Source organism: Azospirillum oryzae (genome assembly GCF_008364795.1).
GTDB classification, from domain to species: Bacteria; Pseudomonadota; Alphaproteobacteria; order Azospirillales; family Azospirillaceae; genus Azospirillum; species Azospirillum oryzae.
Window position 1 is genome coordinate 1 of record NZ_VTTM01000010.1, and the last position, 112748, is coordinate 112748.

General features: G+C 68.2%; 105 protein-coding genes and 2 tRNA genes (1 of these 107 running past the window's edge). 46 read left to right on the top strand and 61 right to left on the bottom strand.

Going from position 1 to position 112748, the window contains the following annotated elements:
• Both FZ938_RS22645 and FZ938_RS22650 read right to left on the bottom strand, forming a co-directional pair.
• Positions 1–6725 (bottom strand): calcium-binding protein (locus tag FZ938_RS22645; protein WP_149200711.1); only part of this gene is annotated, 6725 nt, incomplete at its 3' end.
• Positions 6726–6793: 68 nt separating this feature from the next.
• The gene (locus tag FZ938_RS22650) at positions 6794–7858 is read right to left on the bottom strand and encodes a TIGR03032 family protein (RefSeq protein ID WP_174757183.1); all 1065 of its coding nucleotides are present in this window, start codon (positions 7856–7858) and stop codon (positions 6794–6796) included.
• 297 nt (positions 7859–8155) lie between these two features.
• On the opposite strand from FZ938_RS22650, the gene FZ938_RS22655 reads away from it, so the two are divergent.
• Positions 8156–9964, top strand: a complete 1809-nt coding sequence (locus FZ938_RS22655) for a tetratricopeptide repeat protein (protein WP_174757185.1) — start codon at positions 8156–8158, stop codon at positions 9962–9964.
• 56 nt (positions 9965–10020) lie between these two features.
• Here FZ938_RS22655 and FZ938_RS22660 read toward each other — a convergent pair whose 3' ends face one another.
• From FZ938_RS22660 to FZ938_RS22685, 6 genes are all read right to left on the bottom strand, one after another.
• On the bottom strand, positions 10021–10482 hold the full coding sequence (locus FZ938_RS22660) for a c-type cytochrome (RefSeq protein WP_246457592.1): 462 nt from the start codon (positions 10480–10482) through the stop codon (positions 10021–10023).
• Positions 10483–10642: 160 nt separating this feature from the next.
• The gene (locus tag FZ938_RS22665; RefSeq protein WP_149200715.1) at positions 10643–11035 is read right to left on the bottom strand and encodes a hypothetical protein; all 393 of its coding nucleotides are present in this window, start codon (positions 11033–11035) and stop codon (positions 10643–10645) included.
• Between the two features lie 41 nt (positions 11036–11076).
• Positions 11077–14202: an efflux RND transporter permease subunit gene (locus FZ938_RS22670; protein ID WP_149200716.1), complete on the bottom strand. Its 3126-nt coding sequence runs from the start codon at positions 14200–14202 to the stop codon at positions 11077–11079.
• Positions 14203–14209: 7 nt separating this feature from the next.
• Positions 14210–15946: an HlyD family efflux transporter periplasmic adaptor subunit gene (locus FZ938_RS22675; protein WP_149200717.1), complete on the bottom strand. Its 1737-nt coding sequence runs from the start codon at positions 15944–15946 to the stop codon at positions 14210–14212.
• Positions 15943–16665 (bottom strand): Spy/CpxP family protein refolding chaperone, encoded by a 723-nt coding sequence (locus FZ938_RS22680; RefSeq protein ID WP_211101145.1) that lies wholly within the window; start codon positions 16663–16665, stop codon positions 15943–15945. The genes FZ938_RS22675 and FZ938_RS22680 overlap by 4 nt, the downstream gene beginning before the upstream one ends.
• A 157-nt stretch (positions 16666–16822) precedes the next feature.
• Positions 16823–17212: a hypothetical protein gene (locus tag FZ938_RS22685; RefSeq protein ID WP_149200718.1), complete on the bottom strand. Its 390-nt coding sequence runs from the start codon at positions 17210–17212 to the stop codon at positions 16823–16825.
• 286 nt (positions 17213–17498) lie between these two features.
• On the opposite strand from FZ938_RS22685, the gene FZ938_RS22690 reads away from it, so the two are divergent.
• The 4 genes from FZ938_RS22690 to FZ938_RS22705 all read left to right on the top strand — a co-directional run bounded on the left by FZ938_RS22690 (position 17499) and on the right by FZ938_RS22705 (position 20530).
• On the top strand, positions 17499–17846 hold the full coding sequence (locus FZ938_RS22690; protein WP_174757187.1) for a hypothetical protein: 348 nt from the start codon (positions 17499–17501) through the stop codon (positions 17844–17846).
• A 103-nt stretch (positions 17847–17949) separates the two neighbouring features.
• Positions 17950–18597 carry a cupredoxin domain-containing protein gene (locus FZ938_RS22695; RefSeq protein ID WP_149200720.1) on the top strand — a complete coding sequence of 216 codons (648 nt, stop codon included), beginning with the start codon at positions 17950–17952 and terminating at the stop codon, positions 18595–18597.
• A 19-nt stretch (positions 18598–18616) separates the two neighbouring features.
• Positions 18617–20308: a cbb3-type cytochrome c oxidase subunit I gene (locus tag FZ938_RS22700; RefSeq protein WP_174757188.1), complete on the top strand. Its 1692-nt coding sequence runs from the start codon at positions 18617–18619 to the stop codon at positions 20306–20308.
• Positions 20309–20338: 30 nt separating this feature from the next.
• Positions 20339–20530, top strand: coding sequence for a hypothetical protein (locus tag FZ938_RS22705; RefSeq protein ID WP_149200722.1), 192 nt, complete (start codon positions 20339–20341; stop codon positions 20528–20530).
• A gap of 74 nt (positions 20531–20604) precedes the next feature.
• On the opposite strand, the gene FZ938_RS22710 is transcribed toward FZ938_RS22705, so the two are convergent.
• Both FZ938_RS22710 and FZ938_RS22715 read right to left on the bottom strand, forming a co-directional pair.
• Complete coding sequence (locus FZ938_RS22710) at positions 20605–20856, bottom strand: hypothetical protein (protein WP_149200723.1); 252 nt, start codon at positions 20854–20856, stop codon at positions 20605–20607.
• Between the two features lie 189 nt (positions 20857–21045).
• Positions 21046–21687 carry a Crp/Fnr family transcriptional regulator gene (locus FZ938_RS22715; RefSeq protein ID WP_246457594.1) on the bottom strand — a complete coding sequence of 214 codons (642 nt, stop codon included), beginning with the start codon at positions 21685–21687 and terminating at the stop codon, positions 21046–21048.
• Positions 21688–21785: 98 nt separating this feature from the next.
• Here FZ938_RS22715 and FZ938_RS22720 point away from each other — a divergent pair, with 98 nt between their 5' ends.
• The 3 genes from FZ938_RS22720 to FZ938_RS22730 all read left to right on the top strand — a co-directional run bounded on the left by FZ938_RS22720 (position 21786) and on the right by FZ938_RS22730 (position 23414).
• On the top strand, positions 21786–22400 hold the full coding sequence (locus FZ938_RS22720; protein WP_149200725.1) for a hypothetical protein: 615 nt from the start codon (positions 21786–21788) through the stop codon (positions 22398–22400).
• Positions 22401–22810: 410 nt separating this feature from the next.
• A complete protein-coding gene (locus FZ938_RS22725; protein ID WP_149200726.1) occupies positions 22811–23053 on the top strand; it encodes a hypothetical protein in 243 nt (80 codons plus the stop codon).
• Between the two features lie 4 nt (positions 23054–23057).
• Positions 23058–23414, top strand: a complete 357-nt coding sequence (locus FZ938_RS22730) for a hypothetical protein (RefSeq protein WP_149200727.1) — start codon at positions 23058–23060, stop codon at positions 23412–23414.
• Positions 23415–23450: 36 nt separating this feature from the next.
• On the opposite strand, the gene FZ938_RS22735 is transcribed toward FZ938_RS22730, so the two are convergent.
• The 4 genes from FZ938_RS22735 to FZ938_RS22750 all read right to left on the bottom strand — a co-directional run bounded on the left by FZ938_RS22735 (position 23451) and on the right by FZ938_RS22750 (position 29305).
• Positions 23451–24260: a transglutaminase-like domain-containing protein gene (locus FZ938_RS22735; protein WP_149200728.1), complete on the bottom strand. Its 810-nt coding sequence runs from the start codon at positions 24258–24260 to the stop codon at positions 23451–23453.
• A 337-nt stretch (positions 24261–24597) separates the two neighbouring features.
• The gene (ptsP, locus tag FZ938_RS22740) at positions 24598–26877 is read right to left on the bottom strand and encodes a phosphoenolpyruvate--protein phosphotransferase (protein WP_425492022.1); all 2280 of its coding nucleotides are present in this window, start codon (positions 26875–26877) and stop codon (positions 24598–24600) included.
• A 41-nt stretch (positions 26878–26918) separates the two neighbouring features.
• Positions 26919–28016: an NAD(P)H-dependent flavin oxidoreductase gene (locus FZ938_RS22745; protein ID WP_109152702.1), complete on the bottom strand. Its 1098-nt coding sequence runs from the start codon at positions 28014–28016 to the stop codon at positions 26919–26921.
• A 53-nt stretch (positions 28017–28069) separates the two neighbouring features.
• Positions 28070–29305, bottom strand: coding sequence for an aspartate kinase (locus FZ938_RS22750; protein WP_085087122.1), 1236 nt, complete (start codon positions 29303–29305; stop codon positions 28070–28072).
• A gap of 183 nt (positions 29306–29488) precedes the next feature.
• Here FZ938_RS22750 and ubiG point away from each other — a divergent pair, with 183 nt between their 5' ends.
• Positions 29489–30283: a bifunctional 2-polyprenyl-6-hydroxyphenol methylase/3-demethylubiquinol 3-O-methyltransferase UbiG gene (ubiG, locus tag FZ938_RS22755; RefSeq protein WP_246457596.1), complete on the top strand. Its 795-nt coding sequence runs from the start codon at positions 29489–29491 to the stop codon at positions 30281–30283.
• A gap of 153 nt (positions 30284–30436) precedes the next feature.
• On the opposite strand, the gene FZ938_RS22765 is transcribed toward ubiG, so the two are convergent.
• From FZ938_RS22765 to FZ938_RS22810, 10 genes are all read right to left on the bottom strand, one after another.
• A complete protein-coding gene (locus FZ938_RS22765) occupies positions 30437–30982 on the bottom strand; it encodes a Uma2 family endonuclease (protein ID WP_149200730.1) in 546 nt (181 codons plus the stop codon).
• Positions 30983–31136: 154 nt separating this feature from the next.
• Positions 31137–31595 (bottom strand): PTS IIA-like nitrogen regulatory protein PtsN, encoded by a 459-nt coding sequence (gene ptsN / locus FZ938_RS22770; protein ID WP_109074398.1) that lies wholly within the window; start codon positions 31593–31595, stop codon positions 31137–31139.
• 35 nt (positions 31596–31630) lie between these two features.
• Positions 31631–32221 carry a ribosome hibernation-promoting factor, HPF/YfiA family gene (hpf, locus tag FZ938_RS22775; protein WP_149200731.1) on the bottom strand — a complete coding sequence of 197 codons (591 nt, stop codon included), beginning with the start codon at positions 32219–32221 and terminating at the stop codon, positions 31631–31633.
• A 155-nt stretch (positions 32222–32376) separates the two neighbouring features.
• On the bottom strand, positions 32377–33996 hold the full coding sequence (gene rpoN / locus FZ938_RS22780) for an RNA polymerase factor sigma-54 (protein ID WP_149200732.1): 1620 nt from the start codon (positions 33994–33996) through the stop codon (positions 32377–32379).
• Positions 33997–34029: 33 nt separating this feature from the next.
• Positions 34030–34821, bottom strand: a complete 792-nt coding sequence (gene lptB / locus FZ938_RS22785) for an LPS export ABC transporter ATP-binding protein (RefSeq protein WP_149200733.1) — start codon at positions 34819–34821, stop codon at positions 34030–34032.
• A complete protein-coding gene (locus tag FZ938_RS22790) occupies positions 34818–35693 on the bottom strand; it encodes an LptA/OstA family protein (protein ID WP_149200734.1) in 876 nt (291 codons plus the stop codon). Before FZ938_RS22790 ends, lptB begins: the two co-directional genes overlap by 4 nt.
• Positions 35690–36427 (bottom strand): LPS export ABC transporter periplasmic protein LptC, encoded by a 738-nt coding sequence (gene lptC, locus FZ938_RS22795; RefSeq protein WP_246457598.1) that lies wholly within the window; start codon positions 36425–36427, stop codon positions 35690–35692. The genes FZ938_RS22790 and lptC overlap by 4 nt, the downstream gene beginning before the upstream one ends.
• A 52-nt stretch (positions 36428–36479) precedes the next feature.
• Entirely contained in the window at positions 36480–37520 is a 1041-nt protein-coding gene (locus tag FZ938_RS22800; RefSeq protein ID WP_149200735.1) for a KpsF/GutQ family sugar-phosphate isomerase, read from the bottom strand.
• Positions 37521–37811: 291 nt separating this feature from the next.
• Entirely contained in the window at positions 37812–38438 is a 627-nt protein-coding gene (locus tag FZ938_RS22805; protein ID WP_149200736.1) for a ribonuclease D, read from the bottom strand.
• A gap of 121 nt (positions 38439–38559) precedes the next feature.
• Positions 38560–38646 (bottom strand) — tRNA-Leu (locus FZ938_RS22810).
• Between the two features lie 272 nt (positions 38647–38918).
• Here FZ938_RS22810 and FZ938_RS22815 point away from each other — a divergent pair.
• From FZ938_RS22815 to FZ938_RS22825, 3 genes are all read left to right on the top strand, one after another.
• Positions 38919–39890 carry a complex I NDUFA9 subunit family protein gene (locus tag FZ938_RS22815; RefSeq protein ID WP_149200737.1) on the top strand — a complete coding sequence of 324 codons (972 nt, stop codon included), beginning with the start codon at positions 38919–38921 and terminating at the stop codon, positions 39888–39890.
• Positions 39891–39906: 16 nt separating this feature from the next.
• The gene (locus FZ938_RS22820) at positions 39907–40734 is read left to right on the top strand and encodes a sulfite exporter TauE/SafE family protein (RefSeq protein WP_149200738.1); all 828 of its coding nucleotides are present in this window, start codon (positions 39907–39909) and stop codon (positions 40732–40734) included.
• Between the two features lie 102 nt (positions 40735–40836).
• The gene (locus FZ938_RS22825; protein ID WP_149200739.1) at positions 40837–42024 is read left to right on the top strand and encodes an MFS transporter; all 1188 of its coding nucleotides are present in this window, start codon (positions 40837–40839) and stop codon (positions 42022–42024) included.
• Between the two features lie 3 nt (positions 42025–42027).
• Here the strand turns inward: FZ938_RS22825 and FZ938_RS22830 are convergent, their stop codons facing one another.
• The gene (locus FZ938_RS22830) at positions 42028–42828 is read right to left on the bottom strand and encodes an undecaprenyl-diphosphate phosphatase (RefSeq protein ID WP_149200740.1); all 801 of its coding nucleotides are present in this window, start codon (positions 42826–42828) and stop codon (positions 42028–42030) included.
• 386 nt (positions 42829–43214) lie between these two features.
• Here FZ938_RS22830 and FZ938_RS22835 point away from each other — a divergent pair, with 386 nt between their 5' ends.
• Together FZ938_RS22835 and gltB are read left to right on the top strand one after the other, a co-directional pair.
• Positions 43215–44663, top strand: a complete 1449-nt coding sequence (locus FZ938_RS22835; RefSeq protein WP_149200741.1) for an NAD(P)-dependent oxidoreductase — start codon at positions 43215–43217, stop codon at positions 44661–44663.
• A 96-nt stretch (positions 44664–44759) separates the two neighbouring features.
• Positions 44760–49307 (top strand): glutamate synthase large subunit, encoded by a 4548-nt coding sequence (gene gltB, locus FZ938_RS22840; RefSeq protein ID WP_149200742.1) that lies wholly within the window; start codon positions 44760–44762, stop codon positions 49305–49307.
• A 103-nt stretch (positions 49308–49410) separates the two neighbouring features.
• On the opposite strand, the gene FZ938_RS22845 is transcribed toward gltB, so the two are convergent.
• Together FZ938_RS22845 and FZ938_RS22850 are read right to left on the bottom strand one after the other, a co-directional pair.
• Positions 49411–49953, bottom strand: coding sequence for a GNAT family N-acetyltransferase (locus tag FZ938_RS22845; RefSeq protein ID WP_246457600.1), 543 nt, complete (start codon positions 49951–49953; stop codon positions 49411–49413).
• Entirely contained in the window at positions 49950–50600 is a 651-nt protein-coding gene (locus FZ938_RS22850; RefSeq protein WP_149200743.1) for a glutathione S-transferase family protein, read from the bottom strand. The genes FZ938_RS22845 and FZ938_RS22850 overlap by 4 nt, the downstream gene beginning before the upstream one ends.
• 223 nt (positions 50601–50823) lie before the next feature.
• On the opposite strand from FZ938_RS22850, the gene FZ938_RS22855 reads away from it, so the two are divergent.
• The 5 genes from FZ938_RS22855 (at position 50824) to FZ938_RS22875 (ending at position 55929) form a co-directional block, all read left to right on the top strand.
• Positions 50824–51501, top strand: coding sequence for an alanyl-tRNA editing protein (locus tag FZ938_RS22855; protein ID WP_149200744.1), 678 nt, complete (start codon positions 50824–50826; stop codon positions 51499–51501).
• 477 nt (positions 51502–51978) lie between these two features.
• Positions 51979–53358, top strand: coding sequence for a leucyl aminopeptidase family protein (locus tag FZ938_RS22860; RefSeq protein ID WP_149200745.1), 1380 nt, complete (start codon positions 51979–51981; stop codon positions 53356–53358).
• A 192-nt stretch (positions 53359–53550) separates the two neighbouring features.
• Positions 53551–54573, top strand: a complete 1023-nt coding sequence (gene fliG, locus FZ938_RS22865) for a flagellar motor switch protein FliG (protein WP_149200746.1) — start codon at positions 53551–53553, stop codon at positions 54571–54573.
• A 13-nt stretch (positions 54574–54586) separates the two neighbouring features.
• The gene (locus FZ938_RS22870) at positions 54587–55429 is read left to right on the top strand and encodes an AraC family transcriptional regulator (RefSeq protein ID WP_149200747.1); all 843 of its coding nucleotides are present in this window, start codon (positions 54587–54589) and stop codon (positions 55427–55429) included.
• A 44-nt stretch (positions 55430–55473) separates the two neighbouring features.
• On the top strand, positions 55474–55929 hold the full coding sequence (locus FZ938_RS22875; protein WP_246457601.1) for a DUF2000 domain-containing protein: 456 nt from the start codon (positions 55474–55476) through the stop codon (positions 55927–55929).
• A gap of 20 nt (positions 55930–55949) precedes the next feature.
• Here FZ938_RS22875 and FZ938_RS22880 read toward each other — a convergent pair whose 3' ends face one another.
• On the bottom strand, positions 55950–57146 hold the full coding sequence (locus FZ938_RS22880; protein WP_149200748.1) for a sensor histidine kinase: 1197 nt from the start codon (positions 57144–57146) through the stop codon (positions 55950–55952).
• 69 nt (positions 57147–57215) lie between these two features.
• Positions 57216–57713, bottom strand: a complete 498-nt coding sequence (locus FZ938_RS22885; protein ID WP_149200749.1) for a low molecular weight protein-tyrosine-phosphatase — start codon at positions 57711–57713, stop codon at positions 57216–57218.
• A 166-nt stretch (positions 57714–57879) separates the two neighbouring features.
• Between FZ938_RS22885 and FZ938_RS22890 the strand changes: the two genes are divergently transcribed.
• Both FZ938_RS22890 and FZ938_RS22895 read left to right on the top strand, forming a co-directional pair.
• Complete coding sequence (locus FZ938_RS22890) at positions 57880–58620, top strand: NAD-dependent deacylase (protein WP_149200750.1); 741 nt, start codon at positions 57880–57882, stop codon at positions 58618–58620.
• Between the two features lie 7 nt (positions 58621–58627).
• The gene (locus tag FZ938_RS22895; protein ID WP_149200751.1) at positions 58628–59239 is read left to right on the top strand and encodes a uracil-DNA glycosylase family protein; all 612 of its coding nucleotides are present in this window, start codon (positions 58628–58630) and stop codon (positions 59237–59239) included.
• Between the two features lie 41 nt (positions 59240–59280).
• On the opposite strand, the gene FZ938_RS22900 is transcribed toward FZ938_RS22895, so the two are convergent.
• Complete coding sequence (locus tag FZ938_RS22900) at positions 59281–59631, bottom strand: metallopeptidase family protein (protein ID WP_083896940.1); 351 nt, start codon at positions 59629–59631, stop codon at positions 59281–59283.
• Between the two features lie 141 nt (positions 59632–59772).
• Between FZ938_RS22900 and FZ938_RS22905 the strand changes: the two genes are divergently transcribed.
• Together FZ938_RS22905 and FZ938_RS22910 are read left to right on the top strand one after the other, a co-directional pair.
• Positions 59773–60075 carry a 4a-hydroxytetrahydrobiopterin dehydratase gene (locus FZ938_RS22905; protein ID WP_149200752.1) on the top strand — a complete coding sequence of 101 codons (303 nt, stop codon included), beginning with the start codon at positions 59773–59775 and terminating at the stop codon, positions 60073–60075.
• Between the two features lie 60 nt (positions 60076–60135).
• Entirely contained in the window at positions 60136–60447 is a 312-nt protein-coding gene (locus FZ938_RS22910; protein ID WP_085087065.1) for a polyhydroxyalkanoic acid system family protein, read from the top strand.
• A gap of 172 nt (positions 60448–60619) precedes the next feature.
• On the opposite strand, the gene FZ938_RS22920 is transcribed toward FZ938_RS22910, so the two are convergent.
• The 3 genes from FZ938_RS22920 to FZ938_RS30700 are packed head-to-tail and all read right to left on the bottom strand — an operon-like array spanning position 60620 to position 63749.
• Positions 60620–61675, bottom strand: a complete 1056-nt coding sequence (locus tag FZ938_RS22920) for a site-specific tyrosine recombinase XerD (RefSeq protein ID WP_149200753.1) — start codon at positions 61673–61675, stop codon at positions 60620–60622.
• 42 nt (positions 61676–61717) lie between these two features.
• Positions 61718–63628, bottom strand: a complete 1911-nt coding sequence (locus FZ938_RS22925; protein WP_149200754.1) for a hypothetical protein — start codon at positions 63626–63628, stop codon at positions 61718–61720.
• Positions 63609–63749 (bottom strand): hypothetical protein, encoded by a 141-nt coding sequence (locus FZ938_RS30700; protein WP_174757190.1) that lies wholly within the window; start codon positions 63747–63749, stop codon positions 63609–63611. The genes FZ938_RS22925 and FZ938_RS30700 overlap by 20 nt, the downstream gene beginning before the upstream one ends.
• Before the next feature lie 321 nt (positions 63750–64070).
• Here FZ938_RS30700 and FZ938_RS22930 point away from each other — a divergent pair, with 321 nt between their 5' ends.
• The 5 genes from FZ938_RS22930 (at position 64071) to FZ938_RS22950 (ending at position 67916) form a co-directional block, all read left to right on the top strand.
• A complete protein-coding gene (locus FZ938_RS22930; protein ID WP_246457602.1) occupies positions 64071–64754 on the top strand; it encodes a shikimate kinase in 684 nt (227 codons plus the stop codon).
• A gap of 49 nt (positions 64755–64803) precedes the next feature.
• Entirely contained in the window at positions 64804–65949 is a 1146-nt protein-coding gene (gene aroB, locus FZ938_RS22935; RefSeq protein ID WP_149200755.1) for a 3-dehydroquinate synthase, read from the top strand.
• A 118-nt stretch (positions 65950–66067) separates the two neighbouring features.
• A complete protein-coding gene (locus FZ938_RS22940; RefSeq protein WP_149200756.1) occupies positions 66068–66556 on the top strand; it encodes an SRPBCC family protein in 489 nt (162 codons plus the stop codon).
• Positions 66557–66722: 166 nt separating this feature from the next.
• Positions 66723–67184 carry a CBS domain-containing protein gene (locus tag FZ938_RS22945; protein ID WP_149200757.1) on the top strand — a complete coding sequence of 154 codons (462 nt, stop codon included), beginning with the start codon at positions 66723–66725 and terminating at the stop codon, positions 67182–67184.
• Positions 67185–67298: 114 nt separating this feature from the next.
• Complete coding sequence (locus FZ938_RS22950; protein ID WP_149200758.1) at positions 67299–67916, top strand: DUF2889 domain-containing protein; 618 nt, start codon at positions 67299–67301, stop codon at positions 67914–67916.
• Between the two features lie 13 nt (positions 67917–67929).
• Here the strand turns inward: FZ938_RS22950 and FZ938_RS22955 are convergent, their stop codons facing one another.
• Positions 67930–68412, bottom strand: a complete 483-nt coding sequence (locus tag FZ938_RS22955; RefSeq protein WP_149200759.1) for a ribbon-helix-helix domain-containing protein — start codon at positions 68410–68412, stop codon at positions 67930–67932.
• A 256-nt stretch (positions 68413–68668) separates the two neighbouring features.
• The gene (locus FZ938_RS22960) at positions 68669–68944 is read right to left on the bottom strand and encodes a BolA family protein (RefSeq protein ID WP_149200760.1); all 276 of its coding nucleotides are present in this window, start codon (positions 68942–68944) and stop codon (positions 68669–68671) included.
• A 211-nt stretch (positions 68945–69155) separates the two neighbouring features.
• Here FZ938_RS22960 and FZ938_RS22965 point away from each other — a divergent pair, with 211 nt between their 5' ends.
• The 3 genes from FZ938_RS22965 (at position 69156) to cobT (ending at position 72889) form a co-directional block, all read left to right on the top strand.
• Positions 69156–69740, top strand: coding sequence for a DnaJ domain-containing protein (locus tag FZ938_RS22965; protein ID WP_149200761.1), 585 nt, complete (start codon positions 69156–69158; stop codon positions 69738–69740).
• A 74-nt stretch (positions 69741–69814) separates the two neighbouring features.
• A complete protein-coding gene (gene cobS, locus FZ938_RS22970) occupies positions 69815–70819 on the top strand; it encodes a cobaltochelatase subunit CobS (RefSeq protein ID WP_149200762.1) in 1005 nt (334 codons plus the stop codon).
• 198 nt (positions 70820–71017) lie between these two features.
• Positions 71018–72889 (top strand): cobaltochelatase subunit CobT, encoded by a 1872-nt coding sequence (gene cobT, locus FZ938_RS22975; RefSeq protein WP_149200763.1) that lies wholly within the window; start codon positions 71018–71020, stop codon positions 72887–72889.
• 65 nt (positions 72890–72954) lie between these two features.
• Here the strand turns inward: cobT and FZ938_RS22980 are convergent, their stop codons facing one another.
• Positions 72955–74958: an adenylate/guanylate cyclase domain-containing protein gene (locus tag FZ938_RS22980; RefSeq protein ID WP_149200764.1), complete on the bottom strand. Its 2004-nt coding sequence runs from the start codon at positions 74956–74958 to the stop codon at positions 72955–72957.
• Positions 74959–75053: 95 nt separating this feature from the next.
• A complete protein-coding gene (locus tag FZ938_RS22985) occupies positions 75054–76586 on the bottom strand; it encodes a M48 family metalloprotease (protein WP_246457603.1) in 1533 nt (510 codons plus the stop codon).
• Here FZ938_RS22985 and FZ938_RS22990 point away from each other — a divergent pair.
• Positions 76573–77469: a thermonuclease family protein gene (locus FZ938_RS22990; RefSeq protein WP_246457604.1), complete on the top strand. Its 897-nt coding sequence runs from the start codon at positions 76573–76575 to the stop codon at positions 77467–77469. The genes FZ938_RS22985 and FZ938_RS22990 overlap by 14 nt on opposite strands.
• Positions 77466–78326, top strand: coding sequence for a cytochrome c (locus FZ938_RS22995; protein WP_211101146.1), 861 nt, complete (start codon positions 77466–77468; stop codon positions 78324–78326). Before FZ938_RS22990 ends, FZ938_RS22995 begins: the two co-directional genes overlap by 4 nt.
• Positions 78327–78366: 40 nt before the next feature.
• Here the strand turns inward: FZ938_RS22995 and ptsP (FZ938_RS23000) are convergent, their stop codons facing one another.
• From ptsP (FZ938_RS23000) to FZ938_RS23035, 8 genes are all read right to left on the bottom strand, one after another.
• Positions 78367–80238, bottom strand: coding sequence for a phosphoenolpyruvate--protein phosphotransferase (gene ptsP / locus FZ938_RS23000; RefSeq protein ID WP_149200765.1), 1872 nt, complete (start codon positions 80236–80238; stop codon positions 78367–78369).
• Positions 80228–80530, bottom strand: a complete 303-nt coding sequence (locus tag FZ938_RS23005) for an HPr family phosphocarrier protein (RefSeq protein ID WP_149200766.1) — start codon at positions 80528–80530, stop codon at positions 80228–80230. The genes ptsP (FZ938_RS23000) and FZ938_RS23005 overlap by 11 nt, the downstream gene beginning before the upstream one ends.
• Positions 80531–80540: 10 nt before the next feature.
• A complete protein-coding gene (locus FZ938_RS23010; RefSeq protein ID WP_042690507.1) occupies positions 80541–80939 on the bottom strand; it encodes a PTS sugar transporter subunit IIA in 399 nt (132 codons plus the stop codon).
• A gap of 122 nt (positions 80940–81061) precedes the next feature.
• Complete coding sequence (rapZ, locus tag FZ938_RS23015; protein ID WP_246457605.1) at positions 81062–82057, bottom strand: RNase adapter RapZ; 996 nt, start codon at positions 82055–82057, stop codon at positions 81062–81064.
• On the bottom strand, positions 82054–82587 hold the full coding sequence (locus tag FZ938_RS23020) for an HPr kinase/phosphorylase (protein ID WP_343075090.1): 534 nt from the start codon (positions 82585–82587) through the stop codon (positions 82054–82056). Before FZ938_RS23020 ends, rapZ begins: the two co-directional genes overlap by 4 nt.
• Before the next feature lie 101 nt (positions 82588–82688).
• On the bottom strand, positions 82689–83105 hold the full coding sequence (locus FZ938_RS23025) for a hypothetical protein (RefSeq protein ID WP_149200768.1): 417 nt from the start codon (positions 83103–83105) through the stop codon (positions 82689–82691).
• A gap of 193 nt (positions 83106–83298) precedes the next feature.
• The gene (locus tag FZ938_RS23030; protein WP_246457607.1) at positions 83299–84999 is read right to left on the bottom strand and encodes a stimulus-sensing domain-containing protein; all 1701 of its coding nucleotides are present in this window, start codon (positions 84997–84999) and stop codon (positions 83299–83301) included.
• Between the two features lie 4 nt (positions 85000–85003).
• The gene (locus FZ938_RS23035; RefSeq protein ID WP_149200770.1) at positions 85004–85699 is read right to left on the bottom strand and encodes a response regulator transcription factor; all 696 of its coding nucleotides are present in this window, start codon (positions 85697–85699) and stop codon (positions 85004–85006) included.
• A 236-nt stretch (positions 85700–85935) separates the two neighbouring features.
• Between FZ938_RS23035 and FZ938_RS23040 the strand changes: the two genes are divergently transcribed.
• From FZ938_RS23040 to FZ938_RS23055, 4 genes are all read left to right on the top strand, one after another.
• A complete protein-coding gene (locus FZ938_RS23040; RefSeq protein ID WP_149200771.1) occupies positions 85936–86874 on the top strand; it encodes a HugZ family pyridoxamine 5'-phosphate oxidase in 939 nt (312 codons plus the stop codon).
• Positions 86867–87085 (top strand): hypothetical protein, encoded by a 219-nt coding sequence (locus FZ938_RS23045; RefSeq protein ID WP_149200772.1) that lies wholly within the window; start codon positions 86867–86869, stop codon positions 87083–87085. Before FZ938_RS23040 ends, FZ938_RS23045 begins: the two co-directional genes overlap by 8 nt.
• A gap of 277 nt (positions 87086–87362) precedes the next feature.
• On the top strand, positions 87363–89186 hold the full coding sequence (locus FZ938_RS23050) for a phosphoenolpyruvate carboxykinase (GTP) (protein ID WP_149200773.1): 1824 nt from the start codon (positions 87363–87365) through the stop codon (positions 89184–89186).
• A gap of 281 nt (positions 89187–89467) precedes the next feature.
• Complete coding sequence (locus tag FZ938_RS23055) at positions 89468–90268, top strand: DUF1003 domain-containing protein (protein ID WP_149200774.1); 801 nt, start codon at positions 89468–89470, stop codon at positions 90266–90268.
• Between the two features lie 39 nt (positions 90269–90307).
• On the opposite strand, the gene FZ938_RS23060 is transcribed toward FZ938_RS23055, so the two are convergent.
• The 9 genes from FZ938_RS23060 to FZ938_RS23105 form a co-directional block, all read right to left on the bottom strand.
• Complete coding sequence (locus FZ938_RS23060; RefSeq protein WP_149200775.1) at positions 90308–92038, bottom strand: hypothetical protein; 1731 nt, start codon at positions 92036–92038, stop codon at positions 90308–90310.
• A 96-nt stretch (positions 92039–92134) separates the two neighbouring features.
• Positions 92135–92374, bottom strand: coding sequence for a hypothetical protein (locus FZ938_RS23065; RefSeq protein ID WP_149200776.1), 240 nt, complete (start codon positions 92372–92374; stop codon positions 92135–92137).
• Between the two features lie 178 nt (positions 92375–92552).
• On the bottom strand, positions 92553–92996 hold the full coding sequence (locus FZ938_RS23070; RefSeq protein WP_149200777.1) for a ferritin-like domain-containing protein: 444 nt from the start codon (positions 92994–92996) through the stop codon (positions 92553–92555).
• 119 nt (positions 92997–93115) lie between these two features.
• On the bottom strand, positions 93116–93718 hold the full coding sequence (locus tag FZ938_RS23075; RefSeq protein WP_174757192.1) for a YgjV family protein: 603 nt from the start codon (positions 93716–93718) through the stop codon (positions 93116–93118).
• 637 nt (positions 93719–94355) lie between these two features.
• Positions 94356–94604 carry a hypothetical protein gene (locus FZ938_RS23080; protein WP_149200779.1) on the bottom strand — a complete coding sequence of 83 codons (249 nt, stop codon included), beginning with the start codon at positions 94602–94604 and terminating at the stop codon, positions 94356–94358.
• Between the two features lie 200 nt (positions 94605–94804).
• Positions 94805–94878 (bottom strand) — tRNA-Gly (locus FZ938_RS23085).
• 47 nt (positions 94879–94925) lie between these two features.
• On the bottom strand, positions 94926–95849 hold the full coding sequence (locus FZ938_RS23095; RefSeq protein ID WP_246457610.1) for a lysophospholipid acyltransferase family protein: 924 nt from the start codon (positions 95847–95849) through the stop codon (positions 94926–94928).
• A 7-nt stretch (positions 95850–95856) separates the two neighbouring features.
• On the bottom strand, positions 95857–96774 hold the full coding sequence (locus FZ938_RS23100) for a GNAT family N-acetyltransferase (RefSeq protein ID WP_149200780.1): 918 nt from the start codon (positions 96772–96774) through the stop codon (positions 95857–95859).
• Between the two features lie 341 nt (positions 96775–97115).
• Positions 97116–97529 (bottom strand): Ros/MucR family transcriptional regulator, encoded by a 414-nt coding sequence (locus FZ938_RS23105; protein ID WP_149200781.1) that lies wholly within the window; start codon positions 97527–97529, stop codon positions 97116–97118.
• Between the two features lie 89 nt (positions 97530–97618).
• On the opposite strand from FZ938_RS23105, the gene FZ938_RS23110 reads away from it, so the two are divergent.
• Positions 97619–97873, top strand: coding sequence for a sulfurtransferase TusA family protein (locus FZ938_RS23110; protein WP_149200782.1), 255 nt, complete (start codon positions 97619–97621; stop codon positions 97871–97873).
• 3 nt (positions 97874–97876) lie between these two features.
• On the opposite strand, the gene FZ938_RS23115 is transcribed toward FZ938_RS23110, so the two are convergent.
• Both FZ938_RS23115 and tsaB read right to left on the bottom strand, forming a co-directional pair.
• Entirely contained in the window at positions 97877–98347 is a 471-nt protein-coding gene (locus tag FZ938_RS23115; protein ID WP_149200783.1) for a GNAT family N-acetyltransferase, read from the bottom strand.
• Positions 98344–99078: a tRNA (adenosine(37)-N6)-threonylcarbamoyltransferase complex dimerization subunit type 1 TsaB gene (tsaB, locus tag FZ938_RS23120; protein WP_149200784.1), complete on the bottom strand. Its 735-nt coding sequence runs from the start codon at positions 99076–99078 to the stop codon at positions 98344–98346. Before tsaB ends, FZ938_RS23115 begins: the two co-directional genes overlap by 4 nt.
• Before the next feature lie 199 nt (positions 99079–99277).
• Here tsaB and ddpX point away from each other — a divergent pair, with 199 nt between their 5' ends.
• The 3 genes from ddpX to FZ938_RS23135 all read left to right on the top strand — a co-directional run bounded on the left by ddpX (position 99278) and on the right by FZ938_RS23135 (position 101792).
• Positions 99278–99826, top strand: a complete 549-nt coding sequence (ddpX, locus tag FZ938_RS23125; protein WP_149200785.1) for a D-alanyl-D-alanine dipeptidase — start codon at positions 99278–99280, stop codon at positions 99824–99826.
• 249 nt (positions 99827–100075) lie between these two features.
• Positions 100076–101128, top strand: a complete 1053-nt coding sequence (locus FZ938_RS23130; protein WP_149200786.1) for a polysaccharide deacetylase family protein — start codon at positions 100076–100078, stop codon at positions 101126–101128.
• 145 nt (positions 101129–101273) lie between these two features.
• Positions 101274–101792: a hypothetical protein gene (locus FZ938_RS23135; RefSeq protein WP_149200787.1), complete on the top strand. Its 519-nt coding sequence runs from the start codon at positions 101274–101276 to the stop codon at positions 101790–101792.
• A gap of 49 nt (positions 101793–101841) precedes the next feature.
• Here FZ938_RS23135 and FZ938_RS23140 read toward each other — a convergent pair whose 3' ends face one another.
• Positions 101842–102045, bottom strand: a complete 204-nt coding sequence (locus tag FZ938_RS23140; RefSeq protein ID WP_085086992.1) for a hypothetical protein — start codon at positions 102043–102045, stop codon at positions 101842–101844.
• Between the two features lie 634 nt (positions 102046–102679).
• Between FZ938_RS23140 and dnaK the strand changes: the two genes are divergently transcribed.
• The 3 genes from dnaK to FZ938_RS23155 all read left to right on the top strand — a co-directional run bounded on the left by dnaK (position 102680) and on the right by FZ938_RS23155 (position 107300).
• Positions 102680–104596, top strand: a complete 1917-nt coding sequence (dnaK, locus tag FZ938_RS23145; protein WP_149200788.1) for a molecular chaperone DnaK — start codon at positions 102680–102682, stop codon at positions 104594–104596.
• 150 nt (positions 104597–104746) lie between these two features.
• Positions 104747–105898, top strand: a complete 1152-nt coding sequence (dnaJ, locus tag FZ938_RS23150) for a molecular chaperone DnaJ (protein ID WP_109074961.1) — start codon at positions 104747–104749, stop codon at positions 105896–105898.
• A gap of 214 nt (positions 105899–106112) precedes the next feature.
• Positions 106113–107300 (top strand): GGDEF domain-containing protein, encoded by a 1188-nt coding sequence (locus FZ938_RS23155; RefSeq protein ID WP_149200789.1) that lies wholly within the window; start codon positions 106113–106115, stop codon positions 107298–107300.
• Here the strand turns inward: FZ938_RS23155 and thpR are convergent.
• From thpR to FZ938_RS23175, 4 genes are all read right to left on the bottom strand, one after another.
• Positions 107297–107842 (bottom strand): RNA 2',3'-cyclic phosphodiesterase, encoded by a 546-nt coding sequence (gene thpR, locus FZ938_RS23160; protein WP_149200790.1) that lies wholly within the window; start codon positions 107840–107842, stop codon positions 107297–107299. The two genes, FZ938_RS23155 and thpR, sit on opposite strands and share 4 nt — an antisense overlap.
• A 210-nt stretch (positions 107843–108052) precedes the next feature.
• Positions 108053–109108 carry an NADP(H)-dependent aldo-keto reductase gene (locus FZ938_RS23165; RefSeq protein ID WP_149200791.1) on the bottom strand — a complete coding sequence of 352 codons (1056 nt, stop codon included), beginning with the start codon at positions 109106–109108 and terminating at the stop codon, positions 108053–108055.
• A gap of 29 nt (positions 109109–109137) precedes the next feature.
• Positions 109138–110289, bottom strand: coding sequence for an FIST signal transduction protein (locus FZ938_RS23170; RefSeq protein WP_149200792.1), 1152 nt, complete (start codon positions 110287–110289; stop codon positions 109138–109140).
• Between the two features lie 3 nt (positions 110290–110292).
• Positions 110293–111027, bottom strand: a complete 735-nt coding sequence (locus tag FZ938_RS23175; RefSeq protein ID WP_149200793.1) for an arylesterase — start codon at positions 111025–111027, stop codon at positions 110293–110295.
• Between FZ938_RS23175 and FZ938_RS23180 the strand changes: the two genes are divergently transcribed.
• On the top strand, positions 111026–111793 hold the full coding sequence (locus FZ938_RS23180; RefSeq protein WP_149200794.1) for an ABC transporter ATP-binding protein: 768 nt from the start codon (positions 111026–111028) through the stop codon (positions 111791–111793). The genes FZ938_RS23175 and FZ938_RS23180 overlap by 2 nt on opposite strands.
• Before the next feature lie 5 nt (positions 111794–111798).
• Positions 111799–112748: the beginning of an ABC transporter permease gene (locus FZ938_RS23185; RefSeq protein ID WP_149200795.1), read on the top strand. 1576 nt of this gene lie beyond the right edge of the window; the window shows 950 of its 2526 coding nt (coding positions 1–950); the start codon lies at positions 111799–111801; the stop codon falls past the right edge of the window.

Genomic DNA, 112748 nt, shown 5'->3' on the forward strand with positions numbered 1-112748 from the left:
GTCAGCGTCTCCAGACCCGAAACCAGCAGCGTGCCGCCGGCCGAACCGATGGTGACGACGTCGGTGCCGCCCTGGCCCGTGAGGGTCTCCAGAGCCGAGACCAGCAGCGTGTTGCCGGCGGTGCCCAGCGAGATCACGTCGGTGCCCGCACCGCCCGTCAGTGTCTCCAGGGCCGAAGTCAGCATGGTGGTGCCGGTATCGCCGATGGTGACGACGTCGGTGCCGCCCTGGCCGGTCAGGGTTTCCAACCCACGCAGCAGGATGGTGTTGCCGGCGGTGGACAGGGTGACGATGTCGATGGCGCTGTTCGCTGTGGCGATGTTCAGCCCGCCGATCAGGGTTTCGATGCCCGACACCAGCAGCGTGCTGCCGCCAAGCCCGAGGAAGATGCTGTCGCTGCCGGCACCGCCGGTCAGCGTTTCCAGCCCCGACGCCAGCAACGTGCCGCCGACCGAGCCCAGGGTGACGACGTCGGTGCCGGCATCGCCGGTGATCGTCTCGAGCAGCGACAGCAGCAGCGTGTTGCCGGCCGTGCCCAGGGTGACGACATCGGTGCCGGCCTGACCGCTCAGCGTCTCGACCGCCGACACCAGCAGGGTATTGCCGAGCGCCGAATCCAGCATGACGACGTCGGTACCGGCCGCGCCCGTCAGGATCTCGACCGCCGATACGAGCAGCGTGTTGCCGGCAGTCCCCAGCGTGACGGCATCGGTGCCTATGCCGCCGATAAGGGTTTCCAACGAGGAAACAAGCATGGTGGCGCCGGTGTCGCCGACGGTGACGACGTCAGTACCACTCTGGCCCATCAGGGTTTCCAGGCCGCGCAGAAGGATGGTGCCGCCGCCGCTGCCCAGCGTGACGACATCGGTGCCGGTGCCGCTGACCAGTGTTTCCACCGCGGACACCAGCAGCGTGCTGCCCGACGACCCCAGAAGGACCAGATCCGATCCGGCGGCGCCGGTGATGGTTTCAAGGGACTCGGCAAGAATCGTGGCGCCGCCGCCCCCCAGGGTGACGACATCGGTGCCGGCCGCCCCCGCCAGCGATTCGATGCCGCTGAGCAGCAGGGTGGCGCCCGTGGTGCCCAGCGTCACCCGGTCGGTGCCGGTGCTCCCGCTCAGCGATTCCAGCCGGTCGACCAGGACGGTATTGCCGGCGCCGCCCAGCAGGATCACGTCGGTGCCGGCATCGCCGGTCACCGTCTCGAACAGCGACAGCGTCATGGTGCTGCCGAAGGTGCCGAGTGCCACGACATCGCTGGCCGTCGATCCGATCAGCGTTTCCAGCCCCTGGACCAGGAGGGTGCCGCCTGTGGTTCCCAGTGTGATGACGTCGGAGGAGGAAGAGCCGATGATGGTCCTGTACTGCTCCGCGAGGGTCAGGGTTTCGCCCCCGCTGCCCACGAAGAGAATGTCGGACTTCACGATGCTGACCAGCGTCTCCAACCCGGTGAGTTGAAGGGTCTGGTTGGCCGAAATGATGGTTTCGATGCCGGAAACGGTCAGCGTGGCCCCAGCCGATCCGATGGTGACGACATCGGTGCCCGAGCCGCCGACCAGCGTCTCGATCGAGCTGACCTGCAGCGTATTGCCGGCGGACGCCAGCGTCACGACGTCGGTGCCGGAGCCGCCGGTCAGCGTTTCGATACTGCCGACCTGCAGCGTATTGCCGGCGGTGCCAAGGGTGACGACATCGGTGCCGAGGCCGCCGGTCAGCGTTTCGATACTGCCGACCTGCAGCGTGTTGCCGGCGGTGCCAAGGGTGATGACATCGGTGCCGGCGCCGCCCGTCAGCGTCTCGATGGCACCAACTTCCAAAGTGCTACCGAGGGTCCCCAACGTCACGGCATCGCTGCCGGCGCCGCCCATCAGCGTCTCGACACCGCTGACCAGAAGCGTGACCCCGCTCGAATCCAGTGCGACGACGTCGGTGCCCGAGCCGCCGATCAGGGTCTCGATTGCCGCGGCCGTAAGGGTGTTGCCGTCGGTGCCAAGGGTGACGACATCGGTGCCGGTGCCGCCCGTCAGCGTTTCGATACTGCTGACCTGCAGCGTATTGCCGGCGGTGCCAAGGGTGACGACATCGGTGCCGAGGCCGCCGGTCAGCGTCTCTATGCTGACGGCCAGCAGCGTGTTGCCGGCGGTGCCAAGGGTGATGACATCGGTGCCGGTGCCGCCCGTCAGCGTCTCGATGGCACCAACTTCCAAAGTGCTACCGAGGGTCCCCAACGTCACGGCATCGCTGCCGGCGCCGCCCGTCAGCGTCTCGACACCGCTGACCAGAAGCGTGGCCCCAGCCGATCCGATGGTGACGACATCGGTGCCCGAGCCGCCGATCAGCGTCTCGATCGAGCTGACCTGCAGCGTATTGCCGGCGGACGCCAGCGTCACGACGTCGGTGCCGGTGCCACCCGTCAGCGTCTCGATTGCCGCGACCGTAAGGGTGTTGCCCGCGGTGCCGAGCATGATGACGTCGGTACCGACCCCACCCGTCAGCGTTTCGACAGCCGAAATCAGCATCGTGTTGCCGGCGGTGCTCAGCATCACGATGTCGGTGCCGGTACCGCCCGCCAAGGTCTCGATGCCTTGCACCTTCACCGATACGCCGGTGTTGCCCACCGTTACAACGTCGGTGCCGCTGTCTCCCGTCACCGTTTCGATGAGGGAAATCTGAAGCGTGCTGCCGTTGGTGCCGAGAAGGACGACATCGACGCTGATCCCGCCGGTCAACGTCTCGATGTCGGAAACGAGTGTCGTGTTGCCACCGGAGGCGAACGTCACGAGGTCGGTGCCGGCACCGCCGACCAGGGTCTCCAGCAGCTTCACCGTCATGGTGCTGCCGATGGTGCCGATGGTGATGACATCGGTGCCGGTGCCGCCGGTCAGGGTTTCCAGCCCGGCGACCAGTGTCGTGTTGCCGGCCGAACCCAACGTCACCATGTCGGTGCCGGCGCCGCCGGTCAGCGTCTCCAGCAACCGCACCAGCAATGTCGAGCCGGCGCTGCCGGTCGTCAGCACATCCGTACCGATGCCGCCGATCAGGGACTCCATCGCGGCGACCAGCATCGTGTTGCCGCCGGTGCCAAGAGTTACCGCATGATCTACAGAATTCGTACCGATAAGGGTTTCGACATTGGAGACGCCGAGGATATAAGTTCCTGAAAGAGTAACGACGTCGGTGGCGGACGATCCGACAACATAATCAAGGTTACTGACCGAAAGCGTTCCGCCATCCGTTCCGACCTGAACGGTAAGCGTTCCGCTCCCCGACGCGGTGATCGCCTCAATATTGCTTAACGTTATGGTTTCCGTGGCGCTCAGCACGTAATTGACAATGTCTGAGCCTGAGCCGCCGAACAGCGTGTCAATCGCCTTTACGGCTAGCGTGTTGCCGGCGTTGTTCAGTGCGATGACATCGAGGCCGACCCCGCCGATCAGCGTGTCCACCAGCGACACCAGCATTGTTGTGCCGGTCGTGGCGATCGTCACGACATCGGTGCCGGCGCCGCCCGTCAGGGTTTCGAGCAGCGACACCGTCGTGGTGGTGCCGGTGCTGCCGATGGTGACGAGGTCGGTGCCGACGTTGCCGGTCAAGGTCTCGATGCTGACGGCCAGCAACGTGTTGCCGGCGGTGCCAAGGGTGATGACATCGGTACCGGCACCGCCCGTCAGCGTCTCGATGGCACCAACTTCCAAAGTGCTACCGAGGGTCCCCAACGTCACGGCATCGCTGCCGGCGCCGCCCGTCAGCGTCTCGACACCGCTGACCAGAAGCGTGACCCCGCTCGAATCCAGTGCGACGACGTCGGTGCCCGAGCCGCCGATCAGGGTCTCGATTGCCGCGGCCGTAAGGGTGTTGCCGTCGGTGCCAAGGGTGACGACATCGGTGCCGGCGCCACCCGTCAGCGTCTCGATTGCCGCGACCGTAAGGGTGTTGCCCGCGGTGCCGAGCATGATGACGTCGGTACCGACCCCACCCGTCAGCGTTTCGACAGCCGAAATCAGCATCGTGTTGCCGGCGGTGCTCAGCATCACGATGTCGGTGCCGGTGCCGCCCGCCAAGGTTTCGATGTCGGATACCAACACCGTGCTTCCGCTGGAACCGATCGTCACGACATCGGTGCCGGCCCCACCGGTCAGCGTCTCTATTCTCCACAGCTGGATCGTGTTGCCCGAATCCATCAGCGAGATGGCATCACGGCCCGAGCCACCGTTCAACGTTTCGATCTGGGAAAGAAAAAGGGTTATGCCACTGGCGCTGACTGTGACGACATCGACGCCCACACCACCAACCAGCGTTTCAAGCGCCGAGATCAATACCGTGCTGCCGGCCGACCCTAAGGTCACGATGTCCGTGCCGGCGGCACCGATGACGCTTTCCACGGCGGAAAGCAGCACCGTGTTGCCGGCGGTACCGAACGTCACGACGTCGGTGCCGGCCCCACCGATCAAGGTCTCCAGACCTTGCACCTTCACAGATGCGCCGGTGGTGCCCACCATTACGACGTCGGTGCCGCTGTCTCCCGTCACCGTTTCAATGCGGGTGATTTGAATCGTGTTGCCGCCGGTACCGAGGATGACAAAATCCGTATTGTTCCCGCCGGTCAACGTCTCGATGTCGGACACCAGCGTCGTGTTGCCACCGGAGGCGAAGGTCACGAGGTCGGTGCCGGCACCGCCGACCAGGGTCTCCAGCAGCTTCACCGTCATGGTGCTGCCGATGGTGCCGATGGTGATGACGTCGGTGCCGGTGCCGCCGGTCAGGGTTTCCAGCCGGGAGACCAGCATGGTCGTGCCGGCGGTTCCGATGGTCACGGCGTCGGTGCCGACGCCGCCGGTCAGCGTCTCCAGATCCGACACCTTCGTGGTGACGCCGGCCGATCCCAGGGTGATCAGGTCGGTGCCGGTACCGCCGACGATGGTCGTTATCAGCGACACCGTGGTGGTGTTGCCCTGCGCCCCCAAGTTCAAAGACGTCGTGCCGCCCGCACCACCCGCAGTGACGAATTCCAGGCCCCACGCTGCGACCTGCACGCCATTGGAGCCAAGCGTGACGGTGTCCGTTCCGGCACCGCCGATGACGGTTTCAGTGCTATAGACCGCTATCGTGTTGCCGACATCGCCCAGGGTGACGATGTCGACACCGACGCCACCCAACAGGGATTCCAGCCCGGACACCAGCACGGTGTTGCCCGCCGAACCCAGCGTGACGATGTCGGTTCCACCCCCGCCGGTCAGGGTTTCCAACTTTACCATCGTCGTGGTATTGCCCGCCGAACCCAGCGTGACGACGTCGGTTCCAGCCCCGCCGGTCAGGGTTCTCAGCCACGACACCATCATGGTGGTGCCGGCCGTGTCACCCAGCGTGATCACATTGGTGCCGCCGGTGCCGGTCAGCGTTTCGATTGCCGCGACCGTCAGAGTGTTGCCCGTGGTGCCGAGCGTGATGAGGTCGGTGCCGGCGCCACCTGTCAGCGTTTCGATGCGCGAGGCCAGCATCGTGTTGCCCGCGATGCCGAGTATCACGACATCAGTGCCGGTACCGCCGGTCAATGTCTCGATGCCGGTGACGCTCAGCGTATTGCCGCTGGTGCCGAGTGTCACGACATCGGTGCCGGCCCCGCCCGTCAGCGTCTCTATTGTCGAAAGCAGCAGGGTGTTGCCCGTTGTGTCGAGCGTGATGACGTCGATGCCGCTGCTGCCGATCAGCGTCTCCAGCCCTGAAACCAGCATCGTGTTGCCGGAGGTGCCCAGTGTAGCGGCGTCGGTGCCGGTGCCGCCCGTCAGTGTTTCGACGCCGGTGACGCCGAAGGTCGCGCCGATGTCGCCCAGCGTGATGACGTCGGTGCCGGTGCCACCCGTCAGCGTGTTGATCTGCGACAGTGTCAGCGTGTTGCCGGAATCAGCCAAGGTCCTGACGACCGGCGCGATATTCCTGAGATATTTCAGGGAACCGTTGGAGATGCCATAGAGCGCGTCGATGTCGCCGTCGCCATCGAGGTCGGCCAGCGCCGGCATCGGATAGCTTCCGGTTGCAAGACCGTAAACAGCCGTCCCGGCAAGCGAGAATGTGGGAGACGATGCCGTCCCGATGTTGATGGAAACGACATCCTTGCTCACCAGGTCGAGATCGCCGTCACCGTCGAGGTCGACGAGGGCCGGCGCGCTGTGGCTGACGCCAGCCGCCATGCCGAAAAGGTTCGTTCCCTCCAGCGAAAAGGTGGGCGCCGACGAGGTTCCGGTGTTGCGGTAGAAAAGGAGGCCGTTGCTGGTGGTCCCCATCAGCAGATCGGAATCGCCGTCGCCGTCCAGGTCGGCGAAGCTCGGAACCATGTAGCTGTCGGTGACGATGCCGAAGAGGTTGGTCCCCTCCAGGGAGAAGGATGGAGAGGCCGACGTTCCGGTGTTGCGAAAGAACCGCGTACCGCCGTCCTTGCTGCCGATGAACAGATCGAGGTCACCGTCTCCGTCGATATCGACGAAGCTTGGTGTCGCATAGGTGTTGTAGCTGGAAAGACCAAGAAGATTGGTGCCTTGAAGCGAATATGTCGGTGCCAGAGTCGTTCCGACATTGGCGAAATATACCGTCTCGCCCGCCTTGTTTCCGACCAGGAGATCCAGGTCGCCGTCACCGTCGAGATCCGCGAATGTGGGGGCGGCGTATTGCCCGACGCCGCTGAGACCGAAAGAGTTGGTACCGACCAGAGCAAAGGTTGGAGTAGCCACGATCTGTCAGCCCCTCGGATATATCTGTCGACGCCGCACCCGTTCACCGTCCGCCATGTGGCGTCCGGTCAATTCGGAACGTCTGTTGGAGTGGTCACCGCTTCGGCCAGCGCCCGCGCGTCGAGCAGCCCCACCGCCTCCGCACGGCGCACACCGGGAAGGATGGCGACGTCGTACAACTCGTTGACGGTGTGATGGAGCCACAGCATGTGCGCCACGGTTCCGCTGTCGGTGTCCACCACGGCCAAGCCGCATTGAGCGGAGACTCCGGCCCGTTTCAGGGCCGCCTCAAGCGGCAACGCGCTCAGCGTTCCGTGATCGCCGCGTGGACGCGACAGCCCGACAACCGCCCATTTCCCATGAAAGGCCAACCCGCGCGCAAAGCCGGGGCAGAAGCAGGCCGGCTCGAAGCGGCCGCTCCGGTCCACCGTTCCAAGCTCGCCGGTGCCGGAATTGAGCAGCCAAAGCCGGCCGCGGTGCCAGCGGGGGGAATGGGGCATCGACAGTCCGGCGCAGGCGACCTCACCCGACGGGACGTCGATCAGTACGCCGCCGTCGGTCCGGCGCTCGCGCCAGCCTTCGATGACATCGCAGCGGCCCAATGCGGTCGTGAACATCGGTCGGCCGTCCTCACCGAGCGCCAATCCGTTCAGATGGCAGCGATCCTCGTTGCGCAGGGCGGAAATGAAGGCGGGCTTCCAAACGGGACGGAAGCCCTGGTCGGCGTCAGGGACGGAAAGACAACTGAAGCGCGTATTGACAAAGATCGGGACACCGTCATGTCCGACGGCGATGTCATGGATATCCACATCGCCGATCATATAACCGAGTCGCGGCACATAAAGACGGTCTGCGCCCGACGGCGTGCGGTCGGACGGTTGCAGTGTGTTGGCGAAACGCCAGAGGTGCGATTGTCCGCCGACCCATAGCGCGGCTCGGTCGACACACAACCCCTGACAACGCTGCACGATCCGTTCATGGGCCTTCAAACGCACATCTTCCCCCAACCCCAGGAAAAAAAGCCGGTGCGCCTCATAGGTCGAAAAAGCGATTGCGCAGCCGGCGGTCTCCAGCCAATCAGCCAACTGCGGCGTGCCTTCCAGCATGGGACGGGATCGTTCTTCGGCTGCCATCCGACCGCTCTCCATCGCGCTTTTTGACCATCTTCCCGGATGCTTGGTTAACATTAGCTGCTAAATAATTTGAAATCACCGCAAAGAATGGAAAAATTCTCGAAATGTGCGCGCATTGCATCTAAAAATAGAAAACACGCAAAGGAGGAAGCGCAGAAAAAAGGTCTAATATTACAGTTCTCAGGACGTGACGCGGACCTCGGTTGGTCCAATCGAATGGAAGCCCGGCGGGACGCACCAGAATCCACTCCACAGCCACATCGCGCGGGTCCGCTGCCACCCGGAGAAAGCTTTTTCATGTGCGCACTGACCTCTGGTTTCTCCGATCAAGCCGTCGCGCTTACCCATCGAGGCGCAGCGGCCCTGGCTGACGGGCAGGAAGCGCTTGCTGACTGCTGTTTCACGGCGGCAGCCATACTTGCGCCGCATCGGGCCAGCATCTGGCACAATCTTGGTGAGGCGCGACGCATCCAGGGCCGGGTGGAGGATGCGGAACAGGCTTACAAACACGCCTTGCGACTGCGTCCGGCCTATCCGAAGGCCTGGGCCGGATTGGCCTCGCTCCTGCATAAAACCCGGCGCATCAAGGCTGCGGCACGGGCGACGATGCGGGCATTGGCTCTCGATCCGGGCTTTGCCGAAGGCTGGTCGATTGCCGGTTCGATCCTGCATGAGCGACGGGCGATGGAACGCCTGCCGATGATCTTCCATCGGGCGGTCCGGCTGGCCCCGACCAGCCCGTCTGCGTGGCTCGCACTGGCCGGTGGCCTCGGTGAAGCGGTGGAATTGGCGCTTGCCTGCACACAGCGTTCGATTGTGTTGTCGCCCGACCGACCAGGCGGCTATGTGAATCATGCGGGACTCCTGATCCGGCATGGCAAGCTCGACGCAGCCCAGGCAATGCATGATCGGCTGCGTCAGCTGGCTCCGCTGGAGGGCCATGCGGAAGCCGGCGACAGTCTGGTGGCGAGCTTGCGCGGCGACTTTGCGACGGCGGTATCGCTGGGCCGCCGATCTCTCGCTCTGCAACCGGCATCCCTTTCGGCCCTCATCAACCTGTCCCTGGCCGAACACGATAGCGGGCAGATGGAGCGGGCGCGCCGCGGCAACGAGCGCGCCCTTGTGCTCCATCCCGAAAGCGATGTCGCACGCTTCAACCTGTCCATGGTGCTTCTGGCACAGGGTGACTTCGCCAACGGATGGCGTCTCTACGAATCGCGCTGGCGGATGGAAAATAGGGCCTATCCGGCCCATGCCCCGCGTTGGCGTGGCGGCGACCCGGCGGGACGCTCGTTCCTTCTGGTGGCAGAGCAGGGACAGGGCGATACGCTGCACTTCGTCCGCTATGCTCCGATGCTGGCCGCGCTCGGCGCTCACGTTCATCTGATGGTTCAGCCGTCACTGGTCCGGCTGCTGTCGACGCTCCCGGGCATCGCCTCCGTCCGGTCGCTCGCGGACCCGCCGCCGGCATGCGACGCCTGCATTCCGCTGCTCAGCCTGCCGCTGGCGTTCGGCACCACGCTGGCAACCATCCCGGCAGCGGTCCCCTATCTGCACACGTCCGAACAGGATCGCGCCACCTGGAAACGGAGGCTTGGCGGTGAGCGCCGCCGAAGGGTCGGCCTGGTCTGGGCTGGTTCGGCGCATGACGAGCAGTTCATTGCGCATATGGTCGACCGGCGGCGGAGCTTCCCGCTGGCCGCACTGGCTCCGCTGGCCGATGTTCCGGGCGTGACCTTCTACAGTCTGCAGAAAGGGCCACCGGCGAATGAGGTGCGGCCGCCCGGTCTGGATCTTGTCGACTGGATGGAGATGGTTGGCGATTTCGCCGACACCGCGGCATTCGTCGCGGAACTTGACCTCGTCATCAGCGTCGACACCTCGGTGTGCCATCTGGTCGGAGCACTGGGCCGGCCGATCTGGATGCTGTCGCGTTACGACTCCTGCTGGCGTTGGCTGTGCAACCGATCGGACAGCCCCTGGTATCCGACCATGCGCCTGTTCCGCCAGGACCGGCCGGGCGACTGGACACCCGTCATCGATCGCGTCCGTATCGCCCTGGGACGTTGGGCGATGCGGGGGCCATACGCGACATATGAGGCGTAACGGCGCCAAGAATGATCTTGCCCCACCGAACCGGGGCAAGATCACTATTCGTCTCCTCACTTCTTCGACTGCTCGCTCATGGCGGCGTGGCGGCGGCGGATGTCTTCCGGCCAGGAGCTTTTGATGAAGGCGAGAACCGCCCAGATGTCGGCGTCGCTCAACTTGCCGCCGAACGCAGGCATGTCGCTGCTGTAGCCGGGCGGTGCGAACGCCGCGATGCCCTGCTTGGTGATCCTGAAGAGATCCTCGTCCGGATGGTGCCACGTATGGCCGGTGGCATCGTGAGGCGGCGCGGGCAGACGGCCGTCGGCCTTGCGGCTCTGCCAGTTCGTCTGGCCCTCGAGCCGGGTCCCGTGGCACGACGCGCACTGCTCGGCGTACACCATTTTCCCTCGGGCGACCTGTGCGGCATCGGTCGGGTCGGCACTCACCTTCGGACCGGCGAACATGACCGCGCCGGCCAGCGCGACCACGGCGGCCAAGGCCAAGCCGATGCCGACCTTCAACGCCTTTTTCACGACCATTTTCCCCGGCGCGTCATGACTGGCACGACTTCCAGGCGTCGAGCCGGGAGCAGCCAAGCCGCCGCCGGCGTTGCGGGTTTCTTCCTGGCGCTCATCGCGCGTCTCCTTGTTCGGGACGGCATGAGGATCACCGCCTCATGCCGCCCATACGGGTTCAGTGGCCGGCGTGGCCCAGTTCGAAACGGGCCTGGACCGGTTTCTGGCCGGGCATGGTCAGTGCGGTGACGACCTTCACGCTGTCGTGGATCTCGCCCAGGCTGGCCTTTCCCTTGAGCGCATTGGCGCCCGCAGGTTCCAGCGCGACCTTCTGGGTCTGCCTGTTGGCCAGGATGGTGGCCTCGGCCTTGGCGCCGGTCACGTCGACCGGCTTGTCCGCGCCGTCGGTCACGTAGAGGACGACGTCGTTGCCCTGCAGCACGAGTTCGGCGTGATACGGGCCGGCGTCGGTGCGGGGACCGCCATGGGTGCCGGTCTTGGCACCGTCGGCGAAGGCCGTCGCCGGGGCGGCGAACAGGGTGGCGGCAACGAGGAGGGTCGAGACCTTCACGATAGGCTTTCCTTCTGAATTGGACAGGGTGAACGGTTGGATCAGTAGGCTTCGGCCGGACGCAGCGAACCGGCTTGGGCGTCGACCAGATGCCTGAGCGGCTTCCCGCCGAGCCTGAGGAAGAGGACGGGGGTCAGGAGCGTGTCGAGCAGGGTGGCGCTGACCAGACCGCCGAAGATGGTGACGGCGACCGGGTGCAGGATCTCCTTGCCCGGCGCGTCGGCGCCGATCATCAGCGGCACCAGGGCGACGCCGGCCGACAAGGCGGTCATCAGCACCGGGGTCAGCCGCTCCTGGCTGCCGCGGATCACCATGGCCCGGCCGAAGCTCTCGCCCTCATGCAGGACGAGGTTGATGTAATGGCTGACCTTCAGGATGCCGTTGCGCGCGCTGATGCCGGTCAGGGTGATGAAGCCGATCATCGAGGCGACCGACAGCGGCTGTCCGGCGATCCATAGGGCGGCCACGCTGCCGATCAGGGCCAGCGGCACGTTGCCCATGATGATCAGCGTCAGCACCGCCGAGCGGTAGCGGCTGTAGAGCACCAGGAAGATCATCGCCAGCGACACCATCGACAGCGCCGCGATGGTCTTGGACGCCTCCTCCTGCGCCTGGAAGGTGCCCTCCAGGCTGGTGAAGTAGCCGGGCGGCAACGACGAGCGGCCGACCACGTCGCGGATGCCCGCCACGATCCGCGCCATGTCCGTCTTGCCGTCGCTGTTGCCGAGGATGACGATGCGGCGCTTGCCGTTCTCCCGCAGGATCTGGTTCGGCCCGTCGGTCTCCTCGACACTGGCGAACAGGCTGAGCGGCACCCGCCCCGCCGGGGTCTCGACCAGCAGGTTGGCCAGGCCGCTGGTGGTGCGATCCTCGTCGGACAGGCGCAGCACGACGTCGAAGCGCCGGGTGCCGTCGACGATCTCCGACACCACCCGCCCGTTGGACAGGCTCTCCAGCGCGTCCGTCGCCATCGCCGGGGTGACGCCGTAGAGCGAAGCCCGCTCGTAGTCGATCACGACCTGCACCTGCGGGATGCGGACCTGCTTCTCGATCTGCAGGTCGACCAGCCCGGGGATCGCCGTCAGCATCTGCTGCAACTGTCCGGCAAGGCTGCGCAGGGTGTCCAGATCCTCGCCATAGATCTTCAGGGCGATCTGGGCGCGGACGCCCGACAGCATGTGATCGAGCCGGTGCGAGATCGGCTGGCCGATGTTCACCGACACCGGCAGGGCAGCCAGCCGCGCCCGCACGTCGGCCAGAACCTCGGCGCGGCTGCGGGCGGAGGGCTTCAGGTCGACGTCGATCTCGCTGGAATGCACGCCTTCCGCGTGTTCGTCCAGTTCGGCACGGCCGGTGCGGCGGCCGACCGACGTCACCTCCGGCACCTGCATGATGAGCCTCTCGGCGACGAGACCGACGCGGTTGGACAGGGCCAGGGAGATGCCGGGGTTGAGGGCCATGGAGATCGTCAGCGTGCCCTCGTTGAAGGGCGGCAGGAAGGCGCGCGGCAGGCTCGGCACCGTGGCCGCGGCGATCACCACGGCGGAGCCTACGACGGCGAAGAGGGTGCCGGGGTTGGCGAAGGCCCAACCGAGCAGCCGTGCATTTCCGGCCTTCAACCGCCGCACCAGCCAGCTGTCATGCTCGTCGAGCCGCTTCAGCTTGGGCAGCAGGTAGTAGGACAGCACCGGCGTGACGGTGATGGCGGTGAGCAGGCTGGCAAGGATGGAGACGATGTAGGCCACGCCCAGCGGCGCGAACAGCCGCCCCTCGATGCCGGACAGGGCGAACAGCGGCACGAACACCAGGATGATGATGATCGTGGCGTAGACGATGCCGGACCGCACCTCCTGCGAGGCCGCCGCCACCACCTCCAGAACCGGACGGGGGTTTTCCGCCCGGCGGTTCTCGCCGAGGCGGCGGTAGATGTTCTCCACGTCCACCACGGCGTCGTCGACCAGTTCGCCGATGGCGATGGCGAGGCCGCCCAGCGTCATGGTGTTGATCGACATGCCGAACGCCTTGAACACCAGAACGGTGATCAGGACCGAGATCGGAATGGCGGTCAGCGAGATCAGCGTCGTGCGGACGTTGAGCAGGAACAGGAACAGGATGACGGCGACGACCACCACCGCCTCCTGCAGCACCGTCATGACGTTGTGGATCGAGGTGTCGATGAAGTTGGCCTGCTTGAACAGGATCTCGTTCGCCTTCACCCCCTTCGGCAGAAACTGCGCCAGATCGGCCAGGGCCTTCTCGACCTCGGCCGTCAGCCTCGTCGTATCGCTGCCCGGCTGTTTCTGCACGGACAGGATGACGGCGGGTCTCCCGTCGACGCCGGCGTCACCGCGCTTCACGCGGGCGGCGAAATCCACATCGGCGACCTGGCGCAGATGGATGGGCTGTCCGGCCTTGTAGGCGACCACCAGGGTGCGCAGATCCTCCAGCCGGGTCGTCCGGCCGATGTTGCGGATCAGGTACTCCTCGCTGTGCTGGTCGATGAACCCGCCGCCGGTGTTCGCCGAGAACTGCCGGAGCGCGTTCACAAGCTGGTCGGTGGTGATCTCCAGGTCGTGCAGGCGCGCCGGATCGGGGGCGACGCGGTACTGGCGGATCTCCCCGCCGATGGGAATGACCTGGCTGACGCCGGGGATGGCGAGCAGGCGGGGACGGACCACCCAGTCCGCGAGTTCGCGGACATCCATCGGCCCGACGCCGCTTCCCGGCTCGGCGGACATGGCGATCAGCATGATCTCGCCCATGATGGAGGAGATCGGCCCCATCTGCGGCCGGACATTCGGCGGCAGCTGACCCTGGACGATGGCAAGACGCTCGGCGACCTGCTGGCGGTTGCGGTAGATGTCGGTGCCCCAGTCGAACTCGACGAAGACGATGGACAGGCCGACACCGGAGACCGATCGCACGCGGGTGATGCCCGGCATGCCGTTCATCGACGTCTCCAGCGGGAAGGTGACCAGCTGCTCGACCTCCTCGGGTGCCAAGCCCTCGGCCTCGGTCATCAGCGTGACGGTGGGCTTGTTCAGATCGGGGAAGACGTCGACCGGCAGTCCCTTGAGGACGAAGGAGCCGTAGACGACCAGCAGCACGGCGGCGGCCAGCACGAAGAGGCGGTTGCGCAGGCTGGTGTTGACGAGGACGTTGAACATGGACGCCTCACCGGACCTGGTTCAGCAGGCCGGCGCCGTCGGTGACGATGCGCGCCTCCGGCTCGATGCCCGCCAGGACCAACACCGTGCCGCCATCAACCGGCTGCGTGCGCACGGGCCGGGCGACGAAGCGTTGAGGCGACTCGTGCTGCCAGACGATCGGCTGACCGCCGGCGCTGCGCACCACGCTGTGGCGCGGCAGGACGATGCCCGACGCGGTGCCCTGCACCTGGGCGACGAGCCGGACCGGCTGGCCGACACCGAGTCCCGACGGCGGATTGCCGATGCGGAAGAGCAGCGGGATCGCCTGCTGGCGCAGCGCCAGGCTGGAGCCGAGCAGTTCCAGGGACAGGCTGGTGCCGTCGGCGGTCGTCGCCGTGGCCGCCTTGATGGCGTTCGCCACCCGGGGATCGAAGGCCACCGCTTCGACCATCAGCCGCGAGGGGTCGACGATCTCGAACAGGACCTGATCGCGGGCTTCGATGACCTGACCGGCCTTGACGTTGTTGGCGGTGACGACCCCGGCGATGGGCGCGCGCAGTGCCTCCCTGGTGGTCAGGGTCGGCGACAGGGCGGCGCGGCGCTTGCGCAGGCCGTTGAGGTTGGCCTCCGCCTCCTCGATGTCGCGCTGCGGCACGCTGCCTTCCAGCTTGCGGAGACGCTGGACGCGGGACTCGGCGATGACGAGTTCCTGCTCGACCATGGCGATCTGCTGCTGGATGCCGCTGCGGTCCACGACGTTCACGGCGGGCGTGATGGTGGCCAGGATTTGCCCTGCCTCGACCCGCTGGCCGACATAGGGCAGCCCCTGCTCGCCCGGCTCGATGCGGCCGCTCTGGGTCGCCTGGACATGGCCGCCGCCGTTCGGATCGGCCACGACCTGACCGATCAGCTGAACCGTCTGCGCCGCCTGCTGCGTCTTCGCGACCATGGTGCGGACCGACAACAGGCGCTGCGACGTCTTGGGCACATACAGGCTGCCGTCCGGCAACCTGCGCGGGCTCTCCGCCGCGCCGGTCACCGCCATCGGCATGGCCGCCGCTCCCGGAGTCCGGTCCTTCGCCTCGTCGCCGTGACTGTGGTCCTCGCCGCCATGGGCGAAGGCGGCGCCGCCGGCCAGCAATAGGCCGAGGCCGATCAGAGCCGCCCCGGCAACCGTGCGCGCCCGGCCCCGCCGGGTCAGCGCCACAGTGGTCAGCACGCCGAGCAGGAAGACCATGACGGCCCCCAGCATCAGGCCGGGGTCATGCCGCACCTGACCGAGGATGGCGGACACGCCGCTCCCATCCTCCGGCTCGGCGGGCTGGGCGGTCGCCGGGATCTCCAGCGTGCCGATGAGCAGGTCGGCGGCATCGGCCGCCGTCACCGATACGGTCAGCTCGTGCGGCCCCGGCTTCGACACCCACGCGGCGTCGAGGCGATAGACGCCCTCCTCCCCGGAAACGGGGGAGGCGGTCACGGCTTCCCCGCCGGCGCTGACCTCGACGGTCGCGCCGGTCACCGGTTCGTTGGTGGCGAAACGGTCCAGGTAGACGACCAGGCTTTTCCCCTGGACGACCGCCACCAGTTCGAAGTCCGGCGAGGCCGTCTCCATGGTCGGCATCGCGGTGGCGACCACCGGCTTGGGAGCGTCGCCGTGCCCGTGCCCTTCATGGGCCAGCGCCGGAAGGGCGACCGGCGCGGCAAGGCTCGCGGCGATCGCGGCCGCGGCGAGAAGGCGTCGGTGGATTGGTCCTCTCCTCACATCATCCCCATCGGGCTGGCGAACAGCAGGTCGGCGGTCTTCTTCTGTTCGTCGGTCAACACGGCGTAGAGCGGCTTGGCGGCAGCCTCCAGGGCCTTCATGGCGTCGAGCCGGGTGGACAGGACCTTCTGCTGGGCGGCCAGCCGGTCCGGCCATGCGGACGGCATTCCCCCCTTGGTCATCTGCTCGTGCATGGCCTGATGGGCCTTGGCGTTCGACCGCAGGGTGTCGGCAAAGGCGTTCCACTGCGGCGCCTGGGCATCGGTGATCTTCAGCTCCGCCTTCAGGAAGGCGATGCGGCCCTCGACGTGCTCGAACGGCAGGCCCATGGCGCCCATAGCGCCCATGCCGCCCTGCTGGCCCATCATCATCTGGCGCATCATGGGCATCATCTGGCCCATCATGCCGGATTGGCCGCTCTGCTGGCCCATCATGCCGCCCATCATCGGGCGCATCTGGTCCATGTTCATCATCATGCCGCCGCCCATGCCTTGCCCCATCATGGGCGCAGTGCCGGGCATCACGGGCTGGACGCCCTGGGACGGCTGGGCGGGCGTCGGGGCCGGAGCGGGCTGGACCTGGGTGGTCGTGGCGCCGCCGGGGTGGTGGGCTTGGTGATCCTGGGCTTGGTCCGGAGTAGCGGCGGTCTGGGCCTGGGCAGCCGACATCATGGTGAAGAGCGCGAAGACCGGGAGAATTCTGCGGGTGAGAGACGACATGGCGTCCTCCATCTGATCATCTGGTTCGAGCCATCCCGGACGGACTCCACGCGGGAGCGCCGGGAACAGAAAGGCCGAGCGCACGAGGACTGGAACCGGCAGCCGTTGCCGAGCCGAAGCTCAAGCCGGATGCGGACAGACTCGTGGCGTCAGAGGATCAGAGAGGGGGACGCAGTGCGGGGTCGCTGTCGATGCCTTCGGGCGTCGCCAGGGCAGGCAGGTAGGCCGCCCGGTCGAGGGGCGGAACGAAGGCCGCGACGGCATCGGTGGGAAGGCCGCCATGCATGGTCGCGCACTGGGCGACGCTGCAGCAGGCATCGTCGCCGAGCACACCAAGATCCCCGCAGGAATCCTGCCTGTGCTCATGGTCCGCCACGGCAGCGACGGCACCGTCCTGCGTGGCGGCCAGGGCATGCTCATGAGGCGCCGGGGAATGCCGATGAGGCAGCAGACTGGCGTGGCTCGGCACGGCATAGACGAGCAGCGTGGCCAGCATCAGCAGGCTCACCACCACCCTCCTCACCGTCGACCAAACCCCACGCCACATGGCGATTGCCTTCCTTGTCCGAGACCGGGCGGCACCTGCGTGCCCACCGGCCCCTCCCGCAACCGTAAGACCATTCCCCGGTCCCTGCAACTGCACGATCATCTCGACATGGGCGTCTCGACAGCCGGCAGCATCAGGCGAGCATCGACCCTCCAGCGGTGGGAAGGTCAATACGGAAAATGTCCGACGGCGATTCCGGTTGACGGACATCAATGGCCGCGCCCATCGGGGGGACTATGGTTGTGCCGGCCCGGACAGACCCGGGTCGTTCAAAGCAATGGCTGGCATGAAGCGGTTGGGCCACATCTTCGCCATTCTGGCGTTCGCCTTCGCGCTCCTGATGGGCGCGGCGGGCGGAGCCATGGCGAATGTGGGGGCCCATGTGGACATGCCGGCCGGCTCGATGGGTCATCACGGCTCACATCACGCCCCGTCGCCTCCATCCCAGACCGACCACCACAAGGCCGCCCTCGCCGTCGCGGCGACCTGCTGTCCGGCGGCCGAGGCCCCGGCCCGGCACGGCGTCGCCATCCCGGTGACCATGGTCGAAACGTCCTGGCACCCGCGGGCCGGTTTCGTCCCGAACGCGCGGGACATCACACCGGACACGCCCCCTCCGAAGACCAGCCTCTGATCGGCCGAGTGCTCTGACGCCTGCGTCGGACGCCCGGCCACGCGCCGCCTGACCGGCGGCGTGCGCGAGCGATTCCGACCACGCGATCAGAGGACTTTCAAAAATGTCCGAGAGGCATTTCACGACCCGCCGCGGCTTCATCGCCGCGCTGGGCTTCGGCGCCGTCTCCCTGTACGGCGCCTGGGCAGCCTATGGCGCCGCCCCGCTTCCCTTCGGTGGACATTCCGGACACAAGGACGCCGCCCGGGAAACCGACGCAGACGGTCATGGCGGCCATGGCGCGGCCGAGGGCATGGCGCCCGAGGAGTTCCGCTTCGAGCATGACTTCTTCGTCCGGAAATACGCGCAGAAGGACGGCAGCGTGAATCCACACGCCGACGCGGACGCCCACGGCCATGAGGGCGATGCGCATGGCGGGCATGGGCACGCCGACGCCGGTCACGGCCCCGGTGCGGCGACGGCGTCCGGTGAGCCGGCGGATCTCTACCTGATGGCGCAGAAGTTCGCCTACAGCCCGGATGTCCTCCGGCTCAAGGCCGGCCAAGCCTACCGGTTCCGCATGATGGCGGACGACATCACGCATGGCGCGTCGATTCAGCTGGGATCCGCCAGCCGCATCATCCGCCTGCGGCCGAACGTCGTGACCGAGCAGACGATCACCTTCACCAAGCCGGGCGAGTACCTCGTGTACTGCACCGTCTACTGCGGTCAGGCGCATGACGCCATGCACGGCCGCATCGTCGTCGGCTGAGCCGGGGAGAACTCAACGCATGGATACCCTCTCGACCTCCTTCGCCCCGGCCGGGGCGACCTCGCGCCTGACCGCGCGCGTCGCCTCCCTGCCGTCGGCCGACAAGGCCCTCCTCGCGCTGCTGTTCGGCGCCGCCCTGCTGGCGCTCGTGCTGGGGCTGGTTGGCGGCGCCGTGACCGCGCTCGCCCGAGCCGGGGCGCTCACCTTCCTTCCGGATGACGCCTACCGCATCCTGACCCTGCACGGCGTGTCCGTGTTCTTCTACTGGCTCTACCTGATCCAGGCGGCCCTGCTGCTGGTGCTGGCGGCGGCCGAGAACGGCCGGGGCCTCGCCCTGCGCCCCCTCGCCTGGACCGGTGCCGCCCTGATGCTGGCGGGCTTCGGCGTCAGCGAGTGGATCTCCGCCACCGGCACGCCGCTGCTCTATGACGGCAGCCCCGAACTGGCCGCGGACGACCCGCGCTCCGTCGGGGTCTTCGCGCTCGGCTACCTACTGCTCTCGGCAGGTCTGGTGGCGTCCGCCGTCTGCGGCATCGCCACCGTGCTCCAGCCCCGGCTGCGCGGCGAGGCCGGCGAGTTCACCTCCATCGGCTTCGCCCTGTTCGCCTGGGCTGGCTTCCTGGTGGTCAGCGCGATCGCCGCGACGAACGCATTCCTGCCCGGCCTGCTGTGGGCGCTCGGCGCCGGTCCATTCCCGGCCGACCACGGCACCGAATGGCACATCCTGTTCCACAACCTGCATTACCTGCCGCTGATGGCGGCCGTGCTGGTGTGGTACGTGCTGAGCGAGCACCTGACCGGGGTGACGTCGATCCATGGCCCGCGCCTGTCGAAGATCGTCTTCGCCGCCTATCTGGTCTTCGTTCCGCCGACCAGCCTCTACCACATGTTCCTTGAGCCGAACCTGTCGGAGAGCGTCCGGGTCGTCGGCTCGCTGCTGTCGCTGTTCGTCTCGGTGCCGACCCTGGCGGCCTTCGCGATCATCGTCTCCTCGCTGGAAGCCAGCGCCCGGGCGCGCGGCGCCACCGGCTTCTTCGGCTGGATGCAGGGGCTGCCCTGGCGGAACCCGGCGATGGCGAACATGGGTTGGGCGGCGGTGAACATGATGATCGGCATCACCTTCGCCTTCGTCCTGATCCAGGAGAAGCTGGCGCCGATGTTGTCGGACACCTTCTTCGTGCCCGGCTATTTCCACTTCTTCGCGGTCGGCGTGCTGACCCAGACCTTTCTGGCGGCACTGATGGTGATCCTGCCGGCACTCGGCGGAGGCAGCCTGTGGCGCCCGGACCTGCTGCGGCGCATGCCGGCCGTCGTCACCATCGGCCTGCTGATCTTCGGCGCGGCCGGCATCACCGCCGGCTTTATGGGCGTGCCGCGGCGCGTCTTCGACGTCGGCTACGGCGGCATGGCCCCGGCGGCATGGCCGCTGCTGATGGCCCTGGTCGGCGTCGGCGCCACGATCTTCGCCATCGCCATCTCGGTCACCGTCTACGGCGTCGTCCGCACGCTGCTGTCGCTGCGCCCGTCAGGCGGGCAGGCGCCGGTGGTCGATTGGCGGACCGGGTCGCGCGGCGTCTGCGCGGTTCCGGCCTGGACCGGGCCGCTGTCGGTCGCGGCGCTGATCGCCGCCATGTACGTCTTCACCATCGTCGCGTTCCAGCTGATCCAGTCGCTGCCGATCATCGCCATCGGCGGCGGGCACGGCCACTGAGCGACGGCCACTGAGCGCAGGAGTACCGTCATGAGAATGAACGAAGAGCTTTGGCTCGTTGTCGCCATCGCCGCCGTGTGGGCGGCGCTCGCCGCCGTCTACGCGCTGGTCCCCGGTCTTGGCATGCCCGGTTACGTCCGGGTCTGGGGCGGCGGCGCGGTGCTGTTCCTGGGGCTCGCCGGAGTGCTGGTCGCCGTCAGCCGGAAGGCGCCCAGGGGCTGAACCGCTGCACAACAGTGCGACAAGGCGGCGCCATGGGGGCATGAGCATCGCTCCGCCCCCATGACACCCCTATGTCACTTCTTGATGCCGAGGATGGTTTCGGCCTGGGCGAGCGTCGCCTCCGACTCGGCATGCTTGCCCTGCTTATGGAACGCCTCGCCATCGGCGCGGAGCTTCTTCACCTGCGTCATCTGGTCGGCGCTCAGCTTCGGATTGGCCGCCAGGGCCTGGTCGATGGCGGCCATGTGTTTGGGACAGCTGTTGGCGAGTGCCGGACCGGTCAGAGCGACGGCGAAGACGGCTGCCAAAGCGACGTTCCTGAGCATGGTGTTCCTCCCGTTTTGCAGCCCGCGAGAGCGTGGGCTGCTCGATGGACGCCGGGACGGCGCCCAGTATTCCAACAAGTATTCCAACACGGGCGGTCCCGGCTGGCGACTGGGCAAACGGCGACGGCGGTATCCGTGCCGCCAGTGCGAACGAAGCAGGGCGATGAGGTCATCGCGGCGCTCGGTTCGTCATCGATCCTTTCGGGCGGCGTCCTCGATTGCTTCCGAACCGGCGGAGAGCGTCACCACCCCGTTCTCCCGGACAAGCCGCCCCGTGCGCTCCAAAACGGCCAAGGCCCGGTAGATCGCCTCGTGCGTCAGCCCGATCTCGGCGGCGATCTCTGTCCAGGGCCGGTCCAGCCGCAGCATCGGCGGATCGCCCGACACCTGGAGCCGGAGCCACGCCACGACCCGTTCCGACGCGGACCGGATGTTCCGCAGCTCCAGACGGCTGCGCAGGTCGCGGACATGAGCGGCAAGCCCACGGGCCAGGGCAAGCGCGGCCTGGGGGTTGTCCTCCAGGGCGGCGAGCAGGTCCGGCTTGGGGATCACCATGACCTGCGACGGCATTTCGGCGACGCCATCGCAGTGGTAGGCCTCCGCCCACAGAGCGGCCTCGGCAAAACTCTCACCGGCGCGGGCAACGTGCAGCGTCACCGACGAACCGTCCTCGAGGTGCCGCAAGAGGCGCACCCGGCCCCGGTCGACAAGAAAGACCGCCACGGTCGCATCGCCCTGCCGGAACAACGCCTCGCCAGGCTTCAGGCACCGACGATGGAGCCGCTGCGGTTCGACGAGCCCGATCCATGCGCTTGCCCCCAGCTTTCCCAAAACCGCCTCACCCGGAATTCTCGGCCATATGATTGCAATCATATGGCGTTGCAGGGAACCCGGCTACCGTCCGGGGGGTCACCCACCAGGAGGATCCCATGCCGATCCGCACCGCCGTCACCCTTGCCCTCGTCGCCGCTGTTGGACTTGGCATCGGATTTCTTGGCATCGGATTTGGGAGCGCAGCCGCTCAGACCGCGATGCCGATGGACCACGCCGCCCATCATGCCGCCCACCATACCGACGCACCCGCATCGCCATCCGGCGTGGTCCCGACCATGCCCGGTCAGGATGCCTTCGGCACCATTCAGGAGATTGTCCGCATCCTGGAGACCGATCCGGGCACCGACTGGTCCCGGGTGGACATCGAGGCGCTGCGCCGGCACCTCGTCGACATGAACGAAGTCACGCTCAACGCGACGGCTGTCGCGACGCCGGTGGACGGCGGAGCCAGCTATACCGTCACCGGTGACGGGCGGACCCTGGAGGCGATCCGCCGGATGGTGCCGGCGCATGCTCACGAGATCGACGGTGTGAACGGCTGGACAGTCAAGGCCGAGCCCGTGGCGACCGGGGTCGTGCTGACCGTCACCGCCACCGACCCGAAGCAGACGGCCCATATCAGGGGACTTGGGTTCATCGGCATCATGGCCCAGGGAGGTCACCACCAGATGCACCATCTCGCCATGGCGAGAGGCGAGTTCAGTCACTGACGGGCGAAGGCGCGCTGGTTGTCCGGACTCTCGCAGATGTCTGGATGCGCGGCTTGGGCTTTCACAGGAAATTATAATGAAACCGGAGAATGATCCTATAAAATCCCCGGCAAAAATACCTTTGTTTCCGATTGGGCAGGCCGGAAAACTCACGATCTATTTAAAACATTCATTGCAAATTTCCCAGCGGATCACCATTTGAAATTCAGTGAAGCCGCTCCAGCCTTGCTTCCTCTTTGCCGATGATCGTGCATCCGAAGCGTTTTCCTGGCGTGACTCCATCCGGACGGCATGACCACCGATCCTGCCGATCATCCGGCCATCGTCGGAAAATACCGTCGGAGAGCCCCCATGGACGCCGGGACACGCCTTGCATTCATCCTTCTGACATCCCGGCCGGGGTAACGGCCATGACATCCCCGCTCCACTCCATCGAGGGGCAATGCCCCCATGGCGCCGATCTGCTGCGCGAGCAGCTGCGCTGGACCAATGCCGAGCGCCGCTGGCATCCGCTGCATCAGGGCGCGGCGGACGGACGGCTTCTTCCCCCCGCTTTTCCGCCGCCGGGCCACGCCAGCCTGCTGCGGGGCGCCGTGCTGACCCGTCTCACCATGGCCCGTGCCGCCGGCGCGACCGCCTTCAAGGAGCAATGACCTCATGAGCCTTTCAGCCCATTACATCGTGTCGTGCCGAACGGACGGCTGGTTCATCCGGTTTGAGGGGGAGCGCTATGGCCCCTTCGTCAACGGACAGGCCGGCGCGCTGATCGCCGCGGTTCAGGCCGCCAACCAGGCCGGAAAGGACGGGCATGACGCCCGCGTGCTGCTGCGCAAGCCGGATGGCGCCGTCGATGCCGTCTGGGTCTTCGGCACCGACAGCTACCCGTCGCCCTGGGTGGAGGATCTGCATCGGATCGCACAGCTGCCGCGCCGTGAACGGGTCCGTACGCCCGTCCCGCCGTCCTCCCCGGCACTGGACGCCACGGCGGGCCAAGCGGTGACGGGCCGGGCATAAACCGGAAGGCGGAAGGCCGGAAAGGCCGGACGCGGATCAGGCGGTCACCTCGTCGGTCCAGACCTGGAATTCCGTCAGGGTGTTGGGGCCGAAGGTGTGGGTGAGCGGCACGTCGGCGGCGTCGCGCCCCTGCGCGATCAGAATGCGCCCGATCCGCGGAGCATTGTTCCGCGGATCGAAGACATGCCAGCGACCGCCCAGATACACCTCCATCCAGGCGGCGAAATCCATCGGCGCATAGGGCGGCGGCTGGCCGATGTCGCTGATGTAGCCGGTGCAGTAGCGCGCGGGGATGTTCATGGCGCGGCAGAAGGCGATGGCGAGATGAGCATAGTCGCGGCAGACCCCGCACTTCTCGGCATAGGTCTGGGCCGCGGTCCGCGTCGGGCGCGAATGCTCGTAGCCGAACGTCACATGGCCGTGGACGAAGTCGCAGATCGCCTGCACCCGCGCCCAGCCCGGCGGGGTGCCCGCGAACAGCCGCCACGCCTCGTCCGACAGGACGTCGGTCTCGCAATAGCGGCTTCCCAAAAGGAACAACAGGGTGTCGGCCGGCAACTCGTCCACGCGGTGCTGTACGGCGCCGTGGTCCGCCGGATCATGCGCGCCGCTGTCGCGGATGATGCTGTCGGCGCTGATGGTGACGGGGCCGGCGGGCGCGACCAGCCGGCTGCACCAGTTGCCGAAGCTGTCGCGATAGCCCTGGATCGGCGCCGGCACGCTGGTGACGATGTGGTCGGGCCGCTCCAGGTCGCCGACGCGCGTGTAATGCACGTTCAGCATCACGATCATCGGTGTCGGGGCGGGAAAGCTGAAATTCAGCCGGTAACCCAGGTGAATGCGCATGAGGGCCCTCCGATGAAAAAGCATGCCGGTGACGGCGCGTGCCGATGTCGATCCGCGGCAGCAAGGGATCGGGGGAAAGATGGATGTATGGCGCATGGACCGCGCTGTAAATCCTCTGAAAAAGCCTAACAGACTTTGCGCGGACTCATACAGCTTTTCGCGATTTCGCTTCACATCGGATCGCGGCGCGAATGGATTACGCCGGCAACCTTCTGACCGCTCCTTCTATTTCTCTGCCTGCTTTTTCAGCAGCAGCGGCCCATGAAAAAGGCGGCGCCATACCGGCGCCGCCTTTTCTACTTTGCGACAGGCTCGCGTGGCCCGGGCGACAGTCCCGTCAGATGATCACGCCATGGTCCTTGGCGAAGGTCTTCAGCTTGTCGCGCAGGCTGTGGTCGGCCCCGGTGTAGAGGCCGCTCATGTAATCCCGCAGCGCCGCGACCTCGAGCGAGCGCAGCATCGTCTTCACCGGGCCGACCGACGGCGGCGACATCGACAGGGTGCGGAAGCCGACGCCGATCAGCGCCATAGCGTCGAGCGGCCGGCCGGCCATCTCGCCGCAGATGCTGAGCGACACCTTGTGCCGGGTGCATTCGTCGACCAGCCGGCGCAGCACGCACAGCATCGACGGCGACAGCGGGTCGTAGCGGGTCGAGGTGCGCGGGTTGCCGCGGTCGGCGGCGAACAGATACTGGGTCAGGTCGTTGGAGCCGACCGACAGGAAATCCAGCTTGGGCAGCAGAGCCGGGAGTTGCCACAACAGAGACGGCACCTCCAGCATCGTGCCGACACGCAGGGTGCTGGGCGGCTCGATGCCCTGGGCGGCCAGCCGCTTCAGCTCCAGCTCCAGCAGGCGGCGGGCGCCGTCGAACTCCGCCACCTCGGCGATCATCGGGAACATCACCGACAGCGGCCGGCCGCCGGCCGCCTGCAACAGGGCGCGCAACTGCTGGCGCAGCAGCGACGGGTGGTCGAGCCCGATGCGCACGGCACGCCAGCCCAGCGCCGGGTTCTCCTCCTCGCCGCCGGTCATGTAGGGCAGCATCTTGTCGCCGCCGACATCCAGCGTGCGGAAGACGATCGGCTTCTCGCCGACCTCGTCCATGATGCGGGAATAGAGGTCGGTCTGCGCCTTCACGTCGGGGTAGGAGGCGCGGACCATGAACGGGATTTCGGTGCGGTAGAGACCGACGCCCTCCGCCCCGCTGGCGGTCAGGTGCGGCAGGTCGATCAGCAGGCCGCAGTTCAGCTGGATGGAGATCGGCACCCCGTCGCGCGTCACCGACGGGAATTTGCGGATCTCCGCATACATCTGTTCCTTGCGGTGCTGCAGCGCCACCGCCTCGCCGAAGGCCATCTGGATGTCTTCGGCCGGGCGGATGAAGACCTGCCCATGGTCGCCGTCGACGATCAGCTGGTCCAGCGGCTCGATCCGGTTCAGGGCGTCGGCCGCCTGCACCACCGGGATGTTCAGCGCGCGGGCGACGATGCAGACATGGCTGGCCGGCGAACCTTCCTCCAGCAGCAGGCCGCGCAGGCGCGAGCGGTCGTAATCCAGCAGTTCCGCCGGCCCCATGGAGCGGGCGACCAGGATCATGTCGTCCGGCAGGGTCGCGCTGTCGGTGCCGGTGGTCTTGCCGGCCAGATGTTGCAGCAACCGGTTGGTCAGATCCTCGAAATCCATCAGCCGTTCCCGGATGTAGGGATCGGTCAGATGGCTCATGCGGGCGCGGGTGTCGTTCTGCACCTGCTGCACCGCCGCCTCGGCGGTCAGGCCGACGCGGATCGCCTCGCGGATGCGCGACAGCCAGCCGCGGTCCTCGGCGAACATCCGGTAGGTCTCCAGGATGTCGCGCGGTTCGCTGAGCCCCGCCAGCGACGCCGCCTCCAGCAAATCGTCGATGGCGCTGTGCATGGTCTGCAGCGCGGTGTTGAAGCGTTCCAGCTCGGCGTCGGCATCCTCCGCCACCATCTGGCGGACGGTCAGCTGCGGCCGGTGGATGACGGCGAGGCCCATGGCCAGCCCGGCGCTCATCGCCGTGCCCGACAGGCGGGCCGGCAGCAGCACGGGGTCGCCGGTGGTGGTGACCTCCACCGGGTTGACCAGCTCGCTCTGCGCCACCAGTTCGGCGACGACCATGGCGATGGTCTGGAGGGTTTCCACCTCCTCCTCGACATAGCGGCGGCGGTCCTTGTGCTGGATCACCAGCACGCCGCGCACCTTGCTGCCGCGCAGGATCGGCACGCCGGCCAGCGACTGGAACGGGTCCTCCCCCGTTTCCGGGCGGTAGGCGAAGCTGGGGTGGGAGGGCGCGTTGTCCAGGGCCACCGGGCGGGCATGGCCGGCGATGTAGCCGACGATGCCCTCACCCACGCGCAGGCGGGTGTTGTGGACGGCGGTCTTGTTCAGGCCCTCGGTGGAGAACAGCTCCAGCACCTCGCCGGCGCGCATGACGTAGCAGGAGCAGACGTCGGCCTTCATCTCCGCCGCGATCAGCGTGACGATCTTGTCCAGCCGGTCCTGCCCCGACCCCGACCCGGCCATGATGTCGCGCAGCCGGGCGAGCAGCCGGCGCGACGAGGTGCCATCGAAACGGACGTCCATTCCCCCCTCCATACCGCCGCCACCGGTTGCCGTGTCGAGGGTGTCGGTCATCGCTACAGCGCTCCCACGGGCGGTTCCGCCATCAGGCTCCCCACTCCTGTCAACGATGCCTCATCCATCGCCCGGCGGGCCAGAGCCGATTCGGCCTGGGCGATCAATTCGGCCAGGATGTCGGCCACCGGCTGTTCGCGGGTGACCAGCCCGACGCTCTGCCCGGCCATCAGGGAGCCGTTCTCCACGTCGCCCTCGATCACCGCGCGGCGGAGCGCCCCGGCCCAGAAATGCTCGATCTCCAGCATGCCCTCGTCGCGGCTCATGACGCCGGAATCGACCCTGGCGATGACGTCGCGCTGGAACTCCATGAAGCGCTTGGACGCCTCGTTCGCCAGCGCGCGCACCGGGATGACGGGAAAGCGCGGGTCGATCTGCACCGACGGCTGGGCGTCGCGGGCCGACGCCCGGATGAAGGCCTGCTTGAAGTTGGGATGGGCCACGCATTCGGTGGCGCAGACGAAGCGCGTGCCGACCTGCACGCCGGCCGCCCCCAGTTCCAGATAGGAAAGGATCGTCTCGCCCCGGCCGACGCCGCCGGCGACGAACACCGGCACCTCGCGCAGCTCGGGCAGGATTTCCTGGGCCAGAACGGTTGTGGAGACAGGGCCGATATGGCCGCCCGCCTCCGTTCCCTCGATCACCAGCGCGTCGGCACCGTGCTTCGCCAGCCGCCGGCCGGCGGTCAGCGTCGGTGCGAAGGCCATCGCCTTGGCCCCGCCGTCCTTGATGCGGCGCAGGGTGGCGCTGGACGGCAGGCCGCCGGCGACGACCACATGGCCGACGCGCTGCTCGCGGCAAACGTCGATCAGCTGGTCCAGCGCCGGGTGCATGTTGATGAGGTTGACGCCGAACGGCTTGTCGGTCAGCGCCCGGGTGCCGGCGATCTCCACCGCCAGCTGGTCCGGGGCCATGGAGCCGCAGGCCAGCACGCCGAAACCGCCGGCGTTGGAGATGGCGGAGACCAGATGCCGTTCGGACACCCAGCTCATGGCTCCGCCCATCACGGCGGTGCGGGTGCCGAGGAACTCCCGGCCCCGTTTCCAGAGCCGGTCGAGCCGGGCCGATGCTGCCGCCGCGTATGATGTGGCGTCGGTCATGGCCGGCCCTCCCCTGCTGTTGCGGTCCCCGGCACCCGGGTCGCCACCTGCGCTCAGGCGGCGTCCAGGCCGTAGGCGGTGTGCAGGGCGCGCAGCGCCAGCTCCGCATACTCCTCGGCGATCAGGACCGAGATCTTGATCTCCGAGGTCGAGATGACCTGGATGTTGATGCCCTTGTCGGCCAGCGCCTTGAACATGCGCTGGGCGACGCCGGCATGGCTGCGCATGCCGACGCCGATGACCGACACCTTGACCACGTTGGCATCGGAAATGATGCGCTTGTAGTTCAGGGTGGACTGCGCGTCCTCCAGCACCTTCACGGCGCGGGCGATGTCCGCCTTGCCGACGGTGAAGGTCATGTCGGTGGACTTGCCGTCTTCCGACACGTTCTGGACGATCATGTCAACGTTGACGGCGTTGTCGGTCAGCGGACCGAAGATGGCGGCGGCGACGCCCGGCTGGTCGGCGACGCCCACCAGGGTGATCTTCGCCTCGTCGCGGCTGTAGGCGATGCCGCTAACAACTTCCTTTTCCACGATCTCGTCCTCGTCAACAACCAGGGTTCCGGGAAGCGAACTGCCCGCAGCGGCTTCGAAGCTCGACAGCACCTGCACGCGCACGCGGTGGTTCATCGCCATCTCAACCGAGCGGGTCTGAAGCACCTTGGCCCCCTGCGAGGCCATCTCCAGCATTTCCTCGTAGGTGATCTTGTCGAGCTTGCGCGCCTTGGCGACGATGCGCGGGTCGGTGGTGTAGACGCCGTCGACGTCGGTGTAGATGTCGCAGCGGTCGGCCTTCACCGCCGCCGCCAGCGCCACCGCCGAGGTGTCCGAGCCGCCGCGGCCCAGCGTGGCGATGCGGCCCTGTTCCGACACGCCCTGGAAGCCCGCGACCACGGCGACTTCGCCGGTCTGCAGGGACTTTTCCATCTCGGTGGTGTCGATGGAGACGATGCGCGCCTTGCCGTGCGTGTCGTCGGTGCGGATCGGCACCTGCCAGCCGGCCCAGGAGCGGGCGGGAATGCCGAGCGACTGCAGGGCGATGGCGAGGAGACCGGAGGTCACCTGCTCGCCCGATGCGACGACCGCGTCATATTCGCGCGCGTCGTGCAGCTTGTCGATGTCGTTGCAGTATTTGACGAGCTGGTTGGTCACGCCGGACATCGCCGACACGACGACGGCGACCTGATGCCCCGCCTTCACCTCTTGCTCGACCTTCCGGGCCACGTTCTTGATGCGGTCGATGTCGCCGACCGACGTGCCTCCGAACTTCAGGACGATCCGCGCCATACCTCACACCATGTCTGGCCGCCCGGTCATGCCATCTGGATCATGCCATCAGGATCATACGGGTCGGCTGAGCGCACCCCCGCTCCACCGTTGCCGGCGCGGGGCGGCGTATCCATACTCCGTCGGTGGAAGCGAGGCAAGTTGCCCGCACCCGTCCCGCCTCACAGTTTACGGATTTTCACCATGACCGCCTCATCCTCCGCCTTCCCGCACGCGTCCGCAACCGCTTCGGCCGATGGACCCAGTGGCGGAACCGTGGATCCGGAGGATGTCGCCCGCTTCTCCGCCATTGCCGCCGAATGGTGGGATCCGACCGGCAAGTTCAAGCCGCTGCACCGGCTGAATCCGTTGCGCCTGACCTACATCCGCGACAGCGTCTGCAAGCGGTTGGGCCGCGACCCGCTGGCGCCCAACGCGCTGGCGGGCCTGCGCGTGGTCGACATCGGCTGCGGCGGCGGCCTGCTGGCCGAACCGATGGCGCGGATGGGCGCCAGTGTGGTCGGCGTCGACGCGTCGGAAAAGAACATCAAGACCGCCGCCACCCACGCCGCCGAGACCGGCACGACCGTCGATTACCGCGCCACCACCGCCGAGGCTCTCGCCGCCAGCAGTGAAAAGTTCGACGTGGTGCTGGCGATGGAGGTGATCGAGCATGTCGCCGACGTGAACCTGTTCGTGAAGTCGCTGTCCGACCTGCTGGCGCCGGGCGGCGTGCTGTTCCTGGCGACGCTGAACCGCACGCCGAAGTCCTTCGCTCTCGCCATCGTCGGGGCGGAGTACATCCTGCGCTGGCTGCCGCGCGGCACCCACAACTGGCGCCAGTTCCTGCGCCCGTCCGAACTGAACGCCGCCGTACGCACGTACGGCCTGAGCGTACGCGACCTGACCGGCATCACGTACAACCCGCTGAGCGACGAGTTCCGGCTGAACGCGCGGGATCTGGACGTGAACTACATGGGCTGGGCGGAGCGGGGGTGAGGTTCGACCGAAGCCGACGCCGCTTCATTTCGACCGTCATTCCCGCGCATGCGGGAATCCAGCCGTTTCAAGCGCTTGAGCCGGATACCTGGATCCCCGCCTTCGCGGGGATGATGGCCGAGAGAGATGCGGTTTTAAAGGCGCCGATTGTCCTCAATCCTCGTACACAGCGTCCAGCGGCAGAGAGAGGTCCAGCGCCGCCAGCATGACCGGACCATCGCACACGACATCGACGGTCCAGCCGCTGCCCTCGCGGCGGTAGACCTCGACCAGACGCTCGCTCTGGGAGACCAGAACGATTTCGCGCAGGGACGGAATTTTCTGGTAGTTGGTCCGCTTCTCGCGGCGGTCGATGGCCTCGGTGCTGTCGGACAGAACCTCCACCACCAGCACCGGATCCTTGACGACATAGGGGTCGTCATCGCCGCCGGCACAAGTCGCGACGAGGTCGGGATAGTAGAAGGCGTTCGCCGCCTCGACCCGAACCTTCACGTCATTCGCATAGGCTTGGCATCCACGGGCGCGGGCGGCCTGCCGCAGGGCGACGAACAAATTGCCGACAATGGTCGCATGACGGCGGCTCGCCCCGACCATGGCGAAGATCTCGCCGTCGACATATTCGTGCCGCACCTCGGCGCTCCGTTCGGCAGCGAGATAGTCCTGCGGCGAAATCCAAGGCTTGCGCGATACGCCTGCCATGGCCTTGGCCCCTGTCAAAAAAACCGGCTCGGCACAAGTGTACCAGCCCACCCGGCCCCACTCCAATTGGTGCATCCGCCGCCAAAGAAAAAGGGCCGCGCACGATCCCGTGCGGCGGCCCCTTAAACATGCCGTGCCCCTCACCGGCGGCCCGTCAGTTGGACGGGGTCGGCTCGTGCTGGGTCAGGAGCGCGTACATCGCGTCGCCGGATTCGGCTCCGCGCAGCTTCTCGCACATGGACTGGTCGCGCAGAAGGCGCGACACGCGGGCGAGCGCCTTCAGATGGTCGGCTCCCGCCTGCTCCGGGGCGAGGAGGAGGAAGATCAGATCGACCGGCTGCTCATCGATCGCGTCGAAATCGATGGGCCGCTCCAGGCGGGCGAAGACGCCATGGACGCGGTCCAGGCTGGACAGCTTGCCGTGCGGGATGGCGATGCCATGCCCCACACCGGTCGTGCCCAGCCTTTCGCGCTCCAGAAGCACGTCGAAGATCGCCCGCTCGTGCTGACCGGTCAGCTCGGACGCTTTGCGCGCCATCTCCTGCAGGGCCTGCTTCTTGTTGCCGGCCTTCAGGTTCGGGAGGATGGCGTGCGGAGAGATGAGGTCGAGCATGGACGCTTCTTGACCAGGGAGACGGGTCGGCGCCGTCAGGCGCCGGCCTTCTCCGCCGGATCGACCCAGCCGATGTTCCCGTCGGCACGGCGATAGACCATGTTCAGGCGGCCATGCGCACCGTTGTGGAACATCAGGGCGGGGGCCTGCGCCAGTTCAAGGCGCATCACCGCCTCGCTGACCGACAGGGTGGCGATGCTCGTCTCCATCTCGGCCACGACCATCGGGTTGGCGACGCCGTCGGCGGCAGCCTCGACCTCGTCGTGATGCTCCTCGGCCTCGGCTTCCAGCACGCGGTAGCTGGCCGGGACGGCGGCGCCGTTCTCGGCGGCGTGGTGGTCGCGCAGGCGGCGCTTGTAGCGGCGCAGGCGCTTGGCCAGCTTCTCGCAGGCGATGTCGAAGGCCGGGTAGGGTTCGGTGGCGTCGCCGGCACTCTGCAGGACGATGCCGCGGCCCACATGGACCTGGATATCGGCCTTGTAGAGATGCGCGTCCTTGGTCAGGACGACGTTCGCCTCGATCGGCTTGTCGAAGTACTTGCCGACCACGGCGTTCAGGCTATCGGCCACATGGGTGCGCAGAGCGTCGCCCACATCGAGCTGCTTGCCTTTGACGGAGAGTTGCATGGTGGAACGTTTCCAAAAATTGGTCCGCTGGGGACGGTGTAGACACGACGTTCTAAGATGCCCGCATTCTTAAGATGCTGATCCGCCGCTTGCGGGCCGGGACGATAGGCAAGGGTCACCGGACTGTCAATCGAGCCCTCCCCCGTCCGACCCACCTACATGCGTGACATCTTGGCACGTCGTCGCTGCACCGATGACGGTATTTTCATCGCTTCACGATACTTCGCGACCGTCCGCCGCGCAATGTCGATCCCTTCCGCACGGAGAATCTCCACCAGTTTGTCGTCCGAAAGCACGTCGTCCGGCTTTTCCGCATCGATCATGGTCTTGATGCGGTGCCGAACCGCTTCCGCGGAATGGGAGGCCTGACCGTCCGCACCCTGGATGGCGGAGGTGAAGAAGTATTTCAGCTCGAAGACGCCGCGCGGAGTCGCCATGAACTTGTTGGTGGTGACGCGACTGACGGTGCTCTCATGCATGCCGATGGCCTCGGCGATGTCGCGCAGGATCAGCGGCCGAAGATGCGAGACGCCATGGATGAAGAAGGCGTCCTGCTGGCGGATGATCTCGCTCGCCACCTTCAGGATGGTGGTGGCGCGCTGGTGCAGCGACTTGACCAGCCAGTTCGCCGACTGGAACCGCTCGGAGATGTATTCCTTGTCGGCCTTGTTGCGGGCGCTGTCGGAGATGCGGGCGAAATAGCGATGGTTGACCAGCACCCGCGGCAACGTGTCGGGGTTCAGGTCGATCAGCCAGCCGCCGCCGGGATTGGCGCGCATCAGGATGTCGGGGGTGACCAGCTGGGCCGGCGTGTGGTCGAAGGCCAGTGCCGGCTTCGGGTTCAGCTTGCGGATGTCGACGACCATGTCGGCGACGTCCTCGGCATCGACGCCGCAGACCTTCATGATGGCCGGCAGGTTGCGCGCGGCCAGAAGCTCCAGATTGTCGAGCAGCGCCGCCATCGCCGGGTCGAGCCGGTTCTTCTCGCGCAGCTGGATCGCCAGGCATTCCTTCAGCGACCGCGCGAAGATGCCGGGCGGATCGAAGCGCTGGCAGGCGGCCAGCACCCGCTCCACCCGCTCCACGTCGCAGCCCAGCTGTTCGGCCATCGCCCGGGCGTCGAACCCGACCAGCCAGCCAGCCTCGTCCAGCATGTCGATCAGGGCCAGCCCGATCAGTTGGTCACCGAGGTCGGGCAGGTCGATCTTCAGCTGTTCGGTCAGGTGGTCGCGCAGGTTCTTTTCGCTGGTCAGCGTCGCTTCGAGGTTGCTGTCGTCATCGTCGAAGCCGCTGCGGCCGCCGCGCTCGCCATAGGAGCCGTAGACCTCGCTGCCGCCGTCCGAGCCGTCGGAAAAGCGGTCGTCGCCATAGACATTCTCGAAATCGGTGTCGAGCGGCGCCTCCGACGAGGAAGCCATCGTGTCCGACGAGGTCATCTCCACGGTGTCGCGGGTGCGCCCGTCGGTCGGCGCCAGGGCCGGGCCGTCGTCGCGGCCGTTCAGCCCGTCGATGCTGAGGCCGTTCGCCTCCATGCCGCCGGGGCCGTCCAGCCCGCCCGGCGCCTCGCCGCCGGCACCGTCGCCGACAACGGGGTCGCTGCCGCCGTCGCTGGGGCCGCTGTCGCGCTCCAGCAGCGGGTTCTGCTCGATCTCGCGGTCGACGAAGTCCGACAGTTCGATGTTCGACAGCTGCAGCAGCTTGATCGCCTGCTGCAGCTGCGGCGTCATCACCAGGGTCTGGGCTTGTCGAAGGTCGAGACGTTGAGCAAGCGCCATGGCTGTTGAACCGGGACCAGTGGGAACGGAGGGCTACAGACTGAACCGGTCGCCGAGATAGACCCGACGCACGCCCTCGTGCGCCACGATCTCGTCCGGCCGTCCCTCCATTAGTACCACACCATCGTGCAAAATGTATGCCCGATCGACGAGGTCGAGCGTTTCACGGACGTTGTGGTCGGTGATCAGCACGCCGATGCCGCGGTCGCGCAGGTGGCCGACCAGCTCGCGGATGTCGTTCACGGCAATGGGATCGATGCCGGCCAGCGGTTCGTCCAGCAGGATGAAGTGCGGCTGCCCGGCGAGCGCGCGGGCGATCTCCACGCGCCGCCGCTCGCCGCCCGACAGCGCCAGGGCGGGGGAGCGGCGGAGATGCGTGACCGAGAATTCGGCCAGCAGCTCGTCCAGCATCGCCTCGCGCGCGTCACGGTCGCTCTCCACCACCTCCAGCACGGAGCGGATGTTGTTCTCCACCGTCATGCCGCGGAAGATCGAGGCCTCCTGCGGCAGATAGCCGATGCCGAGCCGGGCGCGGCGGTACATCGGCAATGCCGTGATGTCCTGGCCGTCCAGCGTGATCGTGCCGGAATCGGCGGCGATCAGGCCGGTGATCATGTAGAAGCAGGTGGTCTTGCCGGCGCCGTTGGGGCCGAGCAGCCCGACCGCCTCACCGCGCTGGACGCTGATGGAGACGTCGCGCACCACCGGCCGCTTCTTGAACGACTTGCCGAGATGCTGGGCCACCAGCCCTTCGGTCGGGACGGATGCCGTGGGGCTGCTGCCGGCGGGCGCGGCGCCGGGTCCGTTCGCGGTCAGCACGGTCACGGCTTCTTGCCCGCGGCGGCGGCGCTCTTGCCGCCCTCGGTCTTCTCACCGGGAATCAGCAGGCCGCTGACCCGGCCGCCGGCATCGCGGCCAGCGATGACGCGGTTGATCTTGGTGTTCATGTTCATCTCGGCGGCTTCGCCGTTCAGCTGGTTGTCGCCGCGGGTGATCTTGACGTTGCCCATCAGCACCGCGACGTTGTCGGCGACGGAATAGACCAGCTTGTCGGCCAGCGCCACGTCGGTGGGGGTGGTGACGACGATGTTGCCGGATCCGTCGATCCGCTCCATCTGGGTGGTGCCGTCCGGCATCTTCTTCAGCCGGCCGATCAGCACGTCGGCGCGCAGCCGGTCGTTGCCGCGCACCGCCACCGCGTCGCCGCGCGCCACGGTCAGGTCCTGCGCCTCGTAATATTCCAGGCTGTCGCGGGCGGTGACCACGTCCTTGGTGGTGATCAGCTTCAGGTCCTTGCCGGTGACGACGGCCACCTGCTTGTCGACGTCATAGACGCCATGGTCGCCGAACACCTGCTGGGTCGGGCTGACGATGCGGACATTGCCGTCGGCCACCAGCTGGAACACCTCGTTCCCCTTGCCGGGAACCTCGCGGTAATAGGCGGTCAGCACGTCGGCGAAGACGGTCGAGTCGTTGCGCTTGGCCGACGCGTTGCCGCGCGCCACATAGGCGCGGACGTCCTGGTGCCATTCGATCGCCTGATCGGCGTTGATCTCCACCGGCTGCTTGCCGCCCATGCCGGGCAGCCCCTGAGCGAAGGCCTGCCCCGGAACCAGAGGTACGAAAGAGAAAAACCCGCCGGCCAGGATGGCCGACAGGGTCAAGACGGTACGGAATGGCGACCGTTTGGACGTCACGGCTTCTTGCTCCCGGGGCGCTCGGCGGCCTGGACCTCGGCCTTCGACTGGTTGAGGAAGACGACGTTCTTGCCGCGGTCCGTCATGCGGAAGCCCTTGGCGTTGATCTCGCCCTGCGGACCCTGGCCGGTCACCGCCTGCTCGCCCCAGGCGTTGCCCTTGCGGATGTCGGCCTCGGCCTCGCTGGTGGTGAACTCGTTGCCGTCGTCGCGCAGGACGTGGACGTTGCCGCGCATCAGCAGGATGCCGGTGCTCTGGTTGTACCAGCCCTTGTCGGAGCGCATGGTCACCCAGGTGCCGGTGCTCTCGGTCATCTCCGCCTGCGGGTCGTCCAGCAGGACGATGTCGGGCTGGTCGGCCGACTTGTCGGCCTTGGCCGCCACCAGCGAGAAGGGCTGGTTGTGTTCGTCCAGGCTGAAATAGCGCGGCTTCAGCATCTCGCTCTGCCCGGCGTCGGCGGAGACGCGCGGGGTCGGCGGGCTGTTCAGCGACGGCCAGGCGGCCAGCAGCGCCACCATCGCCAGCGCCGCCGCCGGCAGCACGAACTTCATGGCCGAGACGAAGCGGCTGTAGAACCGGCCGACCGGCCGCGTGCTCCGCCGCCGGTGCGCCCTGAGCGCGGTCGGCGGCTCCGCCGGCACCGGGGCGCGGGCGTCCCGGCCGACGGCGGTCGGGGCGGGTGCGGTGCGGCCGGCTGCCGTACGGTCGGGGCTGCGCAGGTCGTCCAGGCTCAACTCTTCGTCCCTCCGGCTCGGCGCTTGGCTTCCATGATGGGCGGGAACGGCGTCAGGCGGCGCCGGCGCGCAGGACATCGTGGATGTGCACGATGCCGAGCGGCCGGTCCGCCTCGATCACGAACAGGGTGGTGATCTTCTTGTCGTTCATCTCGCGCAGCGCCTCGACGATCAACGCCTTCGGGCGGATGGTCTTGGGCCGCGGCGACATGATGCTGTCCGCGCGTTCCGCCAGAAGCTCCGGCGTCAGATGACGGCGAAGGTCGCCGTCGGTGATGATCCCGACCAGCGCCCCGGCTTCGTCGGTCACCCCGACGCAGCCCAGCCGCTTGGCCGTCATCTCGAAGATGACGTCGGACAGCGGCGAGTCAAGGCGGCACAGGGGCAAATCATCGCCCTTGTGCATGATGTCGGTGACCTTCAGCAATGCGCGACCCAACTGGCCGCCGGGGTGGAACTCGCGGAAATCGGCGGCGGAGAAGCCGCGCCGCTCCAGCAGGGCCACCGCCAGCGCGTCGCCCAGCGCCAGCATCATCGTGGTGGAGGTGGTGGGCGCCAGCCCCAGCGGGCAGGCTTCCGGCTCCGGCGGGACCACCAGCGCCACGTCCGACTGTTCGGCCAGCGAGGAGGCGGCGCGCCGCGTCATGCCGATCAGCGGGATGCCGAAGCGGCGGGTGTAGGCGATGATGTCCGCCAGTTCGTGCGTCTCGCCGGAGTTGGAGAGCGCCACCACCGCGTCGATTCTGGCGATCATGCCGAGGTCGCCGTGGCTCGCCTCGCCCGGATGGACGAAGAGGGCCGGCGTGCCGGTGGAGGCCATGGTCGCGGCGATCTTGCGGGCGACATGTCCCGACTTGCCCATGCCGGTGACGACGACGCGGCCTTCGATGCCCTGGAGGATGTCGAGCGCCCGCAGGAACTCCCCGTCGAGGCTGCCGGCCAGCGCGACCAGCGCATCGGCCTCGGTCCGCAGGACGCGGGTGGCGCAGGCGAGATCGCGGTTCTCCACTTCCGTCGAAGCGGTGGAGCCGTCGGTCAGGCTGCCAGAAAGGCTGGACGTGATAACGCTGGTCAAGGCTGTCATGCCTTCCATTCAAGAGGCCCGTCCGCGGGCCGTTCACACCACAGGCCCCGCAAGGGGCCGTTCACACCATAGGCCCCGCATGGGGCCGTTCACAAACACGCGCCTGCCCGGAGGACTCCCGGCAGGCGCGTCGTGCAGTATGCCCCCCGGCGGACGCCGGGTCAAATCCACGGCCGGTCAGGGGAAGAGGTGTCGCAGGTGGCCCCGCTCCCGCCTCTCGCACAAACTTTGCTTGTGCTGTCGGCGTCAGGCGGATCGAATATCCGCTGAGAGCCCCGGCAGAGGGCGTCTACCTCGCGATCAGTGCGCCAGAATGTCCGGGGTTTCCCAGCCGCCGAGGTCCAGCTCGCCGCGGGCGGGCAGGAAGTCGAAGCAGGCCTGGGCCAGATGGGTGCGGCCCTCGCGCGCCAGCATGACGTCCAGTTTCGCCTTCAGGTCGTGCAGGTGCAGCACGTCGGATGCCGCATACTTCATCTGGTCGGTGGTCAGCTCGGGCGCCCCCCAGTCGGAGGACTGCTGCTGCTTGGAGATCTCGACGCCGAGTAGATCCTTGCACAGGTCCTTCAGGCCATGGCGGTCGGTGAATGTGCGGACCAGCTTGGAGGCTACCTTGGTGCAATAGACCGGCTGGCAGCTGACGCCCAGATAGGCTTTCATCACCGCCACGTCGAAACGGGCGAAGTGGAACAGCTTGGTCACGTCGGGGCGGGTCAGCAGGCGCTTCAGGTTCGGCGCCTCGTACTGGCCGGGGCGGAACTGGACCAGATGGACGGCACCGTCGCCGGCCGACAGCTGCACGAGGCAGAGACGGTCGCGGTGGGGGTTCAGCCCCATGGTCTCGGTGTCGATGGCCACGCAGTTGTCGCGGGCGCCGGCGGCGAGGTCGAGGCCGTCGGGGAGGTCGCCGTCATGAAGGTCGATGGGCATGGTCGCGTCCCGGGGTGGTCAGGCCCCCGGCCACGGACCCTAGAAACGACGAACGCCGCTCTGCACTTTCTCCTTCTCGATCGAAGGAGCTGTGCATGCGGCGCAGCCGGGTAGAAAGAAATGGTGCCCAGGAGAAGACTCGAACTTCCACGACATTTCTGCCACAGGTACCTGAAACCTGCGCGTCTACCAATTCCGCCACCTGGGCTCGGTGCTCGGTGTGTGGGCGGTTGTTTAATGATCCGGCCGGGGGGCGTCAACAGCTTTTTTTCGACCCCTTCATTTTTTGTCGCGCGGCACGGGGCGCGGCGATGCAGCCCCTGGCTTGGCGGCGGTCCATTCGCTATAAGCATGCCCGCAGTTCCAGCAGTCATCCAGGCGACACACAGTCGGACGACGCGCGGGGGCGCGAGGCGGGCCATGGAAAGGCCGCAGCGCGGAAACCCCGGTTCCGGCGCGCAACGACACGGGAGACGGTCGATGTCCTATCGCACTCAGGTTATCACGGTGTTCGGCGGTTCGGGCTTCATCGGCCGCCACCTGATCCGGCGCCTCGCCAAGTCGGGCGCCCTCATCCGCATCGCCACCCGCAACCCGGGCAAGGCCACCTTCCTGAAGACGGCCGGCGCCGTCGGCCAGATCGTGCCCTTCGCCACCGACTGCACCGACGACGTGTCGGTCGCCCGCGCCCTGCAGGGGGCAGACGTCGCCATCAACCTGCTGGGCGTGCTGTACGAGCGCGGGAGCCAGAGCTTCCAGGGCGTGCATGTCGACGCCGCCTCCCGCATCGCCCGGCTGGCGGCATCCGCCGGCGTCAACCGCCTGGTCCATGTCTCCGCCATCGGCGCCGACGCCGCCTCGCCGTCGGTCTATGCCCGCTCCAAGGCGGCGGGCGAGCAGGCGGTGCTGTCCGCCTTCCCGGCGGCGACGATCCTGCGCCCCAGCATCGTCTTCGGGCCGGAGGACAACTTCTTCAACAAGTTCGCGGCGATGGCGCAGAAGGCCCCCGCCCTACCGCTGATCGGCGGCGGCAAGACCCTCTTCCAGCCGGTCTATGTCGGCGATCTGGCCGACGCCATCGTCGCCGCGCTGGCGACGGACGGCGCCCGCGGCAAGACCTATGAGCTGGGCGGCCCACGCGTCTACACCTTCCGCGAACTGCTGGATCTGACCCAGAAGAACATCCAGCGCCACCGTCCGCTGGTGACCATCCCCTGGAACTTCGCCGACTCGCTGGCCGGCATCCTGGAGAAGGTGCCGGTGCTGGCCCCGGCGCTGACCCGCGATCAGGTCGCGCTGCTGAAGCAGGACAACGTCGTCTCGCCGACCGCGCTGGGCTTCAAGGATCTCGGCATCACCGAGCTGGCGACCTGCGAGGTGATCCTGCCGACCTACCTGTCGCGCTTCATCGTCGGCGGCAAGTACAGCGGCCTGACCAACAACGCCCATTAAAGGCGGGTCCGGTTCCGTGACTCCCGAAAGCCCCGGCCCCCGCGCCGGGGCTTTTGCGTTCTCCAGGCTGCGCGCGCCGGCCGCCTTCGCCTGCGGCGCGGTCATCGGCACGCTGGGCGGCCTGATCGGTCTGGGCGGGGCGGAGTTCCGCCTGCCGCTGCTGATCGGCGCCTTCCGCCTCAAAGCGCTCGACGCCGTCATCCTGAACAAGGCGATGAGCCTCGTCGTCGTCGCCGCGGCCCTGCCGTTGCGCGCCGGGACGGTGCCGCTCGGCCTCGTGGCTGCCAATGGTGGGGTGGTCGCCACCCTGCTGGCCGGCAGCCTGCCGGGAGCCTGGATCGGCGCGGGATGGGCGATGCGGATGGATGCCGCCCGGTTGCAGCGGGTGATGGCCGCGCTGCTGGCGCTGATCGCCGCCGTGCTGCTGTTCGGGCATGGCCTGACGGGAGGGGCGGGGCCGCTGCTGGAGGGGCCGGCGCTGACCGTCGCCGGGACGGTGGCCGGCTTCGCCATCGGGGTCGTCGCCTCGCTGCTGGGCGTGGCCGGGGGCGAACTGCTGATCCCGACCCTGGTCCTGCTGTTCGGGGTGGACGTGAAGCTGGCCGGCAGCCTGTCGCTGGCGATCAGCCTGCCGACCATGATCGTCGGCTTCTCCCGCTACGCCCGCGACCGCAGCCTGGCCCTGCTGGTCCGGCAGCGCGGCTTCGTCCTGCTGATGGCGGCGGGGTCGCTGGCCGGCGCCTTCATCGGCGGGCTGCTGCTGGGCGTGGTGCCGGACCGGCTGCTGCTGCCGGTGCTGGCGGCGATCCTGCTGCTGTCGGCCGTCCGGATGTGGCGGCATTGAAGAGTTCCCGCCAGTCTCCAGCATGGCACGCCTGCCCCATCGCCGCTTGAATTCCCCGCATGGCGCCGTCATGTGGGCGGTTCAACTGTAGCGGGAACGGCAATGACAGGTGCAGAGGATATCCGGGGCGTGTCGGGGCGGATGGCGGAACAGGCGTCCGCCGCGCGCTGGGCCACCGTCGCCGCCTTCTTCCTGAACGGCACCGTCTTCGGCGTCTGGGCGACGCAGATTCCGCTGCTGAAGAACCGGTTGGATCTCAGTCCGGCGGTGCTGGGCGTTGCTCTGCTCTGCCTTGCCGTCGGCGCCCTGACGGCGATGATCGCCAGCGGCCCGTTGTTGGGGCGGATCGGCAGTGCACCGGTGACGCGGGTGACCGCCCTGCTGTTCGCCGGGTTGCTGCCGCTGCCGGCGCTGGTGCCGGACGTGGTGACGCTGTGCATCGTGCTGGCGGCGTTCGGCGCGTCGGGCGGCACCATGGACGTCGCCATGAACGCGCAGGGCGCCCTGGTGGAGCGGCGGTTCGGCCGGCCGATCATGTCGTCGCTGCACGGGATGTGGAGCCTGGGCGGGCTGGCCGGGGCTGGCCTAGGCGGTCTGCTGCTGCCGTTGATGCCGGCGGCGGCACAGGCGGGGCTGGTGTCGGTCGGGCTGCTCGTGCCCTTCCTGCTCCTGCAGGGGCGCTTCCTGCCCGACCGCAATGCCGGCGGCGGCGGGTTGGTTCTGCCCGACCGCAAGACCCTGCTGCTGGGGCTTCTGGCCGCCCTGTCCTTCATGAGCGAGGGCGCCATCCTGGATTGGAGCGCCATCCACCTGCGCGACGACCTCGGCGCGCCGGCCTCGGTCGCCGGCATGGGGTTCGGCGTGTTCTGCGCCGCCATGGCGGTCGGACGGTTCAGCGGCGACCGGCTGCGCCATCGCTTCGGCGGGGCGACGCTGATGCGCGGCGGCGGGCTGCTGGCCGCGGCCGGGCTGGGACTCGTGCTGGCCGGGGGAGCGGTCGGGGACGGGCTGCCGCTGCTGGCGATAACCGGATTCGGTCTGACCGGGATCGGCCTGTCGAACGTGGTGCCCGTGCTGTTCAGCACGGCCGGCGCGACGGAGACCGGCCATGCCGGCCATGCGGTCGCCGCGGTGTCCACCATGGGCTATGCCGGCGTGCTGACCGGTCCGCCGCTGGTCGGCTTCATCGCCGAAGCGACCAGCCTCGCCACCGCCTTCGCGCTGATCGCGCTGCTGGCGCTGGGGATGGCCGCTGCCGCGGCCCGTGCGGTGCCGCGGCAGGCGGTTTGATGCTTAGAGGTAAAGGAAGGCCAGCATGCCGGTGCCGATGGCGATGCGGTACCAGCCGAAGGGGGTGAAGCCGTAGCGGCCGACGAAGTCGACCAGCGTCTTCACCACCAGGGCCGCGGCGATGAAGGCGGTGACGAAGCCGACCAGGATCAGCAGGCCGCTGTCCAGGCTCATCACCGACCAGTTCTTGTAGAGGTCGTAGGCGGTGGCGCCGGCCATGGTCGGCACCGCCAGGAAGAAGGAGAATTCGGCCGCCGTCTTGCGGTCGACGCCCATCAGCAGGGCGCCCAGGATGCTGGCGCCCGAGCGCGACACGCCCGGCACCAGCGCCAGGCACTGGCAGAAGCCGATCTTCAGCGCCAGCGGGGCCGGAAAATTCTCGATCTGGTGATAGCGGGCGACCGGAATCAGGCGCTCCACCAGCAGGATGGCGACACCGCCCAGGATCAGCGCGATGCTGACGACGGTGGGGTTGAACAGCACCGCCTTGATGACCCCGTGCAGCCCGGCGCCGAGCACCATCGCCGGCAGGAAGGCGATCAGCACGGCCATGACGAAACGCCGCGCCGCCGGATCGTCCTTCAGCCCTGTGGCAACACGCCACAGCCGGTGGAAATAGACGACGCAGATCGCCAGAATGGCGCCAAGCTGGATCACCACCTCGAACACCTTGCCGGGCGGTCCCTGGAAGCCCAGAAGCTCGTCCAGCATGATGAGGTGGCCGGTCGAGGAGACGGGCAGGAACTCGGTCAGCCCCTCCACCAGCCCCATGAGTGTGGCGTCCAGATATTGATCGATCATCATCGCGGCACGCAGCCTTCGGCAGGTTGGATGTTGCGGCGCTTATAGCAGGGCGCGGCCGGGCTTGGCGATGGCGAGGGTTCGGTACTCCTATTCGAGCGATAGTCCTGTTTCGAGACTAATTTTCTGTCTCGTTTTTGTGACACCCTGCCGCCACGCCTACGCATTCCAGCCTTGCGAAGGAAAAGGTCAACAAACCGGACCTATCGGTGCTTTTGTGCTTCCGCAGGCCCGTCTCATGCGTTATATGACGAGCGTCCGCCACTTTGCGGACGTTCGATTTCAACCCAGCCGGTCGGTGTAGGCCAACGCCGCAGCCCCCGGTCAGGCCCAGCAAGGCGATGTCCCCGGAACTGACGGCGGGGCCGCGAAGCGAAGGAGCAGACGTCATGGCGAACCAGAAAATGTTGGGCTTCGTGCACACCGCGCAGAAGATGCCCGACAAGCGGTCTGCCGCCGACCGCCGCCAGGACTTCGCGGAGATCTACGCCCGCTTCAGCGACGAGCGCGCCGGCGAGCAGGCCAACCGCTGCTCGCAGTGCGGCGTTCCCTTCTGCCAGGTGCACTGCCCGGTCTCCAACAACATCCCCGACTGGCTGAAGCTGACCGCCGAGGGGCGTCTGGAGGAGGCTTACGAGGTCTCCCAGGCCACCAACAACTTCCCCGAAATCTGCGGCCGCATCTGCCCGCAGGACCGGCTGTGCGAGGGCAACTGCGTCATCGAGCAGTCGACCCACGGCGCCGTCACCATCGGCTCGGTCGAGAAGTACATCAACGACACCGCCTGGGAGAACGGCTGGGTCAAGCCGCGCAAGCCGGCCCGCGAGCTGGGCCTGTCGGTCGGCGTGATCGGCGCCGGCCCGGCCGGCCTCGCCGCCGCCGAGGAACTGCGCGCCAAGGGCTACGAGGTCCATGTCTACGACCGCCACGACCGCATGGGCGGCCTGCTGGTCTACGGCATCCCCGGCTTCAAGCTTGAGAAGGACGTCGTCGCCCGCCGCGTCCAGCGCCTGGCCGATGCCGGCGTCATCTTCCATTCGAATTTCGAGGTCGGCCGCGACGCCTCGCTGGCCGAGCTGCGCGAACGCCATGTGACGATCCTGGTCGCCACCGGCGTCTACAAGGCCCGCGACATCAAGGCCCCCGGCTCGGGTCTGAAGAACATCGTCCCGGCGCTGGAATACCTGACCACCTCCAACCGCGTCGGCCTGGGCGACTCCGTCGAGGCCTACGAGGACGGCTCGCTGAACGCCGCCGGCAAGAAGGTGGTGGTTCTGGGCGGTGGCGACACCGCGATGGACTGCGTGCGCACGGCGATCCGCCAGGGTGCGACGTCCGTCAAGTGCCTGTACCGCCGCGACCGCAAGAACATGCCGGGCTCGCAGCGCGAAGTGGCGCATGCCGAGGAAGAGGGCGTCGAGTTCGTCTGGCAGGCGGCTCCGGAAGCCTTCACCGGCGACGACGTGGTGACCGGTGTCCGCGCCGTCCGCATCCATCTGGGTGTCGCCGACGCCACCGGCCGCCAGACCCCGCAGGTGATCGAGGGCTCCGAGTTCACCGAGCCGGCCGACCTCGTCATCAAGGCGCTCGGCTTCGAGCCGGAGGATCTGCCGGGCATGTTCGGTTCGCCGGACCTGACCGTCACCCGCTGGGGCACGCTGCTGGTCGACCATCGCACCAAGATGACCAGCCTGGACGGCGTCTTCGCCGCCGGCGACATCGTCCGCGGCGCCTCGCTGGTGGTGTGGGCCATCCGCGACGGCCGCGACGCCGCCGACGCGATGCATGCCTACGCCCAGACCGTCGGCGCGCCCAAGCTGGCCGTCGCGGCCGAGTAAGCCACTCCTTCTTTTGACATCAGAACCACCGTCTACCCCAGGGGGCCTTCCCTTCGGCCCCCCAGGTCAACGTCCAGACTGTGAAAGGGTCGTTCCATGACCACCGAGTTGAACCAGGGTGAGCAGTTCGTCGCCGATTTCCGCGCCAACGCCGCGGCGCTGACCACTGCGCACGCCTACAATCCGGCCGACGAGCACGACGCCTGCGGCGTCGGCTTCATCGCCGCGATCGACGGCAAGCCCCGCCGTTCGGTGGTCGAGAAAGGCATCGAGGCCCTGAAGGCCGTCTGGCACCGTGGTGCGGTGGACGCCGACGGCAAGACCGGCGACGGCGCCGGCATCCATGTCCAGGTGCCGCAGAAGTTCTTCAAGGACCACGTCAAGGTCATCGGCCACACCCCGCCGGAGAACAACCTGGCGGTCGGTCAGGTCTTCCTGCCGCGCATCAGCCTGGACGCGCAGGAAGCCTGCCGCTGCATCGTCGAGACCGAGATCCTGGCCTTCGGCTACTACATCTACGGCTGGCGTCAGGTGCCGATCAACGTCGACATCATCGGCGAGAAGGCCAACGCGACCCGGCCCGAGATCGAGCAGATCATCATCGGCAATTCCAAGGGCGTGTCGGACGAGCAGTTCGAACTCGACCTCTACATCATCCGCCGCCGGATCGAGAAGGCGGTGCATGGCGAGCAGATCAGCGACTTCTACATCTGCTCGCTGTCGGCGCGCTCGATCATCTACAAGGGCATGTTCCTGGCCGAACAGCTGTCCACCTTCTATCCGGACCTGACCGACGAGCGTTTCGAGTCGTCCTTCGCCATCTACCACCAGCGCTATTCGACCAACACCTTCCCGACCTGGCCGCTGGCCCAGCCCTTCCGCATGCTCGCCCACAACGGCGAGATCAACACGCTGAAGGGCAACGTCAACTGGATGAAGGCGCATGAGACGCGGATGGAGCATCCGGTGTTCGGCGCCAACATGGGCGACCTGAAGCCGGTGATCGGCGTCGGCCTGTCCGACTCCGGCGCGCTCGACACCGTGTTCGAGGTGATGGTCCGCGCCGGCCGCAGCGCGCCGATGGTCAAGATGATGCTGGTGCCGCAGGCGCTGACCAGCTCGCAGACCACGCCGGAGAACCACAAGGCGCTGATCGCCTACTGCAACTCGGTGATGGAGCCGTGGGACGGCCCGGCGGCGCTGGCCATGACCGACGGCCGCTGGGTCGTCGGCGGCATGGACCGCAACGGCCTGCGCCCGATGCGCTACACCATCACCACCGACGGCCTGATCATCGGCGGCTCCGAGACCGGCATGGTCAAGATCGAGGAGAACCAGGTGGTCGAAAAGGGCCGCCTCGGCCCGGGCGAGATGATCGCCGTCGACCTGCAGGCCGGCAAGCTGTTCAACGACCGTGAGCTGAAGGACCATCTGGCCGCCCAGAAGCCCTGGGGCCAGTGGGTCAAGAACACCACGCACCTGGACGAGCTGGTGAAGTCCGCCGCGCTGAAGGGCGAGGCGTCGGAGATGGAGAAGGAGGAGCTGCGCCGTCGCCAGATGGCCTTCGGCCTCGCCATGGAAGACATGGAGCTGATCCTCCACCCGATGGCGGAGGACGGCAAGGAAGCCGTCGGCTCGATGGGTGACGACAGCCCGATCGCCGTGCTGTCGGACAAGTACCGCGGCCTGCACCACTTCTTCCGCCAGAACTTCTCCCAGGTCACCAATCCGCCGATCGACTCGCTTCGCGAGCGCCGGGTGATGAGCCTGAAGACGCGGCTGGGCAACCTCGGCAACATCCTGGACGAGGATGAGAGCCAGACCCGGTTGCTGCAACTCGACAGCCCGGTGCTGACCACCGCCGAATTCCGCGCCATGCGCGCCTATATGGGCGAGACGGCGGCGGAGATCGACGCGACCTTCCCGGTCGACGGCGGCCCCGACGCCCTGCGCGACGCGCTGCGCCGCATCCGCCAGGAGGCGGAGGACGCCGTGCGCGGCGGCGCCAACCACGTCATCCTGACCGACGAGGCGATGGGCCCGGCCCGCGCCGCCATCCCGGCCATCCTGGCGACCGGTGCGGTCCACACCCACCTGATCCGCTCCAACCTGCGCACCTTCACCTCGCTGAACCTGCGCACGGCGGAATGCCTGGACACCCATTACTTCGCGGTGCTGATCGGCGTCGGCGCCACCACCGTCAACGCCTATCTGGCGCAGGAAGCGGTGGCGGAGCGCCAGCGCCGCGGCCTGCTCGGCTCGCTGTCGCTGGAAAAGGCGATGACGAACTACAAGAAGGCGATCGACGACGGCCTGCTGAAGATCATGTCCAAGATGGGCATCTCGGTCATCAGCAGCTACCGCGGCGGCGGCAACTTCGAGGCCATCGGCCTCAGCCGCGCCCTGGTCGCCGAGCATTTCCCGGCGATGGTCAGCCGCATTTCCGGCATCGGCCTGAACGGCATCCAGAAGAAGGTCCTGGAGCAGCATGCGCTGGCCTATGCCGGCGAGGCGCTGCCCCTGCCGGTCGGCGGCTTCTACCGCTTCCGCAAGTCGGGCGACCGCCATGGCTGGGAGGGTGGGATCATCCACACCCTGCAGCAGGCCGTCACCAACGACAGCTACACCACCTTCAAGAAGTATTCGGAGCAGGTGAACAAGCGGCCGCCGATGCAGCTGCGCGACCTCTTGGAGTTCCGCACCACCAAGGCCGCCGTTCCGGTGGACGAGGTGGAGAGCATCACCGCCATCCGCAAGCGCTTCATCACGCCGGGCATGTCGATGGGCGCCCTGTCGCCCGAGGCGCACGGCACGCTGAACGTCGCGATGAACCGCATCGGCGCCAAGTCCGACTCGGGCGAGGGCGGTGAGGATCCGGCGCGCTTCCGCCCGGACAAGAACGGCGACAACTGGAACTCCGCCATCAAGCAGGTGGCGTCGGGCCGCTTCGGCGTCACCGCCGAGTACCTGAACCAGTGCCGCGAGCTGGAGATCAAGGTCGCCCAGGGCGCCAAGCCCGGCGAGGGCGGCCAGCTGCCCGGTTTCAAGGTGACGGAGATGATCGCGCGGCTGCGTCACTCGACGCCGGGCGTCATGCTCATCAGCCCGCCGCCGCACCACGACATCTACTCGATCGAGGATCTGGCGCAGCTCATCTATGACCTGAAGCAGATCAACCCGGACGCCAAGGTCACGGTGAAGCTGGTCAGCCGGTCGGGCATCGGCACCATCGCCGCCGGCGTGGCGAAGGCGAATGCCGACATCATCCTGATCTCCGGCAACTCCGGCGGCACCGGCGCCAGCCCGCAGACCTCGATCAAGTTCGCCGGCCTGCCCTGGGAGATGGGCCTGTCGGAGGTGCATCAGGTCCTGACGCTGAACAAGCTGCGCCACCGCGTGCGGCTGCGCACCGATGGCGGCCTGAAGACCGGCCGCGACATCGTCATCGCCGCCATGCTGGGCGCGGAAGAGTTTGGCATCGGCACCGCCAGCCTGATCGCCATGGGCTGCATCATGGTCCGGCAGTGCCATTCCAACACCTGCCCGGTCGGCGTCTGCGTCCAGGACGAGAAGCTGCGCGAAAAGTTCGTCGGCACGCCGGAGAAGGTGGTCAACCTCTTCACCTTCCTGGCCGAAGAGGTCCGCGAGATCCTGGCCCGCCTGGGCTTCCGCTCGCTGACCGAGGTGATCGGCCGCACCGACCTGCTGCATCAGGTCAGCCGCGGCGGCGCCCACCTCGACGACCTCGACCTCAACCCGCTGCTGGCCCAGGTCGATCCGGGCGAGAACGCGCGCTACTGCACGCTGCAGGGCCGCAACGAGGTGCCGGACACGCTGGACGCCCGCATCGTCGCCGATGCCCGCCCGCTGTTCGAGGAAGGCGAGAAGATGCAGCTCGCCTACAACGCCCGCAACACGCAGCGCGCCATCGGCACGCGGCTGTCGTCGATGGTCACGCGGAAGTTCGGGATGTTCGGGCTGCAGCCCGGGCACATCACCGTCCGCCTGCGCGGCACCGCCGGCCAGTCGCTGGGCGCCTTCGCCGTCCAGGGCATCAAGCTGGAGGTGATGGGCGACGCCAACGACTATGTCGGCAAGGGCCTGTCGGGCGGCACCATCGTCGTCCGTCCGGCGACCAGCAGCCCGCTGGAGTCGAACAAGAACACCATCATCGGCAACACGGTGCTGTACGGCGCCACCGCCGGCAAGCTGTTCGCCGCCGGTCAGGCCGGTGAGCGCTTCGCGGTGCGCAACTCCGGCGCCACCGTGGTGGTGGAGGGCTGCGGCTCCAACGGCTGCGAGTACATGACGGGAGGCACGGCGGTGATCCTGGGCAAGGTCGGCGACAACTTCGCCGCCGGCATGACCGGGGGCATGGCCTACCTGTACGACCCGGAAGACTCGCTGCCGCTGCACATCAACGAGGAAAGCGTCATCTTCCAGCGGATCGAGGTGCCGCATTACGAGGCCCAGCTCCGCGCCCTGATCGAGGAGCATGTCGCCGAGACGCAGAGCCGTTTCGCCGCCGAGATCCTGAACGATTGGCAGCGTGAACTCGGCCACTTCTGGCAGGTGGTCCCGAAGGAGATGCTGCACCGTCTGGCCGTGCCGGTGACCCTGCCGCGCGCCATCCCGGCGGAGTGACGAAGACTCCCCCTGCCCCGCCCTTACCGGCGGGGCGGCGGGTAGACATGAAAACGGCGCGCCATCCGGCAGGACGGCGCGCCGTTTTTCATTTGCCGTAGCGTCAACCGGCGGTCGGGGGCAGGTCCAGCGCCATGACGATGCTGTCGAACTGCACGCCCGGCGCCAGGATCACCGAGCGGCGGCCGACAGGATGGAAGCCGGCAGACGCATAGAAGCGCTCGGCGACGAGGCTCGACAGGCACTCCAGCCGGCGAACACCGGCAACCCCGGCCTCCTCGATGCAGCGGCCGAGAAGCGCAGAGCCGACACCCCGGCGCAGATAACCGGGGTGGGTGGCGAAATGCCGGATGTGGCCGACCTTTGGGTCGACCGGCTGGCAGGGCGGCCCCGGCGGCTCGCGGGTCCAGCCGCCGCAGCCGACAATAGCGCTGTCCGCGGCGCCGTCGGCGGTGACCGCCAGATGATAGGTGCCCGACCGCAGCAGCAGCGGGTTGGCCTTCATCATCGCCGGCAGGGCGCGCTCCAGCACGTCCGCAGGATAGCCTGCGGCCATCAGCGGCGGGTAGGACGCCCGGAGCAGTCCGCTGACCGCCTCGGCATCCTCCAGTCCCGCCAGCCGGATGGTGAAGCCCGCATCGCTCACGGTTCGAATTCCCACGGCTCCGCCTTGGCCGCCGCGATCCAGTCCCGCATCGCCGGCAGGGCCAGAACCGCGTCCATATAGGCGCGCGACTCGGGCGAAACCGCGACGCCATAGGTCTGCAGCCGCGTCACCACCGGGGCGAACATGGCATCGGCGATGGTGAAGGCGCCGAACAGGAACAGCCCGCCCGCCGGTTTGCCGAAGCGGGTGCGGGCGTCGGCCCACAGCGCCTCGATCCGGGCGATGTCGGCGGCGGTCGCCTCGGTCATGCCCTCGCCCTTCCGGTCGCGCTTGAGGTCCATCGACATGGTGCTGCGCAGCGAGACGAAGCCGGAATGCATCTCCGCCGATACCGCCCGCGCCACCGCGCGTGCCGCCCGGTCCGCCGGCCACAGTTGGGCCTCGGGCGCCAGTTCCGCCACATACTCGCAGATCGCCAGCGAATCCCAGACGGTCAGGCCGTCATGGATCAGGGTGGGCACGCGCCCCGACGGCGAATGCTCGGCGATGCGCGCGGCGGTGTCCGGCTGGCGCAGAGGGATGACGGTCTCGGCAAAGCTCAGCCCGGCCTGCTTGAGCGCCAGCCAGGGGCGCAACGACCAGGACGAATAGGTCTTGTTCCCCATCACCAGGGTCAGGTCGGACATCGGGCTGCACCTTTCAGGACACGTAAGCTGCGGGGGCGTGAGCATGACCTGCCACCGGGGCCGTAGCAAGCCCTCCGGTTGCGCCGGGACAAGCATCTGCTCCGTCCGCGCGACAATGCCTTTCCGGGCATTTCTTCGGAGCGGGTATAGTGTACGGCCGGATGGGCGGGCGAACTGTCCATCCGCGACATAAACCGATCTCTTACGTCACGCGAGGCACTCCATGACCCGGAAACTGTTCTGGGACGATCCTTACCGCACCCGCCTGGAGACCCGCATAGCCGAGGTGGACGGCGACGAGGTCACGTTGGAGGCCACTATCCTCTACGCGCTGTCCGGCGGGCAGGAGAGCGATGCCGGCACGGTCGGCGGTTTCGAGGTGCTGGAAGCCCGCAAGGACGGCCGCGAGATCCGCTACAGGCTTGCGCCGAGCCATGGGCTGGCTCCCGGCGACCCGGTTGCGGTGGCGATCGACTGGGAGCGCCGCTACCGGCTGATGCGCCTGCACTTCGCGGCCGAGATCGTGCTCGAACTGGTGATGGCCCGCCTGCCCGGCATCCACAAGGTCGGCGCCCACATCGCCGCCGACAAGGCCCGCATCGACTTCGCCTGGAACGAGCCGCTGACCCCGCTGCTGCCCGACTTCACCGAACAGGCGGCCCGCATCGTCGCCGCCGACACCCCCATCCTGAGCGGCTTCAGCGACGAGACCGCCGAGCGCCGCTTCTGGGAGATCCCCGGCTTCGCCCGGGTTCCCTGCGGCGGCACCCATCTGCGCCGGACGGGCGAGATCGGGGCGCTGACGCTCAAGCGTCGCAACACCGGCAAGGGCAAGGAGCGGATCGAAATCGCGCTGGTCGATGCTCGGCCGTCAGCGATGCCTCAGTCGGAAAGCGACTAGGTCCCTGATCGCCAAGGGACGCTCGCAACGTGCCCGGCATCGGCACGCCTGCCCTCCTGCATCCTCCCGGTTCATCCAACCGCTGGCGGCTATCCCTCCCTGTGATAGGATATTTTGCCTACAGGGTTGGGAGGGTCGCGGCATGTCCCCGATGCGTCGTTCCATTGCAGCCGATCGTCCCGCGCCCGTCCGGCACGGGAACGCTGGAACATCGCCGGAAACCTGTTTCACGGTGTTTCATCCGTTCCATCCACTCCCGTCGAAACGGCGTCACGGCCGGACCATGCTGGCCGGATGGAACAGTGGAACATGGCTGGAAAACCGTTCCACCCTGTTCCATCCGCCGACTTTCACAGCCCGCCCATGCCTGCCCGGCGCATCGCACCCCTTTCCAGCCGGCCATCGGCGCGCCATCCTTGGGGGATGGGCATCCGTGTCGGATGCGTGACGTGATCTCGTGAGAAGGATTCCCCAGTCTTGCTCGCCACCCTGCTTGCCGTCGACGGTCCGGACACCGTCACCCTCACCCCCGTGACCAAGGCCGGGCTGGCCGACTGGCTGGCCGGGCAGTCGCCGGCCGTCGCCTCCTGGGTCAAGGCGGTGGGCTTCACCGGCGAGGCCGGATCGACCGTTTTCCTGCCGGGACCGGACGGCGCCGTCACCCATGTGCTGGCCGGCGTATCGGCCATCGACGACCTGTGGGCTTTCGCCGGCCTGCCCGCCTCGCTGCCGGCCGGTTCCTACCGGATCGACGCGGCGCTGGACGCACGGGCGGCGACGCGGGCGGCTCTGGGCTGGGCGCTCGGCAGCTATCGCTTCAGCCGCTACAAAAAGCCGCCGGAGAAGGGCTTCGCCAACCTCGTCTGGCCGGCGGAGGCCGACCGCGGCGAGGTGGAGCGGGCGGCGACCGCCACCTGGCTGGTGCGCGATCTGGTCAACACCCCGGCCTGCGACATGGGACCGGCCGAACTGGCCCAGGCGGCACAGGATCTGGCGGCGGAGTTCGACGCGGCGGTCGAGGTGATCGTCGGCCAGGACCTGCTCGACCGCGACTATCCCGCCATCCATGCCGTCGGCCGTGCCAGCCCGCGGGCGCCGCGGCTGATCGACCTGCGCTGGGGCAACCCGGAACACCCCAAGGTCACCATCGTCGGCAAGGGCGTGTGCTTCGACACCGGCGGGCTGGACCTGAAGCCGTCGTCCGCCATGCTGATCATGAAGAAGGACATGGGCGGCGCGGCGCATGCGCTGGCGCTCGGCCGGATGATCATGATGGCCGGACTTCCGGTGCGGCTGCGCGTGCTGGTGCCGGCGGTGGAGAATGTCGTGTCCGGCGACAGCTTCAAGCCGCAGGACGTGCTGAAGACCCGCAAGGGCCTGACGGTGGAGGTCGGCAACACCGACGCCGAGGGGCGCCTGATCCTGTGCGATGCGCTGGCCGAGGCGGATTCGGAGAAGCCGGAGCTGCTGATCGACTTCGCCACCCTGACCGGCGCGGCCCGCGTGGCGCTCGGCCCCGACCTGCCGGCGCTGATGTGCAACGACGACGCGCTGGCCAACGACCTGACGGAGGCCGGGAGCGCGGTCGACGACCCGATGTGGCGTCTGCCGCTGTGGGCGCCCTACCGCAAGGGGCTGGACAGCAAGGTGGCCGACATCAACAACGTCACCACCAACGGTTTCGCCGGCGCCATCACCGCCGGGCTGTTCCTGCAGGAATTCGTGTCGAAGGGCACGCCCTGGGCGCATCTCGACACCTATGCCTGGAACGGCTCGGCCCGTCCCGGCCGTCCGGAGGGCGGTGAGGCGCTTGGGCTGCGCGCCGCCTATGCGGTGATCGCCAAGCGGTTCGGCTGACGGTACAGCCGGCGCAGGCGGAGCATGGAATGAAGGGCGGGGAATCGGCTGGATTTGTCCCCGCCCTTCGCCCCCGAAGGGATGGAATGCACAAGCGGATCATATTAAAACGGAAGAATAGGAAACCCGACGTGTAAGAATGAAGCGCCCGCCCCGACGCGAGGTGGGCGGCGACGTGGTGGAGGCGGACAGATGGCGTTGAAGGTTCGCGAGGATTACCGGACCCTCACCGGCCCGGAAAAGGCCGCCATCATGATGCTCGCTCTGGGCGAAGAACATGCCACCAGGCTGTTCTCGCTGATGGACGACGAGGAGATCAAGGAGCTGTCCCAGGTGATGGCCAACCTGGGCACGGTGTCGGCCAACCTGATCGAGCGCCTGTTCGTCGAGTTCGCCGAGCAGATGTCGGCCACCGGCTCCCTCGTCGGTTCCTTCGACTCGACCGAGCGCCTGCTGCTGAAGACCCTGCCGAAGGACAAGGTCGACCAGATCATGGAGGAAATCCGTGGTCCGGCCGGCCGCACCATGTGGGACAAGCTGGCGAACGTCAACGAGTCGGTGCTGTCCAACTACCTGAAGAACGAGTATCCGCAGACCGTCGCGGTCGTCCTGTCCAAGATCCGTCCCGAACATGCCGGCCGGGTGCTGACCCAGCTGCCGGAAAGCTTCGCGATGGAGGTCATCATGCGCATGCTGCGCATGGAGGCGGTGCAGAAGGAGGTTCTGGACGACGTCGAGCGCACCCTGCGCACCGAGTTCATGACCAACCTCGCCCGCACCAGCCGGCGCGACAGCCACGAGATGCTGGCGGAAATCTTCAACGGCCTGGACCGCACCACCGAGCACCGCTTCATGGCCGCGCTGGAGGAACGCAACCGCGACAGCGCCGAGCGCATCAAGTCGCTGATGTTCACCTTCGAGGACCTGTCGAAGCTCGACCCCAGCGGCGTCCAGACCCTGCTGCGCACGGTCGACAAGCAGAAGCTGGGCACCGCGCTGAAGGGCGCGTCGGAAACGCTGAAGGACCTGTTCTTCTCCAACATGTCCGAACGCGCGGCGAAGATCCTGCGCGAGGACATGGCGGCGATGGGTCCGGTGCGCGTCCGCGACGTGGACGAGGCGCAGATGTACATGGTCCAGCTGGCGAAGGACCTTGCCGCCCGCGGCGAGCTGGTCCTGTCCGAAGGCGGCGGCGAGAACGAGCTGATCTACTGATCGGGAGGATGGGGTGCCCGGCGGAAAGGACGACTGGGTGGCGGTGCGCCGCGATGCGGAGACCGGCATCGAAACCATCCGCGCCCATTTCCGCGGCCATGCCTATGACCTGCACGACCATGACGAACTGCTGGTTGGGGTCACCGAGCAGGGGGTGCAGGCCTTCCGCTGCCGGCGGCGGCTGCACACCAGCGTTCCCGGCCGCGTCATCCTGATCGAACCCGGCGAGGCCCATGACGGCCACAGCCCGGGCGAGGATGGCTTCACCTATGCCATGCTCTATCTGCCGGTGCCGCTGCTGTCCGCCCGCAGCGATGCCTTGAACGATATGATGCCGCGCGCTGCAGGCTCTTTGGGATTCCGCGACACGCTGGCCGACGATCCGGGCCTTGCGGCGACGATCCGCTCCGCTTTCCTGGCTCTGCACCAGCGCGACGGGCGGCTGGCCCGCGACCTGTCGGTGGACCGGCTGGCGGCGAGGCTGGCCGGCCATCTTGAACTGCCGGAGGAGCGCCGGCCGCTGCGCCCCGACCGTGCCGCCGCCCTGGCGCGCGAGCTGCTGCATGCGCGTATGGCCGAGGATGTCGGGCTGGACGAGCTGGCGGCGGCGGCCGGGGTCGACCGCTTCCGACTGAACCGCGCATTCCGCGCCGCCTTCGGCCTGTCGCCGCACGCCTATCTGGTCCGGTTGCGCCTGCGCGCCGCCAGGCGCCGGCTGGCCGACGGCGAGGCGCCGGCCCTGGTCGCGGCGGAGGTGGGGTTCGCCGACCAGAGCCATCTCGGCCGCTGGTTCCGCCGCGCCTATGGCCTGACGCCGGCCGCCTATCGCGATCTGTGCACGAACGTTCCAGACTGAGGCGCGATCATCCGGCATCTGGTTGGGCAAAGGAGACAACCGCCATGCCCGATAGCCCGATGCCCACGACAATGCCCGCCGATGCTCCCGTCCGCTTCGATACCAAGGTCGCGCTGGTCATCCGCGCCGATCTGGCCGGGTGGCAGAAGCTGAACGTCGCCGCCTTCCTCGCCACCGGAATCGCCGCCGCGGCGCCGGACGCGCTGGGGGAGGAGTATGTCGACGGCGCCGGCCGCCGCTATGGCCGGATGCTGGGTCAACCCATGCTGATCTTCGCCGCCGACGGCGGGCAGCTGCGCGCCGTCCGCGATGCCGCGCTGGAACGGGGGCTGACGCTGGTGCCCTATGTCGCCGCGATGTTCGGCACCGGCCATGACGCCGCCAACCGCGCCGCCTTCCGGGCCGAAGACCCGGACGCCCCCGATCTGGTCGGTCTGGCCCTGCGCGGACCGAAGAAGGCAGTCGACAAGACGGTGAAGGGCCTGACCCTGCACGGCTGAGGGGGTCCCCCTCCTGCCCGTCACAGCTCCTGCGGCACCGTGATCGTCACGGTGGTGCCGGCGCCCGGCATGCTGTCGAAGGCGAGCCGGCCGCCGAGCGGCCCGGTCACCGTGTTGAACACCACCGCAAGCCCAAGCCCCTTGTGGCCGCGGCCGCGGGCGGTGGTGAAGAAGGCGTCGGTGAGGGTCGGCAGGTTGCTGGCCGGGATGCCGGCGCCGCGGTCACGGACGGTCAGGCTCCAGGCCGGCACGGCATCCAGCATCGCCGGCTGGATCGTCACCTCGACGTCGCCCGGACCGCCGCCATAACCATGGGCGGCGGCGTTGGCGAACAGGTGGTGCAGCACCCGCTCCAGATGCGGGGCACAGCCGATCCAGGGGCAGGCGGGACCCGGTGCGACCCGGATGACCAGCGGCAGGTCGGGATGCTGGACGGCGAACAGGGCCGCCGCGTCCTCCGCCATGCGCCGCAGTTCCAGCGCCTCCAGCGGTTCGGAGTTCTGGCAGGCGGCGATGGCGGAAAACGCCTCCACCAGCTCCACCGCGCGGGCGAGATTGGCGTCGAGCAATGCTGCCGGTTCCCGCAATTCCTCGGACGACAGCGGGCCGTTGCCGGGCCGGGCCAGATCCTGCAGGTGGCTGGCGGTGGTGACGCAGACGCCGAGCGGCGTGTTCAGCTCATGCGCCAGCCCGGTCACCGCCTGGGTGATGGCACGCTGGCGAGCCAGCGCCGATTCGGCGATGCGGGCGCGGCGTTCCAGATCCTCGCGCACCACCCGTTCCGACACCTCGCGAATCATGCGGCTGAGTTCGCGCAGCAGTTTCGCCAGCAGGTCGGGCGATGGGGAGATCAGCGCCAGGAACAGCTCGCGCTCCAGTTCGAACACCGTCACCGGCGTGGCGGCGATGACGGAGGCGGAACGGGCGCCGCCGTCGATCAGCGCCATCTCGCCGAAACAGTCCCCGGCGCGGCGGAAGCCGACCTCCACCTGACCGCCGAAGGGATCGTTGCGCACCACCCGCACCGTGCCGTCGAGCAGGACATAGAGCGAGTTGGCGATGTCGCCCTCCCGCATCAGCACGGTGCCGGCCGGGGCGTCGAACACCCGCCCGCGCGAGGCCACGGCGGCGCGCTCCTCCGGCGTGAACGCCTCGAACAGGACGATGCCGTCGAGGATCCCGCCGGGCGTGGTGATGCCGGTGGCTGCGCTGGTCATGGCGGACGGATGCTCCGAATGGGCTTTGTTCCGGCAGCATAGACCAAGCGGCCGGGGAACGGGGAGACGTTAACCGATGCTTTCGCGAATCGGGAACCTGCTTTCCCGCGACAGGCGGTCCAGCAGGCCGCGCGATCCGGCCTCGCACAGGTCCAGCACCTGCTCGAACCCGCCGGGGCCGCCGTAATAGGGGTCGGGCACCTCTTGCCCTTCCAGTCCGGTCGCATCGTCCAGGAACAGGCGGAGTGCGGCGGTGGCGCCCGCCGGGGCGATGCGGCGCAGCTGGGCGAGATGGCCGTGGTCCATCGCCAGGATATGGTCGAAGCGGGTGAAGTCGGCCGCCACCACCTTGCGGGCGCGCAAAGCCGACAGGTCGACGCCGCGGGCCAGCGCCGCGCTTTGCGTGCGCGGGTCGGGCGGCTCGCCGACATGATAGCTGTGGGTGCCGGCGGAATCGGCGACCACATGTCCGCCGAGACCGGCGCGTTCGGCCAGATGACGGAACACCCCCTCGGCGGTGGGCGAGCGGCAGATGTTGCCCGTGCAGACGAACAGGACCTTGACCACCTGCGGTATCCCCCTTCTTTCTTTTCAGCGGCTTTACTTCCGGGCGCGACGAGCGTACGCCGCAGCAGTTTGCCATGTGACCGGTTTCCGAACCGTTAGATCGGATCGCGTAAAATCGCATTCGATTTGAAGCGTGACTCCGATCGCCAAATACCAAGGGAATGCCATGCCCTCACCCGCGCTGACCAACCGACTGCGTCCGACCGACTCGATCGTCATCCTGACCGGGGCCGGGATCTCCAAGGAATCGGGGCTGGACACCTTCCGCTGCGCCGGCGGCATCTGGAGCCAGATCGATCTGGAGGATGTGGCGACGCCGGAGGGGTTCTCGCGCAATCCCGACCTCGTCCACCGCTTCTACAACGACCGCCGCCGCGGCCTTGCCGATCCGGCGGTGCAGCCCAACACGGCGCACCGGGCGCTGGCGGAGTTGGAGCGGCGCTGGAAGGGCGAGGTCCTGCTGGTGACACAGAACATCGACGACCTGCACGAACGCGGCGGATCGAAGGCCCCGCTGCACATGCATGGCGAGCTGCTGAAGGCCTTCTGCCTGCATTGCCGCACGGTGACGGAGGTGCAGGGCGACCTGTCGGTGCACGACCATTGCCTGACCTGCGGACGCAAGGGCGGCATGCGGCCCGACGTGGTGTGGTTCGGCGAGATGCCCTATCAGATGGAGCGCATCCAGCGGGCGCTGGAGGAATGCGACCTGTTCGTGTCGATCGGCACCTCCGGCCATGTCTATCCCGCCGCCGGATTCGTCGCGGAGGCGCGGTCGGCCGGCGCCTATACGGTCGAGCTGAACCTGGAACCGTCGGAGGGCGCCTCCTATTTCCACAACTCGATCCACGGTCCGGCGACCCGGGTGGTGCCGGCCTTCGTCCAGGATTTGCTGACGCTTGTCTGATGAACCGGTGTCTGTTGACGTTGTGGAGGGCGGCTCGGAACTCGACCGCCTGTTCGCGACGGTGCGCGCCTGCACGCTGTGTGCGGGGGTGCTGCCCCATGGCTGCCGCCCGGTCGTGCGCGGCAGCCCGACCGCCCGCCTGCTGATCGTCGGGCAGGCGCCCGGCGCGCGGGTGCATGCCAGCGGCATCCCCTGGGACGATGCCTCCGGCGACCGGCTGCGCAAGTGGCTGGCGATGGACCGCGCCGCCTTCTACGACGAATCCCGCATCGCCGTGGTGCCGATGGGGCTGTGCTATCCCGGGACCATGCCGAAGGGCGGCGATTACCCGCCGCGGCCCGAATGCGCGCCCTTGTGGCACCCGCCGCTGCTGGAGGCTCTGTCGGGCGTGCGGCTGACCCTGCTGGTCGGGCAGTATGCCCAGGCGCGTTATCTCGGCGAACGGCGGAAGGCGACGATGACGGAGACGGTGGCGAACTGGCGGGAATACGGCCCGGCCTATATGCCGCTGCCGCACCCGAGCTGGCGCAACACCGCCTGGCTGAACCGGAACCCCTGGTTCGAGGAGGAGCTGGTGCCGGCCCTGCGCCGCCGGGCTGCGGAGGCGCTGGAGGGCTGAACGGCCCTGCCCTGCCCTACTCCCCCCGCTTACTCCCTCGGCTACTCCATGGTCTCGATCCGCTCCATGTCCTCGTCGGAGAAGCCGAAATGGTGGCCGATCTCATGGATCAGGACATGGCGGACGATTGCGGGAAGCTCCTCCCCCGTCTCGCACCAGTAATCCAGGATCGGGCGGCGATAGAGGAAGATCATGTCCGGCCCACCGCGCAGATCGGCGACGCTTTGCCGCGTCAGATCCACGCCCCGATAGAGCCCCAACAGGTCGAATGGGCTTTCCAGCTCCATCTCCCGCTCGGTATCCTCATCGGGAAAATCCTCGACATGGATGACGAGGTTCCCGACCGGGGCGAGCAGCTCCGCCGGGATGGTGTCGAGCGCCTCTTCGGCCATGCGCTCCAGGTCTTCGACCGTGGGCGGAACCGTATGGGGACCTGAAGGTTTCCGTATCATGCCGCAGAAGGTAGCGAACCGCCGCCCGTTCGCCAAGAAGCTGCGGGCGGCAAAAGAGTGACTAAGGAAAGGGAGGTCATCATGTCCGATCGTCTTGTCGGCGCGCATCGCCAGACGGCGCTGAAGGAACTGCACGGCTGGGCGGAGGTGTTGGAGCGCGACGCCATCCGGAAGACCTACCATTTCGCCGATTTCCCGGCCGCCTGGGGCTTCATGACCCAGGTCGCCCTGCTGGCCGAGAAGACCGGCCACCATCCGGAATGGTTCAATGACGTCGGCCGGGTCGAGGTGATCCTCTACACCCGCAGCGTCGACGCCGTGACCCAGGCCGACATCGACTTCGCCCACCGGCTGGACCAGATGGCGCCGCTGCACGACCGCTGAGGGACCCAACGCCCGCTTGCGGGCGTTACCCTATCCCTGTGACGTGCGGAGCCGCCGACCATGCCGAAGCCCCTGACCCTGTCCATCCCCCACTCGCTCGGCCGGGCGGAGGCCAAGCGCCGGCTGGTCGACGGCATGGGCGAGGTCCGGGCGCGCCTCAGCGCCGTGGCGGCCAGCGTCGATGACAGCTGGACCGACGACCGCCTGAACTTCCGCGTCGTGGCGCTGGCCCAGACCATTGCCGGCCACATCGACGTGCTGGACGACAGCGTCGAAATGGAGGTGCAACTGCCCTGGGCGCTGGCGCTTCTGGCCGACAAGATCAAGAACAAGGTGACCCGCCAGGGCACGCTGATGCTGGAGAAGAAGTAAGGGTTTGTGGAGGGGTGTCGGCTGACGATGCCCCCACCTAACCTCCCCCGCTGGGCGGGGGAGGGACTGCCGCCTCCTTCCCAATCAAGCACTTATCCCCTCCCCTGCGAAGTGGGGGAGGGTTAGGGTGGGGGCAATCGACGCCCGCACCTCCGCTCCATCCTTACCTCCCCTACCCCTCTGACGGCTCTTCCACCTTGCGGCGCGCCAGCGGGTGATGGTCGTGCATGACCTTCTTCAGCCGTTCCGTCACCACATGCGTATAGATCTGCGTCGTCGCGATGTCGGCATGGCCCAGCATCTTCTGGACGGAGCGCAGGTCGGCGCCATGGTCCAACAGATGGGTGGCGAAGGCATGGCGCAGCACGTGGGGGCTGACCTTCTCCGGGTCGATGCCGGAGTCGATGGCCAGTTGCTTCAACAACTGGGCGAAGCGCTGGCGCGTCAGGTGCCCTTCGGCGGAGATGCGTGACGGGAACAGGAAGGGGCTATGCCCGGCCTCGCCCCCCGCCCCGGCCGTGGGCGGGATGAAGTGGCCGCGAAACGGGATATAGCCGGCCAGCGCCGCCAGCGCCGGGTCGGACAGCGGCACCATCCGTTCCTTGCCGCCCTTGCCGCGCACCAGCAGGCCGCGGCCGTCGCGCATGATCGCGGTCATCGGCAGGCCGACCAGTTCCGACACGCGCAGGCCGGTGGCGTAGAGCACCTCCAGCAGCGCCACCAGCCGCAGCCCCTCCGGCCCGCCGCGCGCCTCGGCGGTGGACAGCATGGCGCCGACCTCCGCCTCCGTCAGGATTTTGGGCAGCGGGCGGCCCTGTTTGGGGCTGTCGAGCGGCGAGGCGGGATCGTCGACGCGGCGGCCTTCGGACAGCAGGAAGCGGTAGAACTGCCGCATCGCCGACAGCCGCCGCGCCACGGTGCGCGGCGCGCCGTCCTTGCTCTGCACCGCCAGATAGGCGCGGAGGTCCTCGGTCCCCGCCGCCTCCAGCGCCACGCTGCGCTGGGCCAGCCAGCGGCCGAGGTCGGCGAGGTCGCGCTCATAGGCCAGCCGCGTGTTCACCGCCGCCCCGCGCTCCGCCGTCAGCATGTCGAGGAAGGCGTCCAAGTGCGGGGAGGTGGCGAGCGTACGCGGCTTGCACGGCCGGCCGCGGCGTTTGGCGCCGGGTTTGCCGGCGGGTTTGCCTGTGGCTTTGCCGGCGGCCTTGGTGGGGGGCTTGCTGCCGGTCATAGTGTCGGCGTCATGGTTGTGGTGGGTTCCCCGGGCATGAGGTCATTCGGCGGGTGAGGCGGGCACGGACGGGCCGGCGATGGCGGCCATCGCCTCGCGGACCAGCGCGCGGGCGTCCGGCTCCAGCCCGACCGCCTTCAGGTTGGCCGCCACGCGGGCGGTGACGACCGGCGGCAGGGCGGCGGGTCCGGCCTCCCCCATCAGCAGCAGGGCGACGGCCACCGTCTCGCCGATGCGGCCGCCGGCCGCGGCATCGCCCAGCCGCTGCCACAGTGCCGGATCGACGCCGGCATCGCTGCCGTTGGGCGGGCCGGCGCCGTCGGTGGCCTTCATCCACGCCTCGTCCGGGATGGCGACTCCGATGGCCTGGAGAAGCGCCAGCTGGCCGGCGATGCGGTTGCGGGCAAAGCCGTCGGCGCCGCGCAACGCCTCGTCCAGCCATGCGGTCAGCGCGCGCGGATCGTCGGCCCCGCGCCCGGTGGCGACCACGGACAGCGGCCACAGCCAGGCGGTATCGGCGCTCCGCCCGCCGCGCAGCGCCAGATCCTGCCAGCGCCGCGCCTGATCGAGCCGGCCGAGCGCGTAATAGAGCCGGGCCGCCACCGGGGCCAGCGCCGCGGCGTCGCCGCTGGGCGACACGCTGTCGAGCAGCCCGGCGGCGGCATTGCCGACCGGCCCGGCGCGCAGGCGCGGATCGACCAGCTCCACCGCGAGGGCGGCCAGGGCGACGCGGCGCCGGCCGTCCATCGCAGCCGCCATCGCCTGATGGACCAGGGCGCGGGTGCGGGCGCTGCGGTCGCGTTGGGCGATGTCACGCACCCGCAGCAGCTCGTCCCCCACCGCCGGCACCTGGGCATAGAGGTCCATCAGCTGGCGGGCGTCGAGGAACAACGAGGCCGCCGCCCGTTCACCGGCGGCGGCGCGGGTGGTGGGATCGGTGGAGGGGTTGGTGGCGATGGCGGCCAGCGCCGGCGGGTTGTCCAGCGGCAGCCGGTCGGGCGGTACGCCGATCCGCGCGCTGCGTATGGCGGCGAGCAGCAGCGCCGGCCCATCGCCGTCGCCTTGCAGGGACAGCATCCGGGCCGGCGGCGGCGCGGCGCCGGCCAGCGCCTCCGCAACCATCAGGAACGGGTCGGAACGCCGGCCGGCGCCGCGCAGCGTGGCCAGCGCCTCGTCGGTGCCGGCCCGGTCCCCGACGCGGGCGCGGCAGAACAGGGCCAGCCTGCTCCAGTAGGCGGAGGCGAAGCTCCGGCCGCGGGTCAGCGCCCGCGTGCAGTCCAGGCCGCCGCGCACCAGCTCCGCATCGGTCAGCGCTTTGGCCGCCGGTTCGTCCGCCGCCAGTGCGGCCGGCAGCAGGTCGGCCAGATCGGCCGCCCCGCCGGGGTCGCCGAGCCGCGCCAGCTTCTCGATGCGCAGGGCGCCGAAGCGGCGGGGCGGCGGCGCCTCTCCCGTCGCGACGGCGGGGGAACCGGCGCTCAGCAGCAGCCGGCGCTCCAGCGCCTTGACGGCGGGGGACGGGGTGTCGACCGGAAGCGCGGCGATCAGCGGCAGAAGCTCCGCCCGGCCGATGCCGCGCCAGGGATCGCCGCCCAGCCCCCGCACGCCGCTGAGGGTGCCGGCGCCGTCCGGGTCGGGCGCGCCCAACGGCTCGCTCGCGACGGGCGCCGGCCGCGCCACCACGGGGGAGACGGCGGGCGGCGGACTCACCATGGGCGGATAGGCCGGCACGACCGCCGGTGCGGGGGGCGGCGTGGGGGTCGGAGCAGCGGCGGGAGCCGGGACATCGGCCGCGGCATCGGGCGTCAGCCGGATCGGCGGGCCGAGGGCCTGGGCGGCGGTGGACACGGCCCAGCCCATGCCCAAGCCGGCCGCCAGCAGCCCGGCCAGCAGCGGAACAGCGATCCGGGGTACGCCCCCGGCCGATGGTCGGGGTTCAGCGCGGGAAGCGCTCATCCGGCAGAACCTTCTCCACCGTTTTCGACGGAGCCGGCAGATCCCACGAGGCGAGGAACACCATGCCACCGGCGATCACCAGCAACAGCAGGACGAGGAGGATCGAGAGAAACCGGCTCATGGCACCAGGGACGTGTTGTGTCGGAAAAAACGGAGGAGCGGAGCGGAGCTACCACGCCCTGCGTCCGCAGGGCTTGGGACAAGCAATGGCTTTTCTGCTAAAGCATCCGCGGCCCCGGCCGGGGGCCGGGAGGCGGCGCAGTGTAGCCACAGGTCGGACCGCGGCGCAACCCGTCCACCGGCTATTCCCAAGCTTCCGGATTGGGCCGGGGCGCTTGTGCCGGCCAGCTGTCGGCGGGTATGAGTGTTGTCTGTTTCAGCGGTGTGACGGCCGGCGGGGGCACGGGCCTGCTGGCATCGAAGGGTACGGGTGGCGGATCGGATGGACGTGATGGGACTGCGCAAGGCGATGACGGCCCAGGGCCCGGGCACTGGGGAAGCGGAGGATGCGGCGCCGCTGTTGCCGCGCACCGTGGTGCTGGTCGGGCTGATGGGGGCCGGCAAGAGCGCCATCGGGCGCCGGCTGGCGACGCGCCTGCACCTGCCCTTCCGCGACGCCGACACCGAGATCGAGGCGGCGGCCGGCTGCACCATCGCCGAAATCTTCGCCCGCGACGGCGAACCGGTCTTCCGCTCCGTCGAACGCCGCATCATCAGCCGTCTGGTGAAGGACGAGCCGGTGCATATCCTGGCGACCGGCGGCGGCGCCTTCATGGACCCGGAGACCCGCGCCGCCATCCGCGGGCACGGCGTATCGGTCTGGCTGCGGGCCGAGCTGGACGTGCTGGTCGCCCGCACCGCCCGGCGCACCCACCGCCCCATCCTGAACCAGGGCGATCCGCGCGCCATCCTGGGCCGGCTGATGGAACAGCGCTATCCCATCTATGCCGAGGCCGACCTGACCGTGGTCAGCGACGAACGCCCGCCCGACGTGACGGTGGAACTGGTGATCGACGCGCTGGAGGCGCATTTCGGCGTCCAGCTTCCCCACCGTGCGCCGCGCGGCGCACGGCACGGCAAGAGTGACGATTCCAAAGCCGAAACCGGCAAGACCGACGCCTCCTGAGCTTCGTCTCCGCCCTATTCCTGAACCACCAGCTTCGCGGACTGCCACGATGACCTCCGTCTCCGCCACCACCCCGGCCGCTCTCGACACCGTCCGCCTGGAGCTGGGCGCCCGCAGCTACGACATCCTGGTCGGCGACGGCGTGCTGGCCAATGCCGGCGAGCGCATCGCCGCCGTCACCCGCGGCCGGGCGCCCATCGTGGTGACCGACGCCAACGTGGCGCCGCTGCATCTGGACAGGCTGAACGCCGCGATGCGGGCGGCGGGGATCGAGCCGCAGCCGGCGATCGTCCTGCCGGCCGGCGAGAAGACCAAGGACTTCGCCCATTTCCAGCAGCTGATGGACGACGTCCTGGGCCGCGGCATCGAGCGGTCGACCGTCCTGCTGGCGCTGGGCGGCGGGGTGATCGGCGACATCACCGGCTTCGCCGCGGCATCGGCGCTGCGCGGCATCGACTTCATCCAGGTGCCGACGACGCTGCTGTCCCAGGTCGACAGCTCGGTCGGCGGCAAGACCGGCATCAACAGCCGCCACGGCAAGAACCTGATCGGCGCCTTCCACCAGCCGCGTCTGGTCATCGCCGACACCGCCACGCTGGACACCCTGCCCCGCCGCGAGGTGCTGGCCGGCTATGCCGAGGTGGTGAAATACGGCCTGATCCGCCAGCCCGACTTCTTCGCCTGGCTGGAGCGGAACGGCCGGCGGGTGGTGGACGGCGACAGCGACGCCCGGCGCCATGCGGTGACCGTCAGCTGCCGCGCCAAGGCCGACATCGTCGGGGTGGACGAGCGCGAGAGCGGCGACCGGGCGCTGCTGAACCTGGGCCACACCTTCGGCCATGCGCTGGAGGCGGCGACCGGCTTCGGCCAGACCCTGCTGCATGGCGAGGCGGTGGCGATCGGCATGGTGCTGGCCTTCGGCCTGTCGGTCCGGCTCGGCCTGTGCCCGGCCGAAGACGCCCGGCGCGCCCGCACCCATCTGGCCGAGGTCGGCCTGCCGGTGCGCCCGGCCGACATTCCCGGCGTCGCCTGGGACGTCGATGGGCTGGTGAAATCGATGGCCAAGGACAAGAAGGTGCAGGACGGCCGCATCACCTTCATCCTGGCCGACCGCATCGGCAACGCCTTCACCCGCCGCGACGTCGACGCCGCCGCCGTCCGCGCCGAGCTGGACGAGTCGGTCCGGCTCGCCTGATCCGCTAAATCACGGACAATCCGCCTTTCGCACAATAGCCGCGCCGACGGTTGCCCGCCCATACTCCCCCGACAAGACCGCGGCCATCCCGCCGCGGCGGAAACCGGGAGGATGGGCGATGAAGGCAATGATGGGCGTGCCGGCGATGGCGGTGCTGCTGCTGGCGGCGGCGCCGGCCATGGCGCTGGAGGTGCGCGAGCAGGCGACGATCAAGGCGCCGATCGATCAGGTGTGGAAGCAGATCGGCCCCTTCTGCGCCATCGGCGACTGGCACCCGGCGGTGGAGAGCTGCAATCTTCGCAAGACCGGGAACAAACAGGAGCGCGACATCGCGCTTAAGGGCGGCGGCGCCATCCAGGAGCGGCTGACCGGCCTGTCCGCCGCCAAGCACCGGCTGCGCTACACGCTGCTGAGCGGACCGCTGCCGGTGAAGAACTACAACTCCACCATCCGGTTGAGCGCGGTGGACGCCAACACCACCCGCATCACCTGGTCCTCGCACTTCGAAGCCAAGGGCGCCTCCGACGCCGAAGCCCGCAAGGCCATCGCCGGCATCTACACCAGCGGCTTCGATGGGCTGCGCAAGCGGCTGGAATCCGGCCAGTAACCGCGCCGGCGGCAAAGACATACGGCGATATGCGGTAAGTTTCCAGCAATCGGTTCTATTGACTATCTGTGCATTAAGCTGACAGGATCGGTATGCCGCGCTGCGAAATCGCGGTCGAGTGCATCGTTCGTCCACAAAACCTGCAATCACGAGGGAGACGGGACACATGCCGACACGCCGACTGATGCCTGACGTCATCAAGAACCAGGAGCTGTCCTGCCTGCCGCCGGGCGCCACCGTGCGCGATGCCGCCACGCTGATGGCTGAAAAGCGCATCGCCGCGGTGCTGGTCACCGAGGGGCGCACGCTGAAGGGCATCGTCACCGAACGCGACATGACCGCCCGCGTGGTCGCGGCCGGACTCGACCCCGACACCACCCGGCTGTCCGCGGTGATGACCGCCGATCCGGATACGCTGGAGCCGTCGGCCACCGCGCTGGCGGCGCTGGAACTGATGGAACGGCACCATTACCGCCACCTGCCCATCGCGGTGGGCGGCGAGGTCGTCGGCATGGTGTCGATCCGCGACCTCTTCGCCGTGGTGCGCACCCATCTGGAGGACGAACTGCGTAGCCGCGAAGCCTACATGTTCGGCACCGGCTATTCGGCGGAAGCCACTCTGGGATGACCGCGAGATTGACCTATAGGTAACGCTGCATTGCGGCGGGGTCGGGTTGACCGGGCGCCCGGCCCCACCGATAGTCGAGGGTGAGCCATCCTCACTGCTGAACTGGAACGCCCGATGTCCGCGCCCTCGCTGTCCGCCCCCGCCGCGCGCGAGCCGATCCACACCCGCCGCGTCACCTGCCAGGGATTCCGGCGCACGGACGGGCTGTGGGACATCGAAGGCCACCTGACCGACGTCAAGAGCTATGGCTTCCACACCGAGGAGCGCGGACATCTGGAGCCGGGAACACCGATCCACCAGATGTGGATGCGCCTGACGGTGGACGACAAGCTGACCGTCCAGGCGGTGGAGGCGGTGACCGAACACAGCCCCTACAAGGCTTGCGGCAGCATCACGCCGCGGTTCCAGCAACTGGTCGGCCTGCGTGTCGGTCCAGGCTGGACCCGCGCGGTGAAGGAGCGGCTGGGCGGGCCGAAGGGCTGCACCCATCTGGTGGAACTGCTGGGGCCGCTGGCGACCACCGCCTTCCAGACCGTCTACCCGATCCTGGCGCGCGAGGCGGCGGAACGCGCCAAGGCAGCCGGCAAGCCGGCCCAGGACGACGGTAAGCGCCCGGCCCTGCTGAACATGTGCCACATCTTCGACAGCAATGGCGAGGTGGTGCGCAAGCACTGGCCTGCGCACTACACCGGCGCGGAAAACGACGATGCCCGCGAAGAGGCGGCGGAATAGGCCGCGATTCCGCTCAGGCGTCCAGATGGGAATGGGCGGAACCGGCCGGGACCGGTCCGGGTGACGGAAAATTTCCGCCGACGGCGACCGCGGCCTTGATGCCTTCGGCCTCGTCGGACGGCGGCAGGTCGAACGGCGTGCCGACGAACGGATCGCTGCCGCCGTGCCCGGCGCGCTGATGGCCGTCCTCGGTGCAGGCTCGGCGGTAATAGGAGGCGATGAAGACCCGCACCGCGGACGTCAGGGTGACATCCGCATCCTCCGGGTTGATGCCCCGGCGGCGCGCCTGCTCCTCGATCCGCTCCTTGATCTGGGTGCAGAGGCGGTTGACGGTCAGACCTTCCCGACGGCCGATATCCTCCAGAGCATCCCACATCGACGGCTCCAGCCGCATGCTCGTGCGGTGCCCGCCGATCATGATGTTCTGGCTCCTCAACGGTTCCACCCCCGTCTGGGGAGTGTTCACCCGCTTCTTCTTCGGCCCACGCTTCGCCATCCGCAGCCCCTTCCACGAAGCCGCCGGCGGACATGCGAAGTTTGTGTCCGCCACGGCGCGATAAATGGTTGCATATATCGCACTCTACTAAACGCGGCGGGAATTGCAACCACGCTAGCGTCTTTCATTCTTACAAGATTTTCTAAAATCGACTCTTGGTTGCATCCATATGTATGCTATTTCCGGCGCCCATCCGCCCGTTATTTGGAGCGTGCGAACGGTCGATCCGGGACGGCGCCTGATCCGTTGAGTCCGGTCAGGCCCCGGCTTCGCCGGGGGCATGAGTGGTCAGGCCCAGCGCATGCACGCGCTCGCGCAGTTCGTCGGCCAGCAGGGCGTAGACCATCCGCTGGCGCTCCACCCGCGACTTGCCGGCGAAGGCGGATGAGACGACGGTGACGTGGAAATGGGTTTCCCCCGCGGCGTCCGCCCCGGCATGGCCGGCATGGCGGGCGCTGTCGTCGACGACCTCGAGCCGGTCCGGGGCCAGTCCGGCGGTCAGCTTTTCGCGGATGCGGGTGGCATATTCCATGGCGGGTCCTGATGTCTGGGCGCTGGTCGGGAAGGCGTGGGACGGGCGGCGCCGGGCAAGCGATTCCCGTCGGCCGCGCCGGCAGCCAGGAGAGGGTGCGAGCCCCGCTTCTGTCAAGCGCCTGTCAAGCGCAACGCCCTGCGGATTGCGGATGACGGAAGCCTGATTCGGCGCGCTTGCCAGAGGCATCGGCTCTTCCCATACTTGCCCGATGACCAGGAACCGCACCCGCTCCAGTTACGACAGCTACGCCGCTCCGCGTGCGGCCACCCGTGTGTGCGACCACCCCGAGTGCGTCGCCGCGGGCGAATACCGTGCGCCGAAAAGCCGCAGCAGTCTCAACGAGTACTGGTGGTTCTGCCTGGACCATGTCCGGGAATACAACCGCGCCTGGGACTATTACGCCGGCATGTCGACCGACCAGATCGAGGCGGAGGTGCGGCGCGACACCACTTGGCAGCGGCCGAGCTGGCCTCTCGGCAAATGGGCGACGCAGGAGCGCTTCATCCGCGAGCGCGTGGTCAACGGCTTCAGTTTCGAATTCGGTCACGAGACCGGCAAGACGAAGGATGAGGAAAAGGCGCATCGGCGCCACCACGCCCGCACCGACGAGGAAAAGGCGCTGGCGGTCCTGGAATTGACGCCGCCCGTGGACTTCACACGCATCAAGGCACGCTATCGGGAGCTTGCGAAAAAGCATCATCCCGATGCCAATGGCGGCGACAAGGCTGCGGAAGAACGCCTGAAAGAAATCAATCAGGCCTACAATACGCTGAAAGCCTGTTATGCTGCCTGAAACCCCGATGGCGGGCCGGGTCGATCCCGCGGCCGCCGGACAACCGACACCCGCTGGAACGTAAGAAACCACCCATGGCTTCCCAAGGAGCGACCCAGGCCAGCTCGGCCCTGTTCGACCACAAACCCGACACGACGGTCTCGGTGCGCGAGGTCTTCGGCATCGACAGCGACATGCAGGTGCCGGCCTTCAGCCAGCGCTCGGAGCATGTCCCCGACCTCGACAGCGCCTACCGGTTCGACCGGGACACGACGCTGGCCATCCTCGCCGGCTTCGCCTACAACCGCCGCGTCATGGTCCAGGGCTATCACGGCACCGGCAAGTCGACCCACATCGAACAGGTGGCGGCGCGGCTGAACTGGCCCTGCATCCGCGTCAACCTGGACAGCCACATCAGCCGCATCGACCTGATGGGCAAGGACGCCATCGTGCTGCGCGACGGCGTGCAGGTCACCGAATACCGCGAGGGCATCCTGCCCTGGGCCTTGCAGCATGCCTGCGCCCTGGTGTTCGACGAATATGACGCCGGCCGGCCCGACGTGATGTTCGTGATCCAGCGCGTGCTGGAGGTGGAAGGCAAGCTGACGCTGCTCGACCAGAACCGCGTCATCCGCCCCCACCCGGCCTTCCGCCTGTTCGCCACCGCGAACACCGTCGGCCTCGGCGACACCACCGGCCTGTATCACGGCACGCAGCAGATCAACCAGGGCCAGATGGACCGCTGGAACATCGTGGCGACCCTGAACTACCTGCCGGTCGACGCCGAAATGAAGATCGTCCAGGCCAAGGTGAAGTCGTACGACGACGCCAGGGGCCGCGACACGGTGGCGTCGATGGTGCGGCTGGCCGACCTGACCCGCGCCGGTTTCATCAACGGCGACATCTCCACCGTCATGAGCCCGCGCACGGTCATCACCTGGGCCGAGAACGCGCAGATCTTCAACGACGTCGCCTTCGCCTTCCGCATCACCTTCCTGAACAAGTGCGACGAGGTGGAGCGGCCGACGGTTGCCGAATACTACCAGCGCTGCTTCGGCGTAGAGCTGCCGGAGACGGGGGTCCAGGCGAACCTCGTGTGATGATGTATGCTGCGCCCTGTTTTTCGGTGAAGTCGGGGCGCAGCACACAAGGATTCACACGGATCGGGACGGACGGCATTTCCGGGCAAGAGCTTAATCAGCGGTTCACGTCCCGGCATGTCCGCAAGAGCCATGCCCTGCTCCGTGTCAACCTTGCCCACCGCGCCGTAACTCTCCCAAGAACGAAGACGCCCCGCGATGACCACCCAGAACGACTCCCCCGTCGAGGCCTTCAAGCGGTCCACCACCGCCACGGTGCGCGCCATGTCCCGGCGGGCGGAGGTGCAGGTGGGCTTTTCGTCCGATCCGCCGGGCCTGTCGGGCCAGCGGGTGCGGGTGCCGCTGCCGGCGCGCGACCTCAACCCTGTCGAGGTCGCCAAGCTGCGCGGGGCGGCCGATGCCGTGGCGCTGCGGCTGCGCTATCACGATGCAACCGTTCATGCCCACCGCATGCCGCTGGGCGATGCGGCGCGCCAGGCCTACGACGCGTTGGAGCAGGCGCGCTGCGAGGCGCTGGGCAGCCGCGACATGGCCGGCGTCGCCCATAACCTGGAAGCGGCGCTGGAAGACCGCTACGCCCGCCAGGGCTTCGACCGCTTCGAGGACCGCGGGCAGGTGCCGCTGTCCGAAGCGTTGCGGCTGATGGCGCGCGAGGCGATGACCGGCGCCCCGCCGCCGCCCGCCGCCGCCCATGCCGTCGACCTCTGGCGCCCCTGGATCGAGGAGCGGCTGGGCCGGGACATGAAGGGGTTGGCCAACTATGCCGGCGACCAGGAGGCCTACGCCAAGGCCGTCCGCCGCCTGCTGGCCGATCTCGACATGGAGGTCGGGCAGGAAGCCGACCAGGAAGAGGAGGAGGACCAGCAGACCCAGTCCTCCGAGGATGAGGAGTCGCCCCAGCACGGCCAGACCCGCGGCCAGGACGAGGACCAGTCCGACTCCGAATCCATGGCCTCGTCGGACATGCAGGATTCGTCGGAAGCGGGCGAGAGCGCCGAGGAGGGCGCCGGCGAGGAAGGCGACATGGAGATGGGCGAGGGCGAGGGGGCGGAAGAGCCCGCCGGCCCCGGCCAGCCCTGGCGCAACGACGTCAACCGCCGCAACGAGCCCGATCCCAACGCCTACAAGGCCTTCACCACCCAGTATGACGAGGTGGTCGACGCCGCCGACCTCTGCGACCCGGCGGAGCTGGAGCGGCTGCGCCACCTGCTGGACCAGCAGCTGCAGAATCTGCAGGGCGTGATCTCCAAGCTGGCGAACCGGCTGCAGCGCCGGCTGATGGCCAAGCAGCAGCGCTCCTGGAACTTCGATCTTGAGGAGGGCATCCTCGACGCCGCCCGGCTGGCCCGCGTCGTCGCCAACCCGGTGCTGCCGCTGTCCTTCAAGGCGGAGAAGGAGATGGATTTCCGCGACACGGTGGTGTCGCTGCTGATCGACAATTCCGGCTCGATGCGCGGTCGGCCGATCTCCATCGCCGCGATGAGCGCCGACATCCTCGCCCGCACGCTGGAACGTTGCGCGGTGAAGGTGGAGGTGCTGGGCTTCACCACCCGCGCCTGGAAGGGCGGACAGGCGCGCGAGGCCTGGGTCGCCGCCGGCAAGCCGGCGCATCCCGGCCGCCTGAACGACCTGCGCCACATCGTCTACAAGGCGGCCGACATGCCATGGCGCCGGGCCCGCAAGAATCTGGGGCTGATGCTGCGCGAAGGCATCCTGAAGGAGAACATCGACGGCGAGGCGCTGCAATGGGCGCACAACCGGCTGCTCGGCCGGCCGGAACAGCGCCGCATCCTGATGGTGATCTCCGACGGCGCGCCGGTGGACGACTCAACCCTGTCGGTGAATGCCGGCAACTATCTGGAACGCCACCTGCGCCAGACCATCGAGCAGATCGAAACCCGGTCGCCGGTGGAACTGGTGGCGATCGGCATCGGCCACGACGTGACCCGCTACTACCGCCGCGCCGTGACCATCGTCGATGCGGAGCAGCTGGGCGGCACGATGATGAACAAGCTGGCCGAACTGTTCGACGAGGACGACCGCCGCGGCGGCCGTCGCGGATGGCGTTGAGGTAAGGAAGCGGGCAGGGGTGTTTCCAGTTTTGTCAGTGACTTAGCTGGAAACACCACCTCAATTCAGGGCGTATCCTTACCTGCAAATGCCGGCTTTGCGCCTTCTCCGGTATCGGGAGAGGAAGGGAATGATATCGCCGGCGCCACCGGCTTCGCCACATCCTTCTTCTCCTCCTCCAGCACCAGACGCCAGAGTTCGGTCATGCCGGTGCGGCCGCGCAGCGACCGGCCGCCCTGGCGGACCAGCGGGACGGCGTCCTTGCCCTTGGCGGCGGTGACGCCGCTGGTCAGCACGATCACCTCGGCGTCGCCCTGGAGGGCGGCCGACAGCTCCTCGATGCGGGCGGCGACGTTCACGGTGTCGCCGACGATGGTGTAGTTGATCCGGCTGTCGGAGCCGATGTTGCCCACCACCACCGGGCCGCTGTGCAGCCCGACGCGGACATGGATCGGCGCCCGGCCGGCGGTGACGCGGCGGCGGTTGTCGGCGCGGATGGCGTGATGGATCGCCAGCGCGGCGCGCAGCGCGCGGACGGCATGATCCTCCTGCGCTTCGGGTGCGCCCCAGAAGGCCATCAGGGAATCGCCGATGAACTTGTCCACCGTGCCGCCTTCCGCCTCGATGCAGGCGGCGAGCAGGGTGAAATGTTCGTTCAGCAGGGCGGCGGTGTCAGCGGCGGCCATATGCTCGGCCATGCGCGAGAAACCGCGGATGTCGGTGAACATCACCGTCACCTCGCGCTGCACGGAATCGAGTCCGCCCTCGGTCTCGCGCTGGCGCATCAGGCGCAGGACCAGCGCCTTCGGCACATAGGTCTCGAACCAGCGCAGGCCGGCGATCATGGCGTTGAAGGCGGCGGCGGCGCGCGCCATCTCGCGCAGGCGGGAATCCGGCAGGTCGGGAATGGCGCGGAATTCGAAGGCGCGAACGCGGTCGGCGGCCTCGGCCAGCCGCGCCACCTGCCGGCTGATCCGCCGCCCGACCAGCAGCGCCACCCCGACCGACACCAGCAGGATGGCGAAGCCGACGGCGCCGGTGACGTAGAGCCGGCGGATCTCCACCCCCATCTCACCGTCGCGATAGCCGATGCCGATGATCCAGTCCTGCTGGCCGTACCCGGCCATCTTGCGGGTCAGAAACATGTATTCGCTGCCGAGAACGCGTACGCCGCGCGCCTCCACCCGCTTCTTAAGCGACTGGACCGGCACGCCGCTGGACCACAGCGCCGCCAGCGCCGGGTCGTCGACCTGATCGATGCGCGGCAGCGGCGGACCGTCGAGCTTGCCGGAGAAATCGAAGGTCCGGCCGACCAGCGCCGGATGGGCCAGCACATGGCTGTGGTCGTACAGCACGAAGGCGTTCAGCCCCTGTTCCACATACAGGACCTGCAGGAAGCGCGACAGATCGCCCAGCGAGACGCCGACCGCCACCTGCCCCAGATAGCGGCCGTCGCGCCGCACCGGCTGATAGAGGGTGACGAAGCTGTTCTGCGCCTCCTTCAGCCAGCGCGGGTCGGCCCAGCTGGCGGCGCTGCGGTTGGGGCCGTCCAGCACCTCCGGCGGGATGTCGCTGTCGCCCTGCATGTCGAAGGGCTCGGCCAGCAGTTCGCCGTTCAGCCGGCCGACGCGGACCCCAGTCAGGTCCGGGCGGATGAAGGCAAGGCCGGTAACGTCCGGCGCGCCGGCCAGCGCGCCGCGCAGCGTGTCGATCATCGCCGTGGTGTCGCCGGCGCGCAGGTCGCCGCGCTCCACCAGCCCGGCGACGAAGCGCGCCATCTCCCGCGCGGGGTCGAGCTGGTGGCGGACCCGCACCTCCACCCCGGCCAGCGCCAGATCGGCCTTGTCGTTCAGCAGGGCGAAGGTGTTGGTGCTGGCGCTGACCAGACCCAGCACCAGAACGCTGGCGACCGCCGCCAGCATCAGGGAGCCGAACCCCGCAACCAGAACCGCGGCGATGGGCAGCCGCAGCCGCCGACGCCCGGCGGGCTTCGGCTTCTGCGCCGGCTTCGCAGCCTTTGCCGGAACGGCCGGTGCGATCGGGGCGCGTGCTGACGGGGTGTCGGACATGCGCGGCAGCCTACCCGCCCGCCCGTCCGGCGGCAACCCGCCGGGCTGTATCCTTACGCGGATTTCATGCGGCCACGCTCACGCCGGGAAAGGCGCTATTCGCCGACAATCACCTTCACCCGGTGGCCGGGCGGCAAGGGCGTTCCGGGCGGCAGGTCGTTGATGATCCGGAACAATTCCTCGGCGTAAGGTTCCTGCGGCATGCGGCGGACGAAGCCGGCGACGCTGTCGCCGGGCTGCACCGTGGTCACCTGCACGCGGCGGGGGCGGTAGCGGGCGGCCTCCTCGGCGGTCAGGCGGTGGAAGCTGTTGGCCGCCGCCTGGAAATCGGCATCGAAACGCGCCAGCGCTCCGGCCGGCGCCAGGAAGGTGAAGCGGTACATCTTGCCATCCGGCGCGCGGATCGCCACCAGCCGGATGTCGGCACTGTCGCCATTGGACTCGCCGCGCGTGGTGGCGGTCGCCGCCGGCATGCCGCCGATGGTGATGCGCTGCAGGTTGGACAGATTGGCCCCCTTGCCCCAGACGCCGGTCAGGAAGGCGGCCGGGTCGGAGACGCCGGCGGCCGATCCGCCGTCGAAGGCCATGGCGGTGCCGTTCCGGCCCTTGGCGACCACCTGATCGGCGCCGTTCAGCAGCGCATAGCCCTGCGGCACGGTGAAGGCGATGCCCAGCTGCGGGTGGGCGAAGGTCCGGCCGCGGACATAGCCGTTCTCCGGGCTGTCGCCATAGACCATGCCGTCGACCGCCGCCAGGTAAGGATCGCGCGGGCGGGCGCCGCCCTGCGGCAGGGCACGGGCGAGGTCGGCGGCGCGGCGCACCCGCTCCTCGGTCGCCGGATGGCTGGCGAAGAAGTCGAAGCCGCCCTCGCCCTTGTTGCCGGCGCGCAGCCCCTCATACTGGCTGTCGCGCCGCAGCGTCTCCAGGAAGGTCGCCATGGCGAAGGGGTCGTAACCGGTGCGCCGCAGGGTCTCGACGCCGAGCTGGTCGGCCTCCAGCTCCTGCTCGCGGGAATAGCTGGCGACCACGGCGGTGCCGCCCAGCCCGGCAAGCTGCGCCAGCGTGTCGTTGCCGAACACCAGCCCGACCCCGGCGGCGAGAATCCCGGCGATGGTCTGCCGGGTCTGGCGCTGGGCCGAATGGTGGGCGGTGACATGGCCGATCTCGTGCGCCAGCACGCCGGCCACCTCCGCCTCGTCCTCTGCCAGCGCCAGCAGGCCGCGGGTGACGTAGACATAGCCGCCGGGCAGGGCGAAGGCGTTGGTCACGTCGCTGTCCAGCACGGTGAAGGTCCAGGGCTCGCGCGCCAGCGCGGTGGTGGCGGCGAGCTTGCGGCCGAGCTGGTCGATGTAGCCCTGCAGCCTGGCATTGTTCACCGCCCCGCCGAACTGGGCCAGGATCTTCGGATGCTCCTGCGCGCCGAGCGCCGCCTCGTCGCCGCCCGACAGCACATTGTCGAGCAGCCCGGCCTGGGCGCTCGGGACCAGGACGGGGGTGGCGGCCAGCCAGAGCGCGGCGAGCGCGGTGCGGAACGGCTTGCGGAAGGGGGCGTGGGTCGGCATACCGGTCAGAACCCCGCCCGGCGGCGGATGTTCCGCAACGACGGCATTCCCGATGCGACGTGTCACGCTCCCGCTTGTGTGCCTGCCGGTTCTGCTGCTGGGCTGGCTGCTGCTGGCCGCCGCCGCCTCGGCAGAGCCGCTGCGGGTCACCGCCGTTCTGGACGGCGATACGCTGGAGCTGGAGGACGGCCGACAGGTCCGGCTGGCGGGGATCGAGGCGGCAAAGCCGCCGCGCAGCGCCGGCTCCGGGGCCAATCCGGCCGACGGACGCGTCTGGCCGCTGGCGGAAGCGGCGACAAGGACGCTGAGCGATCTGGCGCTGGGCCGCCGCGTCCTGCTGCATGGGCCGGCGCCGGTCGACCGCCATGGCCGGCTGCTCGCCCATCTGGTGCGGGAGGATGGCCTGTGGCTGCAATCGGCGCTGCTGGTCCGTGGGATGGCGCGGGTCCACACCCGGCCCGACGCCCGCACCTATGCGGCGGAGATGCTGGCCGGCGAGGATACCGCACGCACCGCCGGGCGCGGGCTGTGGCGCAGCCGGGTCTATGCCGTGCGCGACGCCGCCGACGCGGACGAGCTTGCCCGCGACCGCGACAGCTTCCAGCTGCTGGAGGGGATGGTGCTGGCGGTGTCCAAGGGCGGCGGCGAGACCTGGCTGGATTTCGGCGCCGACTGGCGCAGCGACGTCACCGTCCATATCGGCCGCGCCGCGATGCGCGAGGTCACCCGCGCCGGCATCGATCCGCTATCCTACGAGGGCCGCCGCGTGCGCGTGCGCGGCTGGATCACGCTGCGCAATGGGCCGATGATCGAGATCACCCATCCCGAGCAGATCGAACGGCTGGAGCGGGAACCGGCCTCCGCCGCCCTGCGAAGCGGCAAGCCGGACGATGAAGATCCATGGGACGACCCATGGAATGAGGACGAAGCGGAGGACGACCCGGAATGATGAAGCCGTCGATTGCGCGTATGGGCGGGCGCCTGCTCGCCGCCTTGTTTCTTCTGTTTGGCGCCATGCCGATGCATGCGGCGCTGGCCGGCGGGCCGACATTGACGATCGCCGTCGCCGGGGCCGAGCGGGTTTTCGACCGCGACGCCCTGCTGGCCCGGCCCGACGCGGTGACCGTCGACATTCCCGCCGACATCTCCTATGGCCGGCCGATGAGCTATCGCGCCGTGCCGCTCGCCAGCCTGCTCGGCACCGGTGATTTCCCGCCCGGCGCCGTGCTGGAGGGGGTGGCGTCGGACGGCTTCACCGCACAGCTGCCGCCGGAGCTGTGCCTGCGCACCGGTCCCGACGGCGCCGTCGCCTTCCTGGCGGTGGAACCGGCCGACCGGCCCTGGCCCAACCTGCCGGGCAAGGAGGTGTCCGCCGGCCCCTTCTATCTGGTGTGGGTGCGGCCGGAGGCGTCGGGGGTGCGCAGCGAACAATGGCCCTACCAGCTGGCCCGCATCGTCGCCTCCGACGATCCGTTGCGGCGCTGGCCGCAGCTGGCGGTCGAGCCGGGGCTGGCCGCCGATTCGCCGATTCGCGCCGGGCAGGCGGTGTTCATCACCCAATGCATGGCCTGCCACACCCTGAACGGCGCCGGCAGCGCCACGATGGGTCCGGACCTGAACCGGCCGATGAACCCGACCGAATATCTCACGCCCGCCGGACTGAAAAGGCTGGTCCGCGATCCCCGCTCCGTCAGGACATGGCCGGGCCAGCAGATGCCGGGCTTCGATCCGGCGATACTGAGCGATGCCGATCTGGACCGCGTCGTCGCCTATCTGGGGCACATGGCGGGACGCAAGGCGCCCTGAAAAAAGATGCCCGGAGAAAAGATGCCCTGGGGAGGGGGCGTCACAGGATCGCGTTGAAGTCGTCCAGCAGCGTGGCGATGCGGCCGCTGTCGCTCTGGTCCATGATGACGCGGGCGCGCTTGCTCGCCTCCATCAGGTCGAGCGAGCGGATGCGCTTCTTCACCGCCGGCACCGACAGCGGCGCCATCGACAGCTCGCGCACGCCCAGCCCCAGCAGCAGCGCGCAATAGCGCGGATCGCCGGCGATCTCGCCGCAGACCGACACCGGGATGCGGGCGCGCAGGGCGGCCTCCACCGTGAACTGGATCAGCCGCAGCACGGCCGGATGCAGCGGGTCGTAGAGGGTGGCGACCTGTTCGTCGGCACGGTCGATGGCCAGCGTGTACTGGGTCAGGTCGTTGGTGCCGATGGAGAAGAAATCGGCGGCATAGGCCAGCGCGTCGGCCGCCAGCGCCGCGCCCGGCACCTCCACCATCACGCCCACCGGCGGCAGCGGATCGGCGATGGCGACGCCGCGGCGGCGCAGACGACGGGCGACCTGCCCCATCATCTCCCGCACCTTCTGCACCTCGGCGACCGAGGCGATCATCGGCAGCAGGATGCGCAGCGGCCCATGGGCGCCGGCCCGCAGCATGGCGGCCAGCTGGGTCTCCAGCAGCTTCGGTTCGCGCAAGCCCAGCCGGATGGCGCGCAGGCCCAGCGCCGGGTTGGCCGGCTCGCCATAGCGGCCGGCCATCCAGCCGGCCAGCTTCTCGCCGCCCAGATCCATGGTGCGGGCGGTGACGGTGCGGCCGCCCATCCCCTCGATCATGGTGCGCAGCACAGTGTACTGCTCATCCTCGTCGGGCAGATGGTCGCGGTTCATGAACATGAACTCGGTCCGCAGCAGGCCGATGCCCTGGGCGCCATGCTCCAGCGCCTGGTCCAGATCGCGGGGCAGCTCCAGGTTCGCCATCAGCGTCACGGCGGTGCCGTCGCGGGTGACGGCGGGCAGCTTGCGCAAGCTCTTCAATCCCTGGCGCTCGCGTTCGCGGGCGGCCCGGCGTTCGCCGTAGTCGTCCAGCACGTCGGCCGGCGGGTCGATCAGCACGCGGCCCTGCAGCCCGTCGACGATCACCGTCACGCCGTTGCGCACGCCGGCGAGCAGGCCGGGCGCGCCCAGCACCGCCGGCAGGCCGAGCGAGCGGGCGAGGATCGCCGTGTGCCCCTCCGCCCCGCCCAGCACCGTGGCGAAGCCGCCGACGACGGCGGGGTCGAGCAGAGCGGTGTCGGCGGGGGTCAGCTCCTCCGCAAGGATGATGCTGCCGGGAGCCAGGGTGCTGAAGGCCCGGTATTCCTGCTTCATCAGGTTACGGGTCAGCCGCCGCCCGACCTCGCGGATGTCGTCGATGCGCCCGGCCAGATAAGCGTCGTCCATGCCGGCGAAGGTGGCGGCGATGGCGGCGATCTCCGCCTGGATGGCGGCCTCCGCGTTGATGCGGTCCTGCTTGATGCGATGTTCCACCCCGCGGGTCAGGCGCGAGTTGGTGACCATCGACAGGTGCGCGTCCAACAGGAAGCCGATCTCCTCCGACGCCGAGTCGGGCAGGACCAGCGCCTTGCTCTTCAGCTTCTTGATCTGGCGGCGCGCCTTGGTCGCCGCCTCGTTGAAGCGGGCGACCTCCGCCTCGACCGCGTCGGGTTCGACGATGTATTCGGGGATGGCGACGGCGCCGCTTTCCACCACATGGGCCGGGCCGATGGCGATGCCGGGCGACACGCCGAGGCCGCGCAGGGCGCGTCCGGACCCGCCGGCAGACGTGCTCCAGGACTCAGGCGAGGGCGTTCCGCCGGAACCGCCGCGGTCGGGGCCGGCCACCGGGCCGCCGGTGGGGATGGCGGCCGGGACGGCGGAGGGCAGGTCACTCTTCATCGAACTTGCGGTTGATCAGGTCCAGGAGGGCGTCCATCGCCGCATCGGCCTGGGCGCCGCTGGCGCGCAGTTCCACACTGGTCCCCGGACCGGCGGCCAGCATCATCAGCCCCATGATCGATTCGCCGGACACCACGGAGTCGCCGCGGCGCACCGAGATCTCGGCATCGAAGGTGGCGACCAGCTTGACGAACTTGGCCGAGGCGCGCGCGTGCAGGCCGCGCTGGTTGGTGATGGTGGCGGTGCGGCGGATTTCACCGTCGGTCGGCGCCATGTCGTCGGGGTGGCTCATCGCGGGCGGTTCAGTCCGACAGGAGGGTGGAGGCGACGTTGATGTATTTCTGCCCGGCGTCGCGGGCGGCGATCACCGACTTGTCGAGCGGCTCGGTCTTGCGCACGCTGGCGAGCTTGATCAGCATCGGCAGGTTGACGCCGGCGATCACCTCCACCTTCGCCTTGTCCATGATGGAGATGGCGAGGTTGGAGGGCGTGCCGCCAAACATGTCTGTCAGCACCACGACACCCGATCCGTCATCGACCTCCGCCACCGAATTCAGGATGTCCTGGCGGCGCTGTTCCATGTCGTCGTCCGGCCCGATGCACACGGCGCGCACCTGCTGCTGTTCGCCCACGACGTGGAACAGCGCGGCGATGAACTCCTCGGCGAGCCGCCCGTGGGTGACAAGAACCATACCGATCATGGGACATCCTTCAAGGTTGGGTCCTCCCCGGAGACCTGCGCGCGGGCCGGTGCCGCAAGGCGCCTGTCCGCATCGCATCTGGATCGTTGGTTGGACGTATGGTCGTCAAGGCGCAATTTGCATCATCCCTGATGGGGGGCTTGGTGAGGGGCCTGATGGCCGGACTGCTGATTGCCCGGACCGGCGCCGGCGATCCGCAGCCCCAACCGCTCCAACTCGCGATGGCTCAGGTTGACCCGCAGCCCCTGCTCCTTCAGCCATCCCGCCAGCCGTTCGGCGACGAACACGGAACGGTGCTTGCCGCCGGTGCAGCCGATGGCGATGGTCAGGTAGCTCTTGCCTTCCTGATTGTAGCGCGGCAGCAGCGGGCGCAGCAGTTCGGTCAGGTTCCGGAAGAAGGCCGGGTAGTCGGCGTCGCCCTCCACCCGCGCGGCGACGGCCGGATGCAGGCCGGTCAGCGGTCGAAGCTCCGGATCGTAATGCGGGTTGGTCAGGAACCGCACGTCGAAGACCAGATCGGCTTCGCGCGGAAGTCCCTGGCGGAACGAGAAGGAGGTCACGAACACCTGCAGGGCTGCCTGGGCGTCACGCCGGAAATGTCCGGACAGGATGCGCCGCAAATCGTGAATGGACAGTTGCGTGGTGTCGATGGTGACGTCGGCCTCCTCCTTCAGCGGGAACAGCAGGGCGCGTTCGCGCTGGATGCCGTCGGGCACCGTGCGGTCCTCCGCCAGCGGGTGGCGGCGGCGCGTTTCGGTGAAGCGGCGCTGCAGCACCTCGTCGCCGCAATCCAGGAAGACGAGGCTGACGTCGAGGTCGCCGTCGCCCCGCAACTCCTCCAGCTCGTCCAGGAAGTTCTGCGCGGAAAAGTCGCGGGTGCGGCTGTCGATCACCAGGGCCAGCGGCCGGCGTTTCGGGTCGGCCTGCCGGATCAGGGCGGGGACCAGCGACAGGCGCAGATTGTCCACCGCCTCGTAGCCCAGATCCTCCAGCGCCTTCAGCGCCACCGACATGCCGGCGCCCGACAGGCCGGTGACCAGCACGACGCGCCCGCGGGAGGCAGCGGTGGCGGCGGAATCGCCCAACCCTTCGGAAGACGGCACGTCGGGAGATGTCATGATGTGACCGGGCTCGGCTGGGCGGACAGGCTGGCTGGCACCCGGTCCAGCCGGCCGCCGCACAGGCTGGCGACGGCAAGGCGGATCTTGGCGGGGGTCGAGGCGTCGAAGGCGCAAAGCCCGAGGCGGGGCAGGGCGACGCCCTGCAGCGTCTCGGTCTCCGCCTCCGGCAGGCGCTCCACCTCCAGACGGGAAACCAGATCGACGACGAGACCGACGGGAGCGGACGGGGCCGAGGGAACGGGCAGGATGCCAACGCCCCGCACCTCCAGCAGCCCGGCCAGCGTGGGCGGGGCAGAGGCGGTCAGGCGGCCGGGCTCGCTCTGCAGCACCACCCGGTCATCCGCGACCAGCAAGGCGCCGCCATCGATCAGTCGCAAGGCCAAATCCGATTTTCCCCGTCCGGACTCTCCACGCAGCAGCACGCCGATTCCGGAGAGCAAGACGCAGGTGCCGTGAATCGTCACCATAGTCTGGCGAAGGTGAGACGTGGCGCTGATTCTGTCAATGGAAACGGAACGGTGGCCCATGATGTCAGGCGGGGAAACCTGTCCGGGCTCCCCCATCCGCTTCCGACCGTTCTTTCGGTCTGATTGCTTGGGCGGCGTGATGGATCGGGCGGTGGGGCCCCTCAGGCGCCGACGGCGCCGCGGGGGGTGCGGCGGATCGCCTCCAGCTCCATGGCCAGCGCGTCGCGGCGCCGGATCATCTCGTCCAGATCGTCCAGCTCTGCCGCCTCCTGGCAGGCGTCGCGGAAGTCCTTTTCCCGCTTCAGCCGCACCAGCAGGACCTTGTAGTTGTCGGCGATGCTGGCGAGGTGGCGCTGCGCGCCCTGCAGCGCTTCCGCCAGTTGCGTCCGCTCCTGCGCGGAGTCCCGCATCAGCTTCGCCAGTTCCCCCTGTTGCCGCCCGGCATCGCGGATCAGGCGGGCCAGACGGTAACGGCGCAAATCGACGACCTCCGCCGAAGCGGCGCCGAAGCCGGCGGGACGGCGACCGGAACTGCGCGGAAACCGCACGGGGGACTCGGGTGGAGCGGACTCAGGCATGGCAACCCCACATCCTTGTTCCGGGCTGTGGTCACCCTCTTCCAAGCCTATGGAGCGAAAGCAAACAACCGGACCGATATGGTCCCGGTGCCTCGGCAGCCGGCAGGAGAGAGCGATCTGAGCCATGATCGGTGCTTACAGGCGGCTTGTCTAGCCGAGAGTGCAAAGGATGTATGAAATTCCGCAGAGCTTCTTACAGCAGAGGCAGGGTCACGACGAAGTCGGCACCATCGATGCTCCCATCCGATATCTTCCTATTTTGCGCAAATACTGAACCGTTGTGCGCACCGACTATTTGTTTCACGATCGATAGTCCGAGACCGGAGTGGGTGCCGAACTTTTCGCCCGCCGGCCTCTCGGTATAGAAGCGGTCGAAGATCGCCTCCTCCTTCCCTTCCGGGATGCCCGGTCCCTGGTCCGACACCACCACGGTGACGCTGCGGCCGTTGCGCCGGGCGGTCAGCCGCACCAGACCGCCGGGCGGCGAGAAGGACAGGGCGTTGTCGATCAGGTTCTGGAACAGCTGGGTCAGCCGCCCCTCCAGCCCCGGCACCACCAGCCGCTCGCCCGCCGTCACGTCGACGATGACACGCGGCGGCGCGGCGGCGGCCCCTCCCGTCCCGCCGGCCGCCACCGGTTCCTCGACGGTTTCGGCCACGGTTTCGGCGACAGTCTGACGCAGCTCCGCCAGCATCGCCAGCAGCAGGCCGATGTCCACCGGCTCCGGTTCGGCCCGCGACAGCTCGGCATCCAGGCGGGAGGCGTTGGAAATGTCGCTGATCAGGCGGTCCAGCCGCTGCACGTCGTCGGCGATGATCGCCATCAGCCGGTCGCGGTGGCGCGGATCGCTGACGCGGCCCGCCGTCTCCACCGCGCTGCGCAGCGAGGTCAGCGGATTCTTGATCTCGTGTGCGACATCGGCGGCAAAACGTTCGATGGCGTCCATCCGCGTCCACAGCGCGTCGGTCATCTCGCGCAGCACGCCGGACAGCTCGCCGATCTCGTCGCCGCGGCGGGTCAGGTCGGGAATCTCGGCATGGCGCCCGTGGCTGGTGCGCAGCCGGTCGGCAGCCTGGGCCAGCCGGCGGATCGGCCGGGCGATGGTGCCGGCCAGATAGAAGGACAGCCCCACCGTCACCAGCAGCGCCACCGCGAACACCCGCAGGATGTCGAAGCGGACGGAGCGGATGGCGCGGTCGATCTCGCCGCCGCCGCGGGTCAGCAGCACCGCGCCCAGCACCTCGCGGTAGCGCTGGACCGGCACCGCCACCGTCAGCAGCAGTTCCGGGTCGCCGCCGGCGCCGTCGACACGCCAGACGGTGGCCGCCGCCTCGCCGCTCAGCGCGCGTTCCACGTCCGGATTGGGCTCGCCCGGCTGCTCGCGGTAGACCGGCAACCCCTCCCGGCTCGGCACCACGTCGATCAGGCGGGTGTAGAGGTCGTTGATCGCGCGCGACAGCGGGTCGCCGGCCGGCGGGGAGGGCAGCTCGCGGATTTCGATGCGGCCCTGCGATCCCACCAGCACCCGGCTGTCGGACAGCATGCGTCCGTCGATGTCGTACAGACGGGTGCGCGTCGCCGTCGCCTCCGCCAGGCGGCGGATCATCGGCCGGGCCAGTTCGGGCGCCAGTTCGAACCGCTCGCCCCCCTCGTCGCCGGTGGGGGAGGGTGCGGTCAGGATGCGGTTGACCGCCCCTTCGCCGAGCGCCGAGGCGAAGATGCGCGCCTCCGTCTCCAGCGCCTCGGTCTCCGCCTGGATCAGCCGGTCCTGATAGCGGCCGAGATAGAGCAGGCCGGCCATCAGCAGGACCAGCGCCAGCACGTTCACCGCAAGGATGCGCAGGGTCAGCGGCGACACGCGCCGTCTGGTCCCGCCCCGGCCCAGCGTGGACACCGCGCTATTCCTTGTACCGGTAGCCGACGCCATAGAGCGTTTCGATCTGGGCGAAGTCGGGGTCGACCGCCTTGAACTTCTTGCGCAGCCGCTTGATGTGGCTGTCGATGGTGCGGTCGTCGACATAGACATGCTCGCCATAGGCCGCGTCCATCAGCTGGTCGCGGTTCTTCACATGGCCCGGCCGCTGGGCCAGCGCGCGAACCAGCAGGAATTCGGTCACGGTCAGGTCGATCGGCTGGCCCTTCCAGCTGCAGGCATGGCGGGCGCCGTCCAGCAGCAACGGGCCGCGGGTGATGAGCTGGCCCGGATCGGCCTCCACGGTCTCGCCGCGCAGCGCCTCGCGCCGCAACAGCGCCCGGATGCGCTCGATCAGCAGGCGCTGCGAGAAGGGCTTCTTGATGTAGTCGTCGGCCCCCATGCGCAGACCCATCAGCTCATCCAGCTCGTCGTCCTTGCTGGTCAGGAAGATGACGGGCATCTGGCTGGTCTGTCGCAGACGTTGCAGCAACTCCATGCCGTCCATGCGCGGCATCTTGATGTCGAGCACGGCGAGGTCGGGCGGGCGCTGGCTCAATCCGCGCAGCGCCTCGGCGCCGTCGGTATAGGTGCGCACGTCGAAGCCTTCGGCCTCCAGGGCGATGGAGACCGAAGCCAGGATGTTGCGGTCGTCATCCACCAGGGCGACGGTGTGGGCCATGGTCGTAACAGATCCTATTGAAACGGGTCAGGTCGGGTCGGGATGGTCGAAGTGCCGGTTCGCAGAAATGTTAGCGGAAACATCAGGCATAGGAGGAGTGGTCATTCCAATACTTTATGCCAGAGTCCAGGTACCAGAGGCAGTTTTCTCTTTTCCCGCAGCATTTGTATGGTCCAATATGGCGGCAATGCGGCGCCGAACAACGGTGCCGCGCGGGAGAACGCACTCGTTTTGGAATGAGTTTTTCGAATGCCCTTCCCGCGTCCTCTCCGTCCGGCGCCACGCCGGTCGGCAAGGAGGGCGCGATGCCGCCGGGCACCGGCCGGAGCGGCCCGGATTCCGCCATCCCGGCTGCGGCAACCGTGCCTCCGGCAACCATGGCTGCGGCCTTGGGCGCCCGGCGCCTGATGCGCGCCTGCGACCGCGCTACGCTGGCGACCGTCCAGCGGCCGGCCGATGACGGTGACGCGGTGGCGGCGGACGCGGCCGGCTGGCCCTATCCCTCGCTGGTGCTGGTGGCGTTCGATCATGACGGCAGTCCGCTGCTTCTGCTCTCCACGCTGGCCGACCACACGCGCAACCTGCTGACCGACGGCCGGGTCGGGTTGTTGTTCGACGGCACCGCCGGACTGGCGCAGCCGCTGACCGGCGCCCGCCTGTCGGTCCTGGGCCGGGCGGAGCGGTCGGACGATCCGATCCACCGCCAGCGCTATCTGCGCCGCCATCCCGACGCCGCCTTTTATGCCGGCTTCGCCGATTTCGCGGTCTACCGCGTGGCGGCGGAGCGCGCCCATCTGGTCGCCGGCTTCGGCCGCATCCACTGGCTCTCCGCCGCGGAACTGGACCTGCCCGCCGCAGCCCCCGCCCTGGCGGCGGGCGAGGCAGCGCTGCTCGACCACCTGAACGGGCAGCGGTACGGCTCCCGACTGGCGCCCGCCTCCGATGGTGAGGGCGACAGCTGGAGCCTGACCGGAGTGGACCCGGAGGGATGCGACCTGCGACGCGGGGGGTACGTCGCCCGCGTCGATTTTGAGCAGAGAATCCATGACCCCGAATCGGCTAAACTGATGCTGGACACGCTGATCCGGCCGCAGGACGGGTCCGGACAACCCGGAGGATCGACATCCGGGACCGAAAAGGCTGGAACCGCAACAGCCGGCGACGAGGGTGCCTGACGGACCCCGGCGCCGGAAAGAACAACAAGAAGATAAAAAGAAGAACAAGAAGAACGGTCAGCAAGAAGAAAACAACGAGAGAGACGAGAAGCCAACCGTCAGCCTGAACGACCAGCCGAGAGGTCGCTTCGACACCACCGGGCGCCGCACCAAAAACAAGAACGCGGCGCGCGGGCACGCGCAACCAGGAGAACACTTCAGTGGACCATAACGGATCGACCCGTTTCCCGTCCGGGCCATTGGCCCCCAGACCTGTCGCCTCAGGACCGCCTTTTGCACCGTATCGTCGCCGCACCCCGCCGGTGCAGCGCATAGCGGCGGGTTTCCAACCCGGCCGCCTCTTCGGACCGGCACCCCGCTGATGCGGCGGACGCCTTCCATCTGACGACACGACAACGGACGAAAGAACGGCCGGACCGGCCGCGGGACCCCCGGCGAGGGGCATGCCCGGGCGCAAGGGGACCGGCCCAGCCTTCGAGAGGGACGATATGACTGGACATACGCGGACGCGGAACAAGAAGCTCCTGGCCTGGGTCGAGGAGATCGCGCTGAAATGCAAGCCGGAGCGCGTTCACTGGTGCGACGGGTCGCAGGAGGAATATGACCGTCTCTGCAACGAGATGGTGGAAGCGGGCACCTTCATCCGCCTGAACGAGGCCAAGCGCCGGAACTCCTTCCTCTGCCGCTCCGATCCGGGCGACGTCGCCCGTGTCGAGGACAGCACCTACATCTGTTCCAAGACGCGCGAGGAAGCCGGTCCGACCAACAACTGGATGGACCCGGAGGAGATGAAGGCCAAGCTGGACGGCCTGTTCGAAGGCTGCATGCGCGGCCGCACCATGTATGTGGTGCCGTTCAGCATGGGTCCGCTGGGCTCCGACATCGCGCACATCGGCGTGCAGATCTCCGACAGCCCCTATGTCGCGGTCAACATGCGCCTGATGACCCGCATGGGCCAGAAGGTTCTGGACATCCTGGGCGACGGCGACTTCGTCCCCTGCCTGCATTCCATCGGCGCCCCGCTGGAGCCCGGCCAGCAGGACGTGGCCTGGCCCTGCAATGCCGACAACAAGTACATCGTCCACTTCCCGGAAGAGCACCGCATCGTCTCCTATGGCTCCGGCTACGGCGGCAACGCGCTGCTCGGCAAGAAGTGCTTCGCGCTGCGCATCGCGTCCTCCATGGGCCGCGAGCAGGGCTGGCTGGCCGAGCACATGCTGATCCTGGGCGTGGAAAGCCCGACCGGCGAGAAGACCTATGTCGGCGCCGCCTTCCCGTCGGCCTGTGGCAAGACCAACTTCGCCATGCTGGTCCCGCCGAAGGAGTTCGAGGGCTGGAAGGTCCGCACCATCGGTGACGACATCGCCTGGATCAAGCCGCAGCCCGACGGCACGCTGCGCGCCATCAACCCGGAGGCCGGCTTCTTCGGCGTCGCCCCCGGCACCAGCGTGAAGTCGAACCCGAACGCGTTGAAGACGCTGGATCACAACGTCATCTTCACCAATGTCGCGCTGACCGACGACGGCGACGTGTGGTGGGAAGGCCTGACCGACGAGGCGCCGGCCCACCTGATCGACTGGCAGGGCAAGGATTGGACGCCGGGCTGCGGCCGCGTCGCCGCCCACCCGAACAGCCGTTTCACCGCCCCCGCCGCCCAGTGCCCGTCGATCGACCCGGCCTGGGAGGATCCGGCCGGCGTTCCGATCAGCGCCTTCATCTTCGGCGGCCGCCTGTCGAAGACCTTCCCGCTGGTGTTCGAGGCCTACAACTGGCGCGAAGGCGTCTATTGGGCCGCGACCATGGGCTCGGAGGCCACCGCCGCCGCCGTCGGCCAAGCCGCCATCCGCCGCGATCCGTTCGCCATGCTGCCCTTCTGCGGCTACAACATGGCCGATTACTGGAACCACTGGCTGTCGATGGAAGGCAAGGTCGAAAGCCTGCCGCGCATCTACCGCGTCAACTGGTTCCGCAAGGACGAGAACGGCAAGTTCGTCTGGCCGGGCTTCGGCGACAACATGCGCGTGCTGAAGTGGATCGTCGACCGCGTCCGCGGCCGCGCCACCGACGTTGCGGAATCGCCCTTCGGCTATTCCCCGCGCTACCAGGATCTGAACTGGTCCGGCCTGAACTTCCCGGCCGACAAGTTCGCCAAGATCATGGACATCGACCGCAAGGAGGCCGAGGCCGAGGCGCGGGACCAGGAGGAACTGTTCAACCGCTTCGGCGACCGCCTGCCGGAGGAGATCGAGCAGCAGCGCCTCGCCGTCCTGAAGCGGCTGGAGAACAGCCCGGACGTCTGGCGCATCGGCTGACCGGCTGAAGCCGTCGGCAGGTAAGGCCTGTCAGCAGGTAAGGATAGGGGCTGCCGCAAGGCAGCCCCTTTTCCGTTGCGGCGGCGAAGATGAACGGGAATTCATCTGAAACCGGCCCGCCGGCGGTGGTGTCGGGGGGCGGGAGCGCCGAGCCTCAGCCTTTGCAAGGCGATGCCATCCTTACCTGCCGCATTTGCCTGTCGGTGATTTAACCGGCATGTCAAAAAGATCGGGCATAAAGTCGCCCGCGCCGGTTCGCGCATGCCAGGGAGGGCGACCACATGTCCGATCATCAGATTCCACCGCAGGATGGCCCACCGCAGGACGGTGACGACTCCGTGGAGCCGACCTTTCCGTCAGCCGATCCGGAGGACGCCGGCGGCCTGCTGTCGTCCAAGCGCCAGCCCTGCGCCATCAGCGGCAAGCGCCGGCCGAAGCGCGACCTGATCGCGCTGGACGCGCTGCGCCCCAGCCTGGCCGACCGCATCCGCCATGACCACCCGCATCTGGAACCGGACGCGCAGATCAGCCGGCAGGAACTGGCGCGCTACCGCTCGCTCTATGTCGCCGAACTGCTGAAGGAGGAGCATGGCGAACTCAGCGAACTGGACCGCGAGGTCGCCGAAAGCCTCGCCCGGCACGAGACGCTGGCCGAGAACCCGGAGGAGGAGTACGACGACCACCGCACGCTGGGCGAACGGCTGTCGGACGGTCTCGCCAGCTTCGGCGGCAGCTGGGCCTTTCTGATCTCCTTCGCCGTTGTCCTGTGCGTATGGATGCTCATCAACATCCTCGAAGGCGAAGCGCGGGCCTTCGATCCCTACCCCTTCATCCTGCTGAATCTGCTGCTGTCCTGTCTGGCCGCCATCCAGGCGCCGGTCATCATGATGAGCCAGAAGCGGCAGGAGGCGAAGGACCGGCTGCGTTCCGAAAACGACTACCGCGTCAACCTGAAGGCCGAGCTGGAAATCCGGCACCTGCATGAGAAGATGGACTATCTGATCCAGCGCCAATGGCAGCGGCTGACCGAGATCCAGCAGCTGCAGCTGGAGATCATGCAGGAAAAGCGGCTGCGCAAGTGAACCGGACGCCGCCCGGCAAGACCATTGCCGGGCGGCGCATCAGCGCTTGCGGCGGCCGTCCAGTTCCAGCATGCCGCGCAACGCGGCGATGGTCTTGCTGAGCGGCGTCGGTTCGCCGGCAGGCTTGGTTTCCGGCGTGGCCGGCTTTGCCGTCTCCGGCAGAACATCCGGCGGCTTGGCGTTGGGCGGCGTCCCTGCCTCCGGCGTTGCCGATCCGCTGCGGGCCGGCGGGCGCGGCTTGGCGGCGCGGGGTTTCGGCTGGGAAGCGGGCGGCGAATCCCGCTGCACCTCGTCCTCGATCAGCCCGCGCAGGGCCTTCATCGCCTCCTCGACTTCGCGCTCCTGGGCGGAGCGGCGGCCGGCGGGCGCCGGTTCCTGTTCCTTTTCCTGTTCCGGGGCAGGAGGTTCCGGTGCCGGATCGGGATCGCCCCAGCCGGCGGGCACCGTCCAGTCATCCCCGCCCCGGTCAGGCTCCGGATCATCCGGCTCCTCGCGACGGACAGGCTTTTCGACCGTCCTGCCGGTGTTGCGCGGTCCCTTGGCCGGCGGCGCGGCGTCCTCCTCTTCCTCCGCCGGCTCGTTCGCCGCGTCCTCGATCATGGAGCGCAGGGCGGCGAGGGTCCGGTCGAAGCCTTCCTCATCCTCCGGCGGCGGGGGCGGGCGCTGGGCCCGGCGTTCGGCGCGATGCTGGTCGAAGTCGAGCGGCTCGGCAGGCGGCGGCACGGGCTTCGCCGGACGGTTGGCGGAAGCCGGGACGGGCTTCTCCGGGTCGCGGATGGCGAAGGACAGGATCTCCTCCTCCGACGGTTCCTCGCCGTCCGAACCGTCGTCTTCGAGATCGTCCTCCCGGCCGCCATCCCCGGACTCCAGTTGCCAGGGATCGGCCCCCGCATCCGCGCCGTCGTCCTCGAAATCCCTGCGCACCAGGACCTTGTGCGAGAAGACCGGCGGCCCGTCCTGCTCGTCTTCACGCGGATCCGGCCGGTCGCCGACGGGACCGCCAAAGGACGGGGGTTCGGCAAAGCTTGCAGCGCGGCCGGCCCAGGGCTCCGGAGCAGGGTCGTCCTCATCGTCGTCGGAGCCATAGGCCTGCGCCAGCAGCCGGCGCATCGCCATCAGCGTCTCGTCACCATTATCGTCGGGATCGCCATCTTCGGACTCGGCGCCGTCCGGATCAGCGGTATCGCCCACCTCGTCGCGGGCCGGCTCCGGCCGCTCGTCGTTGGCGGCAGTCCTGACATCGCTTGGCGCCGGTTCATCGTCCCAATCGTTGGACCAATCATCAGACGGCGACGGACGGCCCAGGCGCGCCGCCATGTCGGCGAGCGAAACGGGTTCCCACAGCGGAGCGGCGCCATCCTCCGCCGGACCGTCGGCCACGAGGTCGGACAGCGGACGTTCCGACACCGGCTTGCCGCGAACAGGCGCCGGAGGAGGGGGAGGGGGCTCCGCATCGGCCGTCCTGTCCCGGCCGCCGTCACCACCGCGCAACGAGGCGAGCAGGCCGTTCAGTGCCGCCAACGGCGCATCGAAGGACGGCTCGTCATTGCTGGCGGCGGGGAGGCCGGCGGCCGGGGGGTCGGCCAGGATCGGCCGGCTTTCGATGTCGCGGGAGTCGCAGCGCGAGCAGCGGTAATGCGGCGCGATCGACAGAACCGGGTAATTGGGGCCGAAGCGCCGTTCCAGCATGGAACGGGGCAGCACGCCGCCATGTCCGCAGGCGCGGCAGCGCAGTTGCACGTCGGCGTCGATGTCGCGGAGGAACAGCATACGGGCCATGCCGCCCAGTATAGCGGCGGCCCCGCGGCTTTCCCATTCGTTTCAGTGCCGCCCCGGCCCCACAAGGTCCCGGTCCTGCGGGACTAGTCAGACCGCGCGGGTGACGGTCAGGCCCTGTTCGGACAGGCTGTCGAAGACGTCCTTGAACTTCCGCAGATAACGGGTGCGGTAGGCGTCGAAATCGGCGGCGATGGCCGCCTCGGCGTTCTGGGACTTCTTGAACTCGGACACGCGGTGGGCATTCTCGGCGCGGTACAGGGCAAAAGCGCCCTTCGTCACCAGATCGTTGCCGACCGGGTCTGCATTTTTCGATTTGTCGCTGTTCATCAATCCATGTCCAGATGGAGTGGGCATCCGGCCGCCAGGGTTGGGTGATTGGGACCGGATGATCGGAGCCGGTAATCGGCGGAGACTGCGATACGACCCTGCAGCCGTATCAATGCGTTGCAGCCACCGGGAAAAGCCTACGCCCGCTTTCCCACACCCGCAATGCTGCGACGCACCATCATGCCACCACCCCGCGCAGGGCGGCCATGCGGTCACGGTCGACGCGGATGCGGTCCAGATGCTGGGCGATCACCACGGTGATGGCCAGGGGAAGCTCTTTCGCCATCGCTTCTTCGTAACGGCGCAGGCATTCGCTTTCGCCGCGCTCGACCTCCTGGATGATGGTGGCGCGTTCATGGCCGAGCACGGCGGATTTCAGTTCCAGGAAGAAGCGATGGGCACCGCCCAGCATCGTGCCGCCCATGTCCGGCGCACCGCCCTGTTCGGCGACCAGCCGCTGAATCTCGCGCACGATGGCGCCGCGCTGGGCGGCGAGATCGTTGAACAGCGCCTTCAGATCCTCGTCCTCGGCGGATTCCGCGGCCTGCCGGTAGCCTTCGTGGCTGTCCTCGACGATGCGGATCAGGTCATTGAGCGTATCGACGATCTCGTCTTTTTCCATGGCGGCAGGCCCTCCCATGCGTCCCCTACGCTGCCACAACCCGGCGGCAGGGCCGAATGTTCCAACCTGCCACCGGGGGCAATACCAGTGCGACCGGCCAGAAGCCGGCCGCCGCCTCCTTACGCCGACGCTTTGGAAAGGCCGCGCGCGGCGGGCGAATGGCGGCCGATCAGGCCGCGGAACATCCCGGCCCGCCACAGGCCGACACAATGACCGCCGAGCCCCATCGCGTCCGACACCAGCCCGAAGACCGATCCTGCCAGCAGGTTGTGCCCCGCCCCGACAACGGTCGCCATGACGAAGAACACCCGCATCCGTCCGACCGCCGTCTGCCAGCGGCCGAGCGTCGCCAGCATGAAGCCGGTGGCCGACAGCGCCGACATCGGCCCCTGCCAGCTCAGCACCGCCACGGCCAGCGCCGCCGGCACCGTCAGCCCATAGAGCAGGCCGAGCGTCCGGGAGGGCTGGCGGCGGACGCGCACCGCCATCTGGATCAGCCCCAGTCCGCACATCATCATGCCTGTCTGTGCGCCCAGCAGCAGGAAATGGAGCAGGAACAGCGAGGAGGCCGCCGCCTGCGCCAGCAGGATCGCCCGCCGACCGCCGAGAAGCGTCGACAGGGTGGCGGCCGACAGCCCGGCAATGCCGGTCATGGCAACCGTCGGGATCGTGGCGGGGAATGCCGAGAGGGTCGGAAGATAATCGAGCAGAAAGACCGTCATGGAGCGCCTTCGCATGAAGAACATGCCGCAGTGCAGCGAAGGCGGCGGACGCTAGTCCCGGACGGTTAACCAGATATGAACATCGATGTGACCGGAAACAGACCAAAAGATGGATGCCGGAATGTCCCCGACAGTTTGGAGACGCAATCATGTGGATCGTGCTGGTAACTCCGGTGATTATTGTGTGTTCTCTGCCCTACCGCGCCTCCATGGCAAGGGTTGCGAAAGGTTTGTCAGGCGGCGGCCCAACGATTTCGGAGAGGATCCTGCCCATCCTTGCCGTTGGCTTTGAAGGCGCGCGGCGGCATTCTCGCACCGTCATGGCAGCATCGTTATCGACGATGTCCTTAATCGACGCTGGCGGACCGGGATCGGGGGATCATCCGGTAATTGGCGCAATCCGGACGAACTGGGGGAAACATCATGGCGCTGTACGGCCGCCATCCTGCCTCGCTTGGCTGGGAACCGAAGCCGAAATCGGGCAAGACCGGCGAAGCGCGCGGCCACGGTGGCCGTGCCGGCCGCAACGGGCATCTGTGCTGCGCCTGCGGCCGGCCGGTCCGTGCCGGCGACCCGCATTGGGCCGGACATGGCCATCAGAACCCCTGGCACTATGCCTGTGCCGAGCGGGCCGGCCTTACATGGTCATGGGCGGGCCGCCCGGCCGAGCCGCCGCTTCCGGCCGCGGAGATGGACTGACCGCGCCGCCACTCGCCCCGGCCTGCGCCTCTTCGCGCCCGCGCCGGTAGGCATCGCGTTCAGCCTCCAGGATGGCATCGGCCAACCGCCTTTCGAACTCGCGCTCCACGAGCGCGGAGAACAGGTCGATGCGGAAGCGGGCCTGCAGCGACCGGCTCAGCCGGCGGGCTCTTTCGATCGGCGGCATCGGCGTTCTCCTTTCGGCTGAGGGACAGTGCCGCCCAGCTTCAAGGATGATGGGCGATCCCGGCAACCGCGCCATCGGCGAACCGCCAACGCAAAGGAGAGCGCCCATCCGCACCCATCGGTGCGAACCGCTCGTCAGAAAAAATTGGATTTTGAAAGGGAGCGGCTCAAGGCCAGTTGCCATGCGGACGGCATGGCGTTTGGAGCGGGTGAAGGGAATCGAACCCTCGTCGTAAGCTTGGGAAGCTTCTGCTCTACCATTGAGCTACACCCGCGCGCCCGCTGTTTATAGGCGACTGCCGCGGCGGATACAAGAGCGGAATCAAGCACTCCCGGGAGCGGGATCGGCGACCGGCGGCGCGGGCGTGACGGTACTCGTGGCGGCATTGGCGGTGGCCGGGGCGGTGGCCGGGATAGCGGCGTGCTTCGCCGGGGACGGCCCGTCGGGGCGGCCGGAGATGGCACGGGCGACACCGTCGGCGATCACGCGCTGGCAATGCTCGGCCAGCGCCTTGCGGCTGCTGAAGCCGTCGATGGTCACCGGCGGGTGGAACTCCACCTCCACCGTCATGCCGCCCAGGCGGAAGGCCTGCCACAGGTGCGGCGCCAGATCCATGTCGCCGTACCACGCATAGAAGGGACGGAAGGCGAAACCCATCGGGATGCCGTCCAGCCGGGTGGCGGCGATGCTGACCGGCTGGACCGTCAGCGGACGTCCGTCGATGCGGCGGGCGGCGACGGCGAACAGGGCGGTCTTGAACGGCAGCGTGCGGTTGCCGTCGCTGGAGGTGCCCTCCGGGAACAGGATCAGGCTGTCACCGGCATCCAGACGGCTGCCGATGTCGTCGCGCTGCTTGTCGACCGTGGTCCGCGCCTTGCGTTCGACGAACACCGTGCGCTGAAGCCGGGCGAGCAGGCCGAAGAAGGGCCAGCTCCCGACCTCCGACTTGGCGACGAAGGAGCCGGGGATCTGCGAGCCCAGCACCGTGATGTCCAGGTAGGAGGAGTGGTTGGACACGAACAGCACCGGCCCGTCGGCGACACGCTGGCCGCGCACCACCACGTCCAGCCCCATCAGCCGGGCGCAGGCCCGGTGATAGAAGGGCGGCAGGGTGCGGCACAGCCGCCAGCCGCGCGCCACCGCCAGGGCCTGCAGCGGGATCAGCAGAAGCGTCCACAGCAGGTACAGCGTCAGGCGCAGGGCGCCGCGGCCGGAAGACCCCAAGGCGCGCGCGGTGCGGGTCATGATCGCCTCAGCCGGCTTGGCTGTCGCGGCTGCGACGTTCGTAATGCTTGAAATACTTGTCGGTGATCAGATCGGTCTTCACCACGATGCAGACGTCGGTGGTGTTGAACTGGTGGTCGATGACCGCGCCGTCGCCGATGAAGCCGCCGAGCCGCAGATAGCCCTTGATCAGCGGCGGCAGGATGTTCAGCGCCCGTCGCGGGTCGATGTGCTCCTTCGCCATCCGGTCCAGCGACACGAAGCGTTCCGGCAGCGCCGTCGCCCGCAGATCCGCCGGGGCAAGATGATGGTGGTAGAGGTAGGACAGCGGCTCCGCCATGGCGTCCGGATCGGTGCCGGGCAGGCTGGCGCAGCCGAACATCAGGGCGATGTCGTGCTGGAACACATAGGCCGCGATGCCCTGCCACAGCAGCTGCATGCTGCCGCGCGTGCGATAGCCGGCGTCGACGCAGGACCGGCCAAGCTCCAGCACCTCGCCGGGATAGCCGGCGAGGCGGCCGATGTCGTACTCGTCGCTCGAATAGAAGCGGCCGACCTTCTCGGCGGCGGGACGGCGGATCAGGCGGTAGGTGCCGACCACCATGTCGGGTCCGTTGCCGCGGGAATGGTCGATGACCAGCAGATGGTCGGCGACGCCGTCGTAATCGTCGAAATCGCGCCCCCGGGCCTGCATCTCGGGGGAGGGGATCGCCGCCATCTCTTCGTAGAAGACGCGGTAGCGCAAGGCCTGCGCCCAGTCGATCTCCTCAGCGGAGCGGGCCAGCCGCACTTCCAGCGTGCCGAGGCGGATGCCGTCCATCGCCCTTTCGCCGCCGCTTTCCTTTTCGCCGCCGGCCTCGATACCGGCAACACCGGCGGCGGACGCCTCGCGCCGCTCCGGGCTAGTCCGGGTCATGCCCGGCTGGTCCAAGCTTGCATCAGCCATGTCGACGGTCCGCTGCGATGGTTCTGGACTGTGCACCGCGCCGGCTTGCCGCCGCCAGGCCACGGGCGGCCAGGGTCGGGACGGACAGCGTCGCACGCACCACAAGGCATAACACGATCCGCCGGTTGCCGGTCAACCGACATCGTCGCGTGCCGTCAGCCGAAACCTGTTGCGACCTTCGGGGATCGTCCGCTTCGGGGAGGCGACCCGTTGGGACTCTGGATGTCCCGGGTGGGACCGCGGATGTCCCGGCAGCCAATGCGGAAGGAAGAAGCGGGAGAGGGCAGGCACGGGCGGCGGCGCCGTCATGACGCCGGTCCGCCCTGCGGAAGCCCCGACCCTTAGGCGCCGCGGCGGGCGCGGGTGCCGAGACCGATCTGCTTGGCCAGCGAGCTGCGCTGGCGGGCATAGTTCGGCGCGACCATCGGGTAGTCGGTCGGCAGGCCCCAGCGTTCCCGGTATTCTTCTGGAGTCATATTGTACGCCGTCTTGAGATGACGCTTCAGCATCTTCAGCTTCTTGCCGTCTTCCAGGCAGACAATGTAGTCCGGCGTGACCGACTTCTTGATCGGCACGGCGGGCTGCGGCCGCTCCTCCGCCACCACCGGTTCGGTACCGACGTTGGCCAGCGACTTGTAGACCTGTTCGATCAGTGTCGGAAGATCGGTCAGCGAGACTGTATTGTTGGAGACATGCGCCGCCACGATCTCCGTGGTCAGAGACAACAGCGCGTTGGAAGGGGACCCGTTGCTCATGTAAGCTTGCTCCGCGGCATTCGTACCTCACCATATAAAGAGGTTTTCTGAATCGTGCAATATCCATCCTTTGGAACAAAGAGGAATCGGTGACCGAAAAAATCTCTGCAGACTTGTTTCTCGACATCACCTCGCAGGTTTGTCCGTTAACCTTCGTCAAGACCAAGTTGATGGTAGAGCGGATGGACGCGGGGCAGACACTCGAAGTCCGGCTGAATGCCGGTGAACCCTTGGAAAACGTTCCACGATCCTTGATCGAGTTGGGTCACAGCATTCTGTCTGTCCACCCCGAACGATTGGATGATCCTGACGGAGTCCACCGCCTGATCGTGCGGAAAAATTAACCCCTATGCCCCATCGAGATCGCGGCGCAGGACAAGTGCCGCGACCCGGCCGTCGACACGCTTGTAGTATCCGGGGCGGCGCCCGACGGAAAAAAAGCCGCTGGCCTTGTATAGACTCGATGCCTCCGGATTATCCTCGGCGACTTCAAGAAACAGCGCAGTCGCACCCAGGTTCTGCGATCCGGTGACGGCAGCCTCCACCAGCAGGCGGCCGATGCCGCCGCGGCGCGCCTGTGGCAGCACGCCGATCGCCAGGATCTCGGCGTCCTCCGCCGCGACGCGGGCCATGACGAAGCCGAGCGGCTGCTCCTGCGCATCGAGCGCGATGACGGCGAAGCCGGCCGGCGGCGTGGTCAGTGTTGCCACCGACCCCTCGTCCCACGGATCGTCGGGGAAGCAGGCCTGCTGCAGGGCCGCGACCACCCCGGCTTCCAGTGGGCCGGCAGGGTGGAGGCGGACGGAGGGCGCGGTCATGACGCCGCTCCCGGTTCCGGCTTGGAGGCGGGCTTGCGGGCCGCAGCCTTCGGCAGGGTGACGTCGGGCGGGCGGAGATAGAAGGGCTCGACCGGCAGGCCGGTGGGGCGGGCCGCCCCCAGCGCCGCGACCACCGCGGCGTCCGGCAGCCCGTCGCCGGACGCCCGGACGACGTCGGCCCGGCTGCCCAGCAGCGGGAGCAGCGCCGCCGCCGCGTCGCCGGCCAACAGCAGCGGACCGGACGGGCACAGTGCGTCGAGCCAGCCGGCGATCGCCGTCGGGTCGGGCATCGCCGGCTCGCCCACGGGGGTCAGCGTCGCGTCATACAACTGCAGGAAGGGCTCGGCACGCCGACTGTCGACGGCGACCAGCATCGACCGTCCGGCACGTTCGGCCGCCGGCACGCCATGGGCGATGGCGTCGAAGCTGGTGATGCCGACCACCGGCAGATCCTGGGCGACGGCGATGCCGCGCGCGGCGGCCAGCGCGATGCGCAGCCCGGTGAAGGCGCCCGGCCCGACGGTCACGGCGATGCGGTCGAGGTGGGCGAAGCCGACACCGGCCTCGGCCATCACCTCCTGCGCCAGCGGCACCAGCACTTCGGCCTGACCGCGCGACATCGGCGGGCTGCGCCGAACGGTCACGCGCGCGCCGCCGGCCTGATCGGCCGTTCCCTCCCACACCGCCGCCGAACAGCCGGACGTGGCCGTATCCAAACCCAGAACCTTCATCGCTCCGCCTTCCTGACCGCCGCGTCGCGCGGACGGCCGATGTGTAATACGCAGGCACGCCTTCCCCGGATTGCCATACCGGGGCCGTTCGATCGGGAAAGATCACCTCGGGCATGGCAGACCCGTGACCATGGCAGATGGCGCCGCGGCCATGCTAGAGGACGATCGTTTTCCTCATACGCCCACGGTTGTCCATTCCATGCTGACCGAGATCGCGCCTCCGGCCTTCGACATCGACCTGGAGCTTCTCTACGCCACCGCCGACAACCTGTCCGGCGTGCCGATCTACCGCTCGGCGGTGTGCCTGCTGCATCCGGATGCGGCCCGCCGGCTCGGCGACGCCATCCGGCTGGCCCGCGGCATCGGCTGCCGCCTGCGGATTTACGATGCCTTCCGCCCGGCGGAGGCGCAATGGAAGCTGTGGCACGCCTTTTCCGACCCCGTCTACATCGCCGACCCGCGTCTGGGCTCCAACCACACCCGCGGCGTGGCGGTCGACCTGACACTGGTGGATGGCGCCGGCTCGGCCCTGGACATGGGCACCGGCTTCGACGCGATGACCGAGCGGTCGCACCATGGCCGCAGCGACCTGACCGCCGAACAGCAGCGCAACCGCGCCCTGCTGCTGGGCGTGATGGTCGGCGCCGGGTGGGAGCATTACCCGTCTGAATGGTGGCACTATCAGCTTCCGGAGGCAGAGCGCTACCCGCTGCTGACCGACGCGGCGGCCGGCGGCCGGCTGATGTAAGGAGGGCCGGTGCAAGGATGGGGTCGGCCGCAGACGGACAGACGGTGCCGGACAGACGGCGACGCCGGGCGCCGGACCCTCCATCCGGGTTTGTGCCGGGGCGGAGGTCTTCCATTGTTGCACGCGCGCACCGCATCGCTGCTGTCCGTGGAAAAGGGGCGGACGGAGCTTGTTCGCATGGCGGGGACTGTGGCACATCCTTTGCGTCTGGGCGACGGTCGCCCCGATCAGCCTTTTCCGCAGGCCGCCATGCCGTTCCGTCGTGCCGTCAGGGTACTCGCCGCCGCCGCGCTGTCCGTCTGGACCGCGTTCGTGCCGGTGTCCCGGCCCGCCGCCGCCGAATCCGCCTCTCCGCAGGGCGCCAGCGCGGTGGTTTTCGCCTATGACCGTTTCGGCGAGGACCAGAACCCCTCGATCAGCATCCGAATCGACCAGTTCGAAGCCCATCTCGACGAGCTGACCGACGGCGATTACCACGTCCTGCCGCTGCCGAAGATCCTCGACGCCCTGCGCAACGGCAAGCCGCTGCCCGACCGCACGGTGGCGATCACCATCGACGAGGCCAGCCGCTCCGCCTTTACCGAGGCCTGGCCGCGGCTGAAGGCGGCGGGTCTGCCCTTCACCCTGTTCGTCGCCACCGACGCGGTGGACCGCGGCTCCCCCACCCACATGACTTGGGCCGAAATCCGCCAGCTGGCGGCGGCGGGGGTCACCATCGGGGCGCTTGGCACCTCGACCCAGTCGATGCTGTCGCGCAGCCCGGATCAGTTGGCGGCCGACCTGCGCCGGATGTCCGACCGTTTCCAGACCGAATTGGGCAAGCGCCCGGCGGTCTTCGCCTATCCGCAGGGGGAATATTCGCTGGCCGTGCGGCAACTGGTGGTCGACCAGGGCTTCACCGCCGCCTTCGGCCAGCAGTCGGGGGTCCTGCACCCGCAGGCCGATCCCTGGAGCCTGCCGCGCTTCGTCATGAACGAGACCTACGGCAGCGCCGACCGCTTCGAACTGGCCGCCAACGCGCTGCCGCTGCCGGTGTCGGATCTGACTCCCGACGACCCGCTGGTCACCGTCAATCCGCCGCCGCTGGGCTTCACCATCGCCGACGGGGTGGGCGACAGCTCCAAGCTGGCCTGCTTCGCCACCGGCCAGGGCCGCACCGCGCTGGAGCGCATCGCCGAGGATCGGGTGGAGGTCCGCATCAAGGATCCCTTCCCGCCGGGCCGCGCCCGCGTCAACTGCACCCTGCCGGCCACCGACGGCCGCTGGCGCTGGCTGGGCGTTCAGTTCCTGATCCCGGAGTAATCCAGGGACAGGATGTCCCGGCGGCAATCCCGAACGGTTCGATCGGGCATTGGCGGGAAGACGGGCGCCGCCTATGGTGCCGGTCCCGGCGTGCCGTTGCGAGGCCCGCGAGATTTCTGAGAGTGGCGATTTTCGGGAGCGGGCGATGGCTGACGAGACTTATTCGGGGAATGGTCCGGGTTCCGACATCGGCTGGTCCGATACGGTGCGGTTCCGGCTGCCGGCCGGCTGGGCGGTCGATGTGGAAGAACATGAAGGGCAGCCGGTGGGCACCTTCCGGCCGCCGCCGCCGGCCGCCGGCGTGCTTCGGCTGGTGACCGACCGGGTGGTGCCTCGACCGGATTCCGGCGGAACGGCAGCCACGCTGCAGGAGATGGCGTTGCGCTTCGTCCGGCCGCAAGACCCGCGGGCGGGCGACCGGACCGTGGAAAGCCGCGCCGACGGCGCCGTGATCGCCCAGGCGATGATGCGGACGGAAGAGGAAGGCCGCGCCGAGACCCATTACCTGTGGCTGGTCGGCGCAGAACGCCCGGATGCGGCGGGGAGTGTGGCCGCGGTCGCGATGTTCAGCTTCGCGCTTCCCGACCTGATGGATGGCGACGAGTCCTGCGCCGAAATGCTGGGCCGGATCGACGACGCCATCCGCAACGCTGAGATACTGTAGAGCGGAAGGGCTTCCGCCTCGGTACGTCAAGGAAAGCCAGGGGTGCCGGTCAGCAGTGGCCCGCCCCGGTCGCCATCAGCGCCTTCAGACGGACGGCCTGGGGGTCGTGGGCGACGGCCGCCTCTTCCGCGGCGAGAGCGGCGAGGCTGATGAAGCGCGCCAGGTCATCGAGGTCGCAGCGCGTCGCGTCGCTCATCAGGCTGTCCAGGCAGGACTTGATGGCCAGGGCCACATCGCGTCGTTCGTCCATCATCGCGCTTCCCTTTCACACCTGTATGACCAGCGTTGCATAGAACCGCATGCTCTGGTGGCGGCGACAGGGGAGTCGCTGGCCCAATCCCTTGCGGTGTCCCTTATGACACAAAGGAGATAGCATATTCCTTTCGGCTTTTCACTATTAGATTCTCCAGAACATGAATAATCACAGCAACCGCGAATTGATTGGAAGAGGCTCTGCACGCCATTGCTTGTTAATGAAAGGTTAACTGCATTGACTGGTTCACGATCGAAGCATTAATCACTTGTAACATCTGTGACGATTTGAATCAGAGAGGATGATTATCGGGATACTCGCCTTCGCTTGCTTGAATACGCTGGTATTCTATTGCAAAGAGCAGCGGGACGGCGGCGGCGTGGCGGAGGATGTCGCGGCAGCGTTTTTTCGCCGTATTTGCGGGTCGAAAGGCGCGCCACCCTGTTGCAGCCCGAAACGGCTCCGCCTATATCTCCGCCAGCACGGGCCGGACCCGGGGGCACTGCTCTCAAGCATCGTTCCCCGGGGACCAGACCCCCAAGCGCTCCACCGACGTTTCACCGACCCTATGGGGATCGCGGCGGTGCCGGACCAGACGGGCCGCCACGCATCTGCCGAACGAAAGAGGCTGAACATGAGCAAAGTGATTGGTATCGACCTCGGCACCACGAACTCGTGCGTCGCCGTGATGGAAGGCGGCAGCGCCAAGGTGATCGAGAACGCCGAGGGCGCGCGGACCACGCCGTCCATGGTCGCCTTCAGCCAGGGCGGCGAGCGGCTGATCGGCCAGCCCGCCAAGCGCCAGGCGGTCACCAATCCGGAAAACACCCTCTTCGCCATCAAGCGTCTGATCGGCCGCCGTTTCGACGATCCGCTGACGAAGAAGGACCAGGGCCTGGTTCCCTACCGCATCATCTCCGGCGACAACGGCGACGCCTGGGTCGAGGCGCACGGCAAGAAGTACAGCCCCAGCCAGATCAGCGCCTTCATCCTCACCAAGATGAAGGAGACCGCCGAGAACTATCTGGGCGAGAAGGTCACGCAGGCGGTCATCACCGTCCCGGCCTACTTCAACGACAGCCAGCGCCAGGCCACCAAGGACGCCGGCAAGATCGCCGGCCTGGACGTGCTGCGCATCATCAACGAGCCGACGGCCGCCGCGCTGGCCTACGGCATGGAGAAGAAGGGCACCGGCACCGTCGCGGTCTATGACCTGGGCGGCGGCACCTTCGACATCTCCGTGCTGGAGATCGGCGACGGCGTGTTCGAGGTGAAGTCGACCAACGGCGATACCTTCCTGGGCGGCGAGGACTTCGACAGCCGGGTCATCGAGTATCTGGCCGACGAGTTCAACAAGGAGCAGGGCATCGACCTGCGCAAGGACAAGCTCGCGCTGCAGCGCCTGAAGGAAGCTGCGGAGAAGGCGAAGATCGAGCTGTCGTCGACCACGCAGACCGAAGTCAACCTGCCCTTCATCACCGCCGACCAGACCGGTCCGAAGCACCTGAACATCAAGCTGACCCGCGCCAAGCTGGAAGCCCTGGTGGACGATCTGGTGCAGCGCACGATCGAGCCCTGCAAGGCGGCCCTGAAGGACGCCGGCCTGAAGGCCAGCGAGATCGACGAGGTGATCCTGGTCGGCGGCATGACCCGCATGCCCAAGGTCATCGACGCGGTGAAGCAGTTCTTCGGCCGTGAGCCGCACCGCGGCGTCAACCCGGACGAGGTGGTCGCCATCGGCGCAGCCATCCAGGGCGGCGTGCTGAAGGGCGAGGTCAAGGACGTCCTGCTGCTCGACGTCACCCCGCTGTCGCTGGGCATCGAGACGCTGGGCGGCGTCTTCACCCGTCTGATCGACCGCAACACCACGGTCCCGACGAAGAAGAGCCAGACCTTCTCGACCGCCGAGGACAACCAGAACGCCGTCACCATCCGCGTCTTCCAGGGCGAGCGCGAGATGGCGGCCGACAACAAGATGCTGGGCCAGTTCGATCTGGTCGGCATCCCGCCGGCCCCGCGCGGCGTTCCGCAGATCGAGGTGACCTTCGACATCGACGCCAACGGCATCGTCAGCGTCACGGCGAAGGACAAGGCGACCGGCAAGGAGCAGCAGATCCGCATCCAGGCCTCGGGCGGCCTGTCGGACGCCGACATCCAGAAGATGGTGAAGGACGCCGAGGCCCATGCCGACGCCGACAAGAAGCGCCGCGAGCTGGTCGACGCCCGCAACCATGCCGACGCCCTGATCCACACCACCGAGCGGACCATCAAGGAGAACGGCGACAAGATCCCGGCCTCCGACAAGACCGCCGCGGAGGCTGCCGTCGCCGAACTGAAGTCGGTGCTGGACAGCGAGGATCTGGACGGCATCAAGGCGAAGACCGAGGCGCTGGCCCAGGTGTCGATGAAGCTGGGCGAGGCGATGTACAAGGCCGGCCAGGGCGAGGCCCCGGCTGCGGGCGGCGAGGCGCCGGGCGCCCAGCCGAACGAGCCGGGCGTCGTCGACGCCGACTTCGAAGAGGTCCAGGACGACAAGAAGAAGTCGGCCTGAGGTTAGGCCAGCTTCTTTTTGATACGGACCTGACGCGAGCATCGATGGCCCGCCGCCTTTTCCCGGCGGCGGGCCTTCGGTATGCTGGGGTCAGGCTCCGACGCGACGCGGACAGTTTGGACCAGAACGACTCAAAGGCGGTCGGCCCCCATGGCGAAACAGGATTATTACGAGCTGCTCGGTGTGGCGAAGAACGCCAGCGCGGATGAGCTGAAAAAGGCTTATCGCAAGATGGCGATGCAGTACCACCCGGACCGCAACCAGGGTGACAAGGACGCCGAGCAGAAGTTCAAGGAAATCAGCGAAGCGTACGACGTCCTGAAGGACGATCAGAAGCGCGCGGCCTACGACCGGTTCGGCCACGCCGCCTTCGAGGGTGGCCGTGGTCCGGGGGCGGGCGCCGGCGCCGGCGGCTTCAACTTCGACTTCGGCGGCGGCGGCGGCTTCGCCGACATCTTCGACGAGATGTTCGGCGAGTTCATGGGCGGGCGCCGCGGCGGCGGCGGTGCGTCCGGCCGCGGCCAGGACCTGCGCTACAATCTGGAGATCGGGCTGGAGGAGGCCTTCAAGGGCACCCAGACCACCATCCGCGTGCCCACCACCGTGCAGTGCGACAGCTGCAACGGTTCCGGCGCGGCGGCGGGGACCCAGCCGATCACCTGCCCGACCTGCCAGGGTCACGGCAAGGTGCGGGCGCAGCAGGGCTTCTTCACCATCGAGCGGACCTGCCCCGGCTGCCACGGCGCCGGCAAGGTCATCAAGGACGCCTGCAAGAACTGCGGCGGCTCCGGCCGTCTGCGCAAGGAAAAGACCCTGCAGGTCAACATCCCGGCCGGTGTCGAGGACGGCACCCGCATCCGTCTGGCGGGCGAGGGCGAGGCGGGGCTGCGCGGGGCGCCGGCCGGCGACCTCTATATCTTCCTGGCGCTGGCGCCGCACCCGATCTTCCAGCGCGACGGCGCCAACATCCACTGCCGGGTGCCGATCCCGATGACCACGGCGGCGCTCGGCGGTTCGGTGGAGGTGCCGACCATCGACGGAAGCCGCACCAAGGTGACGGTCCCGCCGGGCACCCAGTCCGGACACCAGTTCCGCATCAAGGGCAAGGGCATGTCGGTGCTGCGCAGCGCCCAGCGCGGCGACATGTACATCCAGGCGGTGGTCGAGACCCCGGTGAACCTGACCAAGCGCCAGCAGGAACTGCTGCGCGAGTTCGAGGGCGCCGCCAAGGAAGGGTCGAACCCGCAATCGGAGGGCTTCTTCGCCAAGGTGAAGGAGCTTTGGGAAGACCTGAAGGATTGATCCTTCGGCATTGCGAAAATTATCAACGGGCGGCGTGTCGGTGATGCGCCGCCCGTTACTTTTTGTCGCATGCCGGGATCTTTCCGTGTTTTCCGGCGGCTTATGAGCCGTTTCGGCGCGAAAGCCGTTGAAGGGGACGTCATGCCCGTGTAATCACCCAGCATGGCTAATCCATTGGCGACATGTCCGGCCGGTGCCGGGGGCAGGCTGCCTGATGCGGGTTGACAGGCTTCTTGCCGCCCTGTTCGGTGCCTTCGTCCGCGGCGACGAACTGCCCGACCTGATCCGGCCGGCCGCGCACACGCCGATCCTGCAGCGCCGCCGCGCCGCGATGATCCAGTCGCGCGTGCGCATGGTGTCGCTGATCTTCGGCGTGCTGACGCCGCTGTGGATCGCCATCGACGTCACCGTCTTCGAATGGAAGCTGGCGGTCTGGCTGATCGTGCTGCGTCTGAGCGCCAGCGCCGCCTTCCTGGCGCTCGCCTTCGACCGCCGGTCCTGCGAGGACATGACCTGCGCCTGGTGGCGGCTGACCGCCCTGCTGGCGATCCCGACGCTGTTCTTCGCCATCTCGCACCCGCTGCTCTACAACCAGGGTGTCGACGACCTGCGCATCGCCGTCAGCGCCGGCTATGGCTATCTGCCCTTCGTCATGGTGGCGGGGCTCAGCGTCTTTCCGCTGACCGCGCTGGAAGGGGCGCTGTTCGCCGCCCCGATGCTGGGCGCCCATCTGGCCGCCGGCTTCTACGGCTCGCTGGTGATGCCGTTTCCCTCCTACATCAGCGCGCTGTGGCTGCTGGCGTTGATTGCGGTGGTGGCGACGCTGGCGGCGATCAGCCAGCTGCATTTCATGATCGCGCTGCTGGAACAGGCGGCGCACGACGCGCTGACCGGCGCCTTCTCCCGCCGCATCGGCGAGGAGTTGCTGAAACTCCAGGTCGCCCACGCCGAACGTGCGGCGCAGCCGCTGTCGGCGATCTTCGTCGACCTGGACGACTTCAAGGCGGTCAACGACCGCTATGGCCATGAGGAGGGCGACCGCGTCCTGCGCCACGCCGCCAACACCATCCGCAGCCTGCTGCGCCAGTCCGACGCGCTGGTGCGCTGGGGCGGGGAGGAGTTCCTGGTCGTCATGCCCGACACGCCGGTGGAGGGCGCGATGATCGCGGTGGAGCGCATGCGCCGGGCCGGCTTCGGCAAGCGGCCGGACGGCAGCCTTCAGACCGCCAGCATCGGCATCGCCGAACAGACGGCCGACCGCCCCGCCGACTGGGAATCCCTGGTCGAACTGGCCGACCAGCGCATGTACCGCGCCAAGCAGGACGGCAAGGATCGGGTGGTGGGGACAGGCGGCGGCAACGGACCCGCCGAGGCTCAGCCCTGGGACGGCATCGTCGCCTAAGCACCATTTTCCAGCGGATACTCCCGCAGGGCTTCATAGACGGCACCGCCGTTGCCGAGATGGCTGCGGTAGAGCGTAACGTGATCGACCGGCATCGGCCCGGCGCGGAACAGGCCGCGGTCGGACAGGAAGCGGCCGATGCGGTCGGCCGGCGCGTCCTTCAGGCGGGCGAGCGTGATGTGGGGGGAGAATTTCCGCTCCTCCGCCGGCAGGCCGCAACGGACGAGAGCCGATTCGACCTTGGCCTGGAGATGGGCCAGCGCCTCGTTGCGCTCCACCCCGGCCCACAGCACCCGCGCCCGGCGGCCGCTGCCGAACATGCCGACGCCGTCGAACGTGAGCGTGAAGGCCGGCGCCCGGATCTCCGCCAGCGCGGCGTCGATGTCCATCGCCTGATCCTCCGGCACCTCGCCGATGAAGCGCAGGGTCAGGTGCATGCTCTCAAGCCCGGTCCAGCGCGCGCCGGGCACCCCGCCGGCCAGACCGGCCAGCCGTTGGCGAACCTCGTCCGTCAGATCGAGGGCGACGAACAGGCGGAGCATGGGGCACCTCCATCTATCGGCGGCGTTAGACCCCCACCTAACCTCCCCCGCTCTCGGCGGACCTACGGTCCGCCTGCCGCGTCAGCACAAAGCATAGCTTTGTGCGAGAGCTGGGCGGGGGAGGGACTGCCGCTGAACGTCGACAAAGGTCCATTTCCCTCCCCTGCGAAGCGGGGGAGGGTCAGGGTGGGGGCAATAGCGGCCGGCGCTTTATGGACACGGATCCGGCATGCGGTTGTGCACCGCGTCGATCTCCGCCATCACCTCCGGGGACAGAGTCACGTCGATGGAGTCGATGTTGGAGACCAGCGTTTCCATCGTCGTCGCCCCGATCAGGGACGAGGTGACGAAGGGTTGCTGCAGCGTGAAGGCGATGGCCATCTGGTTCGGCGCCAGACCATGGCGGCGGGCGATGTCCAGATAGGCCTCCGTCGCCGCGTCGGCGTTGACGGTGGCGTAGCGCGACGGCCGGTGGTCGAGCGCGCGGCGGCTGCCCGGCGGGATGGCGCCGTTCAGATATTTCCCGGTCAGCGTGCCGGCGCCCAGCGGCGAGTAGGCCAGCAGCCCGACATCCTCGCGCAGGGCCACCTCCGACAGGCCGTTCTCGAAGGTCCGGTTCAGCAGGTTGTAGGCGTTCTGGATGGAGGCGACGCGCGGCAGCCCAGCCAACTCCCCCGCCACCTCGGCGGCCCGCAGCCAGCGCATCACGCCCCACGGGCTTTCGTTGGACAGGCCGACATGGCGAATCTTGCCGGCCTGCACCAGTTCGGCCAGCGCCGCCAGCGTCTCCTCGATCGGCACGCCGTCCTGCTCCGGCTTGTGTTTATAGGTGCGGACGCCGAAGCGGTTGGTGACGCGGTCGGGCCAATGGATCTGGTAGAGGTCGATATAGTCGGTCTTCAGCCGCGACAGGCTGGCCTCCACCGCCGCGAAAAGGTTGGCACGGTCGAGCCGCGACTTGCCCTCGCGCACCCAGCCGAAGCCGCCGGCCGGTGCCCCGATGATCTTGCTGGCGAGGATCACCCGGTCACGCTTGCCGCGCGACTGGAACCAGCTGCCGATCACCTCCTCCGTCTTGCCATAGGTGTCGGCGGTGGGCGGGATGGCGTACATCTCCGCCGTGTCCCAGAAGTTGATGCCACGGTCGAAGGCGGCGTCCATCTGGGCATGGCCTTCGGCCTCGGTGTTCTGACGGCCCCAGGTCATGGTGCCCAGGCCGATGGCGCTGACCGACAGGCCGGTGCGGCCGAGCGGACGATACTGCATCCGGAACGTTCCTTATTCGAAATGATCTTTTAGAGGAAAAGCGTCAGCACGCCGGTGTAGCCATAGAGCCGGTTGTGCGACACCTCGCCCGAGGCGAAGAAGCCGGTCAGCGGGATGTCGCCGAAGGTGTCGCGGATCATCGACAGCTCGGCGTTGGCGGCGCCGAACAGGCCGGGGCCGCGGGCGATGCAACTGACATACACCGCGCCCTTCGGCGTCGCCTTCACCCGTTTCTTGAGGCTGTCCAGCATCCGGCGCATGTCGGCGGCGGCAGTTTCGGGATCGCGGCGGGTGAACATCACCGGCTGGCCGGTGGTCACCCGCTCGGCGATCGAGATCCAGCCGGCGCGCGGGTCGATGGCGATCAGGTCGCGCACCAGATAATCCTGGGTGTCCGATCCGGCAATGGGCAACCCGGCGCAGATCAGCCCGGCCACCTGCCGCAGGTCGGCGGCAAGCTCCGGCCCGATGTCCTCCTTGAAGACGTCCAGCGCCGGGCGGCCGTCGATCTCCAGGATCACGTTGTCGTCGCTGGCGGTGACGGTGCGCGTCGGCCCGATCGGACGGCATCCCTGGGTCAGGGCGGTGGCGACCGGCAGGTTCGGCGCGAACAGCACGCCCGACACGCCGCCCTCAGTGACCGGATCGGCATCCTCGGCCCCGGCGGCGATCTGCGGGAACTCCCCGCGCGACGCGGTCAGGCCGCCGACCAGGAAGACGCCGGCCTCCTCCGACAGACGGGCGACCAGCCCGGCCATGTCGGCATGGTGCGGATCGACATGGACCAGCGCCAGCGCCGCGCCATGCTTGTCCAGCCAGCCGCCGGCGCTGCCGCGCAACGGCTCCAGCCCGTCGGTCAGGGTGGGGAACAGGCGGAAGCTGTCCTCCGGCAGGCGGGCGGCCATGATCGCCAGCCCCGGCTCGTCGAACAGGGCCTCGCCATTGGCCATCACGCCGATGCCGGCGGTGCCGACCCAATGGCGGATGCCGGTGACCCCACGCAGCAGGGTGACGATGCTGGTCGCATGGTCCGCCAGCCCGTCGGTCAGGTAGAGGAAGCCCAGGTTGCAGCCGGCGACCGGTCCCAGCCGGTCGAGACAGGCCTTGACCGCCGGCCCCCACTCCGCCCCGGCGGCGCAGGCGGCGTGAAAGCGGGTGTCGCTGTCCAGGGTCACGGTCATGGGTCAGCCTCCGGTTTTGGCTGTAGTCTTGCCGATATTGGGGAGGCCGTCGAGAAGCGCGGTGACGGAAGGCAGGATGCGCTCCACGATCACCGCCACGCCCTGGGCGTTGGGATGCATCCCGTCCGGCTGGATCAGCGACCGGTCCAGCGCCACCCCGTCGAGGAAGAAAGGATAGAGCGGCAGGTCGTAGGTCTTCGCCAGATCGGGATAGATGGCGTTGAACCTGTCGGTGTAGGGCTTGCCCAGGCTGGGCGAGGCGAGCATGCCGGCCAGCAGGGTCGGGATCCTGCGCTCCGCCAGACTCTTGAGGATGACGTCGAGGTTCGCCTTGGCCTGATCGGGATCGAGCCCGCGCAGCATGTCGTTGGCGCCCAGCTCGACGATTGCGGCGTCCGGCTTGTCGGCCAGCGCCCAGTCCAGCCGCGCCCGGCCGCCGGCGGTGGTGTCGCCCGATACGCCGGCGTTAATGACGGTGACGCTGTAGCCCTTGGCGGCCAGCGCCTTCTCCAGTTGGCGGGTGAAGCCCTGCTGTTCCGGCAAGCCGTAGCCCGCGGTCAGGCTGTCGCCCAGCGCCAGCAGCTTCACCGGCTGCGCGGCGTTTGCGCGGGTCGGAACGGTCATCGGCACCCCTGCGGCAAAGACGAAGGCCAGCGCCGCGGCGAAGGCGCCCGTGTTGAAAGCCCGGCGGGTCGTGCCATATGGCGATGGTCCGTTCCGCTTGTGCGAGAGTCGCATGCCCAAGGCTCAGTCCCCTGCAACGTCGTCAAAATCCATCGCCCGGTCTTCCAACGAATCCATCGTTGAACTCGACGACGTCCACCTGAAATTGGACAGCGGTGCCGGACCCGTCAACATCCTGCGCGGCGTTAATCTTCAGGTGGCGGCCGGAGAGCGGGTCGGCGTGGTCGGTCCCAGCGGTTCCGGCAAGTCGACCATGATGATGGTGATGGCCGGTCTGGAACGCCCCAGCGGCGGCACCGTCCGCGTTGCCGGCCAGGATCTCGGCCGATTGAACGAGGATGGCTTGGCGCGTTTCCGCCGGCAGCATGTCGGCATCGTCTTCCAGGCCTTCCATCTGGTGCCGACCATGACGGCGCTGGAGAATGTCGCCATCCCGCTGGAATTCGCTCGCGTCGCCGACGCCTTCGACCGCGCCCGCATCGGGCTGGAACAGGTCGGGCTTGGCCACCGCATCCACCATTATCCCGGCCAGCTTTCGGGCGGCGAGCAGCAGCGCACCGCATTGGCCCGCGCCTTCGTCACCGAGCCGTCGCTTCTGCTGGCGGACGAGCCGACCGGCAACCTCGACATCGACACCGGCGCCACCATTGTGAAGCTGCTGTTCGATCTGGCCGAGCGGCGCGGCACGACGCTGGTGCTGATCACCCACGACCAGACGCTAGCCGCGCGCTGCGACCGGACGGTGCGGCTGGCGGATGGCCGCATCGCCGACGACGGGCAGGCGGCCCGGCGCGCGAAGCTGCAGGCGGCGGGGGAGTGAGGGGGATGACCAACCTCAGCCTCGCGCTCCGCCTTGCCCGGCGGGAGCTGCGCACCGGCCTGAAGGGGTTCTGGGTCTTCCTCGCCTGCCTCGCGCTGGGGGTGGCAGCCATCGCCTCGGTGCAGTCGGTGTCGAGCGGGCTGCTCGACGGGCTGGCGAGCGACGGGCGGTCGATCCTGGGCGGTGACGTCGCGTTGCGGCAACTCTACAGCCCGCCGGCCGACGAGCAGATGGCGGCGCTGAAGGCCGATGGCCGGGTGTCGACCTCCGCCGAAATGCGGGCGATGGCCCGTGCCGCGGACGAGACGCGCTCCTCCCTGGTCGAGTTGAAGGCGGTGGACGATCTCTATCCACTCTACGGCACCGTCACGCTGGAGAGCGGCGGCGACCTGCGGGATGCGCTGGCACAGAAGGACGGTCGCTGGGGCGCGGTGATCGAGGCCAGTCTGGTCGACAGGTTGGGGGTCAAGCCCGGCGACACGATCCGCATCGGCGAAGGCGCCTACCGCGTCGCCGCCGTGCTGGACCGCGAGCCGGATCGCGCCTCCTCCAACGCCTTTTCGCTGGGACCGAGGGTGCTGGTGGCGCTGCCGTCGCTTCAGGGCACCGGGTTGCTGCAACCGGGCAGTCTCACCTGGTGGAGCGCCAAGGTGGCTCTGCCGCCGCAAACCGACCTGAAGGCGTGGCAGGAGACCCTTCGCGCCCGCTTCCCCGATGCGCCCTGGCGGATGCGCGACTACACCAATGCCTCGCCGCAGATCGAACGCTTCATCGACCGCATGACGCTGTTCCTGACTCTGGTCGGGCTGACCGCGCTGCTGGTCGGCGGCGTCGGGGTAGGCAACGCGGTACGCAGCCATCTGGAGTCGCGCGCCCGCACCATCGCCATGATGAAGTGCATCGGCGCGCCCGGCGCCCTGGTGTTCCAGCTCTATCTGGCGCAGATCCTGGCGCT

What these genes read in the sequence shown, in the direction of transcription:
- FZ938_RS22650 (WP_174757183.1), bottom strand. Translation starts at nt 7,858, where the DNA reads ATGGCAGCCGAAGAACGATCCCGTCCCATGCTGGAAGGCACGCCGCAG.
- FZ938_RS22655 (WP_174757185.1), top strand. Translation starts at nt 8,156, where the DNA reads ATGTGCGCACTGACCTCTGGTTTCTCCGATCAAGCCGTCGCGCTTACC.
- FZ938_RS22670 (WP_149200716.1), bottom strand. Translation starts at nt 14,202, where the DNA reads ATGTTCAACGTCCTCGTCAACACCAGCCTGCGCAACCGCCTCTTCGTG.
- FZ938_RS22680 (WP_211101145.1), bottom strand. Translation starts at nt 16,665, where the DNA reads ATGTCGTCTCTCACCCGCAGAATTCTCCCGGTCTTCGCGCTCTTCACC.
- FZ938_RS22685 (WP_149200718.1), bottom strand. Translation starts at nt 17,212, where the DNA reads ATGTGGCGTGGGGTTTGGTCGACGGTGAGGAGGGTGGTGGTGAGCCTG.
- FZ938_RS22690 (WP_174757187.1), top strand. Translation starts at nt 17,499, where the DNA reads ATGAAGCGGTTGGGCCACATCTTCGCCATTCTGGCGTTCGCCTTCGCG.
- FZ938_RS22695 (WP_149200720.1), top strand. Translation starts at nt 17,950, where the DNA reads ATGTCCGAGAGGCATTTCACGACCCGCCGCGGCTTCATCGCCGCGCTG.
- FZ938_RS22700 (WP_174757188.1), top strand. Translation starts at nt 18,617, where the DNA reads ATGGATACCCTCTCGACCTCCTTCGCCCCGGCCGGGGCGACCTCGCGC.
- FZ938_RS22705 (WP_149200722.1), top strand. Translation starts at nt 20,339, where the DNA reads ATGAGAATGAACGAAGAGCTTTGGCTCGTTGTCGCCATCGCCGCCGTG.
- FZ938_RS22710 (WP_149200723.1), bottom strand. Translation starts at nt 20,856, where the DNA reads ATGCTCAGGAACGTCGCTTTGGCAGCCGTCTTCGCCGTCGCTCTGACC.
- FZ938_RS22720 (WP_149200725.1), top strand. Translation starts at nt 21,786, where the DNA reads ATGCCGATCCGCACCGCCGTCACCCTTGCCCTCGTCGCCGCTGTTGGA.
- FZ938_RS22725 (WP_149200726.1), top strand. Translation starts at nt 22,811, where the DNA reads ATGACATCCCCGCTCCACTCCATCGAGGGGCAATGCCCCCATGGCGCC.
- FZ938_RS22730 (WP_149200727.1), top strand. Translation starts at nt 23,058, where the DNA reads ATGAGCCTTTCAGCCCATTACATCGTGTCGTGCCGAACGGACGGCTGG.
- FZ938_RS22735 (WP_149200728.1), bottom strand. Translation starts at nt 24,260, where the DNA reads ATGCGCATTCACCTGGGTTACCGGCTGAATTTCAGCTTTCCCGCCCCG.
- ptsP (WP_425492022.1), bottom strand. Translation starts at nt 26,877, where the DNA reads ATGGAGGGGGGAATGGACGTCCGTTTCGATGGCACCTCGTCGCGCCGG.
- FZ938_RS22745 (WP_109152702.1), bottom strand. Translation starts at nt 28,016, where the DNA reads ATGACCGACGCCACATCATACGCGGCGGCAGCATCGGCCCGGCTCGAC.
- FZ938_RS22750 (WP_085087122.1), bottom strand. Translation starts at nt 29,305, where the DNA reads ATGGCGCGGATCGTCCTGAAGTTCGGAGGCACGTCGGTCGGCGACATC.
- ubiG (WP_246457596.1), top strand. Translation starts at nt 29,489, where the DNA reads ATGACCGCCTCATCCTCCGCCTTCCCGCACGCGTCCGCAACCGCTTCG.
- FZ938_RS22765 (WP_149200730.1), bottom strand. Translation starts at nt 30,982, where the DNA reads ATGGCAGGCGTATCGCGCAAGCCTTGGATTTCGCCGCAGGACTATCTC.
- ptsN (WP_109074398.1), bottom strand. Translation starts at nt 31,595, where the DNA reads ATGCTCGACCTCATCTCTCCGCACGCCATCCTCCCGAACCTGAAGGCC.
- hpf (WP_149200731.1), bottom strand. Translation starts at nt 32,221, where the DNA reads ATGCAACTCTCCGTCAAAGGCAAGCAGCTCGATGTGGGCGACGCTCTG.
- rpoN (WP_149200732.1), bottom strand. Translation starts at nt 33,996, where the DNA reads ATGGCGCTTGCTCAACGTCTCGACCTTCGACAAGCCCAGACCCTGGTG.
- FZ938_RS22800 (WP_149200735.1), bottom strand. Translation starts at nt 37,520, where the DNA reads ATGGAAGGCATGACAGCCTTGACCAGCGTTATCACGTCCAGCCTTTCT.
- FZ938_RS22805 (WP_149200736.1), bottom strand. Translation starts at nt 38,438, where the DNA reads ATGCCCATCGACCTTCATGACGGCGACCTCCCCGACGGCCTCGACCTC.
- FZ938_RS22815 (WP_149200737.1), top strand. Translation starts at nt 38,919, where the DNA reads ATGTCCTATCGCACTCAGGTTATCACGGTGTTCGGCGGTTCGGGCTTC.
- FZ938_RS22825 (WP_149200739.1), top strand. Translation starts at nt 40,837, where the DNA reads ATGACAGGTGCAGAGGATATCCGGGGCGTGTCGGGGCGGATGGCGGAA.
- FZ938_RS22830 (WP_149200740.1), bottom strand. Translation starts at nt 42,828, where the DNA reads ATGATGATCGATCAATATCTGGACGCCACACTCATGGGGCTGGTGGAG.
- FZ938_RS22835 (WP_149200741.1), top strand. Translation starts at nt 43,215, where the DNA reads ATGGCGAACCAGAAAATGTTGGGCTTCGTGCACACCGCGCAGAAGATG.
- gltB (WP_149200742.1), top strand. Translation starts at nt 44,760, where the DNA reads ATGACCACCGAGTTGAACCAGGGTGAGCAGTTCGTCGCCGATTTCCGC.
- FZ938_RS22850 (WP_149200743.1), bottom strand. Translation starts at nt 50,600, where the DNA reads ATGTCCGACCTGACCCTGGTGATGGGGAACAAGACCTATTCGTCCTGG.
- FZ938_RS22855 (WP_149200744.1), top strand. Translation starts at nt 50,824, where the DNA reads ATGACCCGGAAACTGTTCTGGGACGATCCTTACCGCACCCGCCTGGAG.
- fliG (WP_149200746.1), top strand. Translation starts at nt 53,551, where the DNA reads ATGGCGTTGAAGGTTCGCGAGGATTACCGGACCCTCACCGGCCCGGAA.
- FZ938_RS22875 (WP_246457601.1), top strand. Translation starts at nt 55,474, where the DNA reads ATGCCCGATAGCCCGATGCCCACGACAATGCCCGCCGATGCTCCCGTC.
- FZ938_RS22880 (WP_149200748.1), bottom strand. Translation starts at nt 57,146, where the DNA reads ATGACCAGCGCAGCCACCGGCATCACCACGCCCGGCGGGATCCTCGAC.
- FZ938_RS22890 (WP_149200750.1), top strand. Translation starts at nt 57,880, where the DNA reads ATGCCCTCACCCGCGCTGACCAACCGACTGCGTCCGACCGACTCGATC.
- FZ938_RS22900 (WP_083896940.1), bottom strand. Translation starts at nt 59,631, where the DNA reads ATGGCCGAAGAGGCGCTCGACACCATCCCGGCGGAGCTGCTCGCCCCG.
- FZ938_RS22905 (WP_149200752.1), top strand. Translation starts at nt 59,773, where the DNA reads ATGTCCGATCGTCTTGTCGGCGCGCATCGCCAGACGGCGCTGAAGGAA.
- FZ938_RS22910 (WP_085087065.1), top strand. Translation starts at nt 60,136, where the DNA reads ATGCCGAAGCCCCTGACCCTGTCCATCCCCCACTCGCTCGGCCGGGCG.
- FZ938_RS22920 (WP_149200753.1), bottom strand. Translation starts at nt 61,675, where the DNA reads ATGACCGGCAGCAAGCCCCCCACCAAGGCCGCCGGCAAAGCCACAGGC.
- FZ938_RS22925 (WP_149200754.1), bottom strand. Translation starts at nt 63,628, where the DNA reads ATGAGCGCTTCCCGCGCTGAACCCCGACCATCGGCCGGGGGCGTACCC.
- FZ938_RS30700 (WP_174757190.1), bottom strand. Translation starts at nt 63,749, where the DNA reads ATGAGCCGGTTTCTCTCGATCCTCCTCGTCCTGCTGTTGCTGGTGATC.
- FZ938_RS22930 (WP_246457602.1), top strand. Translation starts at nt 64,071, where the DNA reads ATGGACGTGATGGGACTGCGCAAGGCGATGACGGCCCAGGGCCCGGGC.
- aroB (WP_149200755.1), top strand. Translation starts at nt 64,804, where the DNA reads ATGACCTCCGTCTCCGCCACCACCCCGGCCGCTCTCGACACCGTCCGC.
- FZ938_RS22940 (WP_149200756.1), top strand. Translation starts at nt 66,068, where the DNA reads ATGAAGGCAATGATGGGCGTGCCGGCGATGGCGGTGCTGCTGCTGGCG.
- FZ938_RS22945 (WP_149200757.1), top strand. Translation starts at nt 66,723, where the DNA reads ATGCCGACACGCCGACTGATGCCTGACGTCATCAAGAACCAGGAGCTG.
- FZ938_RS22950 (WP_149200758.1), top strand. Translation starts at nt 67,299, where the DNA reads ATGTCCGCGCCCTCGCTGTCCGCCCCCGCCGCGCGCGAGCCGATCCAC.
- FZ938_RS22955 (WP_149200759.1), bottom strand. Translation starts at nt 68,412, where the DNA reads ATGGCGAAGCGTGGGCCGAAGAAGAAGCGGGTGAACACTCCCCAGACG.
- FZ938_RS22960 (WP_149200760.1), bottom strand. Translation starts at nt 68,944, where the DNA reads ATGGAATATGCCACCCGCATCCGCGAAAAGCTGACCGCCGGACTGGCC.
- FZ938_RS22965 (WP_149200761.1), top strand. Translation starts at nt 69,156, where the DNA reads ATGACCAGGAACCGCACCCGCTCCAGTTACGACAGCTACGCCGCTCCG.
- cobS (WP_149200762.1), top strand. Translation starts at nt 69,815, where the DNA reads ATGGCTTCCCAAGGAGCGACCCAGGCCAGCTCGGCCCTGTTCGACCAC.
- cobT (WP_149200763.1), top strand. Translation starts at nt 71,018, where the DNA reads ATGACCACCCAGAACGACTCCCCCGTCGAGGCCTTCAAGCGGTCCACC.
- FZ938_RS22980 (WP_149200764.1), bottom strand. Translation starts at nt 74,958, where the DNA reads ATGTCCGACACCCCGTCAGCACGCGCCCCGATCGCACCGGCCGTTCCG.
- FZ938_RS22990 (WP_246457604.1), top strand. Translation starts at nt 76,573, where the DNA reads ATGCGACGTGTCACGCTCCCGCTTGTGTGCCTGCCGGTTCTGCTGCTG.
- FZ938_RS22995 (WP_211101146.1), top strand. Translation starts at nt 77,466, where the DNA reads ATGATGAAGCCGTCGATTGCGCGTATGGGCGGGCGCCTGCTCGCCGCC.
- ptsP (WP_149200765.1), bottom strand. Translation starts at nt 80,238, where the DNA reads ATGAAGAGTGACCTGCCCTCCGCCGTCCCGGCCGCCATCCCCACCGGC.
- FZ938_RS23005 (WP_149200766.1), bottom strand. Translation starts at nt 80,530, where the DNA reads ATGAGCCACCCCGACGACATGGCGCCGACCGACGGTGAAATCCGCCGC.
- FZ938_RS23010 (WP_042690507.1), bottom strand. Translation starts at nt 80,939, where the DNA reads ATGATCGGTATGGTTCTTGTCACCCACGGGCGGCTCGCCGAGGAGTTC.
- rapZ (WP_246457605.1), bottom strand. Translation starts at nt 82,057, where the DNA reads ATGACATCTCCCGACGTGCCGTCTTCCGAAGGGTTGGGCGATTCCGCC.
- FZ938_RS23020 (WP_343075090.1), bottom strand. Translation starts at nt 82,587, where the DNA reads ATGGGCCACCGTTCCGTTTCCATTGACAGAATCAGCGCCACGTCTCAC.
- FZ938_RS23025 (WP_149200768.1), bottom strand. Translation starts at nt 83,105, where the DNA reads ATGCCTGAGTCCGCTCCACCCGAGTCCCCCGTGCGGTTTCCGCGCAGT.
- FZ938_RS23035 (WP_149200770.1), bottom strand. Translation starts at nt 85,699, where the DNA reads ATGGCCCACACCGTCGCCCTGGTGGATGACGACCGCAACATCCTGGCT.
- FZ938_RS23040 (WP_149200771.1), top strand. Translation starts at nt 85,936, where the DNA reads ATGAGTTTTTCGAATGCCCTTCCCGCGTCCTCTCCGTCCGGCGCCACG.
- FZ938_RS23050 (WP_149200773.1), top strand. Translation starts at nt 87,363, where the DNA reads ATGACTGGACATACGCGGACGCGGAACAAGAAGCTCCTGGCCTGGGTC.
- FZ938_RS23055 (WP_149200774.1), top strand. Translation starts at nt 89,468, where the DNA reads ATGTCCGATCATCAGATTCCACCGCAGGATGGCCCACCGCAGGACGGT.
- FZ938_RS23060 (WP_149200775.1), bottom strand. Translation starts at nt 92,038, where the DNA reads ATGCTGTTCCTCCGCGACATCGACGCCGACGTGCAACTGCGCTGCCGC.
- FZ938_RS23065 (WP_149200776.1), bottom strand. Translation starts at nt 92,374, where the DNA reads ATGAACAGCGACAAATCGAAAAATGCAGACCCGGTCGGCAACGATCTG.
- FZ938_RS23070 (WP_149200777.1), bottom strand. Translation starts at nt 92,996, where the DNA reads ATGGAAAAAGACGAGATCGTCGATACGCTCAATGACCTGATCCGCATC.
- FZ938_RS23075 (WP_174757192.1), bottom strand. Translation starts at nt 93,718, where the DNA reads ATGACGGTCTTTCTGCTCGATTATCTTCCGACCCTCTCGGCATTCCCC.
- FZ938_RS23080 (WP_149200779.1), bottom strand. Translation starts at nt 94,604, where the DNA reads ATGCCGCCGATCGAAAGAGCCCGCCGGCTGAGCCGGTCGCTGCAGGCC.
- FZ938_RS23095 (WP_246457610.1), bottom strand. Translation starts at nt 95,849, where the DNA reads ATGACCCGCACCGCGCGCGCCTTGGGGTCTTCCGGCCGCGGCGCCCTG.
- FZ938_RS23100 (WP_149200780.1), bottom strand. Translation starts at nt 96,774, where the DNA reads ATGGCTGATGCAAGCTTGGACCAGCCGGGCATGACCCGGACTAGCCCG.
- FZ938_RS23105 (WP_149200781.1), bottom strand. Translation starts at nt 97,529, where the DNA reads ATGAGCAACGGGTCCCCTTCCAACGCGCTGTTGTCTCTGACCACGGAG.
- FZ938_RS23115 (WP_149200783.1), bottom strand. Translation starts at nt 98,347, where the DNA reads ATGACCGCGCCCTCCGTCCGCCTCCACCCTGCCGGCCCACTGGAAGCC.
- tsaB (WP_149200784.1), bottom strand. Translation starts at nt 99,078, where the DNA reads ATGAAGGTTCTGGGTTTGGATACGGCCACGTCCGGCTGTTCGGCGGCG.
- ddpX (WP_149200785.1), top strand. Translation starts at nt 99,278, where the DNA reads ATGCTGACCGAGATCGCGCCTCCGGCCTTCGACATCGACCTGGAGCTT.
- FZ938_RS23130 (WP_149200786.1), top strand. Translation starts at nt 100,076, where the DNA reads ATGCCGTTCCGTCGTGCCGTCAGGGTACTCGCCGCCGCCGCGCTGTCC.
- FZ938_RS23135 (WP_149200787.1), top strand. Translation starts at nt 101,274, where the DNA reads ATGGCTGACGAGACTTATTCGGGGAATGGTCCGGGTTCCGACATCGGC.
- FZ938_RS23140 (WP_085086992.1), bottom strand. Translation starts at nt 102,045, where the DNA reads ATGATGGACGAACGACGCGATGTGGCCCTGGCCATCAAGTCCTGCCTG.
- dnaK (WP_149200788.1), top strand. Translation starts at nt 102,680, where the DNA reads ATGAGCAAAGTGATTGGTATCGACCTCGGCACCACGAACTCGTGCGTC.
- dnaJ (WP_109074961.1), top strand. Translation starts at nt 104,747, where the DNA reads ATGGCGAAACAGGATTATTACGAGCTGCTCGGTGTGGCGAAGAACGCC.
- FZ938_RS23155 (WP_149200789.1), top strand. Translation starts at nt 106,113, where the DNA reads ATGCGGGTTGACAGGCTTCTTGCCGCCCTGTTCGGTGCCTTCGTCCGC.
- thpR (WP_149200790.1), bottom strand. Translation starts at nt 107,842, where the DNA reads ATGCTCCGCCTGTTCGTCGCCCTCGATCTGACGGACGAGGTTCGCCAA.
- FZ938_RS23165 (WP_149200791.1), bottom strand. Translation starts at nt 109,108, where the DNA reads ATGCAGTATCGTCCGCTCGGCCGCACCGGCCTGTCGGTCAGCGCCATC.
- FZ938_RS23170 (WP_149200792.1), bottom strand. Translation starts at nt 110,289, where the DNA reads ATGACCGTGACCCTGGACAGCGACACCCGCTTTCACGCCGCCTGCGCC.
- FZ938_RS23180 (WP_149200794.1), top strand. Translation starts at nt 111,026, where the DNA reads ATGCCCAAGGCTCAGTCCCCTGCAACGTCGTCAAAATCCATCGCCCGG.
- FZ938_RS23175 (WP_149200793.1), bottom strand. Translation starts at nt 111,027, where the DNA reads ATGCGACTCTCGCACAAGCGGAACGGACCATCGCCATATGGCACGACC.